103 protein-coding genes, 8 tRNA genes, 1 other RNA gene and 1 pseudogene (1 of these 113 running past the window's edge) are annotated in these 115,343 nt (G+C 44.4%); 60 read left to right on the top strand and 53 right to left on the bottom strand.

Going from position 1 to position 115,343, the window contains the following annotated elements:
- The 3 genes from NI461_RS04400 to NI461_RS04390 all read right to left on the bottom strand — a co-directional run.
- Window positions 1–560 carry the 5' portion of a DNA internalization-related competence protein ComEC/Rec2 gene (locus tag NI461_RS04400; protein WP_253156645.1) on the bottom strand. Its footprint begins 1,888 nt before the window's first position, so 560 of the gene's 2,448 nt are visible here — the first part of the coding sequence; its start codon is at window positions 558–560; its stop codon lies off the left edge, out of view.
- Between the two features lie 84 nt (window positions 561–644).
- Window positions 645–1,328, bottom strand: a complete 684-nt coding sequence (gene lolD, locus NI461_RS04395) for a lipoprotein-releasing ABC transporter ATP-binding protein LolD (RefSeq protein ID WP_151203511.1) — start codon at window positions 1,326–1,328, stop codon at window positions 645–647.
- Window positions 1,321–2,556, bottom strand: coding sequence for a lipoprotein-releasing ABC transporter permease subunit (locus NI461_RS04390; protein ID WP_253156643.1), 1,236 nt, complete (start codon window positions 2,554–2,556; stop codon window positions 1,321–1,323). The genes lolD and NI461_RS04390 overlap by 8 nt, the downstream gene beginning before the upstream one ends.
- Before the next feature lie 25 nt (window positions 2,557–2,581).
- Between NI461_RS04390 and NI461_RS04385 the strand changes: the two genes are divergently transcribed.
- Window positions 2,582–3,148, top strand: a complete 567-nt coding sequence (locus NI461_RS04385; protein ID WP_151205892.1) for a PilZ domain-containing protein — start codon at window positions 2,582–2,584, stop codon at window positions 3,146–3,148.
- Between the two features lie 10 nt (window positions 3,149–3,158).
- On the opposite strand, the gene NI461_RS04380 is transcribed toward NI461_RS04385, so the two are convergent.
- Window positions 3,159–4,064 (bottom strand): EamA family transporter, encoded by a 906-nt coding sequence (locus NI461_RS04380; protein WP_253156641.1) that lies wholly within the window; start codon window positions 4,062–4,064, stop codon window positions 3,159–3,161.
- A gap of 12 nt (window positions 4,065–4,076) precedes the next feature.
- The gene (locus tag NI461_RS04375; protein ID WP_161982755.1) at window positions 4,077–4,562 is read right to left on the bottom strand and encodes a YaiI/YqxD family protein; all 486 of its coding nucleotides are present in this window, start codon (window positions 4,560–4,562) and stop codon (window positions 4,077–4,079) included.
- A gap of 236 nt (window positions 4,563–4,798) precedes the next feature.
- Between NI461_RS04375 and NI461_RS04370 the strand changes: the two genes are divergently transcribed.
- Both NI461_RS04370 and NI461_RS04365 read left to right on the top strand, forming a co-directional pair.
- On the top strand, window positions 4,799–5,731 hold the full coding sequence (locus NI461_RS04370; protein ID WP_151203501.1) for a hypothetical protein: 933 nt from the start codon (window positions 4,799–4,801) through the stop codon (window positions 5,729–5,731).
- A gap of 381 nt (window positions 5,732–6,112) precedes the next feature.
- Entirely contained in the window at window positions 6,113–6,253 is a 141-nt protein-coding gene (locus NI461_RS04365; protein ID WP_162850556.1) for a hypothetical protein, read from the top strand.
- 54 nt (window positions 6,254–6,307) lie between these two features.
- On the opposite strand, the gene serC is transcribed toward NI461_RS04365, so the two are convergent.
- Entirely contained in the window at window positions 6,308–7,387 is a 1,080-nt protein-coding gene (gene serC, locus NI461_RS04360; protein WP_151205889.1) for a 3-phosphoserine/phosphohydroxythreonine transaminase, read from the bottom strand.
- Window positions 7,388–7,824: 437 nt separating this feature from the next.
- On the opposite strand from serC, the gene NI461_RS04355 reads away from it, so the two are divergent.
- The 4 genes from NI461_RS04355 to NI461_RS04340 are packed head-to-tail and all read left to right on the top strand — an operon-like array spanning window position 7,825 to window position 12,577.
- Window positions 7,825–9,252 carry a TolC family protein gene (locus tag NI461_RS04355; RefSeq protein ID WP_253156639.1) on the top strand — a complete coding sequence of 476 codons (1,428 nt, stop codon included), beginning with the start codon at window positions 7,825–7,827 and terminating at the stop codon, window positions 9,250–9,252.
- Window positions 9,253–9,263: 11 nt separating this feature from the next.
- Entirely contained in the window at window positions 9,264–10,346 is a 1,083-nt protein-coding gene (locus NI461_RS04350; RefSeq protein ID WP_151205887.1) for an HlyD family secretion protein, read from the top strand.
- A complete protein-coding gene (locus NI461_RS04345) occupies window positions 10,347–11,489 on the top strand; it encodes an ABC transporter permease (RefSeq protein ID WP_151205886.1) in 1,143 nt (380 codons plus the stop codon).
- Entirely contained in the window at window positions 11,486–12,577 is a 1,092-nt protein-coding gene (locus tag NI461_RS04340; protein ID WP_151205885.1) for an ABC transporter permease, read from the top strand. The genes NI461_RS04345 and NI461_RS04340 overlap by 4 nt, the downstream gene beginning before the upstream one ends.
- 38 nt (window positions 12,578–12,615) lie before the next feature.
- On the opposite strand, the gene NI461_RS04335 is transcribed toward NI461_RS04340, so the two are convergent.
- From NI461_RS04335 to NI461_RS04315, 5 genes are all read right to left on the bottom strand, one after another.
- Entirely contained in the window at window positions 12,616–13,026 is a 411-nt protein-coding gene (locus tag NI461_RS04335; RefSeq protein WP_151205884.1) for a DUF3887 domain-containing protein, read from the bottom strand.
- Window positions 13,027–13,092: 66 nt separating this feature from the next.
- Entirely contained in the window at window positions 13,093–16,068 is a 2,976-nt protein-coding gene (gene gyrA, locus NI461_RS04330) for a DNA gyrase subunit A (RefSeq protein ID WP_253151289.1), read from the bottom strand.
- A gap of 311 nt (window positions 16,069–16,379) precedes the next feature.
- Complete coding sequence (locus NI461_RS04325; RefSeq protein ID WP_151205882.1) at window positions 16,380–16,979, bottom strand: hypothetical protein; 600 nt, start codon at window positions 16,977–16,979, stop codon at window positions 16,380–16,382.
- Between the two features lie 302 nt (window positions 16,980–17,281).
- Entirely contained in the window at window positions 17,282–18,214 is a 933-nt protein-coding gene (locus NI461_RS04320) for an FAD-binding protein (protein ID WP_151205881.1), read from the bottom strand.
- An 18-nt stretch (window positions 18,215–18,232) separates the two neighbouring features.
- Window positions 18,233–18,985, bottom strand: a complete 753-nt coding sequence (locus NI461_RS04315) for an electron transfer flavoprotein subunit beta/FixA family protein (RefSeq protein WP_151205880.1) — start codon at window positions 18,983–18,985, stop codon at window positions 18,233–18,235.
- 604 nt (window positions 18,986–19,589) lie between these two features.
- Between NI461_RS04315 and NI461_RS04310 the strand changes: the two genes are divergently transcribed.
- Window positions 19,590–20,183 carry a GNAT family N-acetyltransferase gene (locus NI461_RS04310; RefSeq protein ID WP_151205879.1) on the top strand — a complete coding sequence of 198 codons (594 nt, stop codon included), beginning with the start codon at window positions 19,590–19,592 and terminating at the stop codon, window positions 20,181–20,183.
- On the opposite strand, the gene NI461_RS04305 is transcribed toward NI461_RS04310, so the two are convergent.
- The 7 genes from NI461_RS04305 to NI461_RS04275 all read right to left on the bottom strand — a co-directional run bounded on the left by NI461_RS04305 (window position 20,110) and on the right by NI461_RS04275 (window position 26,290).
- Window positions 20,110–20,481 carry a hypothetical protein gene (locus NI461_RS04305; RefSeq protein WP_151205878.1) on the bottom strand — a complete coding sequence of 124 codons (372 nt, stop codon included), beginning with the start codon at window positions 20,479–20,481 and terminating at the stop codon, window positions 20,110–20,112. The two genes, NI461_RS04310 and NI461_RS04305, sit on opposite strands and share 74 nt — an antisense overlap.
- Window positions 20,482–20,745: 264 nt before the next feature.
- Window positions 20,746–21,678: a site-specific tyrosine recombinase/integron integrase gene (gene xerA, locus NI461_RS04300; RefSeq protein ID WP_171480647.1), complete on the bottom strand. Its 933-nt coding sequence runs from the start codon at window positions 21,676–21,678 to the stop codon at window positions 20,746–20,748.
- Between the two features lie 8 nt (window positions 21,679–21,686).
- Window positions 21,687–22,292 (bottom strand): alpha/beta hydrolase, encoded by a 606-nt coding sequence (locus tag NI461_RS04295; protein ID WP_151205876.1) that lies wholly within the window; start codon window positions 22,290–22,292, stop codon window positions 21,687–21,689.
- A gap of 97 nt (window positions 22,293–22,389) precedes the next feature.
- Window positions 22,390–23,235, bottom strand: coding sequence for a diaminopimelate epimerase (gene dapF, locus NI461_RS04290; protein WP_151205875.1), 846 nt, complete (start codon window positions 23,233–23,235; stop codon window positions 22,390–22,392).
- Between the two features lie 15 nt (window positions 23,236–23,250).
- A complete protein-coding gene (gene lysA / locus NI461_RS04285) occupies window positions 23,251–24,495 on the bottom strand; it encodes a diaminopimelate decarboxylase (protein WP_151205874.1) in 1,245 nt (414 codons plus the stop codon).
- A 24-nt stretch (window positions 24,496–24,519) separates the two neighbouring features.
- Complete coding sequence (locus NI461_RS04280; protein WP_151205873.1) at window positions 24,520–24,753, bottom strand: lipoprotein; 234 nt, start codon at window positions 24,751–24,753, stop codon at window positions 24,520–24,522.
- 133 nt (window positions 24,754–24,886) lie between these two features.
- A complete protein-coding gene (locus NI461_RS04275) occupies window positions 24,887–26,290 on the bottom strand; it encodes an amino acid permease (RefSeq protein ID WP_151205872.1) in 1,404 nt (467 codons plus the stop codon).
- A gap of 640 nt (window positions 26,291–26,930) precedes the next feature.
- Between NI461_RS04275 and NI461_RS04270 the strand changes: the two genes are divergently transcribed.
- From NI461_RS04270 to NI461_RS04225, 10 genes are all read left to right on the top strand, one after another.
- Window positions 26,931–28,283 (top strand): sodium:alanine symporter family protein, encoded by a 1,353-nt coding sequence (locus NI461_RS04270; RefSeq protein ID WP_151205871.1) that lies wholly within the window; start codon window positions 26,931–26,933, stop codon window positions 28,281–28,283.
- Between the two features lie 140 nt (window positions 28,284–28,423).
- Window positions 28,424–29,815: a DNA repair protein RadA gene (gene radA / locus NI461_RS04265; protein ID WP_151205870.1), complete on the top strand. Its 1,392-nt coding sequence runs from the start codon at window positions 28,424–28,426 to the stop codon at window positions 29,813–29,815.
- 113 nt (window positions 29,816–29,928) lie between these two features.
- Complete coding sequence (locus tag NI461_RS04260; protein WP_253156637.1) at window positions 29,929–30,933, top strand: TIM44-like domain-containing protein; 1,005 nt, start codon at window positions 29,929–29,931, stop codon at window positions 30,931–30,933.
- A gap of 120 nt (window positions 30,934–31,053) precedes the next feature.
- Window positions 31,054–31,578 (top strand): tetratricopeptide repeat protein, encoded by a 525-nt coding sequence (locus tag NI461_RS04255; RefSeq protein WP_253156636.1) that lies wholly within the window; start codon window positions 31,054–31,056, stop codon window positions 31,576–31,578.
- A gap of 528 nt (window positions 31,579–32,106) precedes the next feature.
- Entirely contained in the window at window positions 32,107–33,489 is a 1,383-nt protein-coding gene (ahcY, locus tag NI461_RS04250) for an adenosylhomocysteinase (protein ID WP_151204888.1), read from the top strand.
- A gap of 183 nt (window positions 33,490–33,672) precedes the next feature.
- Complete coding sequence (gene metF, locus NI461_RS04245) at window positions 33,673–34,509, top strand: methylenetetrahydrofolate reductase [NAD(P)H] (protein WP_174660144.1); 837 nt, start codon at window positions 33,673–33,675, stop codon at window positions 34,507–34,509.
- A 30-nt stretch (window positions 34,510–34,539) separates the two neighbouring features.
- Window positions 34,540–35,250: a 16S rRNA (uracil(1498)-N(3))-methyltransferase gene (locus NI461_RS04240; RefSeq protein ID WP_151204886.1), complete on the top strand. Its 711-nt coding sequence runs from the start codon at window positions 34,540–34,542 to the stop codon at window positions 35,248–35,250.
- Window positions 35,251–35,424: 174 nt separating this feature from the next.
- The gene (locus NI461_RS04235) at window positions 35,425–38,304 is read left to right on the top strand and encodes an EAL domain-containing protein (RefSeq protein WP_151204885.1); all 2,880 of its coding nucleotides are present in this window, start codon (window positions 35,425–35,427) and stop codon (window positions 38,302–38,304) included.
- Between the two features lie 142 nt (window positions 38,305–38,446).
- Window positions 38,447–40,726, top strand: coding sequence for an NADP-dependent malic enzyme (locus NI461_RS04230; protein ID WP_151204884.1), 2,280 nt, complete (start codon window positions 38,447–38,449; stop codon window positions 40,724–40,726).
- A gap of 83 nt (window positions 40,727–40,809) precedes the next feature.
- Complete coding sequence (locus NI461_RS04225) at window positions 40,810–42,051, top strand: multifunctional CCA addition/repair protein (protein WP_151204883.1); 1,242 nt, start codon at window positions 40,810–40,812, stop codon at window positions 42,049–42,051.
- 88 nt (window positions 42,052–42,139) lie between these two features.
- On the opposite strand, the gene epmA is transcribed toward NI461_RS04225, so the two are convergent.
- From epmA to NI461_RS04200, 5 genes are all read right to left on the bottom strand, one after another.
- Window positions 42,140–43,120 carry an EF-P lysine aminoacylase EpmA gene (gene epmA, locus NI461_RS04220; RefSeq protein ID WP_151204882.1) on the bottom strand — a complete coding sequence of 327 codons (981 nt, stop codon included), beginning with the start codon at window positions 43,118–43,120 and terminating at the stop codon, window positions 42,140–42,142.
- Window positions 43,117–44,184, bottom strand: a complete 1,068-nt coding sequence (locus tag NI461_RS04215; RefSeq protein WP_174660145.1) for a 4-phosphoerythronate dehydrogenase — start codon at window positions 44,182–44,184, stop codon at window positions 43,117–43,119. The genes epmA and NI461_RS04215 overlap by 4 nt, the downstream gene beginning before the upstream one ends.
- A gap of 162 nt (window positions 44,185–44,346) precedes the next feature.
- Complete coding sequence (locus tag NI461_RS04210; protein ID WP_174660146.1) at window positions 44,347–45,600, bottom strand: CaiB/BaiF CoA-transferase family protein; 1,254 nt, start codon at window positions 45,598–45,600, stop codon at window positions 44,347–44,349.
- A 65-nt stretch (window positions 45,601–45,665) separates the two neighbouring features.
- Entirely contained in the window at window positions 45,666–47,066 is a 1,401-nt protein-coding gene (locus tag NI461_RS04205; protein ID WP_174660147.1) for an MFS transporter, read from the bottom strand.
- Window positions 47,067–47,305: 239 nt separating this feature from the next.
- The gene (locus tag NI461_RS04200) at window positions 47,306–48,529 is read right to left on the bottom strand and encodes an acyl-CoA dehydrogenase (RefSeq protein ID WP_253156634.1); all 1,224 of its coding nucleotides are present in this window, start codon (window positions 48,527–48,529) and stop codon (window positions 47,306–47,308) included.
- Window positions 48,530–48,789: 260 nt separating this feature from the next.
- On the opposite strand from NI461_RS04200, the gene NI461_RS04195 reads away from it, so the two are divergent.
- Window positions 48,790–49,740, top strand: coding sequence for a LysR substrate-binding domain-containing protein (locus NI461_RS04195; RefSeq protein ID WP_253150929.1), 951 nt, complete (start codon window positions 48,790–48,792; stop codon window positions 49,738–49,740).
- Between the two features lie 54 nt (window positions 49,741–49,794).
- Here NI461_RS04195 and NI461_RS04190 read toward each other — a convergent pair.
- The 3 genes from NI461_RS04190 to greB all read right to left on the bottom strand — a co-directional run bounded on the left by NI461_RS04190 (window position 49,795) and on the right by greB (window position 50,829).
- A tRNA-Ser gene (locus NI461_RS04190) sits at window positions 49,795–49,884 on the bottom strand.
- Between the two features lie 272 nt (window positions 49,885–50,156).
- A tRNA-Ser gene (locus NI461_RS04185) sits at window positions 50,157–50,246 on the bottom strand.
- Window positions 50,247–50,334: 88 nt separating this feature from the next.
- Window positions 50,335–50,829 (bottom strand): transcription elongation factor GreB, encoded by a 495-nt coding sequence (gene greB / locus NI461_RS04180; protein ID WP_151203933.1) that lies wholly within the window; start codon window positions 50,827–50,829, stop codon window positions 50,335–50,337.
- Between the two features lie 363 nt (window positions 50,830–51,192).
- On the opposite strand from greB, the gene NI461_RS04175 reads away from it, so the two are divergent.
- A complete protein-coding gene (locus tag NI461_RS04175) occupies window positions 51,193–52,311 on the top strand; it encodes a transglycosylase SLT domain-containing protein (RefSeq protein ID WP_151203932.1) in 1,119 nt (372 codons plus the stop codon).
- An 84-nt stretch (window positions 52,312–52,395) separates the two neighbouring features.
- Here NI461_RS04175 and NI461_RS04170 read toward each other — a convergent pair whose 3' ends face one another.
- A complete protein-coding gene (locus tag NI461_RS04170) occupies window positions 52,396–52,782 on the bottom strand; it encodes an SCP2 sterol-binding domain-containing protein (protein ID WP_151203931.1) in 387 nt (128 codons plus the stop codon).
- A 429-nt stretch (window positions 52,783–53,211) separates the two neighbouring features.
- Window positions 53,212–54,138: a tRNA 2-thiocytidine(32) synthetase TtcA gene (ttcA, locus tag NI461_RS04165; RefSeq protein ID WP_151203930.1), complete on the bottom strand. Its 927-nt coding sequence runs from the start codon at window positions 54,136–54,138 to the stop codon at window positions 53,212–53,214.
- Between the two features lie 501 nt (window positions 54,139–54,639).
- Between ttcA and NI461_RS04160 the strand changes: the two genes are divergently transcribed.
- Window positions 54,640–55,515, top strand: coding sequence for a lytic transglycosylase domain-containing protein (locus tag NI461_RS04160; RefSeq protein WP_151203929.1), 876 nt, complete (start codon window positions 54,640–54,642; stop codon window positions 55,513–55,515).
- 171 nt (window positions 55,516–55,686) lie between these two features.
- Entirely contained in the window at window positions 55,687–56,592 is a 906-nt protein-coding gene (htpX, locus tag NI461_RS04155) for a protease HtpX (RefSeq protein ID WP_151203928.1), read from the top strand.
- 95 nt (window positions 56,593–56,687) lie between these two features.
- Here htpX and NI461_RS04150 read toward each other — a convergent pair whose 3' ends face one another.
- The 4 genes from NI461_RS04150 to NI461_RS04135 form a co-directional block, all read right to left on the bottom strand.
- A complete protein-coding gene (locus NI461_RS04150) occupies window positions 56,688–57,269 on the bottom strand; it encodes a DUF4112 domain-containing protein (RefSeq protein WP_151203927.1) in 582 nt (193 codons plus the stop codon).
- Window positions 57,270–57,342: 73 nt separating this feature from the next.
- Window positions 57,343–58,683 carry a magnesium transporter gene (gene mgtE, locus NI461_RS04145; protein ID WP_151203926.1) on the bottom strand — a complete coding sequence of 447 codons (1,341 nt, stop codon included), beginning with the start codon at window positions 58,681–58,683 and terminating at the stop codon, window positions 57,343–57,345.
- 212 nt (window positions 58,684–58,895) lie between these two features.
- Window positions 58,896–61,991 carry a multidrug efflux RND transporter permease subunit gene (locus tag NI461_RS04140; RefSeq protein ID WP_253156632.1) on the bottom strand — a complete coding sequence of 1,032 codons (3,096 nt, stop codon included), beginning with the start codon at window positions 61,989–61,991 and terminating at the stop codon, window positions 58,896–58,898.
- 250 nt (window positions 61,992–62,241) lie between these two features.
- Window positions 62,242–63,843: an isocitrate lyase gene (locus NI461_RS04135; protein ID WP_151203924.1), complete on the bottom strand. Its 1,602-nt coding sequence runs from the start codon at window positions 63,841–63,843 to the stop codon at window positions 62,242–62,244.
- Window positions 63,844–64,522: 679 nt separating this feature from the next.
- Here NI461_RS04135 and NI461_RS04130 point away from each other — a divergent pair.
- The 3 genes from NI461_RS04130 to NI461_RS04120 all read left to right on the top strand — a co-directional run bounded on the left by NI461_RS04130 (window position 64,523) and on the right by NI461_RS04120 (window position 67,284).
- Window positions 64,523–65,512, top strand: coding sequence for a LysR family transcriptional regulator (locus NI461_RS04130; RefSeq protein WP_151203923.1), 990 nt, complete (start codon window positions 64,523–64,525; stop codon window positions 65,510–65,512).
- 126 nt (window positions 65,513–65,638) lie between these two features.
- Entirely contained in the window at window positions 65,639–66,961 is a 1,323-nt protein-coding gene (locus NI461_RS04125; RefSeq protein WP_151203922.1) for a hemolysin family protein, read from the top strand.
- Window positions 66,962–67,005: 44 nt separating this feature from the next.
- Window positions 67,006–67,284, top strand: a complete 279-nt coding sequence (locus NI461_RS04120) for a hypothetical protein (protein WP_151203921.1) — start codon at window positions 67,006–67,008, stop codon at window positions 67,282–67,284.
- 210 nt (window positions 67,285–67,494) lie between these two features.
- Here NI461_RS04120 and NI461_RS04115 read toward each other — a convergent pair whose 3' ends face one another.
- Window positions 67,495–68,001 (bottom strand): hypothetical protein, encoded by a 507-nt coding sequence (locus NI461_RS04115; protein ID WP_151203920.1) that lies wholly within the window; start codon window positions 67,999–68,001, stop codon window positions 67,495–67,497.
- A 170-nt stretch (window positions 68,002–68,171) separates the two neighbouring features.
- Between NI461_RS04115 and NI461_RS04110 the strand changes: the two genes are divergently transcribed.
- From NI461_RS04110 to NI461_RS04100, 3 genes are all read left to right on the top strand, one after another.
- Entirely contained in the window at window positions 68,172–68,903 is a 732-nt protein-coding gene (locus NI461_RS04110) for a hypothetical protein (RefSeq protein ID WP_253156630.1), read from the top strand.
- Window positions 68,904–69,082: 179 nt separating this feature from the next.
- A tRNA-Leu gene (locus NI461_RS04105) sits at window positions 69,083–69,168 on the top strand.
- 90 nt (window positions 69,169–69,258) lie between these two features.
- Window positions 69,259–69,945 (top strand): hypothetical protein, encoded by a 687-nt coding sequence (locus NI461_RS04100; RefSeq protein ID WP_253156628.1) that lies wholly within the window; start codon window positions 69,259–69,261, stop codon window positions 69,943–69,945.
- Between the two features lie 38 nt (window positions 69,946–69,983).
- On the opposite strand, the gene NI461_RS04095 is transcribed toward NI461_RS04100, so the two are convergent.
- The 5 genes and pseudogenes from NI461_RS04095 to rlmE form a co-directional block, all read right to left on the bottom strand.
- A complete protein-coding gene (locus NI461_RS04095) occupies window positions 69,984–70,298 on the bottom strand; it encodes a DUF5713 family protein (protein WP_151205849.1) in 315 nt (104 codons plus the stop codon).
- 99 nt (window positions 70,299–70,397) lie between these two features.
- Entirely contained in the window at window positions 70,398–71,252 is an 855-nt protein-coding gene (folP, locus tag NI461_RS04090; RefSeq protein WP_151203916.1) for a dihydropteroate synthase, read from the bottom strand.
- 85 nt (window positions 71,253–71,337) lie between these two features.
- Window positions 71,338–71,929: pseudogene (locus tag NI461_RS04085) on the bottom strand (GNAT family N-acetyltransferase).
- A gap of 101 nt (window positions 71,930–72,030) precedes the next feature.
- On the bottom strand, window positions 72,031–73,920 hold the full coding sequence (gene ftsH / locus NI461_RS04080; protein WP_151203915.1) for an ATP-dependent zinc metalloprotease FtsH: 1,890 nt from the start codon (window positions 73,918–73,920) through the stop codon (window positions 72,031–72,033).
- A 133-nt stretch (window positions 73,921–74,053) separates the two neighbouring features.
- Entirely contained in the window at window positions 74,054–74,704 is a 651-nt protein-coding gene (gene rlmE, locus NI461_RS04075; protein WP_151203914.1) for a 23S rRNA (uridine(2552)-2'-O)-methyltransferase RlmE, read from the bottom strand.
- A 196-nt stretch (window positions 74,705–74,900) separates the two neighbouring features.
- Between rlmE and yhbY the strand changes: the two genes are divergently transcribed.
- Both yhbY and NI461_RS04065 read left to right on the top strand, forming a co-directional pair.
- Window positions 74,901–75,224: a ribosome assembly RNA-binding protein YhbY gene (yhbY, locus tag NI461_RS04070; RefSeq protein WP_151203913.1), complete on the top strand. Its 324-nt coding sequence runs from the start codon at window positions 74,901–74,903 to the stop codon at window positions 75,222–75,224.
- 14 nt (window positions 75,225–75,238) lie between these two features.
- Window positions 75,239–75,778: a DOMON-like domain-containing protein gene (locus NI461_RS04065; RefSeq protein WP_151203912.1), complete on the top strand. Its 540-nt coding sequence runs from the start codon at window positions 75,239–75,241 to the stop codon at window positions 75,776–75,778.
- A 323-nt stretch (window positions 75,779–76,101) separates the two neighbouring features.
- Here NI461_RS04065 and NI461_RS04060 read toward each other — a convergent pair whose 3' ends face one another.
- Entirely contained in the window at window positions 76,102–76,620 is a 519-nt protein-coding gene (locus tag NI461_RS04060; protein WP_253156626.1) for a hypothetical protein, read from the bottom strand.
- A 309-nt stretch (window positions 76,621–76,929) separates the two neighbouring features.
- On the opposite strand from NI461_RS04060, the gene carA reads away from it, so the two are divergent.
- The 6 genes from carA to NI461_RS04030 all read left to right on the top strand — a co-directional run bounded on the left by carA (window position 76,930) and on the right by NI461_RS04030 (window position 85,054).
- Complete coding sequence (gene carA, locus NI461_RS04055) at window positions 76,930–78,072, top strand: glutamine-hydrolyzing carbamoyl-phosphate synthase small subunit (protein WP_151203910.1); 1,143 nt, start codon at window positions 76,930–76,932, stop codon at window positions 78,070–78,072.
- 14 nt (window positions 78,073–78,086) lie between these two features.
- On the top strand, window positions 78,087–81,320 hold the full coding sequence (carB, locus tag NI461_RS04050) for a carbamoyl-phosphate synthase large subunit (RefSeq protein WP_151205845.1): 3,234 nt from the start codon (window positions 78,087–78,089) through the stop codon (window positions 81,318–81,320).
- Between the two features lie 87 nt (window positions 81,321–81,407).
- Window positions 81,408–81,884 carry a transcription elongation factor GreA gene (gene greA / locus NI461_RS04045; RefSeq protein WP_151203908.1) on the top strand — a complete coding sequence of 159 codons (477 nt, stop codon included), beginning with the start codon at window positions 81,408–81,410 and terminating at the stop codon, window positions 81,882–81,884.
- 134 nt (window positions 81,885–82,018) lie between these two features.
- Window positions 82,019–83,455: a deoxyribodipyrimidine photo-lyase gene (locus NI461_RS04040; protein ID WP_253156624.1), complete on the top strand. Its 1,437-nt coding sequence runs from the start codon at window positions 82,019–82,021 to the stop codon at window positions 83,453–83,455.
- A gap of 30 nt (window positions 83,456–83,485) precedes the next feature.
- Complete coding sequence (locus tag NI461_RS04035) at window positions 83,486–84,112, top strand: CatB-related O-acetyltransferase (RefSeq protein WP_253156623.1); 627 nt, start codon at window positions 83,486–83,488, stop codon at window positions 84,110–84,112.
- Between the two features lie 39 nt (window positions 84,113–84,151).
- Window positions 84,152–85,054, top strand: a complete 903-nt coding sequence (locus NI461_RS04030; RefSeq protein ID WP_253156622.1) for a hypothetical protein — start codon at window positions 84,152–84,154, stop codon at window positions 85,052–85,054.
- A 37-nt stretch (window positions 85,055–85,091) separates the two neighbouring features.
- Here the strand turns inward: NI461_RS04030 and NI461_RS04025 are convergent.
- From NI461_RS04025 to coaD, 4 genes are all read right to left on the bottom strand, one after another.
- Window positions 85,092–85,168, bottom strand: a tRNA-Met gene (locus tag NI461_RS04025).
- Window positions 85,169–85,240: 72 nt separating this feature from the next.
- Window positions 85,241–85,618, bottom strand: an RNA gene (gene rnpB / locus NI461_RS04020) — RNase P RNA component class A.
- Window positions 85,619–85,644: 26 nt separating this feature from the next.
- On the bottom strand, window positions 85,645–85,908 hold the full coding sequence (locus tag NI461_RS04015; RefSeq protein ID WP_151205646.1) for a YfhL family 4Fe-4S dicluster ferredoxin: 264 nt from the start codon (window positions 85,906–85,908) through the stop codon (window positions 85,645–85,647).
- 1 nt (window position 85,909) lies between these two features.
- Window positions 85,910–86,401 (bottom strand): pantetheine-phosphate adenylyltransferase, encoded by a 492-nt coding sequence (coaD, locus tag NI461_RS04010; RefSeq protein WP_151205645.1) that lies wholly within the window; start codon window positions 86,399–86,401, stop codon window positions 85,910–85,912.
- A gap of 137 nt (window positions 86,402–86,538) precedes the next feature.
- Between coaD and smpB the strand changes: the two genes are divergently transcribed.
- Window positions 86,539–87,015 (top strand): SsrA-binding protein SmpB, encoded by a 477-nt coding sequence (smpB, locus tag NI461_RS04005; protein WP_151205644.1) that lies wholly within the window; start codon window positions 86,539–86,541, stop codon window positions 87,013–87,015.
- A 54-nt stretch (window positions 87,016–87,069) separates the two neighbouring features.
- On the opposite strand, the gene NI461_RS04000 is transcribed toward smpB, so the two are convergent.
- From NI461_RS04000 to rluD, 3 genes are read right to left on the bottom strand one after another with little or no spacing between them, the layout of a single operon-like run.
- Entirely contained in the window at window positions 87,070–87,630 is a 561-nt protein-coding gene (locus NI461_RS04000; protein ID WP_174660156.1) for a flavodoxin family protein, read from the bottom strand.
- A 40-nt stretch (window positions 87,631–87,670) separates the two neighbouring features.
- Window positions 87,671–88,411 carry a peptidoglycan editing factor PgeF gene (pgeF, locus tag NI461_RS03995; RefSeq protein WP_253156621.1) on the bottom strand — a complete coding sequence of 247 codons (741 nt, stop codon included), beginning with the start codon at window positions 88,409–88,411 and terminating at the stop codon, window positions 87,671–87,673.
- 38 nt (window positions 88,412–88,449) lie between these two features.
- Window positions 88,450–89,502, bottom strand: coding sequence for a 23S rRNA pseudouridine(1911/1915/1917) synthase RluD (rluD, locus tag NI461_RS03990; RefSeq protein ID WP_151204088.1), 1,053 nt, complete (start codon window positions 89,500–89,502; stop codon window positions 88,450–88,452).
- A gap of 71 nt (window positions 89,503–89,573) precedes the next feature.
- Between rluD and NI461_RS03985 the strand changes: the two genes are divergently transcribed.
- Together NI461_RS03985 and NI461_RS03980 are read left to right on the top strand one after the other, a co-directional pair.
- Complete coding sequence (locus NI461_RS03985; protein WP_253156620.1) at window positions 89,574–90,539, top strand: outer membrane protein assembly factor BamD; 966 nt, start codon at window positions 89,574–89,576, stop codon at window positions 90,537–90,539.
- A 214-nt stretch (window positions 90,540–90,753) separates the two neighbouring features.
- Window positions 90,754–92,658: a CHC2 zinc finger domain-containing protein gene (locus NI461_RS03980; RefSeq protein ID WP_253156619.1), complete on the top strand. Its 1,905-nt coding sequence runs from the start codon at window positions 90,754–90,756 to the stop codon at window positions 92,656–92,658.
- Between the two features lie 245 nt (window positions 92,659–92,903).
- On the opposite strand, the gene hemA is transcribed toward NI461_RS03980, so the two are convergent.
- A complete protein-coding gene (gene hemA / locus NI461_RS03975; protein WP_253156618.1) occupies window positions 92,904–94,223 on the bottom strand; it encodes a glutamyl-tRNA reductase in 1,320 nt (439 codons plus the stop codon).
- Window positions 94,224–94,301: 78 nt separating this feature from the next.
- Between hemA and NI461_RS03970 the strand changes: the two genes are divergently transcribed.
- The 11 genes from NI461_RS03970 (at window position 94,302) to panD (ending at window position 100,394) form a co-directional block, all read left to right on the top strand.
- Entirely contained in the window at window positions 94,302–96,002 is a 1,701-nt protein-coding gene (locus tag NI461_RS03970; RefSeq protein ID WP_151204084.1) for a hypothetical protein, read from the top strand.
- Window positions 96,003–96,021: 19 nt separating this feature from the next.
- Window positions 96,022–96,603 carry a lipoprotein insertase outer membrane protein LolB gene (lolB, locus tag NI461_RS03965; protein ID WP_253156617.1) on the top strand — a complete coding sequence of 194 codons (582 nt, stop codon included), beginning with the start codon at window positions 96,022–96,024 and terminating at the stop codon, window positions 96,601–96,603.
- 19 nt (window positions 96,604–96,622) lie between these two features.
- Window positions 96,623–97,453: a 4-(cytidine 5'-diphospho)-2-C-methyl-D-erythritol kinase gene (gene ispE / locus NI461_RS03960; protein ID WP_253156665.1), complete on the top strand. Its 831-nt coding sequence runs from the start codon at window positions 96,623–96,625 to the stop codon at window positions 97,451–97,453.
- Window positions 97,452–97,526: transfer RNA gene (locus NI461_RS03955), tRNA-Gln, on the top strand. The genes ispE and NI461_RS03955 overlap by 2 nt, the downstream gene beginning before the upstream one ends.
- A 25-nt stretch (window positions 97,527–97,551) precedes the next feature.
- A tRNA-Gln gene (locus NI461_RS03950) sits at window positions 97,552–97,626 on the top strand.
- An 18-nt stretch (window positions 97,627–97,644) separates the two neighbouring features.
- Window positions 97,645–97,719 (top strand) — tRNA-Gln (locus NI461_RS03945).
- Window positions 97,720–97,810: 91 nt separating this feature from the next.
- Window positions 97,811–97,885 (top strand) — tRNA-Gln (locus tag NI461_RS03940).
- A 36-nt stretch (window positions 97,886–97,921) separates the two neighbouring features.
- Complete coding sequence (locus NI461_RS03935) at window positions 97,922–98,875, top strand: ribose-phosphate pyrophosphokinase (RefSeq protein ID WP_151204082.1); 954 nt, start codon at window positions 97,922–97,924, stop codon at window positions 98,873–98,875.
- Between the two features lie 98 nt (window positions 98,876–98,973).
- Window positions 98,974–99,270 carry a 50S ribosomal protein L25 gene (gene rplY, locus NI461_RS03930; RefSeq protein ID WP_151204081.1) on the top strand — a complete coding sequence of 99 codons (297 nt, stop codon included), beginning with the start codon at window positions 98,974–98,976 and terminating at the stop codon, window positions 99,268–99,270.
- A gap of 19 nt (window positions 99,271–99,289) precedes the next feature.
- Window positions 99,290–99,871 (top strand): aminoacyl-tRNA hydrolase, encoded by a 582-nt coding sequence (gene pth, locus NI461_RS03925; protein WP_151204080.1) that lies wholly within the window; start codon window positions 99,290–99,292, stop codon window positions 99,869–99,871.
- A gap of 142 nt (window positions 99,872–100,013) precedes the next feature.
- A complete protein-coding gene (gene panD / locus NI461_RS03920; protein ID WP_151204079.1) occupies window positions 100,014–100,394 on the top strand; it encodes an aspartate 1-decarboxylase in 381 nt (126 codons plus the stop codon).
- A 74-nt stretch (window positions 100,395–100,468) separates the two neighbouring features.
- Here panD and NI461_RS03915 read toward each other — a convergent pair whose 3' ends face one another.
- The 4 genes from NI461_RS03915 to NI461_RS03900 all read right to left on the bottom strand — a co-directional run bounded on the left by NI461_RS03915 (window position 100,469) and on the right by NI461_RS03900 (window position 104,087).
- Window positions 100,469–101,032, bottom strand: a complete 564-nt coding sequence (locus NI461_RS03915) for a GDYXXLXY domain-containing protein (RefSeq protein ID WP_253156616.1) — start codon at window positions 101,030–101,032, stop codon at window positions 100,469–100,471.
- On the bottom strand, window positions 101,029–102,828 hold the full coding sequence (locus tag NI461_RS03910; RefSeq protein ID WP_253156615.1) for a DUF2157 domain-containing protein: 1,800 nt from the start codon (window positions 102,826–102,828) through the stop codon (window positions 101,029–101,031). Before NI461_RS03910 ends, NI461_RS03915 begins: the two co-directional genes overlap by 4 nt.
- 106 nt (window positions 102,829–102,934) lie before the next feature.
- Window positions 102,935–103,552 (bottom strand): LysE family translocator, encoded by a 618-nt coding sequence (locus tag NI461_RS03905; protein WP_253156614.1) that lies wholly within the window; start codon window positions 103,550–103,552, stop codon window positions 102,935–102,937.
- 49 nt (window positions 103,553–103,601) lie between these two features.
- Window positions 103,602–104,087, bottom strand: coding sequence for a DUF1289 domain-containing protein (locus tag NI461_RS03900; protein ID WP_151204075.1), 486 nt, complete (start codon window positions 104,085–104,087; stop codon window positions 103,602–103,604).
- A 188-nt stretch (window positions 104,088–104,275) separates the two neighbouring features.
- On the opposite strand from NI461_RS03900, the gene NI461_RS03895 reads away from it, so the two are divergent.
- The 4 genes from NI461_RS03895 (at window position 104,276) to NI461_RS03880 (ending at window position 106,852) form a co-directional block, all read left to right on the top strand.
- Entirely contained in the window at window positions 104,276–105,208 is a 933-nt protein-coding gene (locus tag NI461_RS03895) for a rhodanese-related sulfurtransferase (RefSeq protein ID WP_253156613.1), read from the top strand.
- 206 nt (window positions 105,209–105,414) lie between these two features.
- On the top strand, window positions 105,415–105,693 hold the full coding sequence (locus NI461_RS03890; protein WP_253156612.1) for an FUSC family protein: 279 nt from the start codon (window positions 105,415–105,417) through the stop codon (window positions 105,691–105,693).
- Window positions 105,694–105,782: 89 nt separating this feature from the next.
- Window positions 105,783–106,400 carry a DedA family protein gene (locus tag NI461_RS03885; protein WP_253156611.1) on the top strand — a complete coding sequence of 206 codons (618 nt, stop codon included), beginning with the start codon at window positions 105,783–105,785 and terminating at the stop codon, window positions 106,398–106,400.
- 29 nt (window positions 106,401–106,429) lie between these two features.
- Window positions 106,430–106,852 carry an ABZJ_00895 family protein gene (locus NI461_RS03880; RefSeq protein ID WP_253150856.1) on the top strand — a complete coding sequence of 141 codons (423 nt, stop codon included), beginning with the start codon at window positions 106,430–106,432 and terminating at the stop codon, window positions 106,850–106,852.
- Window positions 106,853–107,520: 668 nt separating this feature from the next.
- On the opposite strand, the gene NI461_RS03875 is transcribed toward NI461_RS03880, so the two are convergent.
- Complete coding sequence (locus NI461_RS03875; protein WP_253156610.1) at window positions 107,521–108,045, bottom strand: YecA family protein; 525 nt, start codon at window positions 108,043–108,045, stop codon at window positions 107,521–107,523.
- 71 nt (window positions 108,046–108,116) lie between these two features.
- A complete protein-coding gene (locus NI461_RS03870) occupies window positions 108,117–108,323 on the bottom strand; it encodes a PA3496 family putative envelope integrity protein (RefSeq protein WP_151204069.1) in 207 nt (68 codons plus the stop codon).
- Between the two features lie 373 nt (window positions 108,324–108,696).
- On the opposite strand from NI461_RS03870, the gene rpoD reads away from it, so the two are divergent.
- The 6 genes from rpoD (at window position 108,697) to NI461_RS03840 (ending at window position 115,249) form a co-directional block, all read left to right on the top strand.
- A complete protein-coding gene (rpoD, locus tag NI461_RS03865; RefSeq protein ID WP_151204068.1) occupies window positions 108,697–110,583 on the top strand; it encodes an RNA polymerase sigma factor RpoD in 1,887 nt (628 codons plus the stop codon).
- Window positions 110,584–110,696: 113 nt separating this feature from the next.
- Window positions 110,697–110,984 (top strand): DUF493 domain-containing protein, encoded by a 288-nt coding sequence (locus tag NI461_RS03860; protein WP_151204067.1) that lies wholly within the window; start codon window positions 110,697–110,699, stop codon window positions 110,982–110,984.
- Window positions 110,985–111,147: 163 nt separating this feature from the next.
- Window positions 111,148–111,807, top strand: a complete 660-nt coding sequence (gene lipB, locus NI461_RS03855; protein WP_253156609.1) for a lipoyl(octanoyl) transferase LipB — start codon at window positions 111,148–111,150, stop codon at window positions 111,805–111,807.
- A gap of 74 nt (window positions 111,808–111,881) precedes the next feature.
- A complete protein-coding gene (locus tag NI461_RS03850) occupies window positions 111,882–112,415 on the top strand; it encodes a hypothetical protein (protein WP_151205825.1) in 534 nt (177 codons plus the stop codon).
- A gap of 3 nt (window positions 112,416–112,418) precedes the next feature.
- Window positions 112,419–113,603: an iron-containing alcohol dehydrogenase gene (locus NI461_RS03845; protein WP_253156608.1), complete on the top strand. Its 1,185-nt coding sequence runs from the start codon at window positions 112,419–112,421 to the stop codon at window positions 113,601–113,603.
- 257 nt (window positions 113,604–113,860) lie between these two features.
- Entirely contained in the window at window positions 113,861–115,249 is a 1,389-nt protein-coding gene (locus tag NI461_RS03840) for an APC family permease (protein WP_151204063.1), read from the top strand.
- Window positions 115,250–115,343: the final 94 nt, after the last annotated feature.

The raw sequence follows: 115,343 nt of genomic DNA, 5'->3' as shown, positions 1-115,343 counted from the left end.
CGAAAACCAGCCATCACATTCTGCTCTAAAGCCCACTTTTCTGCATCAAAAGCTCCCGGTGTTGCATAACTGTGGGTGGGTCGAACTTCTCCCTGCAACAGATAATAACGCCCCAACTCAAGCGTAGAGCCATGAGTGTTCTGAGTATCCACAGCTTTCTTTAGAGAAGATGGCGCTAAAAACCCCATCCATTTTATAGCGTCGCCTTGCGTTATCAGTACTTCTAAAGGCTGCTGAATCGAGCTGCTTCCCAGCTTATTCAGGTTTTTGATATAGACCACAACTTTTTTCTGCTGAACTTTATGCTCAACATTCAGGAGGCGCTGACTAAGCTGCTGATTGGCATAGCCCTGCCCCAACATCATGCCGATGATACTCATCAGGCACACGATAACAAAGCGTCGTAGCGGTGTATTCAAAAGCGAGTTAAATATAGAGCAGCCCAGGTAGCAAAATGCCGCAATCAGCATAATGAGTGAAGTACTCAGCTGAATATTCAGAATATTTTTTCCCATAAAGGCCAGACCTGCAATCCAGCCCACACACAGCCACTGCAACATGAATTATTCTATCTTGTTATTATTTTCAGGCCATCATAAAGCCCACCGGAGTGGGCTTCAATTAAAGAAGATTTTTCTTGTAATTTAGTTCTCCAGCCACAGACCATCCTGCATATGTAAAATTCGGTCTGCTGCATGTGCCAGCTGTTCATCATGGGTAACGATCAGCATCGCCATATTAAATTCACGACGCAGCTCTGTCAGCAGTTCAAATATTTTTTCCGCTGTTTTACGATCTAGGTTGCCAGTCGGTTCATCGGCCATCAGCAGCTTGGGTTTAGTCACCACAGCCCGTGCCAATGCTACACGCTGGCGCTCCCCGCCTGACAGCTCCCCAGGCTGATGCGTCAGGCGATGAGACAGTCCGACACGTTCCAGCAGATATTCAGCCTGCTGTTTGGCTTCCTTAAAGCTGGTTCCTTTGCGTAGCATCAAGGGCATGGCCACATTTTCCAATGCAGTAAACTCTGGAAGAAGATGATGAAACTGGTAAACAAAGCCCAGATGTTCATTTCGCATATAGCCGCGCTCTGCCTCGGACAGATTATCAAAGCGGCGACCATTGACCATCACCTGCCCGGCTGTCGGGCGATCAAGCCCGCCCAGCACATGCAATAAGGTACTTTTACCGGAGCCACTGGAGCCAACAATTGACACAAATTCACCAGCTTGGACCTGCAATGAAATTCCCTTAATTACTTCAACAGTCGATTTTCCATCTGTAAAAGACTTCTGAATACTCTGGGCATCTAAAATCAGATTACTCATAGCGCAATGCCTCTGCCGGTTGAATTTTCGCTGCTCGCAAAGCCGGATAAATGGTAGCAACAAAGCTTAGCGCCAGTGACAGACCGACAATTACAACCACATCTTGCCAGCGCAGATAAGAAGGTAAATAGTTAATAAAGTAAGCATCAAACATATTTAAACCGAATGCAGTATTTAACCAGCCAATAAAACTGCTGATACTGGTCGCACTAATAATGCCCAGAATTGCCCCAGCACACGTACCAATGACTCCAATCACGGTACCTTGCACCATAAAGATTTTGGTAATTGTGGCAGGTGAAGCACCTAAGGTCCGCAAAATCGCAATGTCTGATTTCTTGTCAGTCACCACCATGACCAGCGATGACACAATATTAAAAGCTGCCACCAGAACGATCAGAAAGAGAAGCAAACTGACCATGGCTTTTTCCATCTGGATCGCGCTGAATAGATTGCCGTGGGTATAGGTCCAGTCAGAGGCATAGAAATTAGCTGGCAAATCACGTGCAATTTCCTGCGATACTTGCGGAGCAACGAAAATATCATCCAGCTTCATGCGTATCCCCTGCGCGCCATCTGGCAAACGCAGTAAGGTCGAGGCATCATTCAGGGCGATATAGCCCATCATCGAGTCTACTTCGGCACCAATACTAAAAAGGCCAACCACCTTGAAACGCTTAAAGCGTGGCACCACTCCTGCCGGCGAAGGTGTGGCTTCAGGTAAAACCAGGGTAATGTTGTCATTCAGGCCAACCCCCATGGCATCGGCCATCTGCTTACCTAAAACAATCCCGAATTCACCCTTTTTCAGCTGATCAATACTGCCCTCAACCATATGGTTTTGAATGATCGAAACCTTCTTTTCATATTCTGGTTCAATCCCGGTCACCATAATTCCGGCGACCTGTCCCTGAGCGGTCAGCATCCCTTGTAACTGGGTAAATGGTGCTACCCCCTGAACATGCTCATGCTGTTCAATTTTGTTTGCAAGTTCAGGCCAATTTGTTAAGATTTGTGTTGAAGAAACAGTTGCTTGAGGTATCATTCCCAAGACACGGTTTTTTAGCTCGCGATCAAAACCATTCATCACAGATAACACTGTAATGAGGACGGCTACACCGAGTGTGAGACCGATCATTGAGACCAGTGCAATAAAAGAAATAAAGTGGTTACTACGCCGTGCGCGAGTATATTTCAACCCTATATACAGCGAGATTGGTTTGAACATACCATCTAGTCCGAGGTAATAAATTATGGAAAATCTCCAGCATCCAAGCGGATTCGCGGAAAGACGCGTCATGTCTCGAATCGATGCTGCCTTACGAATCAATTATCAGATTATTTCCGATGATGTTGCCTTAAATGACCCTTATGACTCTAATTTTGTCTTGCCTCGCTATTTTCTACTACTTGCCGAGTTAGATCAATTTGATCATGCTGTTAACTACGAATTAGAACAATTGTCTGAAAAAGATCAACAAATTTCTCGAATCTTATCCTTATTTAATCAAAAATTAAACCTTATTACTGGCTCTTTATACGATGCCATTGTACAAAGCCTGTTGCCTATACCGGAACAGGTCAACTTTTCGGAGACCGGTTTTAGCTTCTTTAGCAACCATCTGATCAATGAAGGCACTTATTTACATGTGACCTTAAGCCATCCTGAGAACTTCTTCCATATCGCGGCAACCGCACAGGTGGCCTATAGCCGTGAAGAAGAAAATGGCAAATACCGGACGGGAGCTTATTTTATTACCTTACATCCGCAGGATCGCGTCAAGCTGGGTGAGTCGGTCAAAAGCAATTTCAGTCAGTAAAATGTAAATCTCAAAAGTCTTCCGGAAGGCGAGCAGAATAACTTGCCTTAATCGCTTTAGAAAAATAAACCAGTAAACCTAACAGTAAAATAACCACGCCTACCAGCGCCATAAACGATAATTTTTCATCATTCAATATCACGCCGACAAACAGGGCAAACATCGGGGTGACCACTGTCGTTAAAGAGAGTGTGGTTGCCTTAATTTTTTGTACCAGTTTAAAGTAGCAGAACATAGCGACCAGTGAGGCCATAATCACCGTATAACTGAGCCCGATAAGGGATTTGGCCTGGGGGATTTCGGTTGGTGCAAATTGCCAGATAAAAGGCAACATAGCACCAGCCAGTAGTGCCGAAACTGCAATCGAACCGGCCGCCTGCGTCATTGGCTCAAGTGGTGCATTGATCTGCTTCACCCAGAACATGGAAGCACAATAAACAACCACACTGAGCAACATCAGCCCAATACCCACAGGCTGAATATGCTGGTCTTTACCGCCAATACAAATAATACCAAGTCCCAACAGGGCAATCGCCATACCTAACCACTGTGAAGGATAAAGTTTGAGCTGAAACACAAAACGACCAATCAGGCCGGCAATAATCGGAGACAGCCCGAACATCAGCGCGATAATCCCAGAGCTTAAATAGCCCGTCGCCAGATAGGTAAAAACCTGTGAGCCAATAAAGCTGCATGCCCCGGCCAGATAACTATGCAGGGAAATCCGGTCTAGAGAAAATCGGCTTTTAAATATCCACAGCAGTACAAAAGCAAATGGTAAGGCCAAGAAAAAGCGCAAGGCCAACGCCCAAAGTGGATGCAGGTCTGTGACACTCCAGACAATTGCCAGCGGTGTTGTTGCCCAGATAAAAACCAATAAGGCATAGGTCACAATCATATTGGTTTGTATAGGCATGGAATAAAGCTCTTAGAGAACGGAAGTTTTACGTTTCTGCTTTTGAATGGTTTGGTCTAATGAACTGGAAAATTCACGCTTATCCCGTTCAGAAATGGGGGGTGGGCCACCCGTCTGCACCCCTGCGCCACGCAAGGTATCCATAAAATCACGTAAATGCAGACGTGCCTTCACATTGGCTTCAGTATAGATTTCCCCGCGTGGATGAATGGCAATTCCGCCCTTCTCTATCACCTCTGCAGCCAAAGGAATATCTTGGGTAACTACAATATCATGCGCTTTCATACGATCCACAATTTCCTGATCCGCCGCATCTGCTCCGCTCATGGCCTGAATCGAGTTAATCCGTACTGAAGGCGTAATTCCTATAGGCTGATTGGCTACAAAAGTCACTTCCAGCTGGTAGCGATCTGAAGCGCGGATAATCACATCTTTCAGGATACGAGGCAATGCATCGGCATCGACCCAAAGTTTAAATGGCAACACAAAGCTTTCCATAAAGGGAGAAATCCCGATTAGTGTAGCAAATCATCCGCTCAAGGTTGAAGATTAAAAGTATGGTTCTGGCTTTTTCTATGCAGAAAACCAAGGCTGGAATCCTTGTACAGCTGGCCTTCAAGAAAAAATAGATTTCATCCGATTTACATTTTAATTTTAAAATTCATTCAATTGACTTGAAAAATCGTAATAACCCTCGATTAACATAAATAAGTCATCCAAGATCAATTGTGTATATGAAAAAACAGAATAGCCCAGAGATCATTACCATTGATGATCAGAATTTCGGTAGTCATGTCGAGCATTGGACCTTGCTGACCGAAAATCCAGGCACAGATGTTCCCCAATGGTTAGGCCAAGCTCTTGACGCGCCTGTTATGCCCATGGGCCTGTGTACGCAAGAAGGTGAAATGGATGAAACGACCTGGCTGATTCAGGGACCTAGCAAAGCTGCGGTGCAGTTGAGTCAGGTGATTGCGGTAGAAAACAACAAGCCTCAGGCTGTAAAAACCGCATTTCCATGTTTTGAAAGCCCGTATCAGATCAAAGCCAGTATTGACCGGATTATTTCCTGCAAATCCAATACCCAAGCTGTGCTTTGCCTGAATCTTGGTGCCAACAGTATTATTTATGCTTTCGACAACCTGTATAGCGTTAATCGACAGCATTATGAAAAAGACCAGTCTTATATCGTCAACCTGAATGCCTGGGCTTATGAGCTTGAAGCCGTCGGTGATCATGAACATCTGGTGGTGGATGATCCGGCATCCATTAAACATCACCGTGCCCTAAATGATATTCTGGCGGCCAATAACGGTGTGGCTCCTGAGAATTTGCAGGAACAGATTGATGCATGGGAACCCAAAACCGAAGAAGATAAAGAACCCGTCACTGTCGATTTTTCCAAAATGGTGGCTTATCTCTACGGCGAAACCTTGGGGCAGGAAGATGAAGCCTGGTTCCAGGGCAATATTGTCGGCAAAACCACCATGCAATTTATGGCTCAGAACTATACTTTATACGATGTCACCCTGCTTCATGATGAAGGCCAGCCCGCCACCCTCATCCGGATTGCTACTCGCAATACCGAATATAAGGATTTTGAAATCGGACAGTATATTCGAGGCAATCTCTGGATTCAGGCCAGTATCTATAAAAAATCAGCATAACTTGCAAAGAGAGGAGATATTCACTTATAGCCGAATATCTCCTGGTTATTTTTAACTTAATTTTTTCTATTTTCCGATTATTTTTGAAGGGGTGATTGAAGCGAAAATAATGAATTTCGGCTTTATTTTACTTCGTTTTATAAAAGCTTTTAAACCCAATGAAGCGTTCTTGTGAATTTGTTTTTAATTGAGCTTTTGAGATTAAAAAAATTATGAAATTAAAAACTTAGAATAAATCTTTAGATATTAAACTCGGTTATTTAAATAATACGAACTTTAACAAGTTTAGCTCGGAATGTTCTTTATTTAATCAATTTTTTATGATAAAAATACGGTCAACAAATAATGATTTACGATAAATAGATCGGACTATAAATATCTATGAAAATCGTGCAAGAAGAAAATTTACAGCAAGTCGAACATCGACTTGGTTCCCGCTATGATCTCGATATGATGTCATGTGTATTTTTTGCACTGGGCATGCTGATCTGTGGTTTTATCCTTCATACTTTTATTTTTTAAACTATAGCTGCACAAAAAAAACCCGGCCATTACCGGGTTTCTGCTTTTCAGGCATTAAGCATTGCGTTGAGCGAAGTCATCCATAAAATTCACCAATGCCTGCACCCCTTCCAGAGGAACAGCATTGTAAATGCTGGCGCGCATACCGCCAACTGAACGGTGGCCGGCAAGATTCAACAAATGATTGGCTTCAGCTTCTTTCAGGAACTGTTTTTCAAGTTCTGGATGAGCCAAGGTAAATGGCACATTCATGATTGAACGGTTTGCCTTAGCAATCGGATTCGCATAAAAATCGCTGGCATCAATATAGCCATAAAGCAAGTTTGCTTTTTCCATATTCACTTTATGTATAGCCTCTACACCGCCATTTTCTAGCAGCCACTCAAATACCAGACCTGACAGGTACCACGCATAGGTCGATGGAGTATTGACCATAGAGCCATTTTTAGCCTGATCCGCATATCTCAGGATGCTTGGAATCTCAGGTTTTGCCTGATCCAGCAAGTCTTCACGGATAATCACCAACGTTAAACCGGCAGGACCAATATTCTTTTGCGCACCGGCATAAATCAGACCAAATTTAGACACATCCAGTGGCGCAGACAGAATACTTGAAGAGAAGTCACATACCAGTGGCTTATCTGTTTCTGGAATATCCGCAAATTGCAGACCGCCAATGGTTTCATTGTCGGCATAATGCACATAAGCTGCGTCATCAGACAATGTCCATTCGCTTTGTGCGCTAATGGCATATTTACCTTCAATCTGGGTGCCAGCTTCAACGACATTAATATCACCATAGCGCTTTGCTTCTTTCAGGGCTTTTTCAGACCAGATCCCCGTGTGAATATAGTCAGCTTTGTTGTTTTTACCCAGCAAATTCAAAGGGATCGCCGAGAATTGTAAGGATGCTCCACCCTGCAAAAATAATACTTTATAATTTTCAGGAATATTCATGAGCTTACGTAAATCAGCTTCTGCTTTTTCAGCCACCGCAACATAGTCGGCACTACGGTGACTCATTTCCATGATCGAAAGCCCCTTACCATGCCAGTCCAGCATTTCAGCTTGAGCTTTTTCAAGAACGGCAGTAGGTAATGCAGCAGGACCAGCACAGAAGTTGTACGCGCGCATGATTTTTCCTTTCAGAGTGAAACACAATAAAATGATGGCATTTAACCATATATCAGCCTTCCTTGCACAAAATTATTTCAATCCAGGAAGTGAAATACAGTCAAAAAATCAATCTAGATTCAAAGGATAATTTGAATTTTTTCTATTTTTAGTTTTTAAATTCATGATTTCACTGCATAGAAGTTATATGGATAAAATATGGCCGCACTCAACTCTGAAGGTATTTTAGGAGCGGGGGAAGTTTGGGAATAAAAATAGTATAATTTTTCAATTTGTGCTTGTTTAGACGCGATCAGGATAACAATCAAAGTAGATCATTTAAACGGGATGGATTTCAATTACAACAATACTACAACTTTACTGTCGCCTGTCTTGCAAATACTTGATTTATAATTCAGCCTAGACTGATTTAATGTGACTTTTACATCACTAACTTGATGAACATGAAGAAAAATAAACCATATGTCTGCTGGGGTTTTAGTGTGCTTGCATTCATGATGTATGGCAGTTTTAGCTATGCACAAAACATCAGCTTTCAGGATGCAGAACGACAATTGCTACAGCGCTCTTATTCGGGTCAGGCTTTTCAAAGCCTTGAGCAGGCTTCTAAACTGGAAGCCGAAGCGATTAAAGGAATTGGATTACCACATATCGACCTCAATGTCCGGGCCTATGCCTTTCGCAATGAATTAGACATTCCTTTAGGGGCGGTTAAAAATAATCTTGATGAGTTTAATTTAGACCAGAGTATCGCTGACCCGCTTAAAGAAAGCCTGAAACAACCTATTCGGGATGGCGTGGGTTTACTTCCAGATTCAACCAATGTAGTGCTTGAAGACCAAGTGGTCCGCCCTAGTGTTTCAGTTATGATGCCACTTTATACCGGTGGACTGACCCGCAGTGCCAAAGAGGTTGCCACGATTCAGGCTGGACGCAGTGAACTGAGCAATCAGCAACAGCAAGATACACAGCGTTTTGAACTGATTCAGGCCTATTTTAGTGTACAACTGCAAAAGCAGTTATTAGAGGCAGCGCGTTTTAATTCAAATGCCATGCAACAACATTATCGCAATGCCCTGAAAATGGAACAGCAGGGATTTATTAGCAGAGGGCAGCGTATGCAGTTTGAAGTGGCGCGTAATAATGCTGATCGAACCCAGCAAAATACTCAGGCCAATCTGAATGCTGCACTGTTCCAGTTGAACAACTTATTGCGGGACAATACCATTACCGAGTTGAGCACACCTTTATTTGTCAATCGGGCTGAACCACAAAATGTAAATATCCTGCTCAGCAGTTTTAGCCAGAATTCACCTTTAATTAAAAAAATGAAACTGGATACCGAACTGGCTAAAACCAATGTCAAAGCCCAGCAGGCAGCTCAAAAGCCAAATGTCTTTGCCTTTGGCGAATACAGTCTGGACGCACAGCAAAACTGGATTGTTGGGGTTGCAGCACGTTATAACTTGTTTTCCGGCATTGATAAAAACAAGAATATTCAGGCTGCCGAACTGAAACGTTATGCTGCCGAACTGATGACAGCACGTACCCAGCAGGAAGTTGAAAACCTGATTTATAAATCGTTTAGTGAAGCAGTCAGTGCCCAGCAAAGCGATGTTTTATTACAACAAAATATGAAAGTAGCTCTGGAAAACTTGCGTATTCAAGAATTGTCTTTTAAGGAAGATGTCGGCACTGCAACTCAGGTAATTGATGCACAAAATATGCTGAGCAGCTTAAAGGCAGAGACAGCATTAAATGCTTATAAGTATGTTATCTCCCTCGCCACATTATTACAAAGTCATGGCTCTATTGCTGAGTTTCCAGACTATATGCAGCATGCCAATACTCACTATATTCGTTGATGGAGCCAAATATGACTGATGAGCAAAAGCTTGATCCTCCGGTTAATGAACCTGCTTCAAAAGTAGCACACAACAATCAAACTGAAGAAAATCCTGCCGAAGCACAACAGAAAAAGTCTGGCAAGAAATATCTGCTGGGCAGCTTGATTCTGGTCATTCTGGTTTTGATTGGATTTGGCCTCTGGAAGACCTATCAACCTAAAGCGCTCGAACTGCAAGGCCGGGTTGAAGCGGAAACAGTTCAGATTGCGACCAAAGTTCCAAGCCGGATTGAAAGGATCTATGTACAGGAAGGTGATGAAGTAAAGAAAGGCCAGGTACTGGTTAAGTTACATAGTCCTGAAATTGAAGCGAAAAAACAGCAGGCACTCGCCACTTTGCAGTCTGCCCTAGCCCTCCAATCCACCGCAGAACGCGGTTCACAGGACGAAAATATTGCTTCTCTGCAGGCCAACTGGCAATCACTGAAAGCGCAAGAACAGCTGGCAAAAACCTCCTATCAGCGGGGGGCAAACCTGTTTAAAGAAGGAGTGATTTCCCGTCAGCGCCGCGATGAACTGTATGCAGCGTCACAGTCGGCCACACAAATGACTGAAGCGGCCTATCAGCAATATATCCGCGCCAAACGTGGCAGTACACCGCAGCAAAAAAGTTCAGCCGATGCACAGGTGGACATCGCCCGGGCAGCGGTGGCCGAAGCCAATGCCCTTGAGGCAGAAACTGAATTACTGGCACCGATCGATGCCACGGTATCCAAAACCTATGGCAATGTTTCGGAGCTGGTCGCAACTGCTGTACCTCTGGTCAGCCTGATTTCGGCAGAACGCTGGGTCAGTCTGAATATCCGTGAAGATCAATATGCTTCTTTACACGAACAAAAGCAGCTCGAAGGTTATATCCCGGCCCTTAATAAAACCGCGAACTTTAATGTAAAAAGTATCAGTGCTGAAGGTGAGTTTGCCACGATCAAGACTACCCGCCAAACTGGCGGTTATGATGTGCGCAGTTTTAAAGTTCATCTCGTGCCTGCCGCCAAAATTCCAGAGCTGAAAGTCGGCATGAGTGTATTGTTTAAACTGCAAGAGCCGAAATAAATGGCAACTGGATTCTGGGCCGGCATTCAGCGTGAATTGGCCTATTTATATAGAGAAAAATGGGACCTGGCACTGGTCTTGCTGGCCCCTGCCTGCATTTTAATTTTATTCAGCAGCATGTTTGCCAAAGGCAAACCTGATCATTTACCGATTGCTATTATTGACCAAGATCAAAGCAGCCTGAGTACTCAGATCTATGATCATTTATCTCTGAATTCTACTCTGCGAGTGTATAGCGTTTCTGATCAGAGCGTTGAGGTTGAAAAACTGCTCAACCAGAATAAAATCTGGGGCTACATCCATATTCCTACAGGTGCCGAACAGCGACTGGTCCAGGCACAAGATGCCGAAATCAGTATTGCCTTTAATCAGAGCTATTTCAGTATCGGCAATACCATTTCTTCAGCCATGTTACTCAGTACACTACAGGCAATGGCTGAATTTACCGGAAAACAGTATCTGGGCAATACTCTGCCTGATCTGAATGCACCAACACCGAATATTAAAATTTCTCCACTTTATAACCCGCAGCTGAATTATGAGTTTTATCTGGAACCGTATATGGTTCCGGCGATTCTGCATTTGCTCTTGTGTTGCTGTGTGGCTTTTTCAGTAGGTCAGGAGCTCAGGCGGCATACTTTTCATCATTGGGTTAATAAACAGAATCTCTGGTCAGCCCTTCTCTCTAAGAATCTGGTCTATGTGACGATCTTCTGTCTCTGGACCTGGGCCTGGATGTTGTGGATGGTTGAGTTCCGCGGCTGGTTTATTGCCGGCTCATTCTGGCTGATTGTATTGGCTCAAATCTTATTCTATAGCGCCTATGCCTTTATCAGTAGCGCGGTCGTACTCGCTACACAGGACCTGACCAAATCTTTTGGTCTACTCGCGGTCTATGGTGGTTCATCGCTCAGTTTTGCCGGTGTGACTTTACCCTTAAATAATGCCCCGCTGTTTACCCAGTTCTGGGCCCATATTATTCCTTATACACCTTATGCCAAATTACAAACCGAGCAATGGGTGATTGGCAGTCCGCAAGCTATTTCACTGCAACCGATGTTAATACTGATAATCTATGTACTACTTTACGCCGGACTGGCCTATATTTTTTTAAAGAAGACCACTAAAGGAGTGTCGACATGAAAGCACTCTGGAGGGCTTACTGCAAAACCTTTAAAGATATTGTCAGCAATAGCAGTATTTTTACCACGCTGATTCTCTCGGTACTATTTTACAGCTTTTTCTATCCAACCGCCTACAAAGCTGAACAGGCCGAAGCCTTGCCGATTATTATTGTCGATGAAGAGCAAAGCGCCCTAACCAGCAGCATTATCAGTCACGTCAGTCAAAGCCCGAATGTACAGACCATAGCCGTCACCGGGAATTTTGCTGAAGCCAGGCAATGGGTAGAATCTCAAAAAGCTGACGGGATCTTGTTATTACCGGACAATCTTTCACAATCCCTTCTACATGGGGAAAATGGGGGGATCGGGCTATACCTGAGTGCAGCCAATTTCCTGATTACTAAACAGATTGGCTTAGGTCTAGTGGCTTCCGTTGAAAATACTCTAAGTGAATATACTGAACGTTTTAGCGAAATTTCACATTTCTCACCTGCCCTGTCTATTCACCAGATTCCGCTTTTCAATCCCCTATCCGGCTATGGCAGTTATGTATTTCCAGCTGTTGCACCACTGATTATTCATCAGACAATTTTTCTGGGACTTAGCATGCTAATTGCCCTGTACCGGGAAAATAAACAGATACTTAATCTAACTACCTTGGGCGGGATTGGTCTGGCCATTTTGATGATTGGTTGTCTGGGCTGTTATTACCTGTTTGGCTTTACCTTCTGGTTGTTTGACTATCCACGTGGTGGCAATTTCTGGGGCATGCTACTCGCTGTACCAGTGTTTGTGTTCTGTATAATTGGCATCACGATCCTGTTCGCCAGTTTTCTAGATATGCCGGAACGTGCCGGACATGTAATTGTCTTCACTTCCATTCCATTTTTTATGCTGTCCGGAGTTGCCTGGCCACACGCTGCAATGCCCGTCTGGATGCAATTCATTGGACAGGCTTTACCTTCGACACAGATTGTTCAAATGTTTATCCAGCTGAATCAGATGGGCGTGCCCACTCATCTGATTCTAGGAAAGCTTGCTTATCTGTTTGTGGTCGGCATGATCTGCATAGGCTTAGGCTATTATCGACTACGCCCACACAGTTAAATTAAGCCGTGTTTCATTAAGACCCATCCAACACAACGTTATTCACCAAAAACCTGAATATTAAAGTTACGAATTTTGCTGCTACCATGAGGCTGATCAAAACTGACATCATATTGCACCAGATTTTTGGGATAGGCAATTTCATAACTGATCTTATATTGAGTCACTCCTTTTTCCTCTTCAATGCGTTTGCTCATTAAAGTTTTGGTCTTATAAGCTTCTTGAGGAATCGTGCGAGAAAAGCGCTTCATTAGCTTCTGGTTATCTTTAAATTCTGCCTGTAGCTGAGGTTCAAGATGGGTCAAAAATTCATCATATTTACCCTCGCGCAAATCATTATAAGCAGCTTGCGCAGCCTGTTCCTGTGCCGGACTAGGATTCGGAATCTCCTCTTGAGTACAGCCATGCAATCCGATCAGGGTAGCCAGTAGCATTAATCTGGTTTTCATCATTCACCTTTTTTTAGTCGATGTATGAAAAAGGACGCCGCAGCGTCCTCTTGTTCAGTGAAGAATTTACTCTTTTACTGTAGCGTTATCATCTGCCTGTTCAGCATCTTGCTCACCAGCCACAAGATCCGCAGTCGACTCTGTATTTTCAGTATCTGCCAATACATCCAACTCTTCATCTTCAACCGCTTCAATGGCTTCTACACCAACCAGTGTTTCATCTTCACCAAGACGGATCAGACGAACCCCTTGAGCATTACGGCCAGTTTGTGCAACTTCGGATGCACGAGTCCGTACCAATGTTCCGCCATCTGAAATCAGCATCAACTCTTTAGAAGCATCAATCGCAACTGCACCTACAAGTTCACCATTACGCTCGGACGTCTTGATTGCAATTACGCCTTTACCGCCGCGTTTCTTGGTCGGGAATTCATCTACTGTGGTACGTTTACCATAACCATTGGCAGAAGCACACAGCACTTCACCTGTTTCTGGAACGACCACCAGTGATACAATACGGCTAATAAAGCTGGTTTCAATCGCCTCGTCATCATCAGACTCGACATCTGCATCTTCGGCATCTTCGACCTGAGCAGCGCCGATGGTTACACGCATACCGCGTACACCTTTGGCTGAACGCCCCATGGCACGAACATCAGTTTCTGCAAAACGGATTGCCTTGCCTTCATTCGAGAACAGCATGATCTGCTGTTCGCCATCGGTAATGGCCACGCCAATCAGGGTATCATCGCCATTCAGCTCAATCGCACGCAGACCATTTGAACGGACATTGGAGAACTGTTCCAGTTCTACACGTTTAATCGTACCGTACTCGGTAGCCATAAACACATAGAAGTTTTTACGCAGGTTTTCTGCCAGCTCTGCAAATTCAGCAACAACTTCATCATCCAGATCAGTCGCAGAAAGCTCAACGCCCAACTCCTTCAGCTGAACACGCAAGGCATCAGACAGGTCATCTCCATCTTTAAGCTCTGCAAATGCTGCTTCCAGACCCGCATAATGCTTGGCGATAATGTCATTCTTCTGCAGCTGTTCCATATTTGCTTTTACAAAGCTACGGAAGCCTGCCAGACGCTCTTTGAATTTCTTCGGCGCTTCCATGACTGGCAGAATCGCAGTAATGGTTTCATGCTCTTCCAGTGGTAACAGGTTGACCATTGGACGGCCTTTGGAACCACGTGAGGCTTGCGGCACTTCAAACACACGCAGACGATAAACTTTACCAACATTAGTAAAACAAAGCACCGTAGCATGGCTCGAGGTCACAATCAGATGTTGGATATAATCATCTTCTTTCATCGAAGTAGCAGACTTGCCGCGGCCACCACGACGTTGTGCGGCATAATCAGACAATGGCTGAGTTTTTGCATAACCTGACTGGGAAACAGTCAATACCATCTGCTCTTCTGGAATCAGATCTTCACGCGAGAAGTCGATACGAGACTCAACAATATCTGTCTTACGTGCATCGCCATATTGTTGCAGCACCAGCGCAAGCTCTTCTTTAATCACATTCATCAATAAGTTGAAGTCATTTAAGATAGCAGTATATTCAGCAATTTGAGCCAAGATTTCAGAATATTCAGCTTGAAGTTTATCCTGCTCAAGACCGGTCAAACGGTGTAAACGCAATTCCATAATCGCGTTGACTTGAGTCGGAGATAAACGATACACATCACCATCAATACCAAATGGACGGTTTGGATCTTCGCCTTCAATTTCATCAGGACGTACAGAAACAGCGCCCGCCTTTTCAAGCAATGCTGCCACACCACCTGCTGCCCACTCACCCGCTTGCAAACGCTCACGCGCTTCAGCAGGGTTAGCAGAAGTTTTGATGGTTTCAATGATGGCATCAATATTTGCCAGCGCAACTGTCAGGCCTTCTAATATATGACCACGTTCACGTGCCTTGCGTAATTCGAACATGGTCCGGCGGGTCACAACTTCCTGACGGTGACGGATAAACGCTGCAACGATATCTTTCAGGTTCATCAATTTTGGCTGGCCATTGTCCAGGCAAACCATATTAATGCTGAACGAGTTTTCCAGCTGGGTATTCAGAAACAGGTTGTTAACGATGACTTCAGCATTTTCACCACGCTTCAGGTCAATCGCAATACGCATCCCATCTTTATCTGATTCGTCACGAAGTTCTGAAATTCCTTCGAGTTTTTTCTCTTTAACCAGCTCGGCAATACGCTCAATGGTTTTAGCTTTATTGACCTGATAAGGAATTTCAGTAAATACAATGGTGGTACGGCCAGACTTCTGATCTTCCTCAAAATGGTATTTACCACGGATATGCAAACGGCCTTTACCGGTGCGGTAAGCATCAACAATCCCTGATTTACCATAGATAATACCGCCTGTAGGGAAATCTGGACCGGAAATATGCTCCATTAATCCTTCAATGCTGATATTCGGGTTATCTGCATAGGCCAGACACGCATTCACCACTTCTGTCATGTTGTGCGGTGCCATATTGGTTGCCATACCAACTGCAATCCCCGCAGCACCATTGACCAACAGGTTTGGAATACGGGTCGGCATCACTTGTGGAATACGTTCTGAGCCGTCGTAGTTGTCTTCCCAGTCAACGGTATCTTTTTCAAGATCCGCCAGTAATTCATGGGTCAGCTTACGCATGCGGACTTCGGTATAACGCATCGCAGCAGCACTATCGCCATCGATCGAACCAAAGTTCCCTTGTCCATCTACCAGTTGGTAACGTAAACTGAAGTCCTGTGCCATGCGTACAATTGTTTCATAAACGGCTAAATCCCCATGCGGGTGATATTTACCGATGACGTCACCTACAACACGGGCAGACTTTTTGTAAGCTTTGTTGTAGTCATTGCCCAATTCGTGCATTGCGAAAAGCACACGACGATGAACAGGTTTTAGACCATCTCGTACATCCGGCAAGGCACGTGAAACAATCACGCTCATTGCATAGTCTAAATACGAGTGCTTGAGTTCATCCTCAATGGCAATCGGTCTAATTTCCGATACGCTCATGCATACTCCTTATTCTATAAGCCAGCTTTGGCTTATATTTATATGTCGTAAATCCAGCAAAATTATTAACTCAAACGACAGAGCTAAAAACTAAAATACAGCCCTAAATTATAGCATAAACCTGGCTAATTTTGTGCTTTAGCTTCAATCTTAATCTTGTTAATTTACTTAAATTTAGTGATTATTTTTTACACAAACCGCCAAACAAAAATAGAAATATAGCCACATATCATCTTATGCTAGGAATTGGCTAAATCGCTCACATTTCAAATCAAGCGAGCTTAAAAACCTTTCATACGCAGCAGTTATATTTATTCGGATTTATCTTGCTTCATCAAATGAAAGCTGATCAAAAATAACCCTAGGATTAAGGGGAACTCATAAAGCTCTTCCATCAAATCCTTATACTGAATGTCACGTAGAAATAATGTATCAATGACACGTTCATGCTCAATCGCATCTGAAATAATTAAGCCCGAGCAAGCCAATATTAGCGCCCATACTGGCAGCATAAAATGCTTAAGCTTTCGAATAATTTCTTTTCTTAAATGCTCAGAAAACAGCATAAATACCACAGGGGAAATCAACATGATCGAAATTGCACGAAAATAAGGCTTAGGAACCTCAGGAAAATAATCTCGCCCCCAACTGGTGCTGCGCCCAAACAGCAACAACCACCACAGGACTGCCCACAACCAAAACTGCTTTTTTCCGTCTTGCAAATCTAAGGGCCGAATATAGAAATAGCTAAATATGGCACACATTAGCAATAACAAGGCTTGTAAATTTTCCACAAAACGAACTATTTCACCATCGTGTAATGGTACTTGCAGATCAGCAGAGAATGGAAATAAAAAACACAGTATGGCAATGGCTACAATCGGCCACGTAAGCCGGGTATCGACCAACAAAAGACTACTCCTACCCAAACGACAAAGTAGGGTAAAGCTTAAAAAAAGATGGCGAATAATATCATAAATGCTTTATACGAATAATAGCCCTGTGTGTTTTAATCACACATTGCAAAGACACAATACGAGCATAGCCCTACTCTGCCCTTAACTTAGAACTGCTCCTATTGGAAATGTAACGTACAAAAATCACTCATCGCTCGAACTTTAACACCGGCCATAAAAAACGCCCTTGAGCAAAACAGTAAAGTATTACTTTAACTGCTTACACAAGAGCGTCTTTTTTAAACCTGATTCAGGAATTAGATTTTAGAAACCAATTCAGGAATAACAGTATTCAAATCACCTACTAACCAGTAGTCAGCAACTGCATTAATTGGTGCTTCTTCATCCTTGTTAATCGCAACGATCACTTTAGATTCCTTCATACCTGCCAAATGCTGAATCGCCCCAGAGATACCGACAGCGATATAAAGTTCAGGTGCAACAATTTTACCTGTTTGACCCACTTGCATGTCATTAGGAACAAAACCAGCATCTACCGCAGCACGTGAAGCACCTTGAGCAGCACCCAGCTTGTCAGCCAGTGGATCAAGAATCGCGTGATAGTTTTCACCCGAACCTACACCACGACCACCTGAAACCACAATACGTGCAGCTGTCAGTTCTGGACGCTCAGATTTCACAATTTCTTCTGATACAAACTTAGAAATACCGGCATCACCTTGGGACGCAGCAGCTTCAACCGCAGCTGAACCACCCTCTGCTGCCACAGCATCAAATGCAGTACCACGAACTGTGCCCAGTACGATGTCTTCGCCTGATTCTACAGTTGCAATCGCGTTACCTGCATAGATTGGGCGCTTGAAGGTTTTAGGACCGTCAACCGCAATGATGTCAGTAATCATGCTGACATCTAATAAAGCAGCTGCGCGTGGCAGAATATTTTTACCAGTTGTCGTAGAAGCAGCCAGAATATAGCTATAGCCTTTGCCTAGTTCTGCAACCAGTTTCGCTACGTTTTCAGCCAGCTGGTTTGCATAAGTAGCGTCATCAGCAAGTAATACTTTACTTACACCAGCCACTTTCGCAGCCTGATCAGCAACTGCCTGCGCGCCAGAACCCGCTACCAATACAGTGATATCACCACCGATTTTTTGCGCCGCAGCAACAACGTTTAAAGTAGCAGCGTTTAATGCTTTGTTGTCGTGCTCAGCGATAACTAAAATACTCATGATTTTTATCCTTCTGTATTAGATCACTTTCGCTTCGTTTTTCAATTTTTCTACAAGCTCATCTACAGACTTCACTTGTACGCCAGCTTTACGCTCTGCAGGAGACTCAACTTTCACTGTTTTCAGTTTAGTTGTAGCGGTTACACCGAAATCTGCAGGAGACTTGGTATCCAGCGGCTTTTTACGCGCTTTCATAATATTTGGCAGAGCTGCATAACGTGGCTCGTTCAAACGCAAGTCAGTGGTAATGATCGCTGGAAGTGATAATTCAACAGTTTGTAGACCACCGTCGATTTCACGCGTCACTTGTACTTTATCGCCTTCAACTTTCACTTCTGAAGCGAATGTACCTTGGCCTGCACCCATAAGCGCACCCAGCATCTGACCAACCTGGTTAGAGTCGTCATCAATTGCCTGTTTACCCAGAAGGATCAGTTGCGGTTGTTCAGCGTCAACCACACCTTTTAGAATTTTGGCAATTTCCAGTGCACCCAGCTGACTATCATCAGCTTCCACCAGAATACCGCGGTCAGCGCCAAGCGCCATCGCAGAACGGATTTGTTCTTGCGCTTCTTTAGGACCAATAGACACAACAACGATTTCTGAAACAGTTCCTTTTTCTTTTAAACGAACCGCTTCTTCCACTGCGATTTCACAGAATGGGTTAATTGACATTTTAACGTTTGTTAAGTCAACACCACTGTTGTCCGGCTTAACGCGAACCTTAACGTTGGCATCAACCACACGTTTTACAGCAACAAGAGCCTTCATGTAATCCTCGGCTGTTTTAGCAAATGTAAATGTTGAGAAAAGTTATTGTAACTCTTCACTTAAATTTTTTTAGGTGCCCTATCTTGCAATGCGTACGGCATTTCGGTCAAGTCACAATTCAGGAAAGAGCTGTAAAAATATATAAATTTCCTTGAACGATGCGTTCACAATTAATAAGTATCTTTTTATTACAAGGGATTGCATCCAGTTTTATATAAAAATTAACCTTTGATTTTTAGTATTTTTTTATTTGATTAATCCCATCAGTAGTTTTGATGTAGTGCTGCTAAAATATCCAGCCCACCTCTTTTGGCCCACAAAACAATCAATTCTCTGGCCTTAATATTTTTGTCATTTTAGACATAGCTTTCTCTGACTGACCATTCATCTTCGATGAAGTATTATTCTGATGTCTATTTCTCCTCCATTCAGGTTAAATTTTCTTGTACTTTCTCCCTTCTTTCATCCCCAAAGCATGCCGAATTCAGGGGGTTTGATTTTAAAATCTGAGGGTTCAGAATTAGCGACTACTTACAAACTGTAGACGGGGTTAAATGAGCAAATATACTTCTCTTTCCCTTGTAAAAAACCTCCGGAATATTTTATGCCTATTGAAATTGAGACCACACGGTTATTACTGCGGCAATGGCATCCGTCGGACTATCCGGCTTTTGCCAAGATGAATGCAGACCCGGAAGTGATGCGCCATTTCCCACAATGCCTGAATACCAGGCAAAGCAATACCTTGGCAGATAAATTCTACCAACTGATTGAAAGACAGAGTTGGGGATTTTGGGCACTAGAATTAAAATGCAGCCGACAATTTATTGGTTTTACCGGCTCACATTATCAACCGGAACAATTCAGTTTTTCTCCCTGTACTGAAGTGGGCTGGCGTCTGGCTCAGGCGTATTGGGGAAAAGGCTATGCAACTGAAGCGGCACTTGCCTGTCTCGTCTTTGCATTTCAACATTTAAATCTTGCCGAAGTTGTGTCATTTACTGCAGTGAATAATATAAAGTCACAAGCCGTAATGCAGCGTTTAAATATGAATATTGTGGAATATTTTGATCATCCTGCCTTGGACAAACACCACGCTCTAGCCCCACATATTTTATATAGCCTTAAGCAGGCTGACTTTCCAGGAAATCACGATGTACATGGCTTAAGTCAATCAATTCATATTGCGCCAGTTTAAAAACCTCCCAAACGGCCATAAAGTCTTCTTTCAAATCAATATGATCCGAGGGCTGTGCTGTTTCTTGCCACTGTAGGTCTGAAATCCACAGATAATATTGTTGTGTAACCGGATTTACCGCCTGAACTTTACCGGCAGCATTGACTCCTTGAACCACGGTATTTTCTGGAAGTACAGGTTCAATCTTGGCTAAACTGATTTCTACAAAGTGTTTGACCTGACGCAAGCCATAGCCTGCAAAAATTTCTTTTTGTGCAGCAGTTAATTGATCATATTTCTCTAAAATATCTAAAATCATTACTTTGCCTATATTTTTCTTTCCAATATTTACATGACGAGTGGGGGCAGTTAATAATTTCCTTCCCTTCGATTATTCATGCAAACCCACTTTATACTGATAGGAGGCTTTTATACCTTATAAATTGACTTTTTATTATGCGACAATAGTTCAAATGCTATCTAGACGCCCTATTGTTTCACCCCCTGATTTAAATTAGATGACAAGGAGGTCGCCAGAATTAACAAACCATAAACCGGCAAAGCCTGCTTGCTCTCTTAATTTTTAAAAACTGTCCGATTTTTTAAGTTGAGCCCGAGGATGGGCTTGATCATAAATCTGTGCCAGACGGTCAAAATCAAGATGGGTATAAATTTGTGTGGTGCTTAAATTGCTATGCCCCAGCATCTCCTGAACGGCGCGTAGATCTCCGCTATTTGACAGCATGTGACTGGCAAAACAATGTCTTAATAAATGCGGATGCAGATCGACATTTACACCGGCGCGCTGTGCCTGAAACTTGACCCGGTTTTCAATTTGACGGGCGCCCAGTGGCTGGCCTTTTTGGGTAATAAAGACATTCGCATCTGCGACAAAATCACCATTCCATAACGGATAAATTTTCAGCCATTCCATTAAGCTGTCTTTGGCTTTTGAACCAAATGGTACCACTCGAGTTTTGTTCCCCTTACCGGTAATTCTTAATAATTGACGATTGAAATCAATGTCCTTGATTCTTAGACCTTGAATTTCCGCTAGCCGCAAGCCGCTGGAATATAACAACTCCAAAATTGCTTTGTCTCTCAGCCACATCTGCTGCTGTGCTTGAGTTTCCGGTGCGGACTGATCTAGAATTTGGTTGACCGTTTCAATATCAATCATTCCCGGCAAAGGACGTGACTGACGCTTCAGCTGAAAATCATCGGCCGGATTAAAGACCAGATACTGAGACTGCTGCGCCCATTTCATGAACTGGCGGATAGAGGACAGCATGCGTTGCAAACTGCTTGAACTCAAGCCTTGCTGTTCTACCTTTTCAGCCAGAAACTGACGCAAATCTGTGGCTTCGACATCATTTAAAGCCAGTTTTTGCTGTGCACAGAATTCCAGAAAATCAGTCACATCACGCGTATAAGCCTGTAAAGTATGTTTGGACTGGTTTTGAATTTCCCGTTCTTTTAACCAGATCCCGAGCAACTCTTTAGCAGTTCCCTCCATATACCCCATTAAATACGCTCCAGATAGGTATCAATCAGCGCAGCCACCTGTGCAGGCTGACTGGCAGCAAAAAAGTGATCCCCGCCTTGGAGGGTATGTAGTGTTGCACTTCGAAAGGTCTGTTCCAGATATTGTCCTAGCTGAACAGTACTTAAAGAATCCTGATCTCCCCAGATCAGCAAGATGGGAATCTCAAGGCTGGCAAGTTGCTCCGGACTAAATTCGGTTTGGTCTTCTAAAAACCAGTCAGGGACTGCCTCAAACTGCTCGCGATAACCTTTTCGCCAGTCTGCACAGCCAAACTGCTGCACGTTTAGGCCGCCAGATGTAGCCAGCAAAACCAGTCCTTTGACTTTTTCGGGGTGATTAAGCGCAAGCCCAAGCGCCAGCACACCGCCCATAGACTGTGCAACCAAGATAGAATCTGCTTCAATCTGCTGATTCAGATAGGCTTGCAGATCATGCAGGTTGTGAATGGCCGAATTTGGCGCGATGCCATCGAATCCCGGATAAGCCAAAATCTGATAAGCCTGTCCTGGTGCTAAATAAGTAGTCAAAGGTTGCCAGAAACCTTGACTGCCCGATGCTCCGGGTAAAAATACAAGCTGATTCATGGCGTTGCTGTTCTATGCATTTAATATAATTTTATCCTAACATAAAAAAAGCGCCGTTCTGAGCACGACGCTTTTTTAGATCGCCCGAGGTTCTACATTAACCCTGAAAATAACGTAGATCCAGCCGTCCTTCATAGACATTTGCCGTTGGCCCGGTCATCCAGACCACATCGCCCTCGACCCATTCAATCTGCAATTTGCCGCCAGCAAGCTCCATTTCGACCTTACTGGACAGCAAGCCACGGCGCATACCCGAAACTGCTGCCGCACAGGCCCCTGTGCCACAGGCCAGAGTTTCCCCCACCCCACGCTCATAGACTCGCAAACGTGCATGCATTTCATCCACAATCTGCATAAAACCGGCATTGACCCGCGCAGGAAAACGCTGATGCGATTCTACCTGCGGACCAATTTTTGCGACATCTGCGGTGAGTACATTCGGAACAATAGTCACCGCATGTGGATTGCCCATATTCACCACATCAATGGTCAGCTTTTTATCACCTTCCAAATCGATGTCATATAAATTATCCGGCTCATCCGCCAGGAATGGAATCTCCTGCGGCAGGAATTTCGGATAGCCCATATTGACCCGCACCCAGCCATTGGCCCCCAGCTCCGGCTCAATGATGCCAGCTTTGGTCTGCACCTTGATTTTGGTCTTGCTGGTCAGTTGACGTTCATGCACAAAACGCGCAAAACAACGCACGCCATTACCACACTGTTCAACCTCAGAACCATCAGCGTTAAAAATACGATATTTAAAATCTGCACTTGGAATATCAGGCGGTTCAACAATCAGCAGTTGATCAAAACCCACACCAAAATTACGGTGAGCCAAACGTTGAATGGTCAGCGTATCCAGATAAGCGCGTTGGCTGATCAAATCCACCACCATAAAGTCATTGCCCAGGCCATGCATCTTGGTAAATTCTAATAACACTTTGATTTACTCCTTTTAAGGCAATAAACGCTCGCGTTCCCAAAGTGATTCAATCGTTTCACGTTCACGAATCAGATGTGCCTGATCACCATTGACCATCACTTCAGCGGCTCGGCCACGGCTGTTATAGTTCGAGCTCATCACAAAACCATATGCGCCTGCACCGAGTACAGCCAGCACATCATTTTCCTGAATAGCAAGCTGACGCTCTTTACCCAGAAAGTCACCCGTCTCACAGATCGCACCGACCACATCCCACTCTTTACTCGCTGTATCTGTACGTGGCGTTACCGGCTGAATATCCATCCAGGCCTCATACAACGCCGGGCGGATCAAGTCATTCATAGCGGCATCGATGATGGCAAAGTTGCGGTGAACCGTTGGTTTCAGTAAATCCACTTTAGTCAGCAATACGCCGGCATTGGCTGAAATGCTACGGCCCGGTTCCATATAAACTTTTAAACCCAGTTTTTTCAGGGCCGGACGTAGTGCATTGGCATATTCTTCGACAGATGGCGGAGTTTCATCTTTATAGGTCACTCCCAAACCACCTCCAATGTCGATATGTTTCAACTGAATCCCCATCTCTTTCAGCTTATCAATCATCACAATGACACGATCCAGTGCATCGACAAAAGGCTGGGTTTCAGTCAATTGCGAACCGATATGACAGTCAATTCCCACTATTTCCAGATTCGGCAAAGACGCGGCGTATTGGTAAGTGTCAAATACACTCTCCGATGGAATACCAAACTTGTTTTCTTTTAAACCCGTCGAAATATAAGGATGGGTTTTGGCATCAACATCTGGATTAACGCGTAAAGAAATCGGGGCTCTTTTACCCATCTTAGCCGCTACCTTCTGGATGCGATCCAGCTCGGCATGTGACTCAACGTTAAAGCAGGCAATCCCCACTTCCAATGCTTTTTGAATATCCGCTTCAGATTTACCCAAACCCGAGAATACGATTTTTGCCGCTTCACCACCGGCTTTGAGTACACGAGCCAGTTCACCACCGGTCACAATATCAAAACCGGCACCTTGCTTGGCCAATACATTCAATACCGCAATATTAGAGTTTGACTTTACCGCAAAGCAGATTTGATGATCGATAAAGCTAAAAGCACGGTCCATCTCCAGATAATGCTTTTCAAAAGTGGCTTTGGAATAAACATACAGTGGTGTGCCAAACTGCTCGGCAAGCTGTTGCAGTGAACATTGCTCGGCGTGCAATACCCCATTAATACGGGTGAAACTCATGAACGTATCCTTTCTTTGAACGTTTTAAGGAGATGATGTTGAATCGGATTCTACGGGTGCTTCAAACTGCTGCCTAACTGGTGCATCCTGTTTTTCACCAGACGCAGGTGCCGCAGGCTCGGTGTTTTTGTAAAGCAGATATTTGGCACGCTTATCGTGATTTGGGTCAGCAGGAAGATGTAAAGCTCCCGATTGTCCACAACCTGCCAGCACAAAGCCGGCTGTAATTAAACTGATGTAGCAAATGACCTGATGCATCTGACCACCTAATCTGAGTATTTTCATATAAGTATAGCGCGATGATAGAAATAGACCAAAGCGCTCAAGCTTAGAGAGTATCTTGAGACATTAAAAAACGCCAGCAGATCGCTGACGTTTTTATTGATATGGATTATTTATGTTTCTGTTTATAGAAGCCCAGATAACCAATAATCAGTAAAACAAACCAGATCGGACTGACCATCAGGGCACGACGCGTATCTTCTTCCAGCGCCAAGACACCAATCATGGCAACAAAGAAAATAATCACAATCCAGCAGGTCACCAGTCCACCTGGTAATTTAAACACCGACTTGGCATGTAACTCGGGACGGGTTTTATAGTAAATCATATAACTCCAGATAATCATGAGCCATACACAGATAAATAAAATCGTCGACAGGGTCGTTGCCAGAGTAAATGCTTCTACGGTGTTCGGCACGAAGTACTGTAAAGCTGCGCCTAATAACAGACATACTGCAGAAAAATACAGGGCATTGGCAGGTACAGCGCGACTGTTTAAACGTCCAAAGGATTTCGGTGCCTGCTGTTCACGTGACAAACCAAACAACATCCGGCTGGTCGAAAACACCCCACTATTCATGGAAGACATGACCGAGGACAACACGACCAAGTTCATGATAATAGCAGCCGCAGCAATGCCCGCCTGACTGAACAGATCAACGAATGGCGAAATATTCGGGTCAATCTGATTCCACGGCGTAACCGACATCACGATGAGCAAGGCAAGCACATAGAAAATAATGATACGAATCGGAATCGAATTGACCGCTTTAGGCAGGTTTCTTTCCGGGTCTTTGGTTTCAGCAGCTGTAGTACCGACCAGCTCTACCCCGACAAAGGCGAAGATGGCAATCTGGAAACCCGCCAGAAAACCCATAGCGCCCGTTGGGAATAAACCGCCATGCTCCCAGAGATGACTAAAGGAAGCCTGTGTACCTGCATCGGAGGTAAATCCAGTAAAGATCATCCATAAGCCCACCGCAATCAATACGATAATGGCAATAATCTTGATCAGGGCAAACCAGAACTCCATTTCACCAAACAGTTTTACCGTGACCAGGTTCAGTCCCATGATAAAGACAATAGCAGCAATACTGATCAGCACCCCTTCACCCGCGGTGAAAGGCAGGCCGTTATTGAAGAACTGCAGGTAATAAATAATTGCAGAAAGATCTGCAATACCGATTGTGATCCAGCACAGCCAATAGGTCCAGCCGACAAAATATCCTGCCCATGGTCCGATCAGGTCAGTAGCAAAATCAATAAACGATTTATAGCGCAAATTAGACAGCAATAATTCGCCTAAGGCACGCATGACCAGAAACACCATGAAGCCGATGATCATATAGATCACCAGAATAGACGGTCCTGCCAAACTGATGGTTTTTCCTGAGCCCATAAACAGGCCGGTTCCGATTGCCCCACCAATCGCAATTAGCTGCAGATGTCGGTTAGACAAGCTACGCTGTAATTCACCCTCTTGCGATGATGAGTGGCTATATTTTTCTGACATTATTCATTTCAACTTTGTTTTTAATGGCGACAAGTTAACTTAAAAATATAAAAATACAAAAAAGAAAATCGCTTTTCATTTATATTTTCCCATTCACTCGAGTCGCGGCTAAGAAATTGACTTGAAACCAAGAGAACCAGAGCCATCCATTCAGTGAGTACACCAAACTGATCCCTCTGGTTTCCAGGAAAGGTATAGTAGCGAATTATTCTGCATTCTTGAGGATTTCTCTAAAATTTGAGTCAATCGGTGTTGATATTTCTCAGACAGCCGCCTTTCTGCCTGAAAAATCAAGCTACTTAGCTAAGTCTTGTTGAAGTTATTTTTTATTAAGTTTGAGGATAACTCGTGTATTCCAATAACAGCCTTTCGTCTATGAGCAGATGACTGGTCTCCTTCAATTCCCATTCCCCCACAGGCCTGTACGTCATGCTTGACATTTAGCGCTATCTTTTGCCCTGCCGAGTTTCTCTATCTTCGTGAATTGAACAAGTATTTTCTTGTCAAAACTTTTAAATTGTACAAAAAATAGAAGACAAATCCGCCATTATTTGTGTTCAGGATGAACGCACTTGGCATCGTAATTACTTTTTAATCAAGACCTCAAATAAAACTGACATGGATCAATAAGAAGAATTTTATGCAAAATTTACAAAGTCTGATGGAAACTTTGAGCGGCTGGATCTGGGGCCCTTATATGCTGGTACTGCTGGTTGGTACCGGTGTATTCCTCACTTTCCGCCTAGTGTTCTGGCAATTCCGTATGCTGCCTTTTGCAATCAAACAAGTGTTTGGCAAGCATCCTGCTCATGAAAAACATGGGGATATTTCCCATTTTGCCTCTCTCATGACTGCCCTGTCTGCCACCATTGGTACCGGTAATATTGCCGGGGTGGCCACGGCCTGTGTATTGGGCGGTCCGGGTGCAATCTTCTGGATGTGGATGACGGCGCTGTTTGGTATGGCCACCAAGTATGGTGAAGGCGTACTGGCAGTGAAATACCGCATTAAAAATGAAAAAGGTGAAATGTCCGGTGGCCCGATGTACTACATTGAGCGCGGACTTAAATGGAAGTGGCTGGCCCTGATCTTCGCCCTGTTCGGCACCTTGGCCTCTTTCGGAATCGGCAGTTCGGTTCAATCCAATACCGTTGCGCTGGCTGTAGAAAACAGTCTGGGAGTTGAAACCTGGATCACTGGTGTGGTGATTACCCTACTTTCTGCCCTGGTGATTCTGGGCGGGATTAAATCTATTTCCAAAGCGGCTTCCCTGATTGTTCCGATCATGGCACTGGGCTATGTGGCCGGAGGCTTAATTATTATCTTTACTCATCTTGAACTGGTGATGCCTGCCCTAAAAATGATTTTCACTTATGCCTTTACTGGTGAGGCTGCCATGGGTGGTGCCGTCGGTGCTGCCATTCGCTATGGTGTGGCGCGCGGAGTATTTTCCAATGAAGCTGGCATGGGCTCTGCCCCAATCGCTGCTGCTGCGGCCAAAACCGACCATCCTGTTCGGCAGGGTCTGGTATCGATGACCGGTACATTTATTGACACCATTATTGTCTGTTCAATTACCGGTATTGTACTGGTAATCGGTTATATTCTGGCTGGCAGCAGTTTTGGTGGTGAAACCGGCGCCGTGCTGACCACCCAGGTATTTGACCGGTTGCTGCCGGGCGTTGGGGGCTGGGTAGTGACTTTCGGGATTATTTTCTTTGCCTATTCCACGATTCTCGGCTGGAGCTATTATGGTGAAAAATGTGCCACCTATCTGCTTGGTGAGAGGTTTGTCCTGCCGTATCGCATCATTTATATCCTGTCGGTTTTTGTCGGCTGCGTCGCCACTCTAGATCTGGTCTGGCTTTTCGCCGATACCTTTAATGGCCTGATGGCTGTACCTAATCTGATTGCGCTGCTATTACTGTCCGGCATTATCGTTAAGGAGTCCAAAGACTTTGTTGCCCGTCGCCAATCTGGCGAGCTGTATTAAGACCAGAAGTTTTCTGAACCAGCAAACTACCTTCTCTTCTGGCTTCTGGTGGTTTTTGATTTTCATCTTCGCTGAATGATTTTAAAAACCACCTTTACTCTGTATGCTGTGCAGTAGTTTTATCAGTTTTTATATCGATTATGGCTAAAGCAAAAAGTGTATATCGTTGTGAACAATGTGGCACAGATCATTCTAAATGGGCTGGTCAATGTTCAGAATGTGGTGAATGGAACAGCTTGGTAGAAGTGACTATTGCCCCTGCAACGACACACCGTGCCCAGCCTAAAATGGGCGGAGGTTACGCCGGTCAGGCCGCCGCAATCACCACTTTAAATAAAATTTCTGTTTCTCATGAAACCCGTCTTCCGACTGGAATCAGCGAGTTTGACCGTGTACTGGGGGGTGGTCTGGTCACAGGTTCTGTGGTCCTGATCGGAGGGGACCCCGGTATTGGTAAATCCACCATCCTGCTGCAAACAGCCACTCATATGGCAGCAGGCAACAGCTCGGCGCTTTATGTAACCGGTGAAGAATCTTTATCGCAGGTGGCTTTACGCGCCCAGCGTCTGGATCTGCCAACAGATCGGCTTAGAGTCATGGCTGAAACCTGCGTGGAACGCATCTGTGAAGTGCTGGCACAGGAACGTCCTGCGGTGGCCATTTTGGACTCGATTCAAACCTTATATACCGAAACCTTACAGTCTGCACCGGGTGGTGTTTCCCAAATCCGCGAATCGGCAGCCCTGCTGACGCGTTTTGCTAAAAATAGTGGTACCGCCCTGTTTATTGTCGGCCATGTGACCAAAGAAGGTGCGCTGGCGGGTCCACGTGTGCTGGAACACATGGTGGACTGTGTGCTGTATTTTGAAGGTCAGTCAGATTCACGTTACCGCATGATCCGTGCAGTCAAAAACCGTTTTGGTGCAGTGAATGAACTCGGCGTGTTTGGCATGACCGATAAAGGCCTGCGTGAAGTGGCCAACCCTTCTGCGATTTTCCTGAGCCGCTATGATGAAGCCATTCCGGGTTCAATCGTGATGATTAGCCGTGAAGGTACGCGCCCTTTACTGGTTGAAGTTCAGGCGCTTGTAGATGATGCTCATGGTCAACCACGCCGTGTGGCACTTGGACTGGAACAGAATCGGCTTAATATGTTACTGGCGGTGATGCACCGGCATGGAGGCGTTCAGACTTCCGGACAGGATGTCTATGTCAATATAGTCGGTGGCCTGAAAATTACCGAAACAGGTTCAGACCTGGCTGTTCTACTTGCCTGTGCTTCCAGCATCCGTACCAAAGCCCTGCCTCAGCAGCTCGCAGTGTTTGGTGAAGTCGGATTGTCTGGAGAAATTCGTCCGGTACCCAATGGCCAGGAGCGCCTGAAAGAAGCAGTCAAACATGGCTTTAAATATATTATTTTGCCACGTGCCAATGCACCGCAAAAACCGATTCCAGGCGTTCAGGTGATTGCGGTAGCACGTTTACATGAAGCCTTGACAGAAGCCATCAGCTTAAGTGACGAACTAAATTAGCGTGGATTAAAATCGGGAAAAAGCCTAAAAAAATACAGATTTCTAATTGAAATTCTCTATAAAGCCTATATAAATAGAGAGTTCAAATAGATTTATTCATATAGGAAAATTGGATGGAAGTTCGACAGCGTGGTTTGATCGCCGGCTTTTTAACAGCAGCATTACTGTTTGCACCTTTAACTGCTGAAGCAAAACGTGCCGGTGGCGGTAAAAGCCACGGTATGCAACGTTCTGCGGCGCCTACTCAGTCTTATCAGCAACCTCGTCAAGCTGCACCTGCACAACAGGCTCCAGCCGCGGGTGCTGCAACCCAGCAAAAATCTGGCCCAGGTGTGGGTGGCATGGTTGCTGCGGGTGTTGCGGGTGCTGCCATTGGTGCAGTTGCTGCCAACGCACTGGCTGATGATCAAAATGCTGCAGCCTCTGAAGCTCAGGCAGCTCAAGAAGAGGAAAAAGGCGGTATTCCAGGCTGGATCTGGATCCTGCTTGCTGCTGCTGTTGCCTTCTTCATTTTCCGTAAGATGGGCGCAAAAAAAAAAGTAGCTTCTAATCCGTATGCGCCAAATAGTGGTGCTGGCCAGCCAGCACCCTTTGGCCAAGCGCCTGCTGTACCGCGTGGTGGTGATAATACCAACATCTTTGGTCAAAGCGTGAGCGGGAACACTACGGGCAATAATGCACCATTTGGTTCAGCGCCGGTAAATAATGCGCCATTCGGTACAGCGTATACCAATAGTGGTCAGCAGTTACCAGATGGAACTGAGCCGGCTGCCTTCCTGCGTGTTGCACGTCAGCGCTTCAACCATATTCAGTCCATGAATACAGCAAGCAACATTTCTGAGATTCAGCGCTATTTAACTCCTGACCTGTATCAGTCCATGTATAACGATATTATGGCCAATCAGGATCAGGACGTAGCGGAGTTCTCGAACTTGAATGCGATGGTTGCAGATTCATCTACAGAAAATGATCAATACGTGGTGAGCGTACGCTTTACCGGCACAGTAAGCGAAGACCTGAACAGCCAACCACAACCATTTGCTGAGATCTGGCACTTTGTAAAGCCTGCTGGTTCCCAACAAGATTGGCTGGTCGCAGGCATCCAGCAAGAACTGTAATTTATAGCAATTTAACAATACTGTTTTAAAAGCGATCTTCGGATCGCTTTTTTATGGCGCAGTATTAGCTTTTCTTGAGCTTTCATTTTACCCTAGGGCCACTATATTTGAGGTTTCCTTATGACTCAGCGTATTTCTCCTCCTGCTGCCCTTTCTAATCGTGCCCTTGCCGGTAATACCGAAGCGCAATTTGAACTGGCTGAACTGTATATGCAAAGTGAGCATGAAGATGACATCATTCTGGCAGAAGAATGGGCTTTAAAAGCAGCCAACGGCGGACTGGTTGAAGCCATGTACTGGCTGGGTGAAGGCTATACGGTCTATGCCAAAGAACTGGCGGAAGAAGACCCGGAAGAATCCAAAGCACACTTTGAGTTAGCCTATTACTGGTTAAGCAAGGCCAATATCGAGAAGCACCCTGCAGCAACCTTGGAACTGGCAGGTTTTTACCGCCGCGGTGATGTGATTGAAAAAGATGTCGAAAAATCTATCACACTGGTGAAGCAAGCTGCTGAATGGGGTGACGTTCAGGCGATGCGTGATCTGGCCTTTATCTATGCCAATGGTCTGGGGATTGATGCTGATGAAGAACAGGCAGATTACTGGACACAAAAAGCAGATGAAATTGAGCAGAAAATAGAATAAATGAGAAGCCCATCAGATGATGGGCTGTTCAATCTTTTCAGATTCGCCAGTTTTTTATGCAATCAAAAATATCTTCAGTTTTTATAGTTAGATATTCAATACTTAAGTTCGTTTGTCCAAATTTATAATAGCAATTTGAATTTCCTCTTTACTTTAAAACAAGATGAAAATCAGCACACTCGCCTGAGTCCGAAAAAATAATCAGGAATCATCATCTAATCACTTTTTAGCAGGACTTCTGAGCATAGCTATTTACTTTTTATTGGCTAAACTCCACACGCGATTACTATTTTTGCAGACTAACTTTCCTAAATTTTGACCTTTATCTAGAAATAGCGCAGCGATAGAGTTGGAACAGAATTAGTTTCCAAGTACAATACCTCGCTAGTCGAGGGATGCTGCGACGTTTTACAGGTACAAAATGTAAAAGCGCCAGGCTCGACGATCGGCCAGTCTTTTTCTAGACAGACCAACAACGGCATCCGCGAACTGAATGATCAATTATTGTTTTTTTATAAGGAGATCGTGATGAACGCGGTTAATGCTTCATTTACAGATTATAAAGTTGCTGATATTTCACTAGCTGACTATGGCCGTAAAGAAATCAAACTTGCTGAAGCAGAAATGCCGGCATTAATGGGGCTTCGTAAGCGTTATTCAGCTGCGAAACCACTGGCAGGCGCGAAAATTCTCGGCTGTATCCACATGACGATTCAAACTGCAGTTTTAATTGAAACATTGGTTGAATTAGGTGCAGAAGTTCGTTGGACTTCTTGTAATATTTTCTCGACTCAAGACCATGCTGCGGCTGCAATTGCAGCGTCTGGCGTACCTGTATTTGCCTGGAAAGGTGAAACCGAAGAAGAATATGTATGGTGTCTAGAACAACAGATTAATGTCAATGGCAAACCTTGGGATGCCAACATGATTCTGGATGATGGCGGTGACTTGACTGCACTGGTTCATGAAAAATATCCTGAAATGCTGGCAAAAATCCACGGGATTACTGAAGAGACCACTACAGGCGTACAACGTCTGCTAGAAATGTGGAAAGACGGTTCTCTGAAAGTACCTGCAATCAACGTCAACGATTCAGTCACCAAGTCTAAAAACGACAATAAATACGGTTGCCGTCACTCACTTAACGATGCGATCAAACGTGGTACAGATATGCTGTTATCTGGCCGTCGCGCGCTTGTGATTGGTTATGGTGACGTAGGTAAAGGTTCTGCCCAGTCACTTCGCCAAGAAGGTATGATTGTACGTGTTACTGAAATCGACCCAATCTGTGCCATGCAAGCATGTATGGACGGCTACGAAGTGGTTGCACCATACAAAAATGGCGTTCAAACAGGCAAAAAAGAAGACATCAACCTTGAGCTTCTGCAAAACACGGATCTGATTGTTACCACAACAGGTAACTACCACGTATGTGATGCTGCCATGTTAGACACTTTAAAACCGGGTGCAGTGGTATGTAACATCGGCCACTTTGACACTGAAATTGACACCAACTATTTACGTGGTTACAAGTGGGTTGAAGTAAAACCTCAAGTTCATCAAGTATATCGTTCTGAAAATGAAAACGATTACCTGATCCTGCTTTCTGAAGGTCGTCTGGTGAACCTGGGGAACGCAACAGGTCACCCATCACGTGTGATGGACGGTTCTTTTGCCAACCAGGTACTTGCTCAAATGCACTTGTTTGCTGAAAAGTTTGCCGACCTGCCTGAAGATCAAAAACAGGCTGCGATTCGTGTAGAACTACTTCCCAAGAAACTAGATGAAGAAGTGGCTGCTGCAATGGTTGCTGGTTTCGGCGGCGTATTAACGACTTTAACGCAAGAACAAGCGGATTATTTAGGTGTTCAAGTTGAAGGTCCGTTTAAATCGGATGCTTATAAATACTAATTAAACTCCACCCTCTCCCTAACCCTCTCCCATAGGGAGAGGGAACATTCATTACCAAATGTATGTCATCGAGGGTAACTCCTCTCCTGAGCGTGCTTAAAGCACTGCTTTGAAGCTCAGCGCAAGAGAGGATTTAGGAGAGGTAAAACTAATTAAAAAGTATTTATAAAAAAGGATTTGAACATGTCAAAACAGATTCCAATTTCGTTTGAATTTTTCCCGACCAAAACTGATGCAGGTGCGGAAAAGCTCAAAACTGTACACCAAGAGCTGCAACTTTTAAATCCAGAATTCTTCTCTGTGACTTATGGGGCTGGCGGTTCGACGCGTGAACGCACTTTATCGACCATCAATGATTTCAATGGCAAAGGTACACCGGTAGCACCTCACCTGTCTTGTATTGGAGATGACAAAGCGCGTATTGCCGAGTTACTAGATCTTTACAAGCTACAAGGCATTGACCGCATTGTAGCGCTACGTGGAGACTTGCCTTCCGGTCAGGTTGGCTTGGGAGAGCTGCCTTATGCACAGGATTTGGTTCGCTTTATTCGTGAACATTCAGGCGATCATTTCACTATTGAAGTCGCAGCTTATCCGGAAATGCATCCACAAGCTGAGAGTTTTGACCAGGATATTCAGCGTTTCTGTGAAAAAGCCAATGCGGGGGCCAATGCAGCGATTACCCAATTCTTCTTCAATCCGGATGCCTACTTCTACTTTGTTGAGCGTATTCAGAAAGAAGGTGTCAATATTCCGGTAGCGCCCGGGATTATGCCGATTACCAATGCCAGCAATCTGATTCGCTTTGCAGATGGTACAGGTGCCGAGATTCCACGCTGGATTCGCAAGCAGTTAGCCGCCTATGGAGATGATACTGCCAGTATCCGAGCCTTTGGTCATGAAGTCGTGGTGAAATTCTGTGAGCGCCTGATTGCTGGCGGAGCACCGAGTTTGCATTTCTATACCATGAATACCACCGACCCCACCCTTCAGCTTGTGAAAGACCTTGGTCTTGCATAATTCAATTTCCTAGTTGAGAGTAATACCTGAATGCCACGTTTTTTTATTGAAGCTGATTTAGCAGTTGATCAAACTCTTGAACTGACTGAACCAGTATTTCATCACTGGATCAAAGTATTACGTGCTCAAGTAGGAGAAAAAGCCACCTTGTTCAATGGGCAAGGTGGTGAATATGAGGTTGAGCTTGTAGATATTGCCAAAAAGTCGGCAATGGTGCAGGTCAATCACTTTAACCCGACCAATCGCACGCCTAAGTTTAAAGCTCTTCTGGGTCAGGTGATGAGCAAGGGGGAACGCATGGACTATGCGATTCAAAAAGCGGTAGAGCTGGGTGTCTCTCATATTCAGCTTCTGACCTCAGAACGCTGTGAAATGCGTCTAAAATATGAACGTGATCAGAAAAAATTAAATCATTGGCGTGGAGTAGTAATTGCAGCCTGCGAACAATGCGGTTTAAATCTTGTGCCTGAGATTTTAGCTCCCCTGTCTTTGCAAGACTGGTTAGCAAGCGAACTGCCAGCGACCAAACTGGTTCTTGCTCCTAATAAAGATGAAGTTGATGTACTTGCCCAGGCCACACCTGATCTTGCCCTGCTCATTGGCCCGGAAGGTGGTTTAAGTGAGGCGGAAATTCAGGCAGCAAATGAAAAAGGCTTTATAAACTGGTGTATTGGAGAGCGGATACTGCGTACCGAAACTGCGCCTGTGGTAGCGCTTTCGATTTTAAATTACCGCCTATAAATAGGGATATTATAAAATTTAGTTATTAATTTTATTGATTTTTATTTAAAAAAATTCTACTCTGAATTCAATAATAATTAGGCAATATATTAATTTAAAGTTGGGTTTTAGTGGATATAACAACAAGGGCAACCAGAAGTAGGGTACTTAGGACGCACAAAAGGCTTTTTTGACATGGTGGATAATCGAAATGATTATGTTCAAACGTATTTACATTACGCTCAAATTGCGAACACGCTTCGCCACAGTCGATATTTTTTACTCAGCATCCTGATTATTTGTCTTTATATTTTCAGCATTTACCAGATTTACTACCACCCTTCTCATGTATATTTTAACCAGTGGTTTATTTTTACAGAAATTACCGTCAGCCTCTGCTGGCTGACCAGTACGCTCTATTTTAAACCTGGACAGTATCAGCTTAAAGTTGCCCATCGCTGGCTGCAAGTTCAGAGCCTGTTTGTTGGCCTGTGTATTGCGCTGGGTATTTTTATTATTTATTACTATCTGCCAACCGCGGACCCAAATTTCAGTACAATTGAAGCGCTTACCCTGTCTACTTTACTGCTGATTGTCACTCAGACCTTTGGACTGACTTATCTGACCCAGAAAATCAGCTATTTCTTACTGACGTTTATCCCCTGTCTGATTCCCTTCTTTGCCTCCCAGTTTTTACACACTGCATCAGAGAACCCTTTCTTGGGTCTGGCTTTAAACTTTGTCATGATTGTGATCCTGCTCTGTGCCACAAGCAGCTACCGTATTCAACGACACACTTCCTGTCTGTCTGCGGAAAATCATTTACTGGTTGAGCAAGCCAAACAACAGGTAGACTGGACCGATGAGCTGTGTCAGCAATTACAAAAAGAAGTCAACAAATCCAAAGATATTGAACAGCAGCTCCAGCTCATCAATCAGCTACTTGAACAAAAAGTGCGTGAACGTACCTATGATATTGAGCAGATTAATCTTGACCTGAAAAATCAGCAGCAGAATCTGGAGCTGGCACACAATATTGCCGGACTGCGACCATGGGATTGGGATATTGCCAACCGGAAAATCACCTTGGTCAACCATAAGAATGAAAAAATCCTGAGAGGCTCCAAAGAGCATAATATTTATTTAAAGCAACTGATTCACCCGGATGATCTTAAATCTTTTAAATCTGCTATCAAGCAGCATCTACGCGGGCAGGTTGACCGTTATGATGTGACTTACCGGATTCAGCTATCACCAGGGGTTTGGAATTGGGTGCATGATGTTGGTCGTGTGATTAGCAGCGACCCAGTCAGCCATAAACCGCTGAGAATGGTCGGTATTCGTCGTGACATTCAGCAGGAACGCACATCTCAGGAACGTTTAAAACTGGTTGCCAGTGTGATGGAACAGGCCGCCGAAGGGATTTTTATTCTGGATCAGGAACTCAATTATATTGATGTCAATCCCCACTATGAATATCTGACCGGCTTTAATCGTAATCAATTAATTGGACAATCCCTTTTTGATATTATTGCCCCTTCTAAAATCGGGCAACGGCCCAGCATGCGGGCGACCATCATCAAAAAAGTTAAAGACACCGGCTCTTATGATGGGGAAATTCATGCAAAATTTCGATCAGGTAAAAAACTGACTTTGTGGCTCCATATTAATGCTACCACTGATGAAAAGGACCGTATTACCCATTATATCGGTATTGTCTCGGATCTGACCGAGCGCAAACTGCAGGAACAACGTCTGTCCTACCTTGAAAACTATGACGCTCTGACCGACTTGCCCAACCGTTTTTACTATAATTATCAGCTACATCAATATCTGGTTTCACAAAAAGATTCCATCCAGAAAATTGCCGTCATTCGACTCAATATTGATCGCTTCCGCCCGTTAAATGAATATCTATCCAATAATGGGGGGGATGAACTGTTACGCCAGGTGGCACAGCGTCTGCGCATCACCAATGCTGAAGCCCTGTTTGTTGCCCATCTGAATGGAGATGATTTTGCGATTCTATATGAAATATCGCATATTCGGCCCTCGGTGCAGGAGCATTGCCAGTGCATCGTTGAAGCCTTTAAAGTACCCTTTCATATTTATGGACAGGATTATGTGATTACCCTGTCGATGGGGATTGCATTTTATCCCGACCATGGCCGTCAGCTGGATTATCTGAATAACTGTGCCGAACAGGCTTTGAGTGAGGCCAAGGATCTGGGAGGCAATACCATTCGTTTCTATTCCAGCAAAAATACTGCACTCCTCGAGCAAGGGATTTTTATTGAACGCGATCTGCGCAAAGCACTGCATAATAATGAACTGGTGGTGTATTATCAGCCCAAAATTCACTTCCACAACCAGAAAATTTATGGCTTTGAGGCTTTGGTACGCTGGAACCATCCTGAAAAAGGCATTATTCCACCCGGTCTGTTTGTTCCACTGGCTGAACAGACCAGCTTGATTTCAGATATTGGCCGCCTAGTGATTCAGCAAACAGCACAGCAAATTAAAAAATGGAATGAACTGGGTTTTAATAATATTTGTGTCTCAGTCAATATCGTGGCACAGCAGTTACGTCGCGGTCAGCTCCTGAATGATCTGGATCATGCCATTGCAGAAAACCAGATTTCTGGCAGCAGCCTAGAACTTGAGATTACCGAATCGTCCCTGATTGAAAATTCTGAGGCAATTAAAGTGCTGCTAGATCAAATCAAGCAGCGCCAGATTAATATTTCTCTAGATGACTTCGGTACCGGCTATTCGTCTTTGTCCTATCTTGCCGACTTTCCTATTGACATCTTAAAAATTGATCGAAGTTTTGTCTCTAAAATTGGGGAAACCAAACAGGAAGCGCTGGTAAGCGCCATAGTTGCAATGGGCAAAGCAATGGGAATGATTGTGGTTGCTGAAGGTGTCGAAACTCGGGAACAATTTGACTATTTACTTGATTTAAATTGTGATATTGCCCAAGGCTATTTATTTTCCAAACCTTTGCCAGAGCAGGAAGCGACTGCCTATTTGGAGCAAAACCGCAACTTTGCTTCTTATACCCTGCACGTCTAAGTTCATAGCCCTGTTCAATAATTTTGTTTGAAAAACGGGCGGCTTTGACTGGGCTAAGCGCCTAACAAATGGTATATTCGAAGCCATAAATCTAATTTATTTACCCGGTTGCCGGGTAATCTTTACAACGATCGAGATACAGATGGACGAACAATCTTTAAAGCAACAGGCTCTTTACTATCACGAATTTCCTACTCCGGGAAAAATCAGCGTTACACCAAGCAAACAATTGGTCAACCAACGTGACTTAGCCCTTGCTTATTCGCCTGGCGTAGCGGCTCCATGTCTTGAGATTGAACGTGATCCTTCAACAGCTGCCCTCTATACCGCACGTGGCAACCTGGTGGCTGTCGTCACTAACGGTACTGCAGTACTGGGTCTGGGAAATATTGGCCCGCTTGCATCTAAGCCGGTGATGGAAGGTAAAGGCGTACTGTTCAAAAAATTTGCTGGCGTTGACGTATTCGATATTGAAATTGCAGAAAATGATCCGGATAAGATTGTTGATATCGTTGCTGCTCTGGAACCCACCTTTGGTGGCATCAACCTTGAAGATATCAAGGCTCCAGAATGTTTCTATATTGAACAGAAACTGCGTGAGCGCATGAATATTCCTGTATTCCATGATGACCAGCACGGGACCTCTATCATTGTAGGTTCTGCCCTGTTAAATGCGCTGAAGCTCAACGGTAAAAAAATTGATGAGATCAAGATTATTGCTTCAGGTGCGGGTGCTGCTGCGCTGTCTTGTCTGAATCTGCTGTGCGCACTGGGTGCCAAAAAAGAAAATATCATTGTGGCGGACTCACGTGGCCTGTTAACGTCTAAACGTGAAGGTCTGGACGAGTCTAAAAAAGCCTATGTACAAGATATTGAAGAGACTCAGATCGGTGAAGTGATTGCCGGTGCAGACATGTTCCTCGGTCTTTCTGCGGCAGGTATTCTGACCAAAGAAATGGTTAAAACCATGGCCAGAGATCCGATCATTTTTGCCTTGGCAAACCCGAATCCGGAAATTCTGCCTGAACATGCCCATGAAGTTCGTGATGACGTGATTATGGCAACTGGCCGTTCTGACTATCCGAACCAGGTGAATAACGCCCTGTGCTTCCCTTATATCTTCCGTGGTGCGCTTGATGTAGGTGCGACAACGATTAACGAAGAAATGAAAATTGCCTGTGTACATGCAATTGCACGCATGGCGCATATCGAAGCTGATGCCTCGACTTATGGTGAAAAATCGGCATCTTTCGGCCGTGACTACCTGATTCCGGGTCCACTGGATCAACGTCTGATTCTGGAAATTGCTCCGGCAGTTGCCCAGGCTGCTATGGATTCTGGCGTAGCAACTCGCCCAATCCAGGACTTCGCAGCTTATCGTCAGCGCCTGTCTGAGTTCGTCTATAATTCTGCCTTCATGATGAAGCCTATCTTTGAACAGGCAAAATCTGACCCGAAACGCATTGCCTATGCCGAAGGTGAAGATCTGCGCGTACTTCGTGCGGCACAAATTGCAGTCGATGAAGGTCTGGCCAAACCGATTCTGGTCGGCCGTCCGGCAGTGATTGAAGCCAATATCAAAAAGCTGGGCTTGCGTCTTGAAGACGGCGCGAACATCACGATTGTCGATCAGGAGAAAAACCCGGATTACCAGAAGTTTGCGGATGACTATTACACCATCATGCAACGCAAGGGCGTTACGCCTGAGTATGCTCAGCGTGAAGCACGTCGCCGTTCAACCCTGATTGCTGCAATGCTGGTCAAACATGGTCTTGCCGATGGCATGTTATGTGGTACTTACTCCAGCTATGACATCCACCTGGACTTTGTCAGCAACGTTATTGGCAAGAAAGACGGTCACAATACCTTCTTCACGCTGAATGCCTTGATGCTGGAAGATCGTAACCTGTTTATTGCAGATACCTATGTCAACACCAACCCGACCGCTGAACAACTGGCAGAAATGACTATTCTGGCTGCTGAAGAAGTTCGCCGTTTTGGTATGACTCCACGCATTGCCCTGCTTTCACATTCGAGCTTCGGTTCCCATCAGGATGATGTCAGCGCGCAAAAAATGCGTCGTGTATTTGAACTCCTGTCTGAAATTGCACCAGAACTTGAAGTTGAAGGTGAAATGCACGGTGATGCAGCCCTAGATGAAAATATCCGTCAGTTTGCTTTCCCGAACTCACGCTTCAAGGGTTCTGCCAACCTGCTGATCATGCCAAATCTGGATGCGGCTAATATTTCATTTAACCTGTTAAAAGCAACATCAGGGAATAATGTAACAATTGGTCCAATTCTACTAGGTGCAGCGAAACCGGTACATATTCTGACCCCAACCGCAACTACTCGCCGTTTAGTGAACATGACAGCATTAACTGTGGCTGAAATCCAGGAAGTTGAAAAAAACGCCCTATAAGAACTATACGCATTCGCGTCACTTCTTAACTTGAGAAAACCTCTATTCTGTAGCATGATGCTGTTAAGAATAGAGGTTTTTTCATGCAAGTTTATTTAGTAGGCGGTGCAGTGCGAGATCACTTACTCGGGCATCCCTATCACGAAAAAGATTATGTGGTGGTTGGTACCACGCCTGCACATATGCTGAGCTTAGGCTATCATCCTGTCGGGAAAGATTTTCCTGTTTTTTTACACCCAGAAACCAAAGAAGAATATGCGCTAGCCCGCACCGAACGCAAATCCGGTTCTGGTTATCATGGTTTTGAATTTCACACTGACATCAGTGTAACGCTGGAACAGGACCTGATCCGCCGCGACTTGACCATCAATGCTATGGCCATGGATGAGGCCGGCCAGATTTATGATCCGTATGGCGGTCAGCAAGATCTGGAAAATCGGGTTTTACGTCATGTGTCCGATGCCTTCATTGAAGATCCATTAAGAGTCCTGCGGATTGCCCGTTTTGCTGCACGCTATCATCGTCAGGGTTTTCAGATTGCTGATGAAACCCTGCTACTCATGCAACAATTGACTGAATCAGGTGAACTGGATGCGCTAACCCCGGAACGGGTCTGGAAAGAGACAGCACGTGCCCTGATGGAGCGTGATGCGGATGTTTATTTTGAAGTGTTACGCAGTTGTGGTGCTTTAAAAGTTCTGTTCCCGGAAATTGATGCGTTATATGGTATTCCGCAACGCCCTGAATATCATCCGGAAATTGATTGCGGTATTCATACCATGATGTCTTTACAACAAGCTTGCCGTCAGAATTATAGTCTGGATGTACGTTTTGCGGTTCTGGTGCATGATCTGGGTAAAGCGCTGACGCCTGTAGAAGAATTACCGCGACATATCATGCACGAAGAGCGCGGCATTAAACCGGTAACGGCATTATGTGAACGGCTCAAAGTACCGACTTATACCAAACAGCTGGCGTTGGCGGTATGTAAGGAGCATCTAAAATGCCATCAGGCTTTTAATCTGAAGCCCGGCACTTTATGGCGTTTATTGCAGCGGCTGGATGTATTACGTCGTCCTGAGCGTGTCGAAGCATTTATACAAGCCTGTGAATGTGATTCGCGTGGCCGCTTAGGTCTGGAAGACCGGCCTTATCCGCAGGCACAATATGTACTAGAAGCCATGCAGCTGGTACGAAATATTAAAGCTCAAGACCTACCCTCCGATATTCAGGGACCGGACATTGGGGAGATGCTGATTGAACGGCGTATTCAGGCACTGGGAGTATTAAAGGAACAATATCAACAGACTATTGATATTGATTAAAAAAGCACCCTTGGGTGCTTTTTATTGTTTAAGGCCTACACCTAAGCTTCTTGTCTCCAAGAAAGCTTAAACAAAATTTAAGCCTGGATCAGGAAATATCTGCTGGAAAAGCAATCACCTGCTCTAGCTTCATCTGCCGAGTTGCAACCATCAGCAGACGGTCCAGCCCCAAGGCAATGCCTGAACATTCCGGCATCTTGGGCAATGCTGCCAGCAGATATTCATCGATGGGCATCACATGCAAACCGAGTGCTGCTCGTTCGGCATTATCCGCTTCAAAACGAGAGCGCAAAACCTCGGCATCTATTAGCTCGTCATAAGCATTCGCCAGTTCCAGCCCTTCAATATACAGCTCGAAACGTGCAGCAACCAGTTCACCGTCTTCATCAAGTGTGGTTTTAGCCAGTGAGGCCAACTCAGGCGGGAAATCTGTCAGAAATACAACAGTATCAAAACCCAGGCTTGGCTCTACCATATGTGAAAATAACAGATCAATATAGCCCAGACGGTCATTGCCCAAGTCCAGATTCAGTCCTACCCTGCGGCAGCAATCCTGCAATTGTGGCACAGTCGCCTGGAGGGGATTTAAATCCAGACGATCCATAAAGGCATGTTTATAACTCAGGACCGTTGGCCGTACTTCACCAAAGCGTGCTTTGAGGACGCCATTTAGCAGCTCAGTCACTTCAAACATTAACTCTTTCAGACTGAAACCCGGGCGGTACCACTCCAGCATACTAAACTCGCTGTTGTGTTTATGGCCATGTTCATCATCACGGAAAACTTTACAAATCTGGTAAATCGGCCCGCTTCCACTGGCCAATAAACGCTTCATGGCAAATTCTGGGGAGGTTTGCAAATAATGAGTACTCAGCTTGCCCATGACATGGCGCTGTGCCTGAATAGATGCTAAATGTACATCGGTCACACCTGCCTGTGACAAGACAGGGGTTTCAACTTCCAGCACTTTACGTTCAGCAAAAAACTGGCGGATTTGAGTATACATTCTGGCGCGCGCTTGAATACTTTGCAGATCACAAGTCGGTTGATAGGACACGGACTGGCTCATGCTTGTGGCCCTCCATGTGCTGCCCATTCCCGGCGTAGCGGATAGGTTTTACGTAAATGGTCAAATGCCTGCTGGTCAACCTTGCCGTCTTTTAGACAGGCACGCAGACTGGCATCATCACGGGCAATGTCGTAGATTTGAGACAGATGCTGTTGTAGCGACATTTTCAAATTCTGGTTTTGGAAAAATGGCTCACAGACAGGCAACTGGGTTTCAAACTGTTTATGCCTGTCAAAGCCAAACGTCTGGCAAAATGCGTCATAAATTATTTGTGTACCACGTGCCTTGCCTTCCAGACTATAACCGGCAATATGGGGCGTCACCAAAGTCAGCAGATCAAGCAGCTGTTCAGAAATTTCCGGTTCGTGTTCAAAGACATCCAGCACCACTTTTCTTCCAGTCTTCTGAATATCCTGAATCAGGGCCTGCTCTTCAATCACCGGACCACGTGCGGAATTAATCAGGAAGGTCTCAGGCTGCATGTGCGCCAAGCTAACCGCGTTAATCAGATGATAGGTCGGGTACTGGCCAGTTTTGGTAAGCGGCACATGTAGCGAGACTGCATGCGCTTGCTTAAGTAGTTCCGTCCATTCCACTTGCTGAACCTGTTCCTGCTGTACATAGGGATCATAGGCAATTACCTTCCAGTCCAGCAGTTTTGCCAGAGTGGCCAGACGCGAACCGACATTGCCAAGGCCGACAATACCCAAAGTAAATTGCTGACCAGCATTGAGTAGGTCTGGCTGCACATGCAATAAAGCCGTAATCACATATTCAGCCACAGCCTGCGCATTACAACCCGGTGCATTGGCCCAGCTGATCTGCTTATTTTCCAGCGCTGCAATATCCAGATGATCGGTGCCAATCGTGGCACTACCCACAAATTTAAGCCGACTGCCCTGTAACAGGGTTGCATTCACCTGGGTCACGGAACGAACCAGTAAAGCATCCGCATCTTTAACATCCTGTGCAGACAGGCTGCGTCCTGCGCGATGTTGAATGTCACCAAATTCGGCAAAGAAATAGTCGGTAAATGCCAGATTTTCATCTGCAACAATTTTCATAATCTGTTCCAATGACTGCATCTGCGTATCATACCGCGTCCACTGGCATGTGACTATTTTCCCTTAGAATCAATCCTTAGCAAAAATACCAATATAAAGAAGCCGAAGTAGAGATTCACTCCGGCAAAGGCATGTCATGAAAGCAATATCAAGGCGCTGCTTTCAAGCCACCGTCTCATCGGCAAGAGAGTGAATCGAGCCATCAATAATGCCTTTGGCCTGCAATGCAGCCAATTGTTCCGGAGTTTTGAAGCGGGATAAGATAAAGCCGGTATGTTGGCCCAGTTGTGGCGGCGCATGCCGATATTCTACCGGGGTTTCAGACAGCTTGATCGGCGAAGCAATCACTTGGAAGCGATCATTCAATGGATGTGGCACATCGACCACCATGCCGCGATGCTGGACTTGTGGTTCAGCCAATGCCTCTTCAATCGAGTTAATCACCCCGACCGGTACTTTGACAGCATGGATCGCATCAACCCAGTCTTTGGCATTTTTTCTGAGAAAATATTCAGATAATAATGCAATCAATTCATCCCGATGTTTTACCCGATCCTGATTACGCTGGAACCTGCTGTCTTGTAGTAGCTCCGGCAAATCAATGGCCATACATAAATCTTTAAATTGCTTGTCATTACCACAGGCAATAATAAATTCCTTATCTTTTGCTTTAAAAGTCTGATAAGGCACAATATTTGGGTGATGATTTCCCATCCGCACCGGCGAAACACCCGAGCTTAAATAGTTCATGCCCTGATTGGCAAGTGCTGCGACCTGCACATCGAGGAGCGACATATCAATATACTGGCCGCGTCCGCTCTGTTGACATGACCATAGGGCGGCCTGTATGGCAATGGTTGCATATAAGCCGGTCTGGATATCAACTACTGCCACGCCGACCTTCTGTGCGCCTCCACCTGGTCTATCATCACTTTCACCGGTAATACTCATCAGGCCCGACATGCCCTGAATGATGAAATCATAGCCGGGTTCTTCGGCACGTGGCCCATCCTGACCAAACCCAGTAATCGAACAATACACCAGCTTCGGATTTAGTGCGCTTAAGCTGGCATAGTCCAGGCCATATTTTGCCAGTGAACCTGCCTTATAGTTTTCAATCACCACATCTGCCGTTTTGGCAATTTCCCGGATCAGTTCCTGACCTTCGGCACTCGCAATATCGACTGCAACCGAATATTTATTGCGGTTGGCACACTGAAAATATCCGGACTCACGTGTGGCATTGCCCTCCTGGTCCGACATCCAGGGCGGTCCCCACATCCGGGTATCATCCCCGACATGCGGCCTTTCAATCTTGATGACTTCAGCACCCAGATCAGCCAGAATCTGTCCGCACCAAGGTCCTGCCAGCACGCGACTCAAGTCTAAAACACGAATTCCCTGTAAAGCTCCCATATCTTTCTTCCTTTTTAAGGGGGATGGACCTTACTGCTCCATCCTGATCATTTTTATTTCAGGTTTTATTTCACAGCAGCTGGTCGGTCCGACACTACCGTCTTCTTAGCTTTAGCTTCTTCATCTGCTGGAACCACCAGATTGGCTTGCGGGTCATATTGACGCTCACGAATAAAGAGTCCAGGAATTACACCAGCAATAAAGTAGGCGGCACCCATCACAATAAAGGCCAGGGTAAATGAACCGCCCGCAGCAATAATTCCAATCGTTGCAGGAGCAATAGCTGCGCCCAAGCGTCCCATATTGTAGGCACCGCCAATCGCAGTTCCCCGCACATCAGTAGAAAAGGTTTCCGCCATATACGTTGCATTCACGCCATATGGAATGCCATATAAGAAGCCAAATGTGACCAGTAAGTAGGCAATATTGGTCGGGCTGTTATAGAAAATGATAATCGGTAAAAAGGCAGCTGTACTGACCGTACCAAATACAAAAGTGATCCGGCGGCCAAATTTATCTGCCAGATAACCCGCTAAAATCTTGCCCAGGATCATGGCCGTATATGCACCTACCATATAACCGGTCAATGCCTTGAAGTTCATGTTGAGTTCGGTTTCAAGATAGGTAGGCATCCAGTTATTTACGCCATAATAGCCAAACTGTAAAAATGCCGCAGTGGTCATCCACAGCAAAAACATTTTACGGTGCTGCTGGTGGCCAAAAATACGCTTATAAATACTTTCCGCTGGCTGTTGGGCAACAGGTAGCGTCGGCTCAGCTTCAGCTTTTATATGACGATTTTGCAATTGCTTGATTTTTTCTTCCTGCCAAGATGCCGGTTCTGGCACAAAGCGCATAAAAATCAAGGCAAAGGCCGCAGGAATAATAGTTACATAAAACAGCATGCGCCAGCCATAATCAGGGATGATGGCTCCGGCCATTAAAGTGGCGACAATATAGCCAATCGTCTGTCCAGTTTGTAGCGTTCCTAAGACTGTGGTCCGGTATTTGGTCGGTACATATTCAGCCATTAACGTATTACAGGCCATGTAGAGTGAACCGAGTCCAAAAGCACCAATAAAACGTAAAATCATGAACTGCTCATAACTTTGGGTAAATCCCAAAATACAGGTCATGATCGAGAAAAACACCACAGACCAGGCAATGGTTTTTACCCGCCCGAACTTGTCACAGGCCCATCCACCCGTAATGCCGCCCAGCGCCATCCCTGCCAAAGAAGCACTTCCTAGCATGCCAGCCTGAAAAGAAGTCAGGCCAAACTCTGCTTTCAAACTGGTCAGACTGAACGACAACAGCATGATATCCACGCCGTCAATCACCAGTGAAATAAAAGCAAAAATAAAGGCCAGTTTCCAGGTATGTGCTGTAATACGATGCAGAGTGCCTACATTCGAGGGCAACTTCAGCGCTGCGACCGCAGACGTATGATTAATCTCATTCTTCATTCCATTTACCTCATTTTCCCAAATGAGCCATCGACAGTCCCAGTCCTCCACCTTTGCTTGCCTGTTCTTTATTATTTTTATTCCGATATTTTTTAGACACAGGCTTGCATAAGCATCGATTGACAAGAATGTTTTACGATGAATCCTTTATTGACGTTTTGATTAATTTTTTAAGATAAGTATCCTGCAGGATGCTCAGGTATGAACATCCTCAGATCAATAAGAAAAGTTTGATTTAATTAATTGCAGAATGCGGCAATGCCTGTTTGAGCCCGGCCCAAAATCAAGGCATGTACATCATGTGTGCCTTCATAGGTATTCACCACTTCAAGGTTCACCAGATGACGGGCAACGCCAAACTCATCAGAAATACCGTTCCCGCCCAGCATGTCACGTGCAAGACGCGCAATCTCCAGCGCTTTACCACAGTTATTACGCTTGATCAGTGAAGTCCCTTCCACTGAAGCAATGCCTTCATCTTTCATTCGGCCAAAACGTAAAGCCACTTGCAGGCCCAAAGCAATTTCAGTTTGCATGTCCGCCAGCTTCTTCTGGATCAACTGATTGGCAGCCAGTGGACGGCCAAACTGTTTACGGTCCATGGTGTACTGATGGGCGGTATGCCAGCAAAATTCAGCTGCGCCCATTGCACCCCAGGCAATACCATAGCGTGCACTGTTCAGGCAGGTAAATGGACCACGTAAGCCGCGAATTTCCGGAAACGCATTTTCTTCTGGCACAAAGACATTATCCATCACGATTTCACCGGTAATCGAAGCACGCAGACCGACTTTGCCGTGAATTTCTGGTGCAGACAGCCCTTCCCAGCCTTTTTCTAGAATAAAGCCGCGAATATCACCGACATTACCCTCTGCTGAGACTTCTTTGGCCCAGACCACAAATACATCGGCAATCGGACTGTTGGTAATCCACATTTTCGCACCTGTCAGACGGTAACCACCCTCGACTTTCTTGGCACGCGTGATCATGCTACCTGGATCAGAACCATGATCCGGCTCGGTCAGACCAAAACAGCCAATGTATTCACCCGAAGCCAGTTTCGGTAAATATTTCTGTTTCTGCTCTTCAGAACCAAACTCGTTGATCGGCACCATCACCAGAGAGCTTTGTACGCTGGCCATGGAACGGTAACCTGAATCGACCCGCTCCACTTCACGGGCAATCAGGCCATAGCTGACATAATTTAAACCCGCACCGCCATATTGCTCAGGAATGGTGGGACCCAACAGACCAAGCTCGCCCATCTCACGAAAAATAGCCAGATCGGTTTTTTCATGACGGAACTGCTCGAGCACACGCGGCATCAGCTTGTCTTGACAATAAGCCTGTGCGCTGTCACGAATCATGCGTTCTTCTTCAGTCAACTGCTGTTCCAGTAAAAATGGATCCTGCCAGTTGAAGTATGATTTGCTTGCTTTTTTAGTATCGACCATTTGATTCATAATGTCCTCTGCCAATCCTTCGTTGATATTATCTTGTTTTATCCCTAAGACTGACTTTATGCATGAATCGCCACTGCTTCAACCAATTAATTTGCATGCAGTTATGCGTTTTACGCATAACTTGTCTAGATACTTCTTCTTAAAAAGAAATTCAACCCGGTATTGTCTATTTTTCACACTAAAGCTGTATACTTGGACAACATGGACATACTGTTTATTAATATCTGATTGTTTTTTTACTGAGTGTCAAGGATGACCAGATGCGCCGAAAAATTCCCTCCCTGCAAGCCCTTATCTGTTTTGAGTCTGCTGCACGCCACGCCAGCTATACCTATGCAGCACAGGAGCTGTTTCTGACACAAAGCGCTGTTTCTCGCCAGCTCCAGCAGCTAGAGGGCTATCTGGGGACAGCACTATTTACCCGAACACGACATGGCGTAGAGTTAACCAATGCCGGACAGCAATACCTTAAAAGTATCGGCCCGCATCTAAAAGGGCTGGAACAGGCTACTGTAGATGTCATTACCCATCAAGGCCGTGGCGGCACCTTAAAACTGGGCGTGGTTCCGACCTTTGCCACCCGCTGGCTCTTACCAAAACTTCAGGGCTTTCATCAGCTTTATCCTGAAATTACGGTGCATCTGGAAACCAGTACCCGGCCTTTTTTGTTTCAGGAACATATTTTTGATGCAGCAATCTATGCAGGTACACCGCAGCAGCTGGAACAATGGCCTGGAACCTATAGTCATTTTTTAATGCATGAAGATGTGGTCGCGGTTTGCGCACCCAGCCTGATCCGGCAGTATTTTCCGGATGCCAGCATGATCAACTCTTATAGTTTTGATCTGAGTGCGGAGCAGCTGATTCGACTACCTTTACTCCAACAGACCACCCGGCCCAATATCTGGGAAGACTGGTTTAAACTGCATCAGATTCAACATGCCAATCCGTTTCAAGGCCAGCGTCATGAGCTGTTTTCCATGCTGGCAGTCGCGGCAACACATGCTATGGGCATGGCCTTAATTCCGCAAATGCTGATTGAAAAAGAATTAAATAAACAGGAATTGGTATTGGTGTCGACAAAGACACTCGCAAAGCAACGGGCTTATTATCTGGTGCATTCCGGTCAGGAAAGTTCCCCCCTGATTGAAAAGTTTGCCAGCTGGTTGCAGCAGGAAATCCAAAACCCCACTTCTATTGCGAATATCTGAATATTTACTGTTTAGCCATAAAAAAACCCCAATCATTGACTGGGGTTTTGAATCTGGCGGAAGCGGTGAGATTCGAACTCACGGAGGACTCACACCCTCGTCGGTTTTCAAGACCGGTGCATTAAACCACTCTGCCACGCTTCCATGGCCGCCATCATATAAATAAATTGCCGAATTAGCAATAAAATTTAGTAAAACTTGTGTAAAAACCGGTTTATTCAGCTAAAAATCAGCCGGAAAGAATAAGTTAACAAAAATAAAAACTCAGTAGGACGAAACAATAAATAAAGTCAGCAGCAACGAATCAATTGGCGCTTTGAGATGCCGTATTTCTCTTCGTCTATATCCCTTCATTCCTGCGACAGGAATTTAAGCAGCCATAAAAAAACCCAGCCTGTAGACTGGGTTTTTGAATTTGGCGGAAGCGGTGAGATTCGAACTCACGGAGGACTCACACCCTCGTCGGTTTTCAAGACCGGTGCATTAAACCGCTCTGCCACGCTTCCATGGCCGTCATCATATAAATAAAAATCGCCCTTGGCAAATATTTTTATAATTTCCCTGCATCAACTGAACAAAATAAAATCAATTCTATTAATTTGCTGAATTTTCTGGCTTTTCATAATCAATCGAGTTGATATACCAAAGCTTCTTACCTGACGGTGTAATAACCTCGATTTCGTCATCCACCTGCTTGCCCAACAAGGCACGTGCCATAGGAGACTCAATCGAAATATGCTGTGGATGATGATCATAAATTTCATCGACCCCGACGATCCGCAAATTCTTTTGTTCACCCTGTTCATTTTCAATTTCAACCCAGGCTCCAAAATAGACTTTTCCTTCCTGTTCAGGTGAAAAATCAATAATTTTTAGCTCTTCTAAACGCTTACCCAGATAACGCACTCGACGGTCAATCTTGCGTAACAACTGCTTGTTGTACTGGTAATCGGCGTTCTCTGAACGGTCGCCCAGACTGGCCGCCCAGTTTACCTTTTTGGTAATTTCCGGACGTTCTTCATGCCACAGATTCTTAAGTTCTGCCACTAATTTATCGTGTCCGCCACGGGTGATCAGGTTTGATTTCATTGCGCTTAACTAAGTTAATTTGCTCATTATTGACAACTCATCAGCTTATTTTATTCACCATTTTAGGGCAAGCTTAATTTTAAAAAAAATTCCCTAATAAATTTAACCACTTAAATTACATTTCAAAAATAAATCACCTACAAAATTTGACAATCATTTTTTACATCATTACTATGCACCCATCTTTTGAAATTGATCACTTTTTACTCTATGTAGTTTTTCTACACAATCCCTTGTAATTCTCTTGTCATTCTGAATGACGTCATGACTGCCCAACCCTTATTGAATTTATCAAACTTTTAAAAGTTTCAGGCTGTGTTACCTGTAATTTTTAGGGCATAAATTACTAGTAGCGGAGACAACATGCACAGTAGTTCAACCACTGGGTCTACGAGGCTTTGCCTAAGATCTTTTATTTCTTCTCTCCCCGTTAAAGCACTTGTATTAAGCACTGTATTTATTCCTTTTCACAGCCTGAATGCAAGCAACACTGCCTTGCAGTATGACCAGGTAGTCAACAGTCAGCAGCTGACCGTTGTGGCGGTCAAAAATCCGAGTACCGTCTTTCAGGATGGTGAACATCTGCATGGGTTTGGTTATGACCTGGTGCGTAGCTATGCCAACAACCTGAATGTCAAGCTGGACTTTAAAATTGTTCCTGACAATGCCACTGCCCTGTTATGGGTGGCTAAAGGAAAAGCCAATCTGGCGATGACCACATCAGATATACAGGCTATTGAAAAGCAACGCTTAACTGGGTTCTCTGCGACCTGTGGAGATCAGTATAGCCTGTCCAGCAACGGCCTGAATACCAATCTGAATCTGGTCTTTAAGTCGGCGAATGATCCACTCAGCCAAACAGCAAGCGCTTTTGTCTGTCGCGGCAAACAAAGTGGTGCCATTAAACAGCTGGCTTCTTTTTATAACCGCAATGTGGTACAGCAAGAGTCCTGGAATACCATTCAGCGTGATTTAAGCAATCGCCTGCCCATCTACCAGGCCAGCTTTAAGCAGACAGCCAAACAATATGACCTGGACTGGCATTTACTGGCAGCCATTGGTTATCAGGAATCCTATCTTAAACCGAACTCAGTTTCACCAACGGGTGTACGCGGCCTGATGATGCTGACCAATAGTACAGCCAAAGCAATGGGCGTCAGCAACCGCACCGATCCACTGCAAAGCATCCAGGGTGGTGCCAAGTACTATGACCAGATGCTGGATCGCTACGAGCATATTCCTTATCCAGACCGGAACTGGTTTGCGCTGGTGGCTTATAATATGGGTCCAGGTGCCGTCAATCAGCTGCAAAAGCGGATTCAGGCCCAAGGCAAGAATCCAAATAACTGGGTGAACTTATATGCCTATCTGGATCAGAACAAAGCCAATAATGGCCGTTACCGTCAGGCAGTACAATATGTGACGCGTATCCGTGCTTATTTAGAGCATATCAAGACCACGCCACAGCTGGTAAATATCTAAATATCCCGTATTTAAAACTGGCAGACATAAAAAAAGCTTACCTTCGGGTAAGCTTTTTTGGTTTATACGAGCGTTCAGCGAGAATTATGCTGTCGTATTTTCAAGCACTTTTTTGAACAGGTCTTTTTGCGCCTGACTTGGTTTTGCAGTTTGCAGCGCCATTAATTGCGACATATCGCCCTGTACTTTAATTTTACCTGTCATGAAGGCTTGCATTGCGGCAGCCATATCAAATTCCAGGAAGACTTTACGTAAGGTCTCTGCATCCATATTTAAGGTTGTTTTCGCATTTGAAGACAGACCTTTTTTGATCACGCCACCATCTAAAGATAATTCAGTATTACCTGTTGTATCCGCAACCACCAAATTAATTGCAAGGTTTGCCAAAGCGGGTGGCAAATCCAGATTACCCGCTTGTGCAGTCAATGTATCTACAGTTGAAAACCAATCATCAGATAAAAAAACAGGCATGATCTTTCCTCAATTTATTTGTTCATTTGTGTCGACTATCCAGACGACATCAGGGTGAGCATTTATGCTAGTACCTTGTTATAACATGATCATTGTGGCAATGGCTAACAAATTTTGTACGCACCGTTCAATTTTTGTAGTTCTGGTTTTAAGTTATTTTTCAGCAACTCGAGTGTTGACTCTTCCCCGAGAGGCAACGACACATATTTTTGAGCTGATCTAAAATATAAGGCAGGAAATTGCATCATTTTCAAGCAATGACATCTAATGCTAGAGCAGCAAAATATACTTTTTCCCTTGCGCTTTCAATAAAGCAAGGTTGGTCATTTCTTATATAGTTAGAAGACCCTCATAATTTATAGCGTCATTCTTTTATAAGGGGTCAACAACGCAGGCATCAGCCCGAAAGCTGATGCCTGCTTTTTAGTCTTAGTCTAAGGCAAAGCCAAGATTGACCATATTGATACGGCGGTTCTCACCTTCAACAGCCTCTTCAGTCGAACAGCTGCCTTTAAAATCAAATTCGCGTTGGCTGTCCAGCACTTCAAAATCAAATAGCTCGCGATCTGCCAGCTGAGATGGCGATACGTTTTGCAGGGCACCAAAAATGCTGTGCAAACGTTTAGGATGCGCTTTATCCCAGTCACGCAGCATGTCATTAATAATGGCACGTTGCAGATTGTCCTGCGAACCACACAGGTTGCATGGAATAATCGGGAACTGGCGCATTTCTGCATATTTGATAATGTCTTTTTCTTCCACATAAGCCAGCGGACGAATCAGGATGTTCTTTTTGTCAGAAGACAACAGCTTCGGCGGCATGGCTTTCAGGCTGCCACCATGGAACAGGTTCAGGAAGAAAGTCGCCAGAATATCATCACGATGATGGCCCAGCGCCACTTTGGTGGCCCCGATTTCCTGAGCAAAGCCATACAGTGAACCACGGCGTAAGCGTGAACAGACTGCACAATAGGTCTTGCCTTCAGGTGTCAGCTTTTTAGTGATGCTATAGGTATCTTTTTCCAGGATGTAATACGGAATGTTATTTTCTTCTAAATAACGTGGCAGAACATCTTCAGGAAAACCTGGCTGTTTCTGGTCCAAATTTACCGCCACCACATCAAAGTTGATCGGTGCAATGCGCTTGAACTGAAGCAGGATATCTAACAAGGTATAACTGTCTTTACCACCAGAAATACACACCATGACCTTATCGCCGTCTTCAATCATCTTGAAGTCGCGAATGGCATGTCCGACCTGGCGGCGAAGCTTCTTCAACAAACGGTAGTAAGCAGAGCTGGTTGGCGGTTCAGGTTTGAAATTAAATCCTTGCTCGGGTTCAACTGGCGAGTACATAGACGAGACTAACCCATAAATAAAAATACCGCGCAATTTTAGCCGATTCGGGTGCATATCGCATCAAAAGAATTTAATTTCCTGCAAATGTCATGCTAGCTTCATGTTGATGCTTTATTTAAATAGCTAGGCCGAAACTTTTGCGTTCATTTTTCCAGCAAAGTGCTTATCTTTTACACTTTTCCACAGTTGTCCACAAAAGCTGTGGATAACTTTGTGGATTGAAAATGACTTGACAACTTGTCCGCCTCCAAATTTAAGGCTTCCCCTTAAATTGATCACTTATTGATCAATTTATTTTTTCATAAAAAACAATGTCTTACCCCTGTCAAGCCTAGGCTTTTAAATTAAATAAAAATTTTTTTTGATGAATAAACTCTCAAACAGATCTTGCATTTACAAACTCGTTTAGAAATAAAGCACAGAATACTGTTCATTCCGTAATTTTTTGTTAAACTCACCCCTGAACTTTACTCGCTTATTATCTGTCAAATATAAACAATGAAAATAAAGCTATCTTGGTTGGGGTGTCATCTGATTAGTGCAGTAGTCTGCCTGCAGAGCAGTCAACTTGCCTCTGCCGGTGAAACGATCTATCAATTGCGTGACAGCAATGGCAGTACCTTATTGACCAATAAAAAGAGCCGTTATAATCATTTACAGGTCGAAAAGAAGACCTACTATCCAGACAGTAATATTCACAGTTATAGCAACTGGGGCAACAGCGAAGCTGCTGTTTTACCAAGCTATAGTAAAAATAAAGATGCTTTTGATGCCATTATCCGTCAGGCAGCACAGACCCATGGTATTTCCGAAGGTCTGATTAAAGCGGTGATGCATACCGAATCCGGTTTTAATGTGCATGCACGTTCTCCGGTTGGAGCACAAGGCCTGATGCAACTGATGCCAGCTACGGCACGCCGCTTTAATGTCAGCAATGCGTATGATCCGCACCAGAATATTATGGCAGGTGCCAAATACCTGGCTTGGCTGATGAAACGTTTTAATGGCAATACCACGCTGGCATTGGCCGGCTATAATGCCGGTGAAGGCAATGTCGCCAAATATAAGGGCGTCCCTCCCTTCCGTGAAACTCAGGACTATGTTCGCCGGGTAACGAGCCGTTATCAGAATTTATATAGTAATGGTGTCCATGTTTCACAGGCCAGTTATTCCGCTTCTGCCGATCAGGGCCGGGTGATTGCCAGTTCAGCCCACTATACTACGCCTGCGACCAATACAGCCCCAATGCAGGCTGCTGCTCAATATCAACGTCAGGTGATTGTGAATGCCGATGGCAGCTATACCGATGCTCCGATAGGCTCTTATGCCACCGCAAATGCTTCAGCAGCAGCAAAAATCTATTTGAGTGATTAATAATAAAGATTTTTTTGCTCGAAAATGGCCTGTAATTCAGGCTAAACTCCTGCTAACTTTTTGTAGCTGATTGCGAATTTTTTCTTGAATTTTTAATAATTCCACCTCATATTGAGTTCAATGATTTTATTTGCTAATCAGATTATTTTTCTATAATAAGAGGATTTCTCAATGATGCGGATTGGTTTGTTCTTGCTAACCAACCTCGCGGTACTGGTTGTAGCTGGCATTATTCTGTCACTCTTCGGTGTCGGTAGTTACCATGGCGCGGGTGGCTTGAATCTAGGCAACCTGTTAGTCATCTGTTTTGTGTTTGGTATGGTAGGTTCCCTAATTTCCCTGTTCATGTCTAAATGGATGGCGAAAAAGACCACAGGTACTGAACTGATTGACCCGAATGCGCCACGTAATCAGGCAGAAGCATGGTTACTTCAAGAAGTTGCGCAACTGTCTCAACGTGCTGGTATTAAAATGCCAGAAGTCGGAATTTTCCCGTCTTATCAGTCGAATGCCTTTGCAACTGGCTGGAACAAGAATGATGCGCTGGTATCAGTATCGACAGGCTTGCTGGAACGCATGAACAAAGACGAACTACGTGCAGTGCTGGCGCATGAAATCGGTCACGTTGCCAATGGCGATATGGTCACACTTGCGCTCATCCAGGGTGTAGTGAACGCGTTCGTGATGTTCTTTGCTCGTGTGGCAGGTGATTTCATCGACCGTACTTTCTTTGGCCGTGAAGAAGGCGAAGCTCCAGGGATTGGTTATTTTGTCATTACCATCGTTCTGGATATTGTCTTTGGTATTCTGGCTTCTGCCATCGTGTTGTGGTTCTCGCGCTATCGCGAATACCGCGCTGATGAAGCGGGTGCACGTCTTGCAGGCAAGCAGGCCATGATTTCAGCCTTATTACGTTTACAGGCCGAATCAGAAATGCCGGATGCGATGCCAAAAGAGATGAAGGCCTTTGCCATTGCTGAAGGTCAGTCTCAGGGTTTCAGTCTTGCAGCTCTCTTCCAGACGCACCCGACAATTGAACAGCGTGTCGCGGCCCTACAACAGCTTGATTGTCCTTAATCAACCGGTTGTTCCTGATTTAAAAAAAGTCTGCATCTGCAGGCTTTTTTCTGGCGTTTTAAAGTGCGTTGATTCATATCTTAAAGCTTTGGAGTTTAGCTGCTCATCCATTGATACAATACAAAACTCCCCCATCCAATGAGACCAGTCAGCAAAATCAAGAATAAAGCCCCCAGCAGATCAGGAATATGAATCCACACCCAGGCCACCACAGGATTGCGCCAGAACCTGGACTGCTGCTGTTTACGCTCCAGACTTTCATGTAAAAAAGGATGCACCACATGATCGTCGCTAAGGATCTGATATTCCTGCCTGATATGATCATGCACAACATCTAATGCCTTACGGCTAGGGCGTATGAAAATATCAAAGATGGTGCCCACTACTGGAATAAAGCCGACCACGGCATCCAGTACAGCCAGTTTCATGACCGGATTTAACTTGCTGCGCGGTACACCAACCTGCCTGGCTTTATAGATGGCATAACAGGTCAAGACAAATCCGGCTAGATCGCCCGCGACTGGAATTGTACTCAAGGCAGCATCTGCTCCTACGCCCTGTTTGGTAAATGGAATCCTGACCAGGGAATCCATCAGATTGGCGAATTTGGCCAGATCCCGTTCCAGACGGATGACTTCCTGTTGGGTCAAGACTTTCTTGCTGTCAGAATCAGACATGTTTAGGTCCAAATTTTCTATTTATTTCGTGAGCATACCGTATGCTAAAGCCTAGGATATATAAATCTGTCAATCAGAGCAGCAGTTTTGACGCTACAAATAGATAGATTACCACACCAGTTGCATCACAAATTGAGGTGACCAAGGGAGCCGAAGCACTGGCCGGATCCATATTAAAGCGATTTAGAATAAACGGCAGGCTCATCCCAATCAGGCAGCCCATCACCACAATTCCCACCATACTGATGGCCAGAACAATAGCGACCATCATATCTCCTCGAATATAGCCCAGAATCGAAACTGCAAAAGCCATGGTTATTCCCAGGCATAAAGCGACCAGAATTTCCCGGCTGAGCAGACTGAACCAGTCCTTAAATTCCACATCATCCGTGGCAAGCGCACGTACCATCAAGGTGGCCGACTGAGAACCGGCATTCCCGCCGCTCCCGACCAGCAGCGGCAGAAAAAATACCAAGACGATATTGGCCGCAATAATCTCTTCAAAATGTGCAATCCCAATTCCTGAGAGCAGGCTACCAAAAATCAGCACGACCAGCCAGAATACACGCTTCTGATACAAGGTCAGAATCGGTGCGGTTTTCAGGCTGAGTTCATCCAGAGGCTCAACTGCACCCGACTTTAAGATATCCTCGGTAGTTTCAGCTTCTACAATATCCAGTGCATCATCATAAGTGATAATTCCCAGAATCCGTTTATGCTCATCCACTACCGGCAAAGCCATAAAATCATAATAGGCCAAAGCACGCGCCACACTTTCCTGATCATCTTCGAAATGGGCATATAGAACATCGCGGTGCATGACTTCTGCAATCGTCTTTTGTGGATCGGACTGAATAATCTCCCGCAAAGAAATAACCCCGATTAACTGCTCCTGCTCATCTACGATATAAACCAGATAGATGGTTTCCTGAGGAGTGGCCACCATTCTTAAGGTCTGAATGGCCTCATCCATGCGTAAATCCTGATGCAGCTTGACAAAACTGGAGCTCATCAGCGCCCCCGCAGTGCCTTCTGGATAAAGCGCCAAATTCTTCAAGGTCTGCCGGGTGTCTTCAGACAGTTGCGGCATCAACTGTTGCTGATACTCCGAGCTTAAACGCTTATACACATCGACAAAGTCATCCGGATTCATGGTGTTCAGAATAGGAATGATGATGGCTGCTGGCAGTTGCTCGGCCAGGCTGACCTGTTGATTGAGTGGCATAAACTCAAATGCTCCGCGCGGCTCATCCAGCTCTTGCAGAATCTGCACCTGCTCGTCTAATTTCAATCCTTTCAGAATACGCGCCTGATCTGCAACATTTAACAGATTTAACAGGCCCATCGCTTCCTGATAATGCTCAGAGCGAAGCTGTTGCTGCACATGATGTATTTTTTCGGCGATTTGTGGCATGGAATTCTCTTTTTTAATCTTGATGCGTCATGTCATTGTTCGGGTCTGTCCTGCGTATTCCCTATTTCCAAGGCTAAGATAAATCAGCAGGATATTCATTATTAATCATGCAATACCTGATTCTCATCACAGCGGATAAATCAGAATTTTGCCGCGCACAATAGAAGAGCCTGATCAGCTCAGACTCTTGCTCGCTTGAATGAGACAGATGACTAGGCGGGTGAGTGTTTACGAAACAGGCTGCGGATCAGTACATACATAAATGGGGTAAAGATCAGGACCAGTACCGTGCCGAAGATCACACCTCCCAGCACACTGACTCCAATTTCCTGACGGCTGACCGCACCAGCACCGAAGGCAAAAACCAATGGCATAATCCCGGCACCAAATGCTAGCGAGGTCATCAGAATCGGACGTAAACGCAGGGAGGCTCCTTCTAGGGCAGCCTCGATCACCGTTTTTCCTTTATCCTGAGCCAAAGAAGCAAACTCTACAATCAGGATGGCATTTTTACAGGACAGGCCAATCGTCGTCAGTAATGCAATCTGGAAATAGATATCATTTGGAAAACCGGCCAGAGAGCTGAAAATAATATTCCCCCCAATCCCCAAAGGAATGGCTGACATCACCGCGGTTGGAATACTCCAGCTTTCATATAAAGCAGCCAGACACAGGAAAATAAAGCCAACGGAGACCAGATAAAGCCAGATCGCCTGGTTATTGGACTGTTTTTCTTCAAAAGATAAACCACTCCAGACCACATCCACACCCTCTTGCTGACCGACCAGATGCTCTACATCCTGCATGGCTTGACCAGAACTGGCACCTTTGCTGATATCTGCTTCCATTTGCAGTGCAGTATAGCCCATAAAACGGTTGACGACCTCAGGGCCACCACTCCAGCCGACCTTAGAAAAATTACTGAATGGAATCATCTGGTTCTGATCATTACGTACATGCCATTGTGCCAGATCCTCGGGTTTGGAACGAAACTCTGCATCGCCCTGCATAATCACCCGTTTAATCCGGCCACGATCAATAAAGTCATTAATATAGTTGCCGCCCCAGGCCGCTGAAAGCGTGCTGTTGATTGCTGACTGGCTTAAACCATTGGCCATGGCCTGTTTCTGGTCAATATTGACTTTAAGTTCGGCTTTTTCAGGATTGGAACGCTTATCCAGATTTTCAAAGCTACTATATTGAGCTGCACTAGCCTGCATATTCTGGAACTGCTCTTCCAGATACTGACGGCCATTGCCATTAATATCACGAATCCAGAAATCCAGGCCGTCGGTTTGTCCCAGACCATTCACCGATGCAGGCATACTAATATTGATCTGAGCATTGGGATTATCACGGAAATGTGCCATGGCACGTTCACGAATCGCCTGCGCGGTATTTTCTCCCCCTGAACGATCATCCCAATGCTTCAAGGCTACAAAACCGGTCGCCAGGTTCTGACCGGTACCTGAGAAGTTACGACCATAACGTATCATGACCAGATTAATATTGGCTTTTTCCTGTTCCAGAAAATATTGACGTACCTGCTCACCCACTTGAATAGTATTTTTCATAGGGGCACCTTCCTGCAGGCGAATTTGCAGGCTCAGAATTCCCTGATCTTCACTGGGCAAAAAGCTAGTCGGTAAAGCGCGGTAAAATAGAGCAAAAATGCCAATCAACCCGATAAAGAGCACTAGACAGATCTCTTTATGTTGCAAGGTCATGGTGGAAAGATGCACATAACGATCTTTTAAATTGTCGAGTTTCTGGTTAAAGCAGCTGGCCCATCTTACAGGTTGAGGATTCGTCTTGAGTATAAGTGCGCAGAGTGCCGGGGTCAGGATGAGCGCCACCATCAGGGAAAGCGACATGGCAGCAACCAACGTAATGGAAAACTGACGATAGATCACGCCGGTTGATCCCCCAAAGAATGCCATCGGAATAAACACCGCAGTCAACACCAGAGTAATCCCGACTAGGGCACCACTGATTTCCTGCATGGATGCCAAAGCTGCCTCTTTGGCAGACAGCTGCTGCTCGTGCATCAGACGCTCTACATTTTCCACCACGACAATCGCATCATCGACCAGTAGACCAATCGCCAGCACCATCGCAAACAGTGTCAGAGTATTGATGCTCAACCCCAGCGCATATAACACCGCCATCGTTCCCAAAATGACCACAGGCACAGTAATTGCAGGAATCAGGGTTGCCCGCCAGTTCTGCAGGAAAATAAACATGACTATAATCACCAGGATGACTGCTTCGATCAGGGTTTTTACAACCTCCTTAATCGACTCCTGCACAAATGGCGTATTATCCCGGGGATAGGCGATTTTATAGCCTGGGGGTAATTGTGTGGCAATACGGGAAATTTCGGCCTTGATCAGTTGTGAGGTAGCAATGGCATTCGCCCCGGAGGCTAGTGAAATTCCCAGACCAGCCGATGGAAAACCATTATTAGTGCTATAAGACTGATAATTTTCAGCTCCCAGTTCTACCCTCGCCACATCTTTTAAATAGATAAAACTGCCATCTTGAGCAGATTTCACAATAATATTTTCAAACTCTTCGACCGTTTTTAAACGGCTGCCAGAGGTGACTTTGGCATTCAGATACTGGTCTTCGACCGTAGGCAGGTCTCCTATCGCCCCGGCAGCCACTTGGGTATTCTGGGCTTCGACTGCTGCCCGTATATCGCTCGGCATCAGGCTATATTGTTTGAGTTTGGCCGGATGTAGCCAAATCCGCATGGCGAACTGTGAACCAAAAACATCCACCTCGCCCACCCCATCAATCCGGGCAATATCCTGCTCCAGATGAGTCATTAAATAGTCCGAAAGTTCGATATTGCTGCTGCGCCCACTTTCGTCATACAGACTGATGACCATATGGGTATCTCCCAGAGACTTAAAGACATTAACTCCCTGACGCTGTACCTCTTCCGGCAAGCGGTTTAAGACCCCGTTAATGGCATTTTGCACCTGCACCTGTGCGGTATCCGGATCTGTCCCATTTTCAAAACTGATGCTGATCCGGCTTCGTCCCGAAGAATCACTACTGGAACTAAAGTACAGCAAATGATCAATCCCTTTGATTTGCTGTTCTAAGACTTGGGTGACACTCTCCTCCACCGTTTCAGCAGAGGCACCGGTATAGGTAGCCGCCACAGTGATCCGAGGTGGTGCAATGTCAGGATATCGTTCCACAGCTAAATTCATCACCGCAAAAAGCCCGATCGCCATCACGACTATGGCCAATACACCGGCAAAAATAGGACGATGAATAAAAAATTTAGACAACATAAGTCCGGATCACTTCAGATTTGATGAACGATAAGAAGGTACACAAAATAAACAAGCTTTATGGATATTCAATGACATAGCTTGAGAATGCAAGAATTAAACACAAAAAGCTGTGATAACACCCAATCATGAAGAAATAATGAATACCTGAAAAGCAGGCTGTAAAGAGCGTTTTATTTTTTTGTTTGTATTTTTTTTGACATAAAAAAAACCCTGCATAAGCAGGGTTTTTTTCGAATCAGTTCAGTGCTTATGCAGAGAATTGGTTCATCGTGTTTTTCGCATCGTCACCCGCTTTAAGCGCGTTGTCACCAGCGAAGATTTCTTTGTGGTCATCACCGATGTCAGAACCTGCCATTGCTTGGTGTTTAACACACGCGATACCACCACGGATTTCTTTACGTTGTACGCCAGCAACATAAGCCAACATACCTTCAGAACCGAAGTAACCTTCAGCCAGCTCATGAGTAGAAAGAGCAGCTGTGTGGTAAGTCGGAAGTGTAATCAAGTGATGGAATACACCCGCTTCACGAGAAGCATCTGCCTGGAATGTACGTACTTTCTCATCAGCATCAGCAGCCAATTCAGAGTTGTCGTACTCAGCGCTCATTAACTTAGCACGGTCGTAAGCAGAAACGTCTTTACCTTCAGCAACCCAACGGTCGTAAGCTTGTTGACGGAAGTTTAAAGTCCAGTTGAACGATGGAGAGTTGTTATAAACAAGTTTCGCATTTGGAACAACTTCTTTAACACGGTTAACCATGTGAGCGATTTCTTCAACGTTTGGCGTTGCAGTTTCGATCCACAGAAGGTCAGCACCGTTTTGTAAGCTAGTTACACAGTCAAGTACAACGCGGTCAATTTGAGTGCCTTCACGGAACTGGTACAGACCAGACGCTAGACGCTTAGGACGGTGTAATTTACCATCACGCTTGATCAGGATTTCGTCTTCTTGAGCTTCAGAGATATCAATTTCTTGAGTGTCTAGGTAGCTGATGTATTGAGAAGCAATGTCGCCTGGCTCTTTAACCACTGGGATTTTTTGAGTCAAGTCAGCGCCTTCAGAGTCAGTACGCGCAACGATAATACCATCGTCAAGACCCATTTCCAGGAACGCATAACGTAACGCGTGGATTTTAGCGATGAAGTCTTCGTGTGGAACAGTTACTTTACCAGCTTGGTGACCACATTGTTTCGCGTCAGACACCTGGTTTTCGATTTGAAGTGCACACGCACCCGCTTCGATCATTTTTTTAGCAAGCAAGTAAGTTGCTTCTTCGTTACCGAAACCAGCATCGATGTCCGCAATGATTGGCACAACGTGAGTTTCGAAGTTGTCGATTTGTGCAGTGATTTCGGCAACTTTAGCTGTATCACCAGCTTCTTGAGCCTTTTTAAGTTCACGGAACAGATCGTTTAATTCTTTTGCGTCAGCTTGACGTAAGAAAGTGTAGATTTCTTCAATTAATGCAGGAACCGAAGTTTTTTCGTGCATAGATTGATCAGGAAGAGGACCGAATTCTGAACGAAGTGCAGCAACCATCCAACCAGAAAGGTAGATATAACGCTTAGAAGTTGTACCGAAGTATTTCTTGTTCGCGATCATTTTTTGTTGTGCGATGAAACCATGCCAGCAACCCAGAGACTGAGTGTATTTGCTAGGATCAGCATCATATTCAGCCATATCACGACGCATAATCGCCGCTGTATATTTAGCAATGTCTAAACCAGTTTTGAAACGGTTTTGCATTTGCATACGCGCAGCATCTTCAGGACTGATGTCTGCCCAAGTATTACCGAATTTCGCTTTTAATTCGCGGATTGCATCAATCGCTGTTTGGTATGTAGTCATGATCTTTTCCTGTAATAATATTAGGATTTTTCTACAACAAGTAGCAAAAATCGTACCCTCAACAACCTGTTTAGATTTTCGCCGCCCCGTTGGGATAGCTAAAGATTAGTGGGCTTGTCAAAATTAATCCAATATTCTCCCAGAATCTTCACTATTTATTTAAAAAATATATAGATAAAGGTCTAAAGATAATTCAATATGCTAGACATAAGACATTGTTTTTAAATATTTTTAATATATAAGAATTTGCTTACAAATTACCCAACATGTTTAAATTTTATCCATGCGACTTAAGTCGGACTTGGAAATTTTAGGTAATATAAATGGCAAATTCCGCCATTTTCGGGAATTTGAACTGTCCTATTCGGGTCTTCACCGCTGTTATTTTTTATACAGCCGACAGATTGATTGAGCCACCTCAGACTTGACGCTACGGGTTTTAAGGCTAAAAGTGTGCAACATACCTGACTTTGTTTTAGACTATTCTCCATTCAGTTTCTTGCCACGTTGAGCACTATAAAATTAAAAAATGTGCCGAAAAAGCATGGATAAAATTTCAGCAAATTCAGCTTGATTTATCAAAATCAGCTGGGCTTTTTTTCTTCAATTCCACACACAAACCCCGGTTGTTATGGCATAATCAACATAATTTCATGATTTTATTTTCGGTATTTATTTTATGAATCTGGAGCGGGTCGATCTTAATTTATTAATTTATCTTGATGTACTTTTACGTGAAAAAAATGTGACTCGGGCTGCTGAACAACTGGGGGTCACCCAGCCAGCAATGAGTAATATTTTACGTCGTTTACGCAATTTATTTAATGATCCCCTGCTGATTCGCTCGTCTGAAGGCATGACCCCGACCGAACGGGCGCTGGAATTACAGCCAAGAATTCGCGATGCGCTGGCGGATTTATCGATGATTCTGGAGCCACGTACCGAGTTCCGTCCTTATACATCAAATCGCGTATTCCGGATTATGACCTCAGACTACGCAGAAGCTACACTGGTTCCACGTTTAGTCAAAGCCTTGCGTTCAGAAGCACCCAATGTGGTTCTCGACTTTTTAACCCCAAGTGATGTGTCCTACCGCGACATGGAACAGGGTAAGGTCGATCTGGCCATTAACCGTTTCAATGAAATCCCGCAAAGTTTTCACCAAGTGCTGGTTTGGCGTGACAGTTTTTCCTGTCTGCTGAACAATAAACACCCGGCCGCCAGCAATTTAAATCTAAAAAGCTATCTGGATGCCCAACATATCTGGGTGTCTAAAACAGGGATGGGGGTTGGCTTTGGGGTTAACCCAGAGAAACAGGCCGGCTTGGGCTGGATTGATCAGGCGCTGGAACGGATTGGCCAGAAACGTAAGATTTCCGTGTTTACCCGACATTATCAGATGCCAGCACTTTTGGCCTCGAATGTCGATTTGATCGCCACCTTGCCTAGCCGGATTGCACGCTTGCAAGCCAAAAATCAAAACTTGCAGATTAAAGATCCGCCCTTTTATATTCCAGAGTTTGAGTTGAAAATGGCATGGTGCCCTCTATTGCATCATCATCCGGCCCATCGCTGGTTACGTCAGCTCATTCTGTATGTGGCACGTCAAATGATTGAAGAAGAAAACCGCGAGTTTATGCTGAATAATTCGCAATTTTCACACTATTAAATTGAATAGCGTCTAAATTCTTCTTTTTTAAGCTTATACTGTAAGGACTTGAGAGCTGCTGTTTACCTCTCAAGTCTTTTTTGTGTTAAAAATATTCCAATATAATACTAATCCACAGGTGAATTTGTGAGCCTCTTTCAAAACATCGTGGTTATCCTGATACTGATCGCGGGGGCTGGTTTTTTATCTTTAACAGAAATCGCGCTCGCCGGTGCCCGCAAAGTCAAACTGAAAATTTTGGCCGAAGCAGGAGATAATCGCGCTCAAAAAGTTTTAGATTTACAAGGAAATTCTGCTGACTTTTTTGCCGCTTCTCAAATCGGTTTAAATGCGGTTGCTATTCTCGGCGGTATTTTGGGGGAAGGTGCTTTCCGCCCTTATATCATTGAGTTTATTGCACGTTTTTATCAAGGTCCCTGGGCAGAAACCATTGCTTTCTCGCTGTCATTTACTATCGTCACCTCGCTTTTTATTTTATTTGCCGACCTGATGCCCAAACGTCTGGCGATGATTGCGCCTGAAAAAATTGCCGTTTCGGTCATTAACCCGATTCAGGTCTTTATCTTGGTCTGTAAACCGCTTGCCTGGTTTATCAATGTCATTGCTAACATGCTGTTTCGCCTGTTTAAGGTCAATACTGTGCGTGATGACAATATTACCTTTGATGATATTTCAGCGGTAATGGATGCAGGTGCACAAGCTGGCGTCTTACAAAAGCAGGAACATCATTTCATTGAAAATGTGTTTGAGCTTGAAGAGCGTAATGTGCCTTCAAGTATGACCACGCGTGAAAATGTGGTGTATTTCACCTTAAACGAAACTGAGGACAGTATCCGCCAAAAGCTGGCTGAATATCCTTATTCCAAGTTTCTGGTCTGTAATGAACATATCGATGAAGTAATTGGTTATGTAGATGCCAAAGATATTTTGGTGCGGATTTTAAATAACCAAAAAATCAACCAGCTGAATGAATCCACGATTCGTAATGTATTGACTATTCCAGATACATTGACCCTGTCTGAACTGCTGGACCGTTTTCGTTCTACCAAAGAAAAATTTGCTGTGGTTATCAATGAATATGCCTTGGTGGTCGGCGTGATTACCCTGTCCGATGTCATGATTACCGTGATGGGAGACTGGGTCACTCCTCTGGAAGGCGACCAGCAGATTATCAAGCGCGATAGTAATTCCTGGCTGATTGATGGCAGTACGCCTATTGAAGACATGAAACATGCGTTAGAAATCAATGAAATGCCGGATCAGGACAACTATGAGACTCTGGCCGGTTTTATGATGTTTAAGTTGCGTAAGATTCCTCGTCCTGCCGATGTCGTCCTGCATGCTGGTTATAAGTTTGAAGTGGTAGATGTTGACCATTTTAAAATTGACCAGCTTTTGGTGACCCGTATGTTAGAAATTAAAGATGAATCCCCACAGGAATCAGAGTAATCTGATTCCTGTCACTTCAAATACAAAAATAATCAGCGTATAAAATGAATTTTATTGCCCTTCTGGCCTGTCTGGCTTTTTATTCCGCCCTTTATCTTTTATATTTCTTTTTTGCCAAACAGCAGAATCCTTTATTGCTGTTGGCTGCCATTGGCATGCTGTGCATGACCGTACTTATGACTCCCTATCCTTTTGAGAAAAGACGGTATGGTTTTGATGCCACCCTCAACTTTGGCAACTATCTTTATTGGCCGCTTTATAGCTGGTGGCGAGTATTTACTTTCCCAATCCGCTGGCTCTTGTCTTTGTTTTTTCATGATTAAAAAAAGCACCGCTCTTGGTGCTTTAATCAGGGTCTATTGCCATTGCATAAATGGATTGCGCTATAAGAGCTAAAACTGAGCAGATGATGCATGAAACGAGGAAAACAGCGAGACTATTGCCAAGTTTTATAACGAAATCTGAGAAGTTTTAGCTCCATGCGCAAGAACAAAGCATAGATGAAGTGTTAACACCCCCAAATCTATCAGGCTTTAAACTTTAGTCAGTAAAACATCTAACACGGCCTGATAGTGAATCTGAATATCGTCTTGCAAAATCTTATAGGCATTATCGTACTGTACCATTGGCCAGCCTTCTTTCCAGAACGGAAAAATATTATGCAGGTCATGTGTGACAATAGCATCTTCACGGGCAATCGCCTGTGCAATTTGGGCCAGTACAAAAGCAGTTTCTGCGCCATCAATTGCCAGATAATCAATCCCGCGTGCTTTTAAAATGCGGATACGGTCTTTCTTATAGCGAATCTTTTTAATCTGAGCTTCATTTAAGTGCAAGGCCAGTGCAACGGCTTCCACGAATTTCGCTTCAAATGACTGATGCAGGGCGACCAATGCCTGTTTGTGCGCTTCCTGACGACCCGCTTTACCACCCTGACGAATGACTTCTAATGCTTCAGTATCGAGTTCATCATTCTTCATACTTTGAAGAATGTCTAGAATTTCGATGTCGCTTAAAGCCTCAGGAGATTGATCAGTCATACACTGTCCTTAAAAATAATCTTTAATTGACTATTTTCGCATAAATCCTAACTAAAAAACTAAAATCTTGTGCTGTCAGTGCCGATAAGTCTAAAAATTTTGTTGAGCCTATCATTCTTGGACAGATCCTCTATAGTAGGGCCAGTCTCTTCCGCAATTCTGGTTTCATAATGCGCACCGAACAGGTCAGTTTTCTGTTACAGCAACTGCAATTGCTTTATCCCGCTGCCTTTAAAAGAAATTATCTGTTCTATAGCCAACTCAAGACACACGGTATATTGCTAGAAGATCGCAAGGCAATAATTTCCTGGATTCTGGCCGGCATGATTTTTATACCGGTCTGCCTGTTGTTACGGGATTTTTTGCAGCTCTCATTTCCAAAACTGTCTGCCTTTCAGACGCAAAGCACAGCTATCTTGATAATCCTGCTCTTTCTGATGCTGGTGGTGCCTTTCATCCTCAAGCAGGTCAAACATTCTTCTTATTCTCTTTATCATGTCTTGCGCTATGCTCCACTCAAGTTGACAGTGGTCATTATTTTAGAAGGTTTAAATCTACTAGTTCTGGAAAATGAATGGGTCATGTGGGGCTTGTTCTTTTTTGGTCTAAGCGTTGGATTTGTGCGTATTTATAAAGAAAACCTGTTTCGTAGCAGTACCCAAAACCATGAATATTATCAATTGCAACAACTCCGCCGCGCGTGTTTCTGGGCTTATCGTCAAACCGTTGCCCTGCGCCTGCAATTAATTTTTTCTGCTAAAGATCACCCACAATATAAGCAACGCAAACAGCAGCTCGAGTGCTATGCCGAGCTTTATACCCGTTTGCTCAAGTCTGAATATGAGTACTGCAAAACGCTTAAATATCTCGATATAGAGACCTATCTGAATGAGCGGCACTAAGCCTGATCCTCTCCAGTTGTTTTAAATCAGCTTTTTACAAGGCCAAGCTTCAGTGATGGAATTTATTCGGGTTCATGAGAGATGATTCACATCTTAAGTCGCAAAACTGATTGAAAATAAAGCATTCGTAGAGAAATTTGCTTGCCAAGCTTTATTTCGTCCTCTATGATTGCGCACATGCCCGAGTGGTGAAATCGGTAGACACAGGGGATTTAAAATCCCCCGCCCACAAAGCGTGCCAGTTCGAGTCTGGCCTCGGGCACCATTTTAATTCTGGTTAAAATGGTGCAATAAAAAAATCCAGCATTAAGCTGGTTTTTTTGTGCCTGAATTTTCTTTGCCACCCGAAATCTTCATGTCAGAATTAAAATCATTCAATTTCGCCAGATTACAATTACAGCATCCCGATGCTTTTTTTCTGAAACTGCATTACAGCCGCTTCAAGTTTAGTACGCTACAAAAAATCCAGTTTGTGATTGCCCTTAATCTGCTATCGCTGCTGATTTGTCTGCTTTGCAGTCTGGGTTCAATTGCTTTGGAATATTATTTCTTTCATGAAGCCCAAGCAGCCTTTAACATGAGTTTGATGCTGCTCATTACGCTATTTTACCCTTATATGGCCTATATCCAGTATCAGGCCAAGTTCAGTTCCAAAGTCTATGCCGCACATCTACAGCACTGTCTGTATCTGCACATTCCAATCTTCTTGGGTCTTCTAGTTAACCTTTATCTGATTCATTCAGACTGGCTGGTTATTCTGAGTATGCTGCTGGTTTCGGTTTTATTAGGTGGAGCTGCTATTTTAGAGCCGTTTTTTAAGCCTAATACAAGCGTTCTGGATCAGGTTCGACTGCAAAAACTTCGCCAGCTCGCCTTCTGGGCCTATCAGCAATCGCGTTCTCAGTCTCCACAATATGTCCCCGATCAACCTGATCTGCCCGCCTATTATAAAAGCCTTCATATACGCTGCATGCAGGAAGAACAGCAACTTCTTCAGCGTATCCGCTTCACCAGCTTTAAAGACTATTTTAAGAACACATAAAAAAGCCCTGTATTTACAGGGCTTAAAATGATTGGGTGTTACCATTCACGGTTAGCGACCAGCTCTTCCACCTCGAGATCAAACAGACCAAGCTCCTGTACCACCATCATCATGGCTTCTGCAATATAATCTGCAGCCGTACCATCCAGAGAAGAATCCAGATCTTCAAACTGCGGCTTCATGGCATTAATTTCAGCAACCGCAAGATGTGCAAGTGGATATACCTCTTGCTCAGTCAAACCGGACTTTGACACTTTTTCAGCGAAACGCTCAATGTGCTGCTTAACCTCAGCAACCAGAATATCGGGATAATATTCATCATCGAACATAGGGAGAAGTAAATCTGCAAACATTACAGGTACTCTAAAAGATGATAGTCAAATAAGCGTGCTGTATAACACATTGCTGATCAAAAGCCAAACAGCCCGCTGTGGCCACCTGTCTTCCAGTTATTAAATTGCCTGCTGCATCGCCTGCCAGATCTTGATTGCGTCTACGGTGGCTTTTACATCATGGACACGCACCATGCAGGCCCCTTGCTGGATACTGAGTAAATGTGCGGTTGCCGAGCCTACTGCGCGCTGCTCTGGGTCTGTAGCGTCCAATACCGCTCCAATAAAACGTTTACGTGATAATGCCGATAAAATCGGATAGCCCATCTCAGTCAGTTTATAAAACTCTTGAAGTAATTTCAGATTTTGCTGGGCATTTTTAGCAAAGCCAAAGCCTGGATCAATCATGATATGTTCAGGCCTAACTCCCGCGTCCAGAGCATCCTGAACCCGCTGGCCCAGTTCACGCATGACGTCCTTAGTGACATCCTGATATTGATCTAGATTGTTCATGGTGGTCGGCTCACCACGCATGTGCATGACAATCACGGGGATATTCAACTCTGCCGCAGTTGCTAATGCCAGCGGACGAGTCAGCGCACGTACATCATTCCAGATATGTGCGCCTGCTTTGACCGCAGCCTTAATCACTTCTGGCTCTGAAGTATCAATGGAGATAATCACATCATGTTTGGCCAGTGCCTCAACCACCGGCACCACTCGACGGATTTCTTCTTCTACTGTGACTACAGATGCACCGGGACGGGTAGATTCCCCACCAATATCAATAACTGTTGCACCTTCTGCTAGCATAGCCAGTGCCCGCACGAGTGCAGCATCTTTAGAGTTGTGTCGTCCGCCATCGCTAAAGGAATCTGGAGTCACATTTAAAATCCCCATTACCTGCGGCTGAGACAAATCCAGGGTTAAACGACCAAAATTCCAGATTTGTGGACGTAGCGGCTTCAGCTGCATGTGTAATCTCCATGATAAATTTGCGACTTATTGTCCATGTTCTATCAGACAACGCAAGCTGTGTTCTGCCTGGCCTGCAAAAGAATCAGGCATGATGTTCTGAAAACTGCTCTAGTTTGGCTTTTACCTCGAACCATTCGTTCTGAAGAATACTAAACATCACCGTATCACGAATGGTCTTGCCATCTTTTCTTAGGGTATGACAGCGTAGGGCACCCTCTTGTCTAGCACCTAAAACCTGAATTGCTGCCTGACTCCACAAGTTCAGATGATCAGTTCTAAACGCAACCACTTGAGCCTGTAAGATTTCAAAGGCATGTTTCAGCAATAAGTATTTGCAGGCTGGATTGACATGAGTATCCTGAAATCTTTGTGCATACCAAGTATAGCCAATCTCAAGTCTAGGAATTTCTGGCTTAATATCATGATCACTGATTGAACCAATGGCTCGATTGCTCTGCTCATCAATCACTGCAAAAGCTAGACCTTCATCCCTCGCCTGCTGCACTAAAGCTTTCTCAATATAGACTTCAACTGTTTCTGGATAAGGTGCAGAGGCATAAAAAACCTCTCTCAATTTATCATCAGCACAGGCAAGTTTCAGATTCTCCATATGCGCTCGATAAAGGCTCTAATCGTACTCCGTATCCACTGGAGACTAATAAATTCGTGTTGATTTTATAGCTCTTTTATTTTTATAAGCTCCGCAATTTAACCTACTTTGCAGCAATTTTTATAGTTATAAAAAAACCACCCGAAGGTGGTTTTAATTTTTCACTTAGTTCGCTGGTAATGGCGGAGGAGTCATCGGACCATCGTTCGGTGTTACATCAATTACAGGGTTTTCTGCAACATACACCTTCGGTGGTTGAGGCTCACGACCTTCCATGATGTCTCGAATCTGTTCACGATCAATCGTTTCCCATTCCAGCAGGGCTTTCACCATTGCATGTGCGATATCTTTGTTATTTTCAAGGATATCTCGTGCAACCTTGTATTGCTCATCAATGATGCGGCGAACTTCAGTATCCACCTGTTGCTGGGTAGCTTCAGAAATCGTACGACTACCAATACTGCCCATGAAAGATTGCTGTGAATCATCTTCATAGACCATGACGCCCAATTTGTCAGACATCCCGTATTTGGTCACCATTGCACGTGCCATTTTAGTTGCACGTTCAAAGTCATTCGATGCACCTGTTGACATCTGGTTAATAAAGACTTCTTCTGCAATACGGCCACCAAACAGGATTGAAAGCTCATTCAGCATCTTGTCTTTATAATGACTGGTCTGGTCGTGTTCAGGCAACTGCCAGGTCACACCTAACGCCCAGCCACGCGGCATGATCGTTACCTTATGCACCGGGTCTGTACCTGGAAGCATTTCAGCCACAATCGCATGACCAGCTTCATGATAAGCCGTTGCACGACGCTCTTCCTCACGAAGTACCATCGATTTACGCTCAGGCCCCATATACAACTTGTCTTTGGCATCTTCAAAGTCATGCATGTCGACCGTGTTTTTGTTACGGCGTGCGGCAAATAATGCTGCTTCGTTTACCAGGTTGGCCAGCTGTGCACCAGAGAAGCCCGGTGTACCACGCGCCAGCACTTTGACATCGACCCCTGTGGTAGAAGGCAGTTTTTTCAGGTGAACATTTAAAATTTGTTCACGACCTTTAATGTCTGGCAGGCCAACCATCACTTGACGGTCAAAACGGCCCGGACGCAGTAAAGCTTTATCCAGCACGTCTGCACGGTTCGTTGCAGCAATCACGATAATGCCTTCATTACCTTCGAAACCATCCATCTCAACCAGCATCTGGTTCAGGGTCTGTTCACGTTCATCGTGACCGCCACCCGTACCTGAACCACGGTGACGACCGACTGCATCAATCTCATCAATGAAAATAATACATGGCGCATGACGTTTTGCCTGTTCGAACATGTCACGCACACGAGATGCACCCACACCGACAAACATTTCAACGAAGTCAGAACCTGAAATACTAAAGAATGGAACTTTGGCTTCACCAGCAATTGCTTTGGCCAGCAGGGTTTTACCTGTACCCGGAGGACCGACCATCAATACGCCTTTGGGAATGGTCGCACCAAGACGTTTGAACTTTGCAGGATCTTTAAGAAAATCAACAATTTCAACTACTTCTTGCTTGGCTTCATCACAACCAGCCACATCAGAAAAGGTCACTTTGATCTGGTCTTCAGAAAGCATTTTCGCTTTAGATTTACCAAAGCTCATCGGGCCATTCTTGCCACCTGCGCCACCACCCATGTTGCGCATAAAGAACATGAATAACAGAATGATCAAAAGCACAGGGAAACTTGCAATTAGCAATTGCATGAGCAGACCTTGGCGCTGAGGTGCTTCACCTTCAACCACCACATTATTCTTAATCAGGCTTGGCATCAGTTCAGGATCCTGAACTGCCGGACGAATACTTTCAAACTCTGAACCGTTTGATTTTTCGCCACGAATCCTTTCGCCGTCAATTGTAACTTGTTTAATTTGGCCAGCATTGACCGCGGCAACGAACTCTGAATAGTTCATTGTAGTCGGTTGATTGCGGTCACTGACGTTGCTGAAGATGAGCACCAGCACACCCAGTATCACGAGCCACAATACGGCATTCTTAAAAAGATCGCTCAAAGCTTTATTTCCCATTCCAATCTAATTTGATCTTGCCCTCAAGGGGTGACCTTAATCAATATGCTGCAAATCGTTTTGCAATAATGTAAAAATGTACAAAATGCACAATTTTTAACGCCTTGGCAAGTAAACTTTATTTTAAAGCTTTCTTGCGACCCTGTCCCACCAGAAAGACTTCTTTAGAACGGGCACGTGATGCAGCAGGTTTAACCGTCTTCAATACATCAAAACTGTTCACGACTTCTTTACGGAATTCATCAAAGCCGGAACCCTGGAATACCTTGACGATAAACTGCCCTTTCGGTCCCAAGACTCTATTGGCAAAATCCAAAGCAAGTTCACATAAATAGATTTGACGCGGTTGATCTACAGCCTTATTACCTGATGTATTGGGGGCCATATCCGAAATTACAACGTCTACTGTGCGTCCGTTTAAAATATTTAACAATTTATCGAATACTTCTTGCTCACGGAAATCGCCTTGCAAGAAGGTCACATCGGGAAGCGCGTCCATTTCCAGAATATCCGATGCAATCACCAGACCTTTATCACCCACCAGTTTACCAGCGATTTGCGACCAGCTTCCGGGTGCAGCCCCCAAATCCACTACTGTCATGCCAGGTTTGATGATGTTGTATTTTTCCTGAATCTCAAGCAGCTTGTATGCAGCACGAGCACGATAACCTTCTTTTTGTGCTTTCTTCACATAAAAGTCATCTAGATGCTCTCTCATCCACGCACGACTACTTTTGGATAACTTCTGATTGGTAATGCGTGTTGCCATAACTCTCTAAATAAAAAAAACTTCCAATTTGGGATTGTACGTGAAAAACACAGTTTTTGCAGTATACATGTGTATCTAAATCTCAGTTTAGCTGCCGAAATACCAGCCTCTTGTCCTTGATAATTTCCTTAGAATTTACAGCGTTTATTCTTTGCTTTTGTTATACTCAGTCGTTTTAAAATTCAGGTTATCTCTCATGGCATCTTTATCTATTCAGGAACGTAAGCGTTTGCGTCAAATCGGACATGCATTAAACCCGGTCGTTATGCTGGGCGACAAGGGCTTGTCTGAATCTGTGGTTGAAGAGCTGAACCGCGCCCTTAATGATCATGAACTGATTAAGGTTAAAGTGGTTGCAGAAGACCGTGAAGCGCGTGCTGCAATGATTGTCGAGTTGGTCGATGTTACGAGTGCTGAATTGGTACAAACCATTGGTAAAATTGCCCTAATTTACAGAAAATCGCCAAAACAAAACCAGAAACTGTCGAATCTTGTCCGTTTTGCTCATCTGTCTAACTAAGCACAACATCTATTATGGCGAGTTATGAACTAAGCGCTTTTGATCGCCGTTTTCAGGCTATCTCTCTGGTGGGAGCTATTGAACCGCAAAACCCATGTAGCTTGAATGTGGGTTTCTGGTTGAGTGATCCAAACCAGTATGTATTGTGGCCAGATTTAGTGGCAGCCCATCCACGTCAGGATTTCTTATGGGAGCAGACCTGCTTTGAAATTTTTATCGGGGTTCGGGATGAGGATTTCTATCGTGAAATTAACCTCTCTCCTTCTCAAGCCTGGCAGGCCTATCAATTTGAAGAATATCGCTATCCAGAGGACATGCCTCCTCAAGCAGCAAATGATATTGAGTTAAATCAGCTCAAGCGTACTCATTATGGCCTGAATGTCAGTCTGGATCTGACCGACTTTATGTCCAGCCATGAATTAAAGTGGTCTGACCTCTTTATTGGCCTGTCTGCTGTGCTTAGCACCACTCAAGGCACACAGTTCTATGCCATGCAGCACAGTAGTCCGCAAGCGGATTTCCATAATAAACGTGACTGGTTGCATGTATTTTAATGCCAACGGCGTCAGTTCAAAAAGTCAGATCAATGTGAGGCCTTCAGTCTCACATTTTTTTGATGATTAGCCCTATAAAAACTTATTTAAATGATAATTCTTTAAAATTAAGTTATTGAAGCGTTTCTGAAATATCTGAAATTTACTGTTTTGTAGAAAAAAGAGGTTTTGTTATTTCGAATCCTTTTAGAAAAAAACAAAAAAATTAAAAGGATAATAAAGCAATATGATTAGTTATGTTTTCATAAAGCCTTGACCGAAATGTAAAGGAGAACACTGAAATGCTCTCCCTTAATCTTATTAGATGATGCTTGCTTTATCGCTTAACTTCCCAGCCCCGACTTTTTATCAGACTCTTCAATTTTCAATTCCGGTTGTGCTGGTTCTGTAATCTTATTTTCTTTAACCACCAGTTTTACTTTCTTCAGGACTTCAATTGTACTGTCTTTAGAACGTTTCAAGGTGCCCGTTAAAAGCTCTTTATGTTTGCTGGAAATCTGCGTGACATCCTGTTTAAACTCTTTACCCAGACTGGATAAGTCTTCAAGTACCGCAGTAAATTCGATCTTGATAAAGTTCTTCAGTTCTTTTTGTGAGCCAAACCATTGCTCCTTTATGCTATCAACACGCTGAAGCACATCCTGACTAAATTGACGTAACTGTTCCTGAACCGTATCGCTTAACTGCTTCGCTTCAACTTCCAGCTTTTCTTTACTTTGCCCGATACTTTCAAGCGCCTGTTCCTTGGCTTCCACTGTGGCCTTTTCCAGTTGCTCTGCAGTTGCAGCAACGACTTTGTTTAACGGCTTCTTGGAATTGGTGGTTTTGGATGCTGTAGTCATGAATCTTGTTCCTGTTTTTATTATGACCCGGCAATATTATGTGGATTTGATCAAACTTAGAATCTGATTTGTCAGACAATGCCAACTCGCTTACATTTTTCTAACACTGTCAAAAAACAGACTTCATAATAAAAAGCAAGGGATTTATCTTACACTTTCGTACCAAAGCTATTGGACTTGGAAACTGTTTCTGCGTATAATGCCGTGTTAAGTTCAAGCGAGCAGACATAGGGAGGGTGGGTTTTAAAGCAGCCTTCCTTTTTTTTCGTCTTCTCGCTTTTTTACAGCCTAAATTTCAGGAGCTTTGGTTTGAGCACCCCAGCAATTTTAGCCCTAGCCGACGGTACTATCTTTAAAGGTACCTCAATCGGTGCATCGGGTAGTACGACTGGCGAAGTCGTTTTCAACACTGCCATGACTGGCTATCAAGAAATTTTGACTGACCCGAGTTATGCACAGCAGCTTGTCACCCTAACTTACCCACATATTGGTAATACAGGCTGTAATGATGAAGACACTGAGTCAGGTCGAATTCATAAAGTATGGGCCAACGGATTGATCATTCGTGACTTGCCTTTATTGCATAGTAACTTCCGTGCAGAGCAATCACTTGGTGATTATCTAAAACAACATAACATTGTAGCTATCGCAGACATCGATACACGTAAATTGACACGTATTCTGCGCTCTAAAGGCACACAAAGTGGCTGTATCCTTGCTGGCGAAAATATCACTGAAGAAGAAGCATTAGAAAAAGCACGTGCTTTTGGTGGTTTAACTGGTTTAGACCTTGCAAAAGAATGCTGTGACCCTGAAGGGTTTGAGTGGACTGAAGGCTCTTGGGAGCTGGGTAAAGGCTTCTCTCAACCAGAACTTAAATTCCATGTTGTTGCATACGATTACGGTGTCAAAACCAACATCCTACGTATGCTTGCAGATCACGGTTGTAAATTGACTGTAGTTCCTGCACAAACTCCTGCAGAAAAAGTCCTTGCTCTGAATCCAGATGGCGTATTCCTGTCAAACGGCCCTGGCGATCCGGCAGCATGTGACTATGCAATTGAAGCTGTAAAAACAATTGTAGAAGATGCGCGCAACATTCCGGTATTTGGAATTTGCTTAGGCCACCAGATTCTTGCGCTTGCCTCAGGTGCTAAAACGGTGAAAATGCCTCACGGTCACCACGGTGCCAACCATCCTGTACAAAATCTTGAAGATGGTACAGTGATGATTACTTCACAGAACCACGGCTTCGCGGTAGATGGCGAAAGCTTGCCGGCCAACCTTAAAGCAACGCACAAATCTTTGTTCGATCAAACCCTGCAAGGGATTCATCGTACAGACAAACCTGCGTTCAGCTTCCAGGGGCACCCTGAAGCAAGCTCTGGTCCGCATGACAGCGCGCCATTGTTCGACCATTTCATCGAACTTATCGAAGCATCTAAGAAGTAATTAAGGAGCAAATAATGCCAAAGCGTACGGATATTAAAAGCATCTTAATTATTGGTGCTGGTCCTATTGTTATCGGTCAAGCCTGTGAGTTTGACTATTCAGGTGCTCAAGCATGTAAAGCGCTGCGTGAAGAAGGTTACCGTGTTATTTTGGTTAACTCGAACCCTGCGACTATTATGACTGACCCAGCAATGGCGGATGCAACCTATATCGAGCCAATTACTTGGCAAACGGTTGCAGCCATCATTGAAAAAGAACGTCCAGATGCAGTCCTGCCTACCATGGGCGGTCAAACTGCATTGAACTGCGCACTTGCACTGGATGCCAACGGTATTTTAGAAAAATACAATGTTGAACTGATCGGGGCGAGCAAAGAAGCCATTGAAAAAGCCGAAGACCGCAAACTCTTCGACCAGGCAATGCGCAAAATCGGTCTTGAGTGTCCAAAAGCGGCCATTGCTGAATCAATGGAAGAAGCGCTGGAAATTCAAGCACGTTTCGGTTTCCCTGTCATTATCCGTCCATCTTTCACCATGGGTGGTTCAGGCGGTGGTATTGCGTATAATCGTGAAGAATTCCTTGAAATCTGTGAACGTGGTTTCGATCTTTCTCCAACCAAACAGTTATTGATTGATGAATCTTTAATTGGCTGGAAAGAATACGAAATGGAAGTTGTTCGTGACAAAAACGACAACTGTATCATCGTATGTTCGATTGAAAACTTTGACCCAATGGGTGTACACACTGGTGACTCCATCACTGTTGCACCTGCGCAAACATTGACTGACAAAGAATACCAATTGATGCGTAATGCATCTTTAGCGGTTCTTCGCGAAATCGGTGTAGAAACAGGTGGTTCTAACGTTCAGTTCGGGATCAACCCCGAAGATGGCCGTATGGTGATCATCGAGATGAACCCGCGCGTATCACGCTCATCTGCCCTTGCCTCTAAAGCCACTGGTTTCCCGATTGCGAAAATTGCAGCGAAACTGGCTGTGGGTTATACCCTGGATGAACTGAAAAATGACATCACCGGCGGTACAACTCCTGCGTCATTCGAGCCTTCAATTGACTACGTGGTTACCAAAGTTCCACGTTTTAACTTCGAGAAATTCCCACAAGCTGACGCAACGCTGACCACCCAGATGAAGTCGGTGGGTGAAGTGATGGCAATCGGCCGTAACTTCCAGGAATCTGTGAACAAAGCGCTTCGCGGTCTTGAAGTAGGTTCATGTGGTTTTGACGAACAAATTGCCCTGGGCACTGAAGGCGCACGCGAGAAGATTCTGCAGGAACTTAAAGTGCCGGGTCCAGAGCGTATCTGGTATGTGGCTGATGCGTTCCGTCATGGCTTTAGCTTAGATGATATCTTTGAAGCCACCAAGATTGACCGCTGGTTCCTGATCCAGATTGAAGACATCGTTAAGACTGAAAATGAAATCAAAACTTTAGGTTTTGGCGATTTAAATGCAGACAACATCCGTTCGTTCAAACGCAAAGGTTTATCTGACCTGCGCATCGCGAACCTGATGGGTATTTCACAAAAACAATTCCGTAAGCACCGCTGGAACCTGGGTGTAACGCCAGTTTACAAACGTGTCGATACTTGTGCAGCAGAGTTTGAATCTGATACAGCGTACATGTATTCAACTTACGATGAAGAGTGTGAATCAAATCCATCAAGCAAAGACAAGATCATGGTGATTGGTGGCGGTCCGAACCGTATTGGTCAAGGGATCGAGTTCGATTATTGCTGTGTACACGCTGCGCTTGCCATGCGTGAAGACGGCTATGAAACCATTATGGTGAACTGTAACCCTGAAACAGTATCTACCGATTACGACACTTCAGACCGTTTGTACTTTGAACCGATTACATTGGAAGATGTACTTGAAATCGTACGTACTGAAAAGCCTAAAGGCATTATCGTACAGTATGGCGGTCAAACTCCATTGAAATTGGCTCGTGCTTTAGAAGAAGCAGGTGCACCAATTATCGGTACCTCTCCAGATGCGATTGACCGTGCAGAAGACCGTGAACGTTTCCAGCAAATGATTCAACGTCTGCAACTTCGTCAGCCAAATAACAGCATTGTTAAATCTGCTGAAGAAGGTATCGCGGAAGCAGCGAAAGTAGGCTACCCGCTGGTTGTACGTCCATCTTATGTACTGGGTGGCCGTGCGATGGAAATCGTATATAACGAAGAAGAGCTGAAACGCTACCTTCGTGATGCAGTTCAAGCCTCTAACGATGCCCCTGTCCTGCTTGACCGCTTCCTCGACGATGCGATTGAAGTTGACGTAGACTGCGTATCTGATGGTAAAGACGTGGTGATTGGTGGGATCATGCAGCACATTGAGCAGGCTGGTATTCACTCGGGTGACTCTGCATGTTCGATTCCTCCATATTCTTTATCCAAAGACGTACAGGATGAAATGCGCCGTCAAACTGTGGCTATGGCCAAAGAACTTGGCGTAATCGGTCTGATGAACGTTCAGTTTGCTGTAAAAGGTGAAGATGTTTACATTCTGGAAGTGAACCCACGTGCATCACGTACTGTGCCGTTCGTTTCTAAGTGTATCGGCGATTCTTTAGCGAAAGTTGCTGCACGTTGTATGGCGGGTCAATCTTTAGAATCTCAAGGATTTACTAAAGAAATTATCCCGACTCACTTTGCTGTGAAAGAAGCGGTATTCCCATTCAACAAGTTCCCGGGTGTTGACCCGATCCTTGGCCCTGAGATGAAATCGACAGGTGAAGTGATGGGTGTAGGCAAAACATTTGGAGAAGCGTTCTATAAAGCTGTATTAGGCTCAAATGACCGTTTACCAGGCCTGCCAACCGAAGGTGAAATCAAACATGCTTTCATCTCTGTACGTGATTCCGATAAACCGCGTGCAGCAGGTATTGCGAAGCAACTTGCTGATTTTGGCTTCAAAATTATCGCAACTGGCGGTACTTATGACGTCATTAAAGCGGCCGGTATTGAATGTGAGCGTGTGAATAAAGTAACCGAAGGCCGTCCAAATATTGTGGACCGCTTGAAAAATGGCGAAATTCACCTCATTATCAATACCACTGAAGGGAAGCAAGCTCAGCAGGATTCATTCTCAATCCGCCGTTCTGCACTGCAAGGCAAGGTGTATCACACCACGACCCTGAACGGTGCTGACGCTGTATGCCAAGCTCTCGCTATTAAATTGCCAATGGATGTATATCGTTTGCAAGACTTACAAACAGTAGGTTAATTCGTTACTGAGAAGTCCCGTCACCTTCTTGGTGGCGGGCTTTTTTCATTTCTAGACTTTATTTTTTTTAATTAATGAGGGACAACTATGCAACGTTATCCTATGACTCCCGAAGGCAAAGAAGCCTTAGAGAAAGAATTACATCAACTGAAAACTGTAGACCGTCCACGTATTACTGCAGCGATTGCGGAAGCACGTGAACATGGCGACTTAAAAGAAAATGCGGAATATCATGCTGCACGTGAGCAGCAAGGTTTCTGTGAAGGCCGCATTCAGGATATCGAAGGTAAACTTGGTGCTTGCCTGGTGATTGATGTCAAGGAGCTTGAGCAAAATGGGCGTGTAGTTTTTGGTGTCACGGTAACGATTGAAAACCTGGACACTGAAGAACAAAAAACCTATAAAATCGTAGGGGATGACGAGGCAGACTTTAAGATTAATAAAATCTCTGTCAACTCGCCGATTGCACGTGGCCTTTTAGGTAAAAATGAAGGCGATGATGTAAAAATCGTAACCCCACAAGGCGAAGTGGAATACGAAATAGTAAAAGTTGAATATCTTTAAGATTTAAGACGATTAAATAAAAAGCCCCTCGACTGAGGGGCTTTTTATTCTAAATTCACCATTAAACACTATAGAAATCAATTAAAAATGTTTATGATTTTTCAACATTCAATACAACCGATTCCAGACTTAGCATGCAACTTATTTGGTTTAGACAAGATTTAAGAATTCATGATCACACGGCACTTTGGCATGCTCGCCAAGCGGGTGAATGCATTGCACTGGTGGTTTTATCACCCACGCAGTGGCAACAACATCAAGACGCTCCAATTAAAATTGATTTTTATCTTAGACAACTTCAGCAACTCAAAAACAAACTTGCTCAGTTAAATATTCCTCTTATTCACCTCATCATCCCCCTGTGGAAAGATCTACCACAACAACTTCTAAAGCTTTGTAAAACACATCACATTCAAAATGTACATGCCAATATTGAATTAGGTATTAATGAATTAAAAAGAGATACTCAAGCACAGAAACTCCTTGAATTGAATGGGGTAGGTTTTGAGTTGTATCATGATCGAACGCTTTTTATGGTCGGAAATATACGCAATAAAAGCGGACAGCCCTACCAGGTTTTTGGTGCATTTAAAAAACAGTGTTACGAACAGTTAAGTATCAGTATTCCCACTTGTTACCCAACTATTGAGGCACAGCCGCAAATAGCACCTCATGAGGATTTTTCACGCCTCTTGCCCAGTTTTGAAGCGATTTATCCAGATCAGCACATCTCACAAGAACAACAAACACTTTGGCAAGTTGGAGAACATCATGCCTGGAGTATATTAGATGATTTTATTAAGCATCGAGTCAGCCATTACCACTTAGAACGAGATTTTCCTGCACTCAATAGCACAAGCCAACTTGCTGCTTATTTGAATACTGGAATCCTGTCTATTCGCCAATGTTTAGCAGCATTATTTGGTCATACAGGTTATCTTCATTTTGACAATCAAGGTCAGCAAATATGGTTAGATGAACTCCTATGGCGTGAATTTTATCAACATATCTTGTTCGAATTTCCCCGTGTATCAATGTCTTTGCCCTTTAAACAAGATACTCAGCGTATTCAATGGAGACATGCACCTGAAGATTTACATGCTTGGCAGCAGGGACAGACAGGCATCCCTATTGTGGATGCCGGCATGCGGCAACTACTCGCTACAGGTTGGATGCATAATCGCGTTCGCATGATCTGTGCGATGTTTTTATCAAAGAATCTATTAATTGATTGGCGTCATGGTGAAGCATGGTTTATGCAACATTTAATAGATGGTGATTTGGCTGCAAATAATGGTGGATGGCAATGGTGTGCATCTACAGGAACTGATGCTGTACCCTATTTCCGTATTTTTAATCCTGTCAGCCAATCTCAAAAATTTGACTCTAACGGTGATTATATTCGTAAATGGGTACCTGAGATTGCGCATTTAGATGCCAAACAAATTCATGAACCTTATGCAAAAAATTCAAATCCAGATCTGGATTATCCACGCCCTATTGTTGATTTAAAAAGTAGTCGAGTACGTGCAATAGAAGCTTTTCAGCATTTAAACCAAACTCAGTTATAATATGGTTGAAATTATTAAGTCGTAAATTTCATGTCTGAACGTTTAGTTAATTCCCCGGTAAAGCATTGGTGCGAATTCGAGTTTATTTCCAAAACGGTGAAGAATCCGAATATTCACATTAAGGGGAATTATAGTTATTACTCAGCCTATTGGGATCAGGGCTTTGAACGTTGTGTGGTTCGCTATTTGCATGACAAGCCCTCGACACCTGAGAAGCCGATTGATCAACTTTATATTGGCAATTTCGTCTGTTTTGGCGCCGAATGCGTGATCATGATGGGTGGTAACCAATTGCATCGCACCGACTGGATTGCTGCATTTCCTTTCGATACTCGCAGTTTTGTACCGGCAGGTGACACTATCATTGGTAATGGCTGCTGGGTTGGTTCACGTGCCATGATTATGCAAGGCGTGACACTCGGTGAAGGTGCTATCGTTGCCACAGGTGCAGTCGTGACCAAAGACGTGCCACCTTATGCGATCGTCGGTGGTTTACCCGCCAAAATTATTAAATATCGTTTTCCACAAGAAGATATAGAAAAACTGCTTTCTCTTAAGCTTTATGACTTAGATGAAAAGCAGTTTTTAAAAATGCGTGAACAATTGCAGACGGATGATGTGAATAACCTTTTCAATTATGTACAAAATTTAAACTAAGACTTATATTTATCTTACATTAAATAAAATCCGACAAATATGCTTCTTTCACCTAAGACACTTGAAAAGCTTCGTGATCTGATCAATGAAATAACTGAATATAGATCAGGACCTAAAATTATAGATTTCTTCGCTACTTTTGATTATGAAGATGTCTATGGGAATGACTATTTAAGAAAGTATGGACAAGGTTTCCCTTCAAGATCGTTATATACAGATCAACGCTTATCTCAAATTAACAATACTCCTAAAATCATTACCTGCATTCAAAATTTATTCACTCCTATCAACTATATGGAGAACTTAAAAAGACTCGATGAGTTGATAGCTGACTTTAATAAATATCTTCAATTCGATAAATACCGAGTAATTCGTGCAAACACTGAAATTATTGTTAAGCAAATTAATTCTATAAATATTGATGATCAAATTCAAGAAAGTACACAGGATTTAGGTCGTGATTTTATCAAATATGAATTTAAGATAGATCTCGCAACGATAAACTTGACACCCACACTCGTTCCAGTTATTGAAAGTCGAATGTCAGAAATTGAGAAAGCATTTAAAGGGGAAGCATTTTTATCTGTGGTTTTATTGGCAGGCAGCACTTTAGAAGGTTTATTTTTGAATCTTGCCTCTCAGAATCCCCAAATTTTTAATACATCACCGATTAGCCCTAAAAAAGATGGCAGTGTAAAAAAATTTGATCAATGGACTTTAAATAATTTTATTGAAGTTGCTCACGATATTGGAATTATTGAAAAAGATACTTATAGATTTAGTAAGGAGCTAAGAGATTTTAGAAACTATATACACCCATTTCAGCAAATGACTGAAAAATTCACTCCTAGAGAACAAACAGCAAAAATCTGCTTACAAGTATTAAAATCTGCAATTTCAGATATTAACAATAACAATAACAAAAATAAAATTAAGACATAAAAAAACCCACTCAATCGGAGTGGGTTTTTTCAGAATATGGTGGCTATGACGGGACTTGAACCTGTGACCCCCGCATTATGAGTGCGGTGCTCTAACCAACTGAGCTACATAGCCTTAAACTGTGCGCGCATTATGAGATTTTCTTTAAAGAGCGTCAACCCCATAATGCACTGTTTGATCAAAATTTGTTGAAGTGAGCCGATAAGCCGGGTTCTGTCGAGAACGATCATTCCTCTAGGCGTACAATCACTCATACGCTCAAGCGACCTACCCGGATCCAGCATGGGCCATGCCTAACGGATCCCTATTTGGTCTTGCTTCCGGTGGGGTTTACCATGCCATGAACTGTTACCAGTCATGCGGTGCGCTCTTACCGCACCCTTTCACCCTTACCTCCGGTTCCGATTGCTCAGAACCACAATGAAGGCGGTCTACTCTCTGCTGCACTTTCCGTCGGCTCGCGCCGCCCAGGCGTTACCTGGCACCTTGCCCTATGAAGCCCGGACTTTCCTCCCCTGCTTCAATCACGGAGATTTCCACAGCAGCGATCGTCTGGCTCACTTCGAGCCGCATAGTATCAAATCTGACAACTAATTGCTTGATGTTTTTTGAGCAGTCAGTTTTTCATACTTGGCCTGTAGCTGTTCCTGCGTCTCTACATGGTTCGGATCAAGCGGAATACAATCTACGGGACAGAATAACTGGCACTGCGGTTTGTCATGATGTCCGACGCACTCGGTACACAGATCAGGATTGATCTCATAAATGAGTTCCCCCATATAAATTGCCTCATTCGGGCATACAGGTTCACAGACATCACAATTGATACATTCATCGGTGATATATAAAGACACTCTACCAACCTTGTTGAAGTTTACGCTCGAAGGCAGCAACCACATTTGGTGGAACAAATTTGGTTACATCCCCTCTTAAACGAGCAATTTCACGCACCAATGTGGATGAAATAAATGAATATTGCTCTGAAGGCGTTAAAAATACCGCTTCAAAATGAGCATCCAGTTGACGGTTCATATTCGCTAGCTGAAATTCATACTCAAAATCAGACACTGCACGTAAACCGCGTAATACCGCTGTTGCCTTCTGTTCACGGAAGAAATTCACCAGCAAACCGTCAAATCCTACAAATTCAACATTGTCCAAATGGCTTAAGGACTGTTTGGCTAGCTCAACTCGCTCTTCCAGACTAAATACCGGATTTTTATGATGACCAATGGCAATAGCCACCACAACTTCATCAAACATTCTTGATGCACGTGTTACCAAATCAATATGACCATTGGTAACTGGATCAAAAGTTCCCGGATATATCACACGAGTTTTAGACATCCATTTGTACTCTGTTTGTTATGTAGGCCGCTATTTTAGCAAAATCTTGATTTTTGTTGAAGAAACTCCACTAATTTAAACTCTTCAACTCAATAAAAGTTACGGTACAATAGCTTTAACTTTGGAAGTGTCGGATTATGGCGAAAGTAACTGTAGTTAAAAAAAATAACGGCGGAACGATTGCACTCAACAAACGTGCCCGTCATGATTATTTTATTGAAGAAAAATTTGAAGCTGGACTTTCCTTACAAGGCTGGGAAGTCAAATCTTTACGTGCGGGCCGTATGACCATTGTAGAGAGCTATATCACCTTTAAAAATGGTGAGGCTTTCCTGTTCGGGGCGCAAATTCAACCTCTGCTCAGTGCATCTACGCATGTCGTGCCGGAAGCCACACGTACCCGCAAGCTGTTATTGAACCGCCGTGAAATTGAAAAACTGATGGGGGCGATTAACCAGAAAGGTTATGCTTGCGTACCATTGGCCTGCTACTGGAAAGGGCCAAATGCCAAACTGGAAATTGCCCTGGTAAAAGGTAAGCAGCTGCATGATAAGCGTGCGACTGAAAAAGACCGTGATTGGCAACGTGATAAAGCACGTTTATTTCATAAATAAGAGCTGAACCCGGTCAATAAAAAACCTCCCTAGTACGGAGGTTTTTTTATGCTTTTAAACTTTGCTATGTAATCTGGCTAGCGTAAGGGCAATATACTCCCCAAACCAGAGTGCAGTCTGCAAATCCCCTTCTGGCGGTGTCACTTCAACTGGTGCATTATCCGACTGGGTCATCAGTCCTAAAAAGCTCGACATGCGGTTCAGGTCTGTTGCAGAACGGCCGGTCGGCATCAAAGGCAAACCCGACCACAACATGCCATGCTGCATCGCAAACAGGTTAATCTGTTGTAAAACAGCAAGCTTGTCACCACTTAACCCCCCACCATTGGTAAATGCAGCAGCCAGTTTCCCCTGCCAGTTACGTGCTACCCAGCGTTTGGACGACTGCTCCATAAACAGTTTCATGGCCGCCGTCAAACTGCCCATATAGGTGGGGCAGCCAAAAACAATCGCATCACTGGCATCCAGTAACTCCCAATCAATCTGCTCAACATTCATCATATGTACCTGAACACTTGCCTTTTGCACACCTTCAGCAATAAAGTTTGCCACTTTAGCCGTGTGTCCATAAGGACTGTGATAAACAATCGCAACAGATTTGGAAGATAGGGACATAACAATCAAAAACCAGTAATTTCAGTCAAGTTTAACAGTTTCAGGCCATAAACACGAATGTTGCCATGCGCCCGGTTTTGGCTTCACGGCGATAGGAAAAGTATTCATCGGCCTGAGTATAAGAACACTGATCGCCGCCCAAAACGGTTATTATCCCGTGTTGCTGCAAGATGTAACGCGCAATTGCATACAGGTCGGCATAGTATTTTCCGGTCTGCTGTCCCGCCTGAAATGCGCTGTCCAGCTCAGGATATTTTGAACAGAATGCCTCTTTCACTTCTGTACCCACTTCAAAGCAAGGCTGGCTGATGGCCGCCCCCAACCAGGCCCAGACCGGCCGGGACTGCATACTGGCAATGGTATTTTCAATAATTCCACCTGCCAGACCCCGCCAGCCAGCATGCAGGTTGGCAACCTCAGTTCCTTCCCCATTCACCAACACCACCGGCAAACAGTCTGCCGTCATCATTATGAGGGCATGCGCTTTACGCTGCGTCACCAGACCATCTCCCACCAGTGCTTCAAACGGGAGCTGCTCATTAATAGTATGGCAAATCGTGCTATGCGTCTGGCTCATCCAGGTGATTTTATCCACACCGAAAGGCTGAAAATCCTGTAGCAGCTGAATGCGGTGCTTGTAGACACGTGCAGCCTCATCATTTACATGCAATGCCAGGTTAAAACCTGCCAGTTCCGGCTGCAGAGATGGCTGAACCTGATCATGATGGACACGGGTCTGACCCACATATACCCCTTGAGGAAGTCCTGCGACAAATTGCATCTCGATTCCTTATACTGATGACGGCCTAGATAGAAAAATTAATACGCTTTGTTTTCGCTACGCAGTACTTCAACCAGATGGGCGAAATCTTCTGGCCACGGCGCTTCAAACATCATTTCCTCATGGGTACGCGGATGAACCAGTCCGAGCTTAGCGGCATGCAAGGCCTGACGCTTAAAACCGCGTAGAGTATCTTCAAGGAGCTGCGATGCACCTGCCGGCAAACGTACACGCGGCATATATACCTGATCGCCAAGCAGGCCATAGCCTAAATAGCTAAAATGCACACGAATCTGATGAGTACGGCCAGTTTCCAGACGCGCCTGAACACGGGTGAAATGCTGGAAACGCTCTTTCACGTTGTAGTGTGTGATGGCATCTTTACCGCCGGGCAATACCGCCATTTTGACACGATCCACCGGGTGGCGTTTAATCGGTTCATCAATGGTGCCACCAGCAATAATATTGCCGTAAACCACCAGATCATACAGACGATACACCGATTTCTTTTCCAGCTGTTTACTTAAAGCAAACTGAGCCTCAAGGTTTTTTGCCACCACCAATAAACCACTGGTGTCTTTGTCGATTCGGTGTACCAAACCTGCGCGCGCCAGCTCAGACGATTTCGGATAATGATGCAATAAGGCATTGACCAGAGTTCCTGAAGTATTGCCTGCACCCGGATGCACCACCATACCCACCGGCTTGTTAATGACAATAATGTCATCATCTTCATATACAATGTTTAACGGAATATCTTCCGGCAGGCTACGGGTCTGTGATTCAAGCTCAACATTGAGTGTTAATGTTTCAAAACCGTCACTTTTAAATTTGGGCTTAACTGGTTGACCATTCACCAATAAATTGCCCTCTTTAATCCACTGCTTGAGTTTTTCCCGAGAAAAGTCACTCCAGACCATTGCAGCAATCTGGTCGATACGCAGGCCGATATAAGTTTCATCCAATTGAAATTGCAACGATAAACGTGTTGCAGTTGGTTCTGAAGTATGGTTATCTGCATCCTCAGAATCTTCAAGTAAATTGAAATCAGTCTCAGGGATATTAGAATTGGAAGATTGTGCTTGACTCATTTGCTCATTCAGACAAAAGTGGTTTAATAGTGCAATTGTAGCTCATTGCCCGTATTAACAGAGGAATTTTTATGTCGCTACCACATTATAAAATGACAATGCTTGCAATTACGTTAGGCGTTGCATCGGCAATGGTAGGCTGTAGCAGTAATCCCAAAAAAGAAGTCGTGGACAAAGGTCCAGAGTCTAGCGAACAAGTTTATATTCAAAAAGCACAGAAAGCGCTAGATCGTAATCAATATAGTGATGCGGCAAAACAGCTTGAAGCACTGGAAACCTATTTTCCGACCAGCCAATACGCACCGCAGGCCCAGCTTGAGCTGCTCTATGTCAAATTCCAGCAAAAAGATTTTGAGGGTGCTGTCGCACTGGCTGAACGTTTTATCCGTCTAAACCCGCAGCACCCTAACGTAGACTATGCCTATTATGTGCGTGGTGTGGCCAATATGGAACAGAACTATAATGGCCTGATGCGTTATACCTCACTAAAACAGTCGCACCGTGATGTCAGTTATCTGAAACTGGCCTACCAGAACTTTGTCGATTTCATTCGCCGCCATCCATCCAGCAGTTATGCAGTAGATGCCGCGCAACGTATGCAGTTTATCGGTCAGGAACTGGCAGAGCATGAAATGAGTGCAGCGCGTTTCAACCTGAAACGTAAGGCGTATCTGGCTGCTGTAGAACGCTCATTGTGGGTGATCGAACACTATCCGAAAACACCTCAGATTCCGGAAGCTTTGGCCACAGTCTCCTATGGATATGACAAGCTGGGAGATAAAGCGACTTCCCAGCAGTATATTGAAGTTTTGAAGCTGAACTATCCGAATCTGGTGAAAGCCAATGGTGAGGTCAACCTGCGCGCAGCACGTCATGAAGGCAGCTTCCTGAACCGTGCGACTTTGGGTATCTTTGGTAAGGGCGCCAGCACGGCAACCGATACTACAAGCCAGCCAGCAGAACTTGAACCACCAAAACGCAGCTGGACCAACCGCATATCATTTGGCTTACTGGACCGTCCGGAGAGCGAAGACTAGGTCTGACAGAACCGTTCAATCAAGTCACGGTTCGAGGTGCAATTTTATTAAGGGCAAGGTATCATACTTGCCCTTTTGTTTTGTCCGGGCAATGCTTGAACAATCTGCTCAAAAGGTATACAAAGGAATTTGCAAGACGACAGTTCCATTAGACTATTCTCATTTTTTCAATGATTTAGAATTTAGAAACGCAGCACGAGCAGCTCAATACACCATGGCCATTCCTCAGCATACGATTGATCAGATTCTCGATCGCACCGACATTGTCGATGTGATTGGTCAATACGTGAAATTAAAAAAGACTGGCCGTACCTATTCGGGCTGCTGCCCCTTCCATCAGGAAAAGTCACCTTCTTTCCACGTCTATCGCGACAAGCAGTATTTTCACTGTTTCGGCTGTCAGGCCAACGGAAATGCCATCCGCTTTTTGATGGATATTGGCAGCCGTAATTTCGTCGAGGTGATGAAAGAACTGTCCAGCCAGACCGGGATTGAACTGCCTAAAGACAATAAAGATTCCAACCGGCTGAAATACAAGCGTGAAGCCAAGCCCAAGCCGGTCACAGCGCCGCCTGTAAAAACAACAAATTCACCCGCAAATCCTGCACCTGAACAAGCGGCTTATTTTGACCCTTTTGCTGAAATTCAGGCGCCAGACCCTGAATTTTATACCGATGATCCATTTGCCTCCTTTGAGCAAATGCCAGCTGTAGAAAGTCAGGCTGACGGCAACCTGTATGACTTACTGGAAAATATTGCACAGTTTTATGAACGCCAGTTACCTCACAGTCCCAATGCCCAGCAATATTTTAAACAGCGCGGTTTAAGTCATGAAACCGTGGCCTACTGGCGCTTAGGCTATGCACCCGAGGACTGGCAACATCTGGAAAAAGCATTTCCTCAGGATATTCAGGGACTCAAACTGCTGGGCCTGATTCGGACCAGTGACAGCGGCCGGGATTTTGACCTGCTGCGTGACCGCGTCATCTTTCCGATTCGTGACAGCAAAGGCCGGATCGTCGGTTTCGGTGGCCGTGCACTAAATAATGAAATCAAACCCAAATATATCAACTCGCCAGATTCAGAAGTTTTCCATAAAAACCAGCTGCTGTACGGTTTATACGAAGGCCGCAAGCAAAAAGCCCAAGACTGGCTAATGGTCGAAGGTTATATGGATGTGATTGCCTTACAGCAAGCCGGCATCCATGGCGCCGTGGCGACCCTGGGTACAGCCAGTAATACTGAACATCTGAACATCCTGTTTAAGCAGAATAATCGGATTACTATTGCCTTTGATGGTGATGCCGCCGGACAAAAAGCTGCACGGCGTACTCTGGAAATTGCCCTGCCGCTTTTAAATGATGGCCGTGAACTTAAGTTCTTTGTTCTGCCGGATGATCATGACCCAGACTCGTTAATTCGCCGTGAAGGACTGGAAAATTTCCGCCGTTTACTGGATCAGGCCCCGCTGCTTTCGGACTTTGTCTTTGCTCACCTGACCCGAAACCATGATGTGGCCACGCCCGAAGGCAAAAGTCAGGTCATGGGTGAACTGCGCCAGCTAACTGAACTGTTGCCCAAAACAGGCTCATTTCGCTATCTGCTGCAGCAGTTTTTCCGGGAAAAATTAGGCTTTAGCCGAAAGTGGCAACCCAAAGTCAATAATGACGCCTCTTTAAGCTTTAGTACCAAGATTGATGCTGAAGAATATGTCATTGCAATTTTAATGAATCACCCCTATCTGTATATTCATTTTGAGCCTTTGCGCGCCCTGATTTCGCCTGATCAGCTGCTGTTTAAAATTCTGAATATTCTGAATATTATTTTTGATGAATTACCGGATGATCCCGAGCTTTCGATTTATTATGTACTCGGGGCCTGTGCGGCCTATCATCGTGAATTGCAGCATATTCTGCAACATGCCAATGTCAGTGACTATACCTCCTCCCCGGAACAGGCGGACAAGCTGGCAGCTGACTTTTCAATCAAGTTGCAATATCAGTGCTTACAGCACAAGATCAGATCGAAAAAATTTAATAGTATTGCAGAAATGAAAAATCTCAAGATGCAGATTTATGAAATTGATAAAAAGCGCTCAATGACTCTGCTGGAAGATTAAGCGCTACTATAATTATCATTTTTAGCTCCCTATCAAAGTTTCCGACCTATATCGCATCTGCCGTTTTTCTAGCAGCACTCGATTAAAAATATAGTTTAGAAATAAAATTTAAAACGCTTGCTAGGAAAGGGTTTTGCAAAACCTGCTAGTGTTTCAGCCAGCAAATAAAGTCAGCACTCTGCAAGATAAATCCACCAGAAAAAGCTATCGGGCAAGAAAATAACAAGAGTAATAGCAGTCTTTCATTAAATATCTATAGTCTTATCCATCAAGGATAAATCCTCATGCTTCGGCTTGCGGCGCTTATCCATCACATCATGCAGGTTATCACGCATCAGTTCAAAAACGCCTGGATCTTCTGCTTTTGCGGCTTCACGTAACAAAATCGAAGTCGGATGCAGCAGTTTCTGGGTCAGACGATGAGAAAACTCGGCCAATACTTTCTCTGCATTTTCTCCCTTGGCAATGCGCTGGGTCGCAAGTTGCAACTCTTCCTGACGCAGAACTTCACCATGTTCGCGATAGGCATGAATGGTGCTACCCGCCTGATTGACCTTTTGCTGGGTCATCAGCTCAGTAGCCAGCTGGTTGACCATCACTTCTGCTTCAACGGCTGCCTGACGACGCTGCGCCAGATTCTCATCAATCACACTTTGCAGATCATCTACGCCGTAGAGATACACCCCATCCAGTTTTTCAATTTTCGGATCAATATCACGCGGTACAGCCAGATCCACCAATAACATTTGCTGATAACGGCGTTTCTTTAAAGCGGCTTTGACATCGGCATAAGGAATTACCTGATGCAGACTACCGGTGCAGCTAGAAATCACATCAGCACGATGCAGATGAGCCGCCAGCTGGTCAAAGTCGATAATTTCCACATCAACCCGATGGGCAATTTCCTGAGCCAGAGTTTCAGCACGTGCCTGGGTACGGTTACAGATAATGATCTTGCCCACCCCCATTTCCGCGAGGTATTTGGCCACCAGACTGTTCATCTCTCCTGCTGCAACCACCAGAATAGTCAGCTTTTCAGGGTGACTAAACACCTGAATGGCCAGCTGGGCAACGGCATAACCCATAGAAACAGCATGGCTTCCTACAGCAGTTTCCGAACGCACGCGTTTGGCTGCATAGAAAGCATATTCAAAAATACGGTTTAAGTCCTGAGAAACGATTTCGGCTTCTTTGGCCAGCGTTAAAGCAGACTTAACCTGTCCCAGAATTTGAGGTTCCCCAAGCATCAGTGAGTCCAGACCGCTGGCTACCCGCATCAAATGTGTAACCGCCTGAGCATTTTCATAACGATAGACATGATTTTGCAGTTGTTTGACATCAACCCCATTTTTTTGGGCAAGCCAGTTCAGCACGATGTCGACATTGTCCGACATCGCGTAAACTTCGGTCCGGTTACATGTAGAGACCACCACCATATCGTTTAATTCAGGGTGTTGGCTCTGTGCAGCGAGCAAGGCACTTAATTTTTCAGGATTAAATGCAATCTGTTCGCGTAGCTCTACAGAGGCAGTTTGATGGTTGACACCCAATGCAAAGAAAGACATATCAGGTCATCATTTCAATAAATTTATGCTATTGTGCAACATCGGTGTCATAAAAAGCATTACTTGGATCAAGAAAAATTGCGTCAAACAGCTAGCCGTATGAACGGGCCTACAATTAAGCAATATTCTACCACATTCTTGCTGGTAGGGAGCATGGTTTCAACTGTGCATCTTCATGCAGCAGGAACAGCCTACCATGCAAATCAGAATTATGATGCCATAAAGCAAAGTATGGTGGCTGAGTTTGCGCTGGCCTATCATGATATTCCAACTGCCCTGCATAACTATACCGTGCTGGCGATTAAAAGTAATTCCACCGCCGTGAAAGAGCGCGCACTCAATATTGCCCTGGAACACGATGATCTATCTGCGGCACTGGACATTTCCACGCACTGGGTGGTTCAGGAACCGCAAGATGTGCCTGCATTGTTCTACTTGTCGCACATCGCCTTAAAAGCACATGAGTATGAGCTGGCCGCAGAAACGCTGGAGAAAATCCTGCACATTGATGACAGCGCAGATCTGGAAGAGATTCTGGCCGGAATTTCCCCTGAAGATTCTGAGGACCGCGCCTACCTGATCAATGCACTCAGCAAAAGCAGTGCTAAAAACAACCCCTCGATTCTTGTTCTGATTGCCGGCCTTGAAGCCCAAAATGGCCAGCTGGCTCAAGCACTGGAAACCATTGGACAAGCACTCAGAAAAAGACCGAAGACAACCGGTTACATACTGCTCAAAGCCAACCTGCTGGATGCCATGGGCGATTATAACGAAACGCTAAAATGGTATGAAAAATCCAGCCGTAAACATCGTAACAACCTTGAGGTGCGACTGGCTGAAGTAAAATACCGCATCAAACTGAATGATTCTGTGACTGCCTTAAAAAAATTGCAGGATATTTTAAAGAAATGGCCGACTGCTGAAGAAGCCCTGTTTATTGCCGGTCTGACCAGTATTGATTTAAAAGAATATGAACAGGCTGAAAAATATCTGGTCGAGCTACGCTATTCGGCGCAGTATCAAAACGAAGCCTATTACTATCTGGCTGTCAATGCCGAACGTAAACAACATTATGAAACAGCAAAAGCCTATTATCGACTGGTAGATGGCAGCCTGTATATCGTCTCTCGGCGTAATATTATTTCCATCTTTGCCAAGCAGGACAAACTGCATGATGCTTTACGTTTCCTGACCCAGGAACGGGTGAATTATCCACAGCACACCAGTTTTCTGTATCTGGCCCAAGCCGACATCCTGAAGCGTATGGACAATAAAAAGGCTGCGATTCGTCTTCTGGAAGAAGCCAGCAACAACCTACCGGATGACCCGGAGCTGATCTATGCCCAAGTACTGTTGCTTGATCCTTTTGCAGACCGCAACAAGCTGGATAAACTGCTGCAAGCCCTGCTCAAAATTGAGCCGCATAGCCCAACCTATCTGAATGCTTATGCCTACACCCTCGCCATGCAAAATCGCCGCCTTGAAGAAGCACGACATTATGCAGAGCTGGCCCTGGAATATGCACCGGAACAGGCATCAATTCTGGATACTTATGGCTATATCTGCTATTTGCAAAATGACTTTGCTAAAGCTTCCCAGGTGCTGGCCAAAGCTTATACGCTAAATGCCAGTCTTAAGATCGGAATACGTTATGCACGTGCCTTATATATGCATGGAGATTTACAGCAATTTCATCAAGTGTTACAACAACTACAACAAAACCACGCAAATGCCCCCGAATTAGAACAACTTAATTCGTTATTGTTAGCACCACAATAAACAACAGGTAACTACACCTATGCGCTATTGGAACTCTTTAGGCTGCAGCATGTTTGCAGCCACTGCCTTATTCATGACGGGCTGCCAGCACATTGTCCAGCCTCAAGCACCGACCACCGGTACGGTACTGGAAGCAGAAAACCAGTTCCAGTTACAGGGGAAAATCGGCGTACGCACCCCACAGCAAAGTGGCAGTGCTTTTTTCACCTGGGTACAGCAGCAGGAAGAATTTGACATCGAACTGACTGGCATTTTAGGCGTGGGTCGAACCCAGATTTCAGGCAAACCCGGCCAGGTCACTTTAAATAACGCAAAAACCGGACTGATTCAGGCGGAAAGCGCTGAGGAACTGCTGCAACGTGCAACTGGCTGGCAGGCACCCATAAGCCATCTGGTGGACTGGGTACAGGCGCGTCCTTCCACTCAGGCTGCTCAAATCCAGAAAGATAGTGCCCAGCGCATCAGCCAGATTGTAGAAGATCAATGGAGGGTAGAGCTAAGCTATAACCAGCAGGCAAAACTGCCAAACCGCCTGATTTTAAAACACGCGCTTGAGAACGGTGGTGAAAACCGTATTACAATGCTGATTCAAAACCGTTAACTGCTCTGATCCAGATATGATGATTCGTGTTCCCTCCCCTGCAAAGCTGAATTTGTTTTTACATATTACCGGTCGCCGGCCGGATGGTTATCATGAGCTGCAAACCATTTTCCAGCTGATTAACTTATATGACTGGCTGGAGTTTGAACAAAGCGCTGATGATGCGATTCAGATTGAGGGACTGGCTTCGGTCGATCAGGAACATAACCTGATTTATCGCGCCGTGCAGATGTTACGGCCCCATGCCAAGACTCCTTATGGTTTAAGCATTCATATAGAAAAAAATATTCCAATGGGTGCAGGTCTTGGCGGCGGCTCTTCCAATGCAGCCACAACGCTGATTGTGGTCAACCAGCTCTGGCAATGTGGCCTTAGCACCAGGCAACTTGCCGAACTTGGGCTAAAGCTCGGGGCAGATGTTCCCATTTTTGTGCATGGTCTGAATGCTTGGGCCGAAGGCATTGGTGAACACTTAACATTCATAGACTTAGATCAAAAAAAATTCATTGTATTAAAACCTGACTGTTTTATCAGCACTCAACAGCTTTTTTCACAAAAAATGTTGACAAGAGACACGAAGCCATCTAAATTTTGCGCCTATCAGCAAACACCATCTGATTTTGGAAATAACTTTGAGCCAGTAGCGAGAAGCCTATATCCGGAAGTCGATGCAGCCATGCAATATCTTGACCAGTTCGGAGTTGCAAAGTTGACAGGTACAGGTGCCTGCGTGTTTATTGAGGTAACTGATGAATTGAATATCTCGGATATTCTGGTAAATGCGCCATGTAAAGCTTACCTGGTAGACAGTTTACAAGAATCTCCTTTACGTCAATTCAAAGTTCAATAGGGGTATCGCCAAGTGGTAAGGCACCGGGTTTTGATCTCGGCATCCGTTGGTTCGAATCCAGCTACCCCTGCCATTTTTCACCTGTAGATGTATGTATTAGGGGTATCGCCAAGTGGTAAGGCACCGGGTTTTGATCTCGGCATCCGTTGGTTCGAATCCAGCTACCCCTGCCATTTACATTCATCAAATCTAGGGGTATCGCCAAGTGGTAAGGCACCGGGTTTTGATCTCGGCATCCGTTGGTTCGAATCCAGCTACCCCTGCCATTTCTCGAAAAAAGACAGAACATCTATTTGCGGTAAGACTGTTAATTTACCTTGACATAACATCGCAAAAATATTAAAGTTCTGCCGCATTAGGGGTATCGCCAAGTGGTAAGGCACCGGGTTTTGATCTCGGCATCCGTTGGTTCGAATCCAGCTACCCCTGCCATCTACTTCCATACATACCAACCGCCAAGGGTGCTTCATGCCCAATCTTGTCGTTTTTAGTGGAACTGCACATCCACAATTCGCTCAAAAAGTCGTAAGTCATTTACATATTCCTCTAGGCGCTGCCTCTGTAGGTCAGTTCTCTGATGGCGAAATCGCTGTTGAGATTACTGAAAATGTTCGTGGTAAAGACGTATTCATCGTACAACCTACTTGTGCCCCTACCAACGATAACCTGATGGAAATCCTGGTGATGGCTGATGCATTGCGTCGTGCAAGTGCTGGTCGTATTACTGCCGTGATCCCTTACTTCGGTTATGCCCGCCAAGACCGTCGTCCTCGTTCAAGCCGTGTACCAATTACTGCAAAAGTTGTTGCAGACATGTTGACTACCGTCGGTATTGACCGTGTGGTGATGATTGACCTGCATGCTGACCAGATTCAAGGTTTCTTCGATATTCCTGTCGACAACATCTATGGTACACCAGCATTGCTTGCTGACCTGCGCCAGCAGTCACACAATAACCTGATGGTTGTTTCTCCTGACGTTGGGGGTGTAGTCCGTGCACGTGCTGTTGCCAAACAGATGGGCGATATCGATCTTGCGATTATTGATAAACGTCGTCAAAAAGCGAATGAATCACAAGTGATGCATTTGATTGGTGACGTGAAAGATCGCGACTGTGTCATTGTCGATGACATGGTCGATACGGCAGGTACCCTGTGTAAAGCAGCAGATGCACTGAAAACTTTCGGTGCACGCAAAGTTGTTGCCTATGCTACTCACCCTGTACTATCTGGCAAAGCCATTGAAAACCTGAAAAATTCTGTAATTGATGAGCTGGTAGTCACTGACACCATCCCGCTTTCAGAAGAAGCCCAGAATCTGGGCAAAATCCGTCAGGTTTCAGTTGCAAGCATGGTTGCTGAAACGATCCGTCGTATCAACAACGAAGAATCTATTAGCGCAATGTTCGATTCTTATCTATAATAGTGCGCTGAATTTCTAAAGCCCTGCCATTTGGCAGGGCTTTGTATCACCAGATCGGTCGCAGATCTGGTTCATTTAACTTAAATAGGATGTCTATCATGGCAAACTTCGTATTAAACGCAGAAGCACGTGAAGTAGCATTACAAGGGAAAGGTTCGAGCCGCCGCCTTCGCAATGCTGCTAAAGTACCTGCTATCATCTACGGTGGTGCTGCTGAGCCTGTAGCTATTACACTTGAACTTCGTGAGCTTGTTAAAGCTTTAGAAAACAACGCTTTTTTTGAAGAAGTGATTGAAGTTAAAGTAGGTGATAACGTTGAAAACGTGAAAATCCAAGCGTTACAGCGTCACCCAGCTAAAAACACACCAATGCACGCTGACTTCAAACGCGCATAAGTGTTGATGGTGTAAATTAGTGTCTAGTATTTCACTGATTGTCGGTTTGGGTAACCCAGGTTCTGAGTATGCCCAAACCCGCCATAATGCAGGCTTCTGGTTTGTAGAACGTCTTGCAGATCAATATGGCATTAGCCTTAAAAAAGACCCGAAATTTAATGGAATCAGCGGGCGTGGCAATATTGAAGGACAGGATGTTCGTCTTCTCATGCCTACAACCTTTATGAACCTTTCTGGTAAAAGTGTTGTTCCTTTCGCTAAATTCTACAATATCGCACCAGAATCGATCCTGATCGCCCATGATGAACTGGATATGAATCCCGGCATCATTCGCCTAAAAACTGGCGGTGGCCATGGTGGACATAATGGTTTACGCGATATCGTGCCGCATATCGGTGCAAACTTCCATCGTTTACGTATTGGGATTGGTCATCCGGGCACTAAAGAGCGGGTTTCTGGCCATGTTCTGAGTAAGGCACCAAGTAGTGAGCAGGGTTTAATGGATGATGCTATTGCGCACGTACTGGCCCGTACCAAAATGCTGGTTAACGGTGAAGTACAGCAAGCCATGAATCAAATTAATGCCTATAAACCGAACTGAACATTCAATATTGCTGGACAATTACGCTTGCCTTGCAAGGCGTTTAGGCGCAAAATGCGCAAGCCTACTCACTGATCCAGTGCCGTAGAAACTGATTCAACCATAAGGTCAAAATCTTAGGTCAACTAAGGGGACGCTAGCCATGCTATCTCGTTTATTAAAATGCAAAATTCACCGCGCTTTTGTTACACATGCAGAATTACACTATGAAGGTTCATGTGCAATTGATGGCGTTTTAATGGATTTGGCTGGCATTCGTGAATATGAAGAAATTCATGTATGGAACGTGACCAATGGTAAACGCTTTACTACTTATGCAATCCGTGGTGAAGATAATTCCGGAATTATTTCAGTGAATGGTGGTGCAGCACATCAGGCCGATGTTGGCGATATCATCATTATTGCCACCTTTGGTGATTTTACTGAAGCTGAAGCCAATGCACATAAACCACGTCTGGTTTATGCAAATCCGGACAATACGGTGAATCACACTGCTAACTGTATTCCAGTACAAGTAGCGTAATTGATCACTCAAGATTCAAAAGCCCGCATCTTGCGGGCTTTTTTATTGCTAAAAATATTCCCCTTTACAAGAGATCAACTGTCCTGCCACCAGCTTTTACGAGTTTTACAATTCAAGGAGTTAAGCTGCTGATCGACCAGATCCACTAGGACGGCCTCACCATTTTCCTGTACTTTTAATTCAGCAAATTTAGCATTGCGATAACAGGACTCCAGCCCTTCAGCGAACATAAAACTGTTGGCAGCAGGATATAAGCTCTCAAAAGTATTACGGGGATTTTTCAGAACAAGCTTGCTAAATGCTGCTGACCCACCAAGAAGCCTTTGATCAAAACTGGTCGTGATCACTCTGCGCTGTTTATCCAGCTGCACATAACTTAGCACCTGGGACTGATTTTCAAAATCGTCAATACGAAGATCCGAGAAAGATCGTTGGCTACTCTGCCTCGCTGCAGCACCAAAATGCAGCTGATAGCTCAGAACCATATAATCTCCCTGAAGTATAGAGCGTGGATCTACAGGCATCAATTCAACGAACATGCTCTGGCTATTTTTTAAATGCCATTCATGCTGCAAAATCAGTGCACTAAACAAGGCTATATTCAAGATGGCCAAATAAAGAGGAAGAAACTTTTTCATCTGGGCTCCCCTTCTCTACCTTCCAGCATTGGTCGGTTTAAAACATAAGCCAGCAGCAGTACCAGCAGCCCGGATGCAAAAATGCTGAGACTTTTAAAAAGAAAGCTTAGACCCAGATTGTAATACAGCATCCATAACCAGAAGACCAGCAGCAAGATGGACAGCGCCTGTATCCAAACGTGCCGATAAACAATCGCCCATGCCATCAGCAGCAGAATTATTAAAATTTCAAAATAGCCCAGCCAGATTAATACTATTCCCAAGACGGGAACCAGCCACAGGAAATGCCGATTAAATTGCTGTTTATATAGCAGAATAAAGCTCAGTAGCCATATTGCCGGTAAAGCATAAAAAACCATGAGATTTGCAAGATAATGATGATCAGCTGGATGAACCATCCCCTGCTTAAATAAAGTTTGCAATATCGCCATGGCTGCCAGTATGCAGATCATCCATAACTGTATACTTTTGCTATAGCGGGATTCCAGCCAATAGCTGGTACTTATTAAAATAACGATGAGAATCAGATAATTGATTGACATTGCAATCAGCAACAACTGGTCATGCTGTATTTTTGAATAGAAGGCTGCAATCGCTAAAACATGTGCCATTAATAATTGCAACAATACCACCCACCAATGCATACGGCTCCGCATACTCAGCAGCGTAATCCCTAGCTGAATCAGCCAGATCAGCATCAGGCTATCTGTTAGCCACTCCATATGAATCAGAACGGCGGCCTGACCACATAGCCACAAACAATACGCAAACTGGCGCAGAAAAACAGAGTTCCTGGTATGAATCAACCAGCAGGCAGCCACGATAAAAACTGCACCCATAAAAAAAATGGAAAAACTTTTCCAATAGGTCAGTAATAAGGCAGCCAGAATGATTCCAGCAATCCATGCACCTAGCGCCAGTGGAATCACTGAAAACCTGCTTTTGGGGAGGAGCTTCATCAACAAGCCACTGATCCCAGCGAACCAAGCAAAGATCAATACAGCCAGAACCAGCAAGCCTCCGGCTGATTCCTGCAAATAGGACTTGGTCAGATCCAAGATCAGCACACTCATACTCAGCGCGAGTCCAGCCACCAGCAAACTGGTTTCCAGCTGCTTACGAAGGCTGTAAAAATAAGCACTGAATATGAGGGGTAAGCTTAATACCGAACCTAAATACCAGATAGAGTTCGAGTTGATAAACTGGAACATGCTCACTATGGAAACTATCACCACAGCCACAATCAACAGATAACGCAAAACCGAATAAAATCGTAGTGCATAGAAAAAGCTAACACCGGTGAGTACATTCAGAGCCAACCAATAGGCAGGCTCGGCACGTTCCATCCAGAAGCTCTGCTTGAAATACAGATACAGTGCCAACTGGCTAATCACACAAAATAAAGCAAAAACACCAATATTCGGACGATACAACCAAGGCAAGAGCAATAAAGCCCACAGTAAAAAAAGCTGATAACTATCCGCACCTGTTTGATAAATCTGCCCTATCACCGCTAGGCTTAAGCCCAGCATCAGCCCCACAACACCATCTAGACTTTGTCTTACCATTTCTCGTGCGCTAAAGCGTATGCTGAGCAATGCCGAAGTCAGCACTAAGGCTTGTGGAATCAGGAGCTGTACCCACTTGGGAAGCATCCACCAGTTCGCAGCCAGCAGATATACAATACTGACAGCGATCAGCCCAATTCCAATGATCTGTAGGTATTGAATAACAGCAGGTTGAGTAAATAGCAGGGGTGAAAATGGATGGTCTGACTTTATGATTATTTTAGACATTCTGAGCGGTTCAGTTTTATTTGATTTTACCTTAGCATAATTTTTACTGACTCTTCCAGACAGGATCGTTAAATTTTATTTAGCCAGATCCTTGTTTTTATTGATTTTATACTAAAATCAGCAAACTATACATACCATAAAAGGCAACCACGACCAAAATCACACCACACCCTGCCAGCAAATACGGATAAAAACGAGAGTGCGATAAACGGTTAAAACCTAAATACACGATAGATAAGCAAAGAAAGTCCAGTACAACCCAGCTTAAAATCAAAATGATTAAACTCAAATCAAGATTTGGCGTAATCCCGATAAATTGCGGAAAAAAGGCAGCGAAGAAAAGAATATCTTTAGGATTGGAAATTCCGACCAGAAAGCCGCGACGAAAACCGCCGGATGCTGCCGACAGAGACTGATGTCCCTGTACTACCTGACCTTGCCAGACTTCTCGGAAAATCTGCAAGCCCAGATAGCCAATATATATGCAGCCCAATAGCTTGATAGCATCCCACCATTGTTCATTAATGAGCAGCAAGCCTTTTAGACTGAGTACTGATAGAACAATGAGCACCAACGAAGCCAGGTTGGTTCCAAAAATAGTCTGTAATGCATGCCGATAACCACCTTTTAAACCAGCACTGGCGACCAGCAACATAACAGGTCCAGGCATAGCGATCATCATTACGACCGCCAGACAGTACAGCATATATTCACTGATATTCATCCGATTCCTCAGCGACACTTACTCTATTTTTATATTAAAAAAAGAGGACTTAGTCCTCTTCTTGTAAATGAATCAAATGCTGGCCAATGCTATCAGCCCGTAAAAAGGCCAAGTCATAACTGGCTTGGGCCAAGGCCAGCACCCGACGTTCAAACTCCTGCCAAAGAGGACGCACTTGCTTATAATGAATGCCCAGCCCGCTTTCATCGGTGAAATGGCGGTTCTTTTCACACAGCTTTAAAGCATGATACAACTTTCGGCCTTTGCTGGCATCATCACGCAAACGTACACGTTTGGAACGGACAAAGTTTTCTACATGCTTTAAATCAGCATGGGGCAGCATCGGCACTAAAATCTGGTCTAACTGGATATCTAGCCGCTGCCAGACCACGCTATGCTGGTCAGCAGTATAAGTATTCCACTGAATGACTTCATGATTAAAACGGCGACAGCCACGACAGACCGCATCTCCAAATACGGTAGAACAACGCCCTGCACAAGGGGTTAAAGATGCAATACGACGATCCGAACTCAAAACTTACTCCAACTGTGCTGCAATTTTTAGCATTTGCATCATTGTCCCAAAATCTTGGGTCGGCATGACTATACACGCTCTCCTGAATGAATTGAAGCCTGTTAAAAGCCGGTGTTTTACTCGCTTATTCACCCGAATCACGTTAAAATATGCGCCTTTTAAACTATCATGCTACGTTGGAGTATTCCATGAACGCTACTGTAGAACAGCTTGCACCTGTAGAACAGCAAGCGACGACTGGTTGGGTTGTTGCCGCACTTTATCAATTCAAAGAAGTTCAGAATCCTGCGGATCTGCAACAACGTCTTTTGGACTTGGTAAATACCATCAACCTTTGCGGTACTCTGATTGTGGCAGGTGAAGGCATTAACGGCACAGTGGCGGGTGACCGTGCTGCCATTGATCAAGTTCATCAGTTCCTGCTTGATGAAGGCTTTGAACAGATGGAATATAAAGAGTCACACAGCTCTGACAAACCCTTCCGGAAAATGAAAATCAAGCTGAAACAAGAAATCGTGACCTTGGGCGTAGAAGTGAAACCACGCGATTTGGTCGGCCACTATCTGGACCCTAAAGAATGGAACAAGCTGATCGCACGTGATGACGTGATTCTCGTCGACACCCGTAACGATTACGAATATAAAGCCGGTACATTTAAAGGCGCGATTGATCCGAAAACTGAAACTTTCCGTGAATTCCCGGAATACGTGAAAAATAATCTGGAACAACACAAAGATAAGAAAATTGCCATGTTCTGTACTGGCGGAATTCGCTGTGAAAAATCAACTTCTCTCTTGCTTCAAGAAGGCTTTACCGAAGTTTATCACCTGAAAGGCGGCATCTTAAAATACCTGGAAGAGACACCACCTGAAGAAAGCATGTGGGAAGGTGAATGTTTCGTATTTGATGGCCGTACTGCGGTCACACATGGCATGGAAGAAGGCCAGAACACCAAATGTCACGCCTGTGGCTGGCCGTTGAGTCCAGAAGAAGTAGCACTACCGAGCTATGAACATGGTGTTTCCTGCGTGTACTGCATTGATAAAACCACCGAGAAGCAAAAAGAAGGTTTCCGCATGCGTCAATCGCAAATTCTGGCGGCAAAACGTAAACGTCTTTAAACCCAGCTTTGTAAACAAATATATATAAGCCCTCTTCGGAGGGCTTTTTATTTACATAAAAACACATCCGCAATAAAAAGCTTACTAATTATTTACCAAGACACGCATTTTTTTCAGATCAAGCTTGCTAGTCTTATAACCAAGCACCTTTAAACACCTAAGTCTTTCATTAATAACTAAATATTTAAAATGAAAAGGAACGTAAAATGACGAGTTCACTTGCACCGGATTCTGAAAATATTGTCAGATTCCAGACTCAAGAAAATATAAAATTACAGCGAATGAATCAGGTTAGTGAGGAACTGGAACGCCAGTCACATTTATTTATTGTCATTCTAGGTACCGTGATTGGGGCAATTTTAGCCCTGTTTGTCAGTTATCACATTAATGCTACTGCGGTACATTTTTTATTGCTAAGTGTTTTACCCATCTGTTTAGCATATCTATTACGTAAAGTTTATATCTACACCTTAAGTCACAGTTAATTACTGCGATCTCAGTTATATATCTCAACTTTACTGTATAAAAAATACTCCTTAGCATATAGGGATTATTTTTTATTGACTTATTTACCATGAATCTAACCGAATGGATTATCTCTGTCATGGAAAAGCTGGGCTACCTCGGTATTGCCCTGCTAATGTTTCTAGACAATGTCTTCCCTCCTATTCCCTCTGAAATCATTATGCCCTCTGCAGGCTATTCAGCTTCTCAAGGCCAATTGCTTCTAAGCGGAGTGATTATTGCTGGCTCTTTCGGTTCCTTAATCGCTGCCGCTCTCTTGTACTGGATTGGCTATAAATTCAATCATGACAGTATTTTCAAATTCGTCGACCGTTATGGCAAACTCCTGTTTATCAAATCCAAAGATGTTAAAACATCTCTGCAATGGTTTGAAAAGTATGGGCATCGGATTGTATTTTTTGGCCGCATGGTGCCTGCTGTACGCTCCCTGATCAGCATTCCTGCTGGCATGAGCGGTATGCCTTTCTGGAAATTCATGTTCTATAGCAGTTTAGGAACGGTCATCTGGACCACATTTCTGGCCTGTGTCGGTTTTTATTTTGGTGAGAATCAGCAACTGATGCAGCAAATCTTCAGCAAAGTTAGTTATGTAATTCTCTCTATCGTCCTAGTGCTGATTAGCTGGATGTTATACCGTAGACACCAGCGTAAAAATCAGCCATCCTGAATCGGACTCTACAAAAGGAGGCTAGAACAATGTCGCATTATCTAAAATATTTTGCCACTATTTATCTTGCCTTGGTGATATTGATTGGCATCCTCATCTATATATTGAATCTGGGAGTCATTATCCTGATCCCGGCCCTGATTGCTGCGGCTTTCCTGAGTGCCCGCCATTTTGTAAAAACACAACAGCGTTTACCCAGCAAAGAAGAGAAAAGTAAACTGGTATGGGGGTCGACCACCATCGCGATGGCTTTCGGGTTTATTTTTCTATTTGTCATGATCTGGCTTCATCCACAAACTGAAGAAGTTTTCCGAACTACCGCTTATGCAGGCAGAGGCCCAAATTCATTTTTGGTCGCCGCCCTGATTGGCTTACATGGCTTAGTCTTTCATATCGCTTATAATGGCTATGCCCGCTACAGTCTGGCCAAATTGCTAAAGAAACCTACTTAAAATTGGCCTTTACCTGGATGGGTGTCAAAATACTGGCTGGTATCAAATGGCACTCATCCAGTTTATGCCAATGTATCTTGCTGAATATTATAATTCTTAGATTAGCATTTTAATAAAACAGCAAAACTCACTGACCTTCTTCCTTCAGGTTAAGTGGACACAATACATATCCTATTTAAGATAATAAAGTCGATTGACACTTCATCGATGTTTGCGACATGCAAGATAGATCCGGCAAGATTTTTAGCTGACGTGAGGCAGGAAATTTCGCCCTTTTAACTGGAGGACGCATAACGAAATAGCAGCAAAAAATATGCTAATTGATCCTCTACGCAGTATGACTGCAATATGAGCTGCTGATGTAGCAACCTCAATCAAATTTGCACAAGAAGCAATATTTACCCAGTAACGGAGGAGAAAAAAAGCTGGTTTGGGGCTGTCTCGGGAGTCAGTGTAGTGCTGAGCCTGAGCATCATGGTTGTTGTAGCCGGTATTCCAGAAGAGAGAAATCTTACGCGAGATGCTGTACTGGCATTATGCTTCGGCGAACTTAGCAAAAATAATCTTAAAGCCATTCAGATAAAGTCACAACTAAAACCATTGGCTTATCACCAGAATAGCGAGAAATAAAAAAAAGCACCCAATGGTGCTTTTTTTATTTTACAGAATTATTCTGGTGTGTGATACATCAGATATAACTCATTCAGGTTTTCCGGGATTTCTTCTGCAAGTTCATCCATAAGCTGACCATTGCGACGGAAAGACTCCATTTGCGGATCTTCTTTATCAATGCCACTAAACACCATAATTGGCAGAGTCAAATCTACCAGCTGTTCTTCAAACTCTTCAGTGAACCAGGCTTCTTCGTTCAGGAACATGGCGTCAACAAAACCTACACTCCAGTCCCCCAGACTAGAATCGGTATCTGCTTCTTCAATCTCAAAGGGGAAACTGATTCCTTCTTCGTTGGCCAAGCTTTGACGAATTGCCTCTAACCATGTTTTTACCTGATTGATGATTTCTGCAGGTACTTTTTTCTGGTTACCTTCAAACAGCTCATCTAACCATTTGTCGAACTGCGGGCCGACAGCAATTGCACACAGGAAACCATGAGTTGCTGCAAAATCCAGACCATACTCATTTTGGTCGCCATCCAGATATTCACTCAACTGGTCTAAATCTAAAGCACTCATTTCATATCCAAACTTAGAAAACCGAAGGGTTTAGCATAGCATTTATTCAGTCCATGCTAAATCCAAATCGGCTAATCTTCCTCATCGAAATCGTCATCATCGTCGAAGTCGTAGTCAAAATCTTTGAGTTCACGTTCCAGTCGGCGCTGAGACAACAACTCATCGATCAGACGGCGTTTTTCCAATGATTCTTTCGCACTCAGCTTACTTGATGCTTCATCAAAATTAACGTCATCATCACCGTAGCTATCGTCCAGCTCAAAATCTGTTGAAGACACTAAAACTACCTCGTAGTGAAAAATATAATGGGTCTAGGCGCTATTTATCTTGCCTTCTAAAACTTGTCAAGTTTTATTTATATATTTTGTATGTGTATACCAATTGGCTCTTGTTTTTCTACTACATAATTGTGTATTAATTAGCATATTAGGTATTGAATGTTTTTCATCCACCAGATAAAAGACATTTCTATAAAATAAGATCAGGAAATGCACTTGAAAAGATAAACTTAGGCCTAATATTCATATTCAATTGTACTTTCAAACATTTTGATAAAATCATGCTTGACTGATCAATTCCAAAATTATTTCAGTGAATTGTGCTATGATGCACGGTTTTTCACTGCCACAGATTCAACGAGAGTAAGCAAAGATGAGCGATATGACTTCCCCTACTTCTCAAGTAGCGGCTCTGATTAGCCGAGGCAAAGAACAAGGTTACTTAACCTTCGCTGAGGTTAACGATCATCTCCCGGACTCCATCACAGAAAGCGAACAGATTGAAGACATCATTCAAATGCTGAATGACGTGGGTATTCCTGTCCATGACCGCGCTCCTGAATCTGATGATGCGATGTTTGAGGATAATGCAGAAGCTGCCGATGAAGTTGCAGAAGAAGAAGCTGCAGCGGTACTTGCATCTGTAGAAAATGAACCAGGTCGTACCACTGACCCTGTGCGCATGTATATGCGTGAAATGGGGACGGTTGAGCTCTTAACGCGTGAAGGCGAAATTAGCATTGCAAAACGGATTGAAGAAGGTATCCGTGACATTCTGCACTCGATTGCTTACTGGCCAAATGCAGTGGGCGTTGTACTCCAAGAATATAAAGATTATGAAGCCGGCGAACGTCGTCTGGCTGACATTCTGTCAGGGTATTTAGACCCTGAAACTGATGAAGCAATTCCAGAAGTTATCGAAGAGGAAGCTGAGCTTCCAGAGGAAAAAGCATCTGCCGCCAAGTCCACCAAAGAAGTAAAACTGGATGATGACGAGGAAGAGGAAGAAGCTGAAACTGAAGAGGAATCTGAAGCAGATTCAGGTCCGGACCCAGAAATTGCCAGAGCCCGCTTTACTGAACTTTCAGATGCCTGGAAAAACACCAAGGCGGTTCTGGAAAAACACGGCCGCAATAGTAAAGAAGGCGAAGAAGCCCTGCAAGCACTCGCATCTGTGTTCATGATGTTCAAATTTACACCGCGCCTGTTTGATCTGATTTCTGAAATGATTCGTGGTACGCATGAGCAGATCCGTAGTGCAGAACGTGAAGTGATGCGTTATGCAGTCCGTCGTGGCCGTATGGACCGTACCCAGTTCCGTACGACATTCCCGGGCCAGGAATCAAATCCAGCCTGGTTAGATGAGCAAATCGCAAAAGCACCTGCTGATCAGAAAGGCTATCTGGAAAAGGTTCGTGCTGACGTACTGGCCTTCCAGCAAAAAATTGCAGATATTGAAAATGAGCTTGGCTTAAGCGTTCGTGACATCAAAGAGATTGCGAAACGTATGGCGGTAGGTGAAGCAAAAGCGCGTCGTGCCAAGAAAGAAATGGTGGAAGCGAACTTGCGTCTGGTGATTTCGATTGCCAAGAAATACACTAACCGCGGCTTGCAGTTCCTAGATCTGATTCAGGAAGGTAACATCGGTCTGATGAAGGCTGTAGACAAGTTCGAATACCGTCGTGGTTACAAGTTCTCGACCTATGCCACCTGGTGGATTCGTCAGGCGATTACCCGTTCAATCGCAGACCAGGCACGTACTATCCGTATTCCAGTACACATGATTGAAACTATAAACAAGATCAACCGTGTATCGCGTCAATTGCTTCAGGAAATGGGCCGCGAACCGACTCCTGAAGAACTGGGCGAACGTCTGGAAATGGACGAGGTTAAAGTACGTAAAGTACTGAAAATCGCCAAAGAGCCGATTTCGATGGAAACACCAATCGGTGATGATGAAGATTCGCATCTGGGTGATTTCATTGAGGATAGCAACATCACTTCACCAGTTGATGCAGCAACCTCAGAAGGCTTGAAAGAAGCAACCCGTGAAGTTCTGGAAAATCTGACTGAGCGTGAAGCGAAAGTCCTGAAAATGCGTTTCGGTATCGACATGCCAACGGATCACACGCTGGAAGAAGTCGGTAAACAATTTGACGTAACCCGTGAACGTATCCGTCAGATTGAAGCGAAAGCACTACGTAAATTACGCCACCCTTCCCGTTCTGAACACCTGCGTTCATTCCTGGAAAACGACTAATTCTTAACGCGTGATGGGGACTTGAAAGATTGCTATGGGTCTCCATTATGTATTTAAGAGAATCTCAAAGCCTGCTCTTTTGCAGGCTTTGTCTATAAAATTTGAGGTGAACTATGATAGACCGCACTCCATCTCGCGAACTCCGTGAAGATCTTTGGGTATTTCCAATGGACTACCCAATTAAACTCATTGGTAATGCAGGTACAGAATTGCACGGTGCTGTCGTAGAAATTTTAGTGAAGCATTTTCCTGAATTTGACCAGACGACTTTAAAAGTGCAGCCGTCGCGTACAGGTAAATATCACTCTATTACTGCGCAGCTTCGCTTTGAAGAGCTTGACCAAGTTCATGCGCTTTATGCGGATCTTGCAGCTTGCGAACATATTCGCACAGCGCTGTAATCAGCATGATAAAAAAAAGCACGCAAATCTGCGTGCTTTTTTATGCGCTTTACGCCATGAGCCACAATAAAAATAGAACTCGGAGCCTACCCTATTGCTCTATTGGGCTTGCAATTCATTATAATGAATCTGATAGATTTGACCCAAAAAGGACTTTCACAGCGTGGCTGAAACTGTTCAAAAACCTGAATTGATTATCCGTCAGTACAACCAACTGACGGCTTATGAAGACCGTTTTCTGGAAATGAAACATTTTACCGAAAACCGTGATACTCATACCCCGGATGAGCTGTGGATCTTACAGCACCATGATGTATTAACCCAAGGTCAGGCGGGTAAACCGGAACATATCCTGGTTCCTAGTAATATTCCTGTTATACAAACAGATCGTGGCGGTCAGGTCACCTGGCATGGTCCGGGGCAGCTGGTGGCCTATTTTATGTTTGACCTAAATCGTCTCGGCTGGAATGTGCGTACACTGGTGTCCTATGCCGAACAGCTGATGATTGACCTGTTAAAAAAATATGGTATAGAAGCCTATGCCAAAGCTAATGCACCGGGTGTTTATGTCGCAGAACGCAAGATAGGTTCTTTGGGCTTTAAAATCCGTAAAGGGCGTTCTTACCATGGCTTGGCACTCAATATTGACTGCGAATTGACCGGCTTCCAGACCATCAATCCCTGTGGCTACGCTGGGCTGGAAATGGTTCGAATCCATGACCTGCTGAGTCATCCACCTACATTTGCCGACTTGTGTCAAGATATTATTGAAAGTTTAAGCAGCAGCGGTTACTTTACACACATTAATATTGAACAAAAATAAAGCCTTTGCATTTCACCTTTAAATAAATTAGAGTATTTACTCTAAACAAATAATACCAAGATAAGGATTATCATGTGATTGCGAAGAAATCCGTAAAACCTGCTTTGCAGCTTGCCTATGTCAAACTGATGATGGATATCATCGGTCGCGGTCTGGTCATGGCCAGTCAGGTAGATGCAGAAATCCAACAGGAAATCACCCAGTTTCCTGCCAATTTTAGCCTTTCAATGAACGTATTTCCGAATGGCCCGGCCTTTGTTGCCAGAGTGACTGAAAACCATCAACTGGAGTTGGTGAAGAACAGCAAGATTAAACCCGATCTCACCATTACCTTTAAGCATTTACACCATGCCTTTCTGGTATTTTCTTTTCAGGAAAGTACTTCACAGGCTTTTGCCAATGACCGGATGATTGCGGATGGCGATATTTCCAATGCGATCCGTCTGGTACGCTGCCTCAATAAAATGGAAGCGTTGATTTTACCGAAATTAGTAGCCGAACTGGCTGTCAAAGAATATCCAAGCGATTTGAGTTTAAAAGAAAAATTAACTGGAGCTGCTAATATCTATCTCAAAGTAGCCCAATCTTATTTCAAGCGGAGTGCATAACCCATGGCCAAACCATATTACGAATTCTTCTGCCCGGTCAAAGTCATTGCCGGTCATGCCGCGTTAGAACATATTCCATTTGAACTGGCTACCTTGGGAGCAAAGCGTCCACTGATCATTACCGATAAAGGGGTACGCGCCAACAATCTGCTTATACCGATTGAAGACGCTTTTGAATCTGCCGATGCCGTGATTGCGGGCATTTTCGATGATGTTCCGCCAGATTCGAGTCTGGAAACAGTACGCAAGGCTGCAAAGTTATATCGTGATCAGAACTGTGATGCCATTATTGCAGTTGGGGGCGGTTCAGTCATTGATACTTCAAAAGCGACCAATATTCTAGTCTCTGAAGGCGGTAATGATTTACTGAAATACTCAGGTGCACATAACCTGCCTAAACCGCTCAAGCCTTTCTTTGTGATTCCGACGACCTCAGGCACTGGCTCAGAAGTGACCATGATCGCTGTTGTGTCAGATACTGAAAAGAATGTCAAAATGCCGTTTGCCTCTTATTATCTGATGCCGCATGCAGCAATTCTTGATCCGCGCATGACCCAAACGCTCCCCCCACATCTTACAGCAATGACAGCGATGGATGCCATGACCCATGCAGTAGAGGCCTATACCTGCATGGCAGCCAATCCAATTTCAGATGCTTATGCCACCGCAGCAATTAAAAAGATTAGCGCACACCTGTTTAATGTTCTGGACACGCCAACCGATGCACAAGGACGCTTAGAGCTGGCTCAGGCATCGACCATGGCCGGTATTGCCTTTTCTAACTCTATGGTGGGACTGGTTCATTCACTCGGTCATTCCTTAGGTGCGGTCGCGCACCTGCCGCATGGTTTATGTATGAACCTGTTCCTGCCTTATGTGCTGGAATACAACAAAGAGGTCAATGGAGAGAGAATTGCCGATTTACTCCTGCCTCTGGCCGGTGCAGATATTTATGCACAAACACCAGCGCATTTACGTGCTGATAAAACCATCGCGATGATTATGACAATGCGTGACCGCATTTATAGTCTGACTAAATTACCGCGGACTTTAAGTGAAACTGGCAAGATTTCTGAAGCACAACTGGATGAAGTGGCGGAAAAAGCCTTGAATGATGGGTCAATCATTTACAACCCGAAAGAAGCCACGCTAGAAGATTTGAAATCTATCTTAAAAAAGGCTTGGTAATTACTGAAAAATAAGCCAATATAGCGAAAATTTTAGCCTGATGTTTTTTTAAACATCAGGCTTTTATCTTGCATGAACGCTATTTTTTAAGAAACAGCATATTTTTGCAGTTCTAAAGTTAAAAATAGCTAGTAAAAGCCATCATTTTGGAATAAATTGGCGCACTTTTACAGAAAAATGTAGGGGGGATCGTTCGTCTCAAACGATCCTTATTTAATATGACTGATCCTTGATCAACGATTAAGAGGATAACGCCGTTGACTAATTTCTCTGGGACTCAATCGGCAGCTAAACTGCAAAAAACGCTAGGACTCTGGCACATCATTATTATTGGTTTGGCTTATATTCAGCCAATGACCTTATTTGATACTTTCGGTTTAGTATCAGAAGCAAGTCACTTCCATGTTCCTACTTCTTACATCATTGCCCTGATTGCAATTTTGTTTACTTCGATCAGTTATGGTCATATGATCCGTCGCTATCCCTCTTCGGGTTCAGCCTATACCTATGCGCAAAAATCAATTCATCCAAATATTGGCTTCATGGTCGGCTGGTCGTCGTGGTTGGATTATCTGTTATCACCGATGGTCAATATCATCCTGGCGGTCATCTATCTGAAGGCCTTGTTCCCGGATATTAACCCCTGGGTTTGGGTGGTAGCTTTGACGGCCTTTATGACCGGGATCAACCTGCGTGGTGTGCGTTTTGTCGCTAACTTTAACAGTATGATTGTCTTGATCCAGTTAATCGTGATCGCGGCCTTTACCTGGATGGTATATACCAAGCTCCAGGCCGGTTTCAATGCTGAAGGTCTAATTACTGCGGAACAGCGTTATCAGTTATGGAGTATGGAACCGTTCTGGAATGAGTTAACCTCGGTCGGCGCCCTGATTACAGGAGCTACCCTGCTATGTTTCTCTTTCACCGGATTTGACTCTTTAAGTTCACTGGCGGAAGAAACCAAAGATACCGAGAAAACCCTGCCTAAGGCAATTTTCTTAACCGCTTTAATTGCCGGTGTGATCTTCATTATCAGTACCTACTTCATGCAGCTCTATTTCCCGTCAGCACCGGGGACTTACTTTAAGAATATTGCCGAGACCCAGCCAGAAATTCTGTTACTGGTCGGTGGCTCGCTGTTCCAGTCTTATGTACTGGCATTTGCGATCGTAACGGTGATGGCATCCGGCATTTCTGCACATGCCGGTGTATCGCGTTTAATGTATGTGATGGGTCGCGATGGTGTAATCAACAAGAAAATCTTTGGTCATATCAGCCCACGTAACTTCACCCCGTCTTACAATATTATGATTGTGGGTGCTGTGGCGCTGACTGCGGGCTTCATGGATCTGGATATCGTGATTTCCATGATCAGCTTTGGTGCATTGACTGCATTTACTTTTGTAAACCTGTCTGTCATTTCACGCTATGCTTTGCGTGATGGCCGGACCAAAACAGCAAAAGATATTTTCAGCTTTGTGGTTATTCCTCTACTGGGCTTCATCAGTGTTTTTGCCATGTGGCTGGAAATTGAAGAAACTGCACTGAAATATGGTTTATGGTGGGCGATGTTTGGTATTTTGTACTTGGGTTATAGAACCAAGGGCTTTAAGCACCCAGCTCCTCAACATAACGAATTTGAATAATGTTGTCTTGTCCTGAAATAGATTGACAGTATTCCACTTCAAACCGAGTTATGCAATTAGCTCGGTTTTAGTTTGCTCATACGTCTGATTCGGG

It is taken from the genome of Acinetobacter sp. S4400-12 (assembly GCF_024129495.1).
GTDB lineage: Bacteria > Pseudomonadota > Gammaproteobacteria > Pseudomonadales > Moraxellaceae > Acinetobacter > Acinetobacter lwoffii_C.
This window is presented reverse-complemented; position numbering and strand designations above follow the sequence as displayed.

Coding starts and splice junctions, on each gene's coding strand:
- lolD (WP_151203511.1), bottom strand. CDS start 1,328: ATGAGTAATCTGATTTTAGATGCCCAGAGTATTCAGAAGTCTTTTACA.
- NI461_RS04390 (WP_253156643.1), bottom strand. CDS start 2,556: ATGTTCAAACCAATCTCGCTGTATATAGGGTTGAAATATACTCGCGCA.
- NI461_RS04385 (WP_151205892.1), top strand. CDS start 2,582: ATGGAAAATCTCCAGCATCCAAGCGGATTCGCGGAAAGACGCGTCATG.
- NI461_RS04380 (WP_253156641.1), bottom strand. CDS start 4,064: ATGCCTATACAAACCAATATGATTGTGACCTATGCCTTATTGGTTTTT.
- NI461_RS04375 (WP_161982755.1), bottom strand. CDS start 4,562: ATGGAAAGCTTTGTGTTGCCATTTAAACTTTGGGTCGATGCCGATGCA.
- NI461_RS04370 (WP_151203501.1), top strand. CDS start 4,799: ATGAAAAAACAGAATAGCCCAGAGATCATTACCATTGATGATCAGAAT.
- NI461_RS04365 (WP_162850556.1), top strand. CDS start 6,113: ATGAAAATCGTGCAAGAAGAAAATTTACAGCAAGTCGAACATCGACTT.
- serC (WP_151205889.1), bottom strand. CDS start 7,387: ATGCGCGCGTACAACTTCTGTGCTGGTCCTGCTGCATTACCTACTGCC.
- NI461_RS04355 (WP_253156639.1), top strand. CDS start 7,825: ATGAACATGAAGAAAAATAAACCATATGTCTGCTGGGGTTTTAGTGTG.
- NI461_RS04350 (WP_151205887.1), top strand. CDS start 9,264: ATGACTGATGAGCAAAAGCTTGATCCTCCGGTTAATGAACCTGCTTCA.
- NI461_RS04345 (WP_151205886.1), top strand. CDS start 10,347: ATGGCAACTGGATTCTGGGCCGGCATTCAGCGTGAATTGGCCTATTTA.
- NI461_RS04340 (WP_151205885.1), top strand. CDS start 11,486: ATGAAAGCACTCTGGAGGGCTTACTGCAAAACCTTTAAAGATATTGTC.
- NI461_RS04335 (WP_151205884.1), bottom strand. CDS start 13,026: ATGAAAACCAGATTAATGCTACTGGCTACCCTGATCGGATTGCATGGC.
- gyrA (WP_253151289.1), bottom strand. CDS start 16,068: ATGAGCGTATCGGAAATTAGACCGATTGCCATTGAGGATGAACTCAAG.
- NI461_RS04320 (WP_151205881.1), bottom strand. CDS start 18,214: ATGAGTATTTTAGTTATCGCTGAGCACGACAACAAAGCATTAAACGCT.
- NI461_RS04315 (WP_151205880.1), bottom strand. CDS start 18,985: ATGAAGGCTCTTGTTGCTGTAAAACGTGTGGTTGATGCCAACGTTAAG.
- NI461_RS04310 (WP_151205879.1), top strand. CDS start 19,590: ATGCCTATTGAAATTGAGACCACACGGTTATTACTGCGGCAATGGCAT.
- NI461_RS04305 (WP_151205878.1), bottom strand. CDS start 20,481: ATGATTTTAGATATTTTAGAGAAATATGATCAATTAACTGCTGCACAA.
- xerA (WP_171480647.1), bottom strand. CDS start 21,678: ATGGAGGGAACTGCTAAAGAGTTGCTCGGGATCTGGTTAAAAGAACGG.
- NI461_RS04295 (WP_151205876.1), bottom strand. CDS start 22,292: ATGAATCAGCTTGTATTTTTACCCGGAGCATCGGGCAGTCAAGGTTTC.
- lysA (WP_151205874.1), bottom strand. CDS start 24,495: ATGAGTTTCACCCGTATTAATGGGGTATTGCACGCCGAGCAATGTTCA.
- NI461_RS04280 (WP_151205873.1), bottom strand. CDS start 24,753: ATGCATCAGGTCATTTGCTACATCAGTTTAATTACAGCCGGCTTTGTG.
- NI461_RS04275 (WP_151205872.1), bottom strand. CDS start 26,290: ATGTCAGAAAAATATAGCCACTCATCATCGCAAGAGGGTGAATTACAG.
- NI461_RS04270 (WP_151205871.1), top strand. CDS start 26,931: ATGCAAAATTTACAAAGTCTGATGGAAACTTTGAGCGGCTGGATCTGG.
- radA (WP_151205870.1), top strand. CDS start 28,424: ATGGCTAAAGCAAAAAGTGTATATCGTTGTGAACAATGTGGCACAGAT.
- NI461_RS04260 (WP_253156637.1), top strand. CDS start 29,929: ATGGAAGTTCGACAGCGTGGTTTGATCGCCGGCTTTTTAACAGCAGCA.
- NI461_RS04255 (WP_253156636.1), top strand. CDS start 31,054: ATGACTCAGCGTATTTCTCCTCCTGCTGCCCTTTCTAATCGTGCCCTT.
- ahcY (WP_151204888.1), top strand. CDS start 32,107: ATGAACGCGGTTAATGCTTCATTTACAGATTATAAAGTTGCTGATATT.
- metF (WP_174660144.1), top strand. CDS start 33,673: ATGTCAAAACAGATTCCAATTTCGTTTGAATTTTTCCCGACCAAAACT.
- NI461_RS04240 (WP_151204886.1), top strand. CDS start 34,540: ATGCCACGTTTTTTTATTGAAGCTGATTTAGCAGTTGATCAAACTCTT.
- NI461_RS04235 (WP_151204885.1), top strand. CDS start 35,425: ATGGTGGATAATCGAAATGATTATGTTCAAACGTATTTACATTACGCT.
- NI461_RS04230 (WP_151204884.1), top strand. CDS start 38,447: ATGGACGAACAATCTTTAAAGCAACAGGCTCTTTACTATCACGAATTT.
- NI461_RS04225 (WP_151204883.1), top strand. CDS start 40,810: ATGCAAGTTTATTTAGTAGGCGGTGCAGTGCGAGATCACTTACTCGGG.
- epmA (WP_151204882.1), bottom strand. CDS start 43,120: ATGAGCCAGTCCGTGTCCTATCAACCGACTTGTGATCTGCAAAGTATT.
- NI461_RS04215 (WP_174660145.1), bottom strand. CDS start 44,184: ATGAAAATTGTTGCAGATGAAAATCTGGCATTTACCGACTATTTCTTT.
- NI461_RS04210 (WP_174660146.1), bottom strand. CDS start 45,600: ATGGGAGCTTTACAGGGAATTCGTGTTTTAGACTTGAGTCGCGTGCTG.
- NI461_RS04205 (WP_174660147.1), bottom strand. CDS start 47,066: ATGAAGAATGAGATTAATCATACGTCTGCGGTCGCAGCGCTGAAGTTG.
- NI461_RS04200 (WP_253156634.1), bottom strand. CDS start 48,529: ATGAATCAAATGGTCGATACTAAAAAAGCAAGCAAATCATACTTCAAC.
- NI461_RS04195 (WP_253150929.1), top strand. CDS start 48,790: ATGCGCCGAAAAATTCCCTCCCTGCAAGCCCTTATCTGTTTTGAGTCT.
- greB (WP_151203933.1), bottom strand. CDS start 50,829: ATGAAATCAAACCTGATCACCCGTGGCGGACACGATAAATTAGTGGCA.
- NI461_RS04175 (WP_151203932.1), top strand. CDS start 51,193: ATGCACAGTAGTTCAACCACTGGGTCTACGAGGCTTTGCCTAAGATCT.
- NI461_RS04170 (WP_151203931.1), bottom strand. CDS start 52,782: ATGCCTGTTTTTTTATCTGATGATTGGTTTTCAACTGTAGATACATTG.
- ttcA (WP_151203930.1), bottom strand. CDS start 54,138: ATGTACTCGCCAGTTGAACCCGAGCAAGGATTTAATTTCAAACCTGAA.
- NI461_RS04160 (WP_151203929.1), top strand. CDS start 54,640: ATGAAAATAAAGCTATCTTGGTTGGGGTGTCATCTGATTAGTGCAGTA.
- htpX (WP_151203928.1), top strand. CDS start 55,687: ATGATGCGGATTGGTTTGTTCTTGCTAACCAACCTCGCGGTACTGGTT.
- NI461_RS04150 (WP_151203927.1), bottom strand. CDS start 57,269: ATGTCTGATTCTGACAGCAAGAAAGTCTTGACCCAACAGGAAGTCATC.
- mgtE (WP_151203926.1), bottom strand. CDS start 58,683: ATGCCACAAATCGCCGAAAAAATACATCATGTGCAGCAACAGCTTCGC.
- NI461_RS04140 (WP_253156632.1), bottom strand. CDS start 61,991: ATGTTGTCTAAATTTTTTATTCATCGTCCTATTTTTGCCGGTGTATTG.
- NI461_RS04135 (WP_151203924.1), bottom strand. CDS start 63,843: ATGACTACATACCAAACAGCGATTGATGCAATCCGCGAATTAAAAGCG.
- NI461_RS04130 (WP_151203923.1), top strand. CDS start 64,523: ATGAATCTGGAGCGGGTCGATCTTAATTTATTAATTTATCTTGATGTA.
- NI461_RS04120 (WP_151203921.1), top strand. CDS start 67,006: ATGAATTTTATTGCCCTTCTGGCCTGTCTGGCTTTTTATTCCGCCCTT.
- NI461_RS04115 (WP_151203920.1), bottom strand. CDS start 68,001: ATGACTGATCAATCTCCTGAGGCTTTAAGCGACATCGAAATTCTAGAC.
- NI461_RS04110 (WP_253156630.1), top strand. CDS start 68,172: ATGCGCACCGAACAGGTCAGTTTTCTGTTACAGCAACTGCAATTGCTT.
- NI461_RS04100 (WP_253156628.1), top strand. CDS start 69,259: ATGTCAGAATTAAAATCATTCAATTTCGCCAGATTACAATTACAGCAT.
- NI461_RS04095 (WP_151205849.1), bottom strand. CDS start 70,298: ATGTTTGCAGATTTACTTCTCCCTATGTTCGATGATGAATATTATCCC.
- folP (WP_151203916.1), bottom strand. CDS start 71,252: ATGCAGCTGAAGCCGCTACGTCCACAAATCTGGAATTTTGGTCGTTTA.
- rlmE (WP_151203914.1), bottom strand. CDS start 74,704: ATGGCAACACGCATTACCAATCAGAAGTTATCCAAAAGTAGTCGTGCG.
- yhbY (WP_151203913.1), top strand. CDS start 74,901: ATGGCATCTTTATCTATTCAGGAACGTAAGCGTTTGCGTCAAATCGGA.
- NI461_RS04065 (WP_151203912.1), top strand. CDS start 75,239: ATGGCGAGTTATGAACTAAGCGCTTTTGATCGCCGTTTTCAGGCTATC.
- NI461_RS04060 (WP_253156626.1), bottom strand. CDS start 76,620: ATGACTACAGCATCCAAAACCACCAATTCCAAGAAGCCGTTAAACAAA.
- carB (WP_151205845.1), top strand. CDS start 78,087: ATGCCAAAGCGTACGGATATTAAAAGCATCTTAATTATTGGTGCTGGT.
- greA (WP_151203908.1), top strand. CDS start 81,408: ATGCAACGTTATCCTATGACTCCCGAAGGCAAAGAAGCCTTAGAGAAA.
- NI461_RS04040 (WP_253156624.1), top strand. CDS start 82,019: ATGCAACTTATTTGGTTTAGACAAGATTTAAGAATTCATGATCACACG.
- NI461_RS04035 (WP_253156623.1), top strand. CDS start 83,486: ATGTCTGAACGTTTAGTTAATTCCCCGGTAAAGCATTGGTGCGAATTC.
- NI461_RS04030 (WP_253156622.1), top strand. CDS start 84,152: ATGCTTCTTTCACCTAAGACACTTGAAAAGCTTCGTGATCTGATCAAT.
- coaD (WP_151205645.1), bottom strand. CDS start 86,401: ATGTCTAAAACTCGTGTGATATATCCGGGAACTTTTGATCCAGTTACC.
- smpB (WP_151205644.1), top strand. CDS start 86,539: ATGGCGAAAGTAACTGTAGTTAAAAAAAATAACGGCGGAACGATTGCA.
- NI461_RS04000 (WP_174660156.1), bottom strand. CDS start 87,630: ATGTCCCTATCTTCCAAATCTGTTGCGATTGTTTATCACAGTCCTTAT.
- pgeF (WP_253156621.1), bottom strand. CDS start 88,411: ATGCAATTTGTCGCAGGACTTCCTCAAGGGGTATATGTGGGTCAGACC.
- rluD (WP_151204088.1), bottom strand. CDS start 89,502: ATGAGTCAAGCACAATCTTCCAATTCTAATATCCCTGAGACTGATTTC.
- NI461_RS03985 (WP_253156620.1), top strand. CDS start 89,574: ATGTCGCTACCACATTATAAAATGACAATGCTTGCAATTACGTTAGGC.
- NI461_RS03980 (WP_253156619.1), top strand. CDS start 90,754: ATGGCCATTCCTCAGCATACGATTGATCAGATTCTCGATCGCACCGAC.
- hemA (WP_253156618.1), bottom strand. CDS start 94,223: ATGTCTTTCTTTGCATTGGGTGTCAACCATCAAACTGCCTCTGTAGAG.
- lolB (WP_253156617.1), top strand. CDS start 96,022: ATGCGCTATTGGAACTCTTTAGGCTGCAGCATGTTTGCAGCCACTGCC.
- ispE (WP_253156665.1), top strand. CDS start 96,623: ATGATTCGTGTTCCCTCCCCTGCAAAGCTGAATTTGTTTTTACATATT.
- NI461_RS03935 (WP_151204082.1), top strand. CDS start 97,922: ATGCCCAATCTTGTCGTTTTTAGTGGAACTGCACATCCACAATTCGCT.
- rplY (WP_151204081.1), top strand. CDS start 98,974: ATGGCAAACTTCGTATTAAACGCAGAAGCACGTGAAGTAGCATTACAA.
- panD (WP_151204079.1), top strand. CDS start 100,014: ATGCTATCTCGTTTATTAAAATGCAAAATTCACCGCGCTTTTGTTACA.
- NI461_RS03915 (WP_253156616.1), bottom strand. CDS start 101,032: ATGAAAAAGTTTCTTCCTCTTTATTTGGCCATCTTGAATATAGCCTTG.
- NI461_RS03910 (WP_253156615.1), bottom strand. CDS start 102,828: ATGTCTAAAATAATCATAAAGTCAGACCATCCATTTTCACCCCTGCTA.
- NI461_RS03905 (WP_253156614.1), bottom strand. CDS start 103,552: ATGAATATCAGTGAATATATGCTGTACTGTCTGGCGGTCGTAATGATG.
- NI461_RS03895 (WP_253156613.1), top strand. CDS start 104,276: ATGAACGCTACTGTAGAACAGCTTGCACCTGTAGAACAGCAAGCGACG.
- NI461_RS03890 (WP_253156612.1), top strand. CDS start 105,415: ATGACGAGTTCACTTGCACCGGATTCTGAAAATATTGTCAGATTCCAG.
- NI461_RS03885 (WP_253156611.1), top strand. CDS start 105,783: ATGAATCTAACCGAATGGATTATCTCTGTCATGGAAAAGCTGGGCTAC.
- NI461_RS03880 (WP_253150856.1), top strand. CDS start 106,430: ATGTCGCATTATCTAAAATATTTTGCCACTATTTATCTTGCCTTGGTG.
- NI461_RS03875 (WP_253156610.1), bottom strand. CDS start 108,045: ATGAGTGCTTTAGATTTAGACCAGTTGAGTGAATATCTGGATGGCGAC.
- rpoD (WP_151204068.1), top strand. CDS start 108,697: ATGAGCGATATGACTTCCCCTACTTCTCAAGTAGCGGCTCTGATTAGC.
- NI461_RS03860 (WP_151204067.1), top strand. CDS start 110,697: ATGATAGACCGCACTCCATCTCGCGAACTCCGTGAAGATCTTTGGGTA.
- NI461_RS03845 (WP_253156608.1), top strand. CDS start 112,419: ATGGCCAAACCATATTACGAATTCTTCTGCCCGGTCAAAGTCATTGCC.